This window comes from Mucilaginibacter mallensis, assembly GCF_900105165.1.
GTDB lineage: Bacteria > Bacteroidota > Bacteroidia > Sphingobacteriales > Sphingobacteriaceae > Mucilaginibacter > Mucilaginibacter mallensis.
Genome location: NZ_LT629740.1, coordinates 1,614,802 through 1,730,144, shown reverse-complemented (window position 1 = coordinate 1,730,144; position 115,343 = coordinate 1,614,802). Strand labels below are relative to the sequence as shown.

The following is a 115,343-nucleotide window of genomic DNA, read 5'->3' as shown; positions in this document are numbered from 1 at the left end:
GTAGAACAATAAGGGCAATTTTTATATATTTCATGGTTGAAAAATAGGTAAATACTGGTTCATCAACATAAAAAGCTGATGAAATGTTTTTACAAATCGAATACCAGATACCCAACCGACGACAATTTCAGACATAACAAACTGATATACAATTAGAAGCAAATAACAGAGTGTGCCGCTTGTGCCACCTGTTTCACCTGTCCCGCGGCACAGCTACTTATTTGAACAGCGTGTTATAAAGGAAGTCGGCAGCGAACTGCCCAGCCTGCAGCCAGCGTTTTTCAGTATCCTCACCTACCGGGAACACCGGGTTAAAGTGCTTTTGCAGCTCATGCGAATATCCCTCGAATACCTTTAGCTCGTTAGGGATGCCAAGAGAATCTGCTTTGGCATGGATATCTTCGCCACCATATAAGGGCGCGCTTTTGTGGGTTGGCGGCACTACGCCATCATTACTACCTAATACTGAAACAATGGGTACCTGTACGTTTTTAAGCCAATCAAGATTATAAATAGCTCCCCAAAAGTTAATGACTGCTGCTACTTTAACACGTTCCTGTGGTTTGTTGATGGCGGCAGTATCGTTTGATAAACCAGCCAGTTTGGCCAACTCCTCATTGCTGCTATAGGCGGCTTGCAATGCGATCATCCCTCCTGCCGAGTTACCAGCCAGGACGATCTTATCCGGGTCGATACCATAGCGGGCAGCATTGTGCTTAAAGTATTCAACGGCAATCTTCACATCCTGCACGGCATAATAACTGCTTTTTACCAACTCATCAAAATGGAATAAAGGGTTCTTCTTGCTCAGGCGATAATTGATATTGGCACAAACATAACCGCGCTGCGCAAATGTCTTACTCCACAGGGCAACACCTTTGGCATCCTTTGAACCAAACTTGAAACCACCACCATGCATCCAGATAATGAGTGGACGATGACGGGCATCGTCGCCTTTGGGTTGATAGAGGTCAAACAAATAGGCTTTCTTTTCGTCTTTAGTTGCGGCGGGGTTATAGCTTTGATCGATATCAACGGTGGTTTCCGTAAAGATCATGTCCTTATACCGGTGTTGGCTTTGTGCTTTTGTTGCTATCGCAAAGCAAAATAGGAGAATGAAAACAGATAGTCTTTCGAGCATTATTAATTTGTTGATATTGAATATACGTTACAAACAGGCATAGCAGATGTTTGAAGCAAGTTCGATTTGATGGGGCCGATAGCTAAATTTTACTAAATTTGAAGCTGGCATATGCCCTTCAAAAAACATGATAGCAGGTTTAGGTATTGATATGATTGAGGTGGATAGGATAGCGGAGAAGATCAACAAGGAAAGCGGTTTCAGGGAGCTGATATTCTCGGCAGATGAAATAGCTTACTGTGAATCAATGACCAACAAATTTGAATACTATGCCGCCCGCTTTGCCGCTAAGGAAGCCTTTTATAAAGCATTAGGCACAGGCTGGCTGGAGGGAACGGCATTTAACGAAATAGAGATAGTACATACCGCGACCGGTAAACCCGAATTTAAGTTTACCGGAGCCACAGCAACCGTTATTGACCTGATGGAATTCAGCGCTGTTTCGGTATCACTAACACACCTAAAGGCAACGGCTTCGGCAGTAGTAATTATAGAGAAGAAATGAGAGCATTTTTACAGGAAAAAGTTCAGCAAAAAATTGAGCAGACAGCGGCCATGCAGGAACAGAAATTACAGGAACTTTTGCTATATGTCGCTCAAAATTCGCCGTTTTATAAGGAGTTATTCGCGAAGCATAACATCAATATCGCCGATATAAAAACTGTTGCTGATCTGTCCAAAATACCCACTACTACAAAAGACGATTTGCAACAGCGCAATAATGATTTCCTGTGCGTTCCTGCAGAAAAGGTGATAGAATATACTTCAACATCAGGCACACTGGGCAGTCCGGTTACCATAGCCCTTACTGAAAACGACCTGCAACGATTAGCTTATAATGAGTACAGCTCATTTCAATGTGCTGATGGCTCATCAGCTGACACTTATCAGCTGATGCTTACACTCGACAGGCAGTTTATGGCGGGGATCGCTTATTACCTGGGTATCCGCAAGTTGGGGGCCGGTATCATCAGGTTGGGTCCGGGTGTACCCTCGCTACAATGGGAAACCATTAAGCGCTTGAAACCAACGGCTATTGTGGCCGTGCCATCGTTTATACTGAAGCTGATACAATACGCCAAGGATACCGGCATTAACATACACGAAACCTCGGTTAAAAAGGCCATTTGTATAGGCGAAAATATCCGCAATACCGATTTCTCCCTTAATATTTTAGGGCGGAAGATAACCGAAGCCTGGGATATCCAGCTCTACTCCACCTATGCCTCCACCGAAATGCAAACCGCGTTTACGGAGTGCAAAGAAGGCAAAGGCGGGCATTATCAGCCTGAACTGGTAATTGTTGAACTATTGGATGAGAATAATGAGCAAGTTGCTCCCGGTACCCCCGGCGAAGTAACCATCACCACCCTCGGCGTTGAAGGCATGCCTCTCCTGCGCTATAAAACAGGCGATATCTGTATGTATTATGATGAGCCCTGCGCCTGCGGAAGGACAAGTTTGCGCCTGTCGCCCATCATGGGGCGTAAAAAGCAGATGATCAAGTTCAAGGGAACTACCTTGTACCCTCCCGCCCTGTTCGACCTGCTGAACGAGCGTGAAGAGATCCTGGATTTTGTGATCGAGGTTTACTCCAATGAGATCGGGCTCGACCAGGTGCTGATCTATATCGTACCATCAGAGATCAGCGAAGAATGTGACCACCGCATCCGGGCCTATTTGCAGGCAAGGCTAAGGGTGAGTCCGCATATTAAATACCTGACTACCGAAGCCATACAGAAAATGCAATTCAGTGAAGCCAGCCGGAAAGCAATTAAGTTTATTGATAAAAGAGCGTAAACACTTAGCGTCTTTTTGTGTTAAACCGTTTTGTATTTAATTTATACATTTACCCCTTAATATTTATTCATCTTTTTATACAATAATTTGCCCGTGATACTTGTTGGACAAAGCCCGCTTACGCTCGAAGATTTTTCTGAAATATTATTCAATAACCAGCCGGTTGCTTTAAATGAAGCCGCTGTAGCCAAGGTTAAAACCAATTTTGAATTTCTTAAAAAGTTCTCATCCAATAAGCTCATTTATGGCATCAACACTGGTTTTGGGCCGATGGCGCAATACAAGGTGACCGAAGATAACATTCTGCAACTGCAATATAACCTCATCCGCAGCCACTCATCCGGCAGCGGCAAGTTAATGAGCGCTGATCTGTCGAAAGCCTTAATGGTGGCCCGGTTAAATAGCTTTATGCAGGCTTATTCGGGTGTACATACCGAGGTGATTGAGCTGTTAAAGGAACTCATCAATAACAATATCAGTCCCTGCATTTATGAGCATGGCGGTGTGGGTGCCAGCGGTGATTTAGTGCAATTAGCTCATTTAGGCCTGGTTTTAATTGGCGAGGGCGAGGTGATTTTCGAAAATGTTGTTCACCCAACTACCGACATCTTTAACCGCTTTAATATCAAACCGCTTTCCATTCATATCCGTGAAGGTTTGGCTATCCTGAATGGCACTTCGGCTATGACAGGTATCGGCATGCTGAATATTATACAGGCCCAGAAACTGTTGAACTGGTCGCTGATGTTTTCAGCCATGATCAATGAGATAGTTGAAGCATTTGACGATCATTACTCACAGGAACTGAACGCGGTAAAGCTGCACAAGGGCCAGAACAAAATAGCATCGTTGATGCGCGATATTTTGAAGGACAGCCACATGATCCGCGACCGCTCCGAGCATTTATATAATCCGGACAACCTGGACCAGGAAGTTTTTGAGGACAAAGTACAGGAATACTATTCCCTGCGCTGCGTCACACAGGTTTTGGGGCCGATATATGATACCATAATTCAGGCTGAAGAAGTGGTAGTGAACGAGATCAACTCAGTTAATGATAACCCGGTTATCGATCACGAGAATCACAACATTTTCCACGGTGGTAATTTCCATGGTGATTATGTATCCTTGGAAATGGACAAGCTGAAGATCGCTATCACCAAACTTTCCATGCTATCAGAAAGGCAGTTAAACTACCTGCTGAATAACAAGCTGAACCAAAAACTGCCTCCATTTGTAAATCTGGGTGTATTAGGCTTTAACTTCGGGATGCAGGGTATGCAGTTTACGGCAACATCAACGGTGGCTGAAAATCAAACCTTATCGTTCCCGATGTATGTACACAGCATACCGAATAATAATGATAACCAGGACATTGTAAGCATGGGCTGCAATGCCGCGCTGATGACCAAGCGTGTGGTTGATAACTCATTTGAGGTGTTGGCTATTCAATTAATGACCATTTTACAGGCTATCGATTATTTGGAATGTCAGGACAGGCTATCTTCTACTTCACGCTCATTATACGACAAGGCAAGAGCAATTTTCCCTAAATTTGTGCAGGATCAGCCTAAATATAAAGATTTGAAAAACGTGAAGGAGTTTTTAGAAAGTTCGGAACATATCAAAGCTTTCGCAAAATGAAATGCGCACTGATCACCGGCGGCTCACGTGGGATTGGCAGGGCTATCTGCATCAAAATGGCAGCTCTCGGCTACTATATTTTGGTGAACTACAAAAGCAATACTACAGAAGCTGATAAAACCATCGCGCTGATAAAAGAAGCCGGCGGCAATGGCGAACTGCTGCAATTTGATGTGGCCGATAAGGACCAGATAAAACAAACACTCGGCGGCTGGATTGACGCCAACGAAGGAAAATACATTGAAGTGCTGGTAAACAATGCCGGTATCCGTGATGACAGCCTGATGGCCTGGATGGCCGAAGAGCAATGGGATAACGTAATAAAAACCAATCTCGACAGCTTTTTTTATGTTACCCGGCTGGTTTTAAACAGTATGCTGCAACGCAAATACGGACGCATTGTAAACGTGGTATCGCTCTCCGGTATAAAAGGATTAGCAGGGCAAACAAACTACTCAGCCGCTAAAGCCGGTGTAATTGGCGCTACAAAGGCGTTGGCACAGGAAGTTGGCCGACAAGGAATCACTGTAAATGCCCTTGCTCCCGGTTTTATAAAGACTGATATGACCGACGGGCTTGACGAAAAAGAACTAAAATCGATCATCCCCGTAAAACGCTTTGGGTTACCCGAAGAAGTGGCACATGCGGCGGCGTTTCTGGCATCGCCGGAGGCGGCATATATTACGGCACAAGTATTGTCCATTAACGGCGGACTGTATTCATAGCTTATGATTTTCCCTGTTGAAGATATTATCCCTTTAATACCACAAAAACCTCCTTTTGTGATGGTTGATCAGCTGCTTTTTGTGGATGATGATACTACACAAAGCAGTTTTGCGATTAAGGCCGATACTATTTTTGTAAAGGATGGCCATTTTCAGGAAGCAGGATTATTAGAGAACATTGCCCAAACCGCCGCCCTAAGAGCAGGATATTTGGCACATACCGAAAACAAACCCGTAAAACTGGGTTATATAGGTGCGGTAAAGGATCTGGAGATCTTCGGTTTGCCAAAGGCGGGCGATGAATTGATAACCGAGATCACCATAATTGATACCATTTTTGATGTGACCGTTATAGCGGGTAAAGTTTGGCACAATGATCAATTACTGGCCCAGTGCGAAATGAAAGTATTTACTGTTAACGAATAATTTATATAATGAGCGGGATAACTCAACAGGATGTTTTTATAGTTACTGATAATGTATTAACCCCGCTCGGGAAAACCACAGCTGAAAACTTCGCGAAGCTAAAGGAAGGTATTTCAGGCGTAAAGGAGCATTACCGCACTGCCATTTCACCCCTGTCGTTTTTTGCTTCGCTGTTCGATCAGGATGAGCAGATCTTGAAAGCTGATGAACACGATTACACCAAATTTGAGCAATTATTGGTAGCCTCCATAGCTGATGCGCTGAATGGCAGTGGAATTGATATACGCGATAAAAAAACAATACTCATCATCTCCTCTACCAAAGGCAATATCAGCCTACTGGAAGATGGCGCCAACAACATCGAACTAAAAAACAGGATCTCGTTATCGACATCGGCAAAACTCGTGGCTGAACATTTTGGCTTTCAGAACAAACCAATAGTTGTTTCCAATGCCTGCATTTCGGGTGTATTGGGTATTATAACCGCCATGCGCTTGCTGCGCACCGGCGAATGCGAACACGCGGTTGTTGCTGGCGCGGATGTGATCTCGAAGTTTATCATGTCAGGATTTCAGTCGTTCCAGGCCTTGAGTCCGACACAATGCAAACCCTTTGATCAATCGCATGATGGATTGAATTTAGGCGAAGGCGCGGCAACGATCATACTATCCACCAACGAAAAATATGCGCAAAACATCAAGGTAAAAGGCGGCTCGGTAAGTAACGATGCCAACCATATCTCGGGCCCATCACGCACCGGAGAGGAACTTGCCGGAGCTATAAAATTGGCTTTGCAGGATGCTGATTTGTCACCATCAAACATTGATTTCATTTCTGCCCATGGCACGGCGACTGTTTATAATGACGAGATGGAAGCAAATGCCGTATCCATAGCAGGCTTACAGAAAGTGCCTGCAAATAGCCTGAAAGGTTATTACGGGCACACTTTAGGTGCAGCAGGATTGATCGAATCGATCATCTCCATTCAATCCTTAAAGCAAAACCTGGTTTTACCAACCATAGGGTTCAAGGAAGCTGCAAGCGCCGATAAAGTGAATGTTTTAGCTGACGCAAAGCGGATTAAAGCTAATAATTTCCTGAAAACAGCATCGGGTTTTGGCGGTTGTAATGCAGCCATAGTTTTTGGCAAATAATGAATATTTTTGAGGAATAGCTTAACAAATACAATCTTGCTTACAGAAAAATATATAACCGCCAGTTGCACCATAAATAAAGGTGCAGTAAGTACGAATGGTGTAAAGCTATTTGAAAATGATGCGGACATCGTCGCGCTATTATTATCCATCTACCAGCATTTGCAATTGAATTATCCCAAGTTCTATAAAATGGATAACCTGAGCAAGCTGGGCTGGCTGGCTGCTGAGGTATTACTAAAGGATGACTTTCAAAAAGACGATTATCAGCCTGAAGATACCTGCGTGATACTGGCCAATGCCAATAGCAGTTTGGATGATGATATAAAATATTTGGAGAGCATAAAGGATGTGGCTAGTCCATCGTTATTTGTTTATACTTTGCCCAATATCGTGATCGGCGAGATCTGTATACGCAATCATTTTAAGGGTGAGCAGGCTTTTTATATTCAGGATGATTTTGATGCGGATTTTATAGCGCAGCAGGTAAATTATCAACTGGATAACAACATTTCGCAAGCCTGTATTTGTGGTTGGGTTGATGTTTTGGAGCAGGATTATAAGGCGGTATTGTTTTTGGTTGAAAAGAAGCGGAATGGAAATTCGGTGGAGTTTTCGGCGGAGAATATGAGGGAGATATTTAATTAGAAATTTAAAAAAAATAAATTCCCCATACCCTCTTTGCCGCTTGCGGCAGAGAGGGTGAGAAAGGTGAGGAATATATAAATAGAGCAGTTAAAAGAGCATATGAGTTCATCAGTTTACATAGCGGGCGTAGGTGCAATTTCAGCCATTGGTAACAATGTTGCGGAGCACCTGGCATCTTTTAAAAACGAGGAGGCGGGCATGGGCGATATTACCCTGCTGGATACCATCCACCGTAAAAAACTGCCCGTTGCCGAAGTAAAACTGAGCAATGATGAACTGGCTGCCATTACGGGACTGCCTGCGAATATCAGTCGTACTACCTTACTGAGCATGGTTGCCGCCAATGAAGCTTTGACTGATGCTGCTATACCTGATTTCGGTTCATTACGTACAGGTTTTGTATCCGCAAATTCAGTTGGGGGGATGGACAAGAGCGAAGATTTCTTTATTGATTTTTTGGCTGATAACAACAAAGGCAAATTAAGGAACGTTTTCGACCATGAATGCGGCAGCATGACCGAAACTATTGCTGACAAACTAGGCATAAGTGATTTCATGACCACCATCAGCACCGCCTGCTCATCATCGGCCAACGCCATATTTTATGCCGCGCGACTAATTAAAAACGACGTACTGGACGTGGTTATTGCCGGTGGAACCGATGCCTTGACCAAATTTACGCTTAACGGCTTTAATACATTGATGATATTGGATAAGGAATTTTGTAAACCCTTTGATGAACACCGTGAAGGCTTAAACTTAGGCGAGGGCGCTGGGTATGTGGTACTGGTATCAGAAAAAGTAATGCAGACTCTAAAAAAGGCCCCATATTGTGTACTAAGCGGTTATAATAACAGTAATGACGCCTATCACCAAACGGCATCATCTCCCGATGGTACAGGTTCGTACCTGGCTATGCAAGGCGCTTTAAGAAAAAGCGGACTAACACCTGCTGATATTGATTACATCAATTTGCACGGCACCGGAACGCCTAATAACGACAGCGCTGAGGGTACAGCCATTAAAAGGCTATTTGATCCGTACTATCCACCCATGAGCTCTACCAAATCATATACCGGGCATACTTTAGGTGCAAGCGGTGGCATTGAAGCGGTGTTTTCTGTACTGGCTATAAAGCATGGCATCATCTACCCTAACCTGCGTTTTGAAACCCGGATGGATGAACTGCCATTTGAACCCCAAACAAAATATTTAAGCGGACAGGATATTAAAAACGTTATGTCGAACTCATTCGGTTTTGGCGGTAATTGTACATCATTAATTTTTTCGAGGATCTGATATGAAGTTATATATCCGCTCGTCCGCCTGCGTATCGCCGCAAAACACTTTTAATAATGAAGGTTTTCTAGGTGATATTATTGAATATACCGGCACCCGCTTAAAAGCCATCGAACCCGATTACAAGCAGTTCATCGACCCCAAACAGATCAGGCGCATGAGCCACGTGATAAAGATGGGCGTAGCCGCTGCTAAACAGTGTTTAATTGATGCTGATGTAGCTATGCCCGGCGCCATCATCACCGGTACGGCTTTGGGCTGCATAGAGGATACCGTAACCTTTTTAACCCGTATAGTTGAGCAGCAGGAAGAATTGCTGCCACCTACCGCATTCATACAATCCACCCATAATACTGTTGCTGCTCAAATTGCTTTAATGCTGAAATGCCATAACTATAACAGCACATTTGTACATAAGGGTATTTCGTTTGAAAGCGCTTTGTTTGATGCCATCATGATGCTTAAGGAGCAGGATACGGATAACGTACTGGTTGGCGGCACAGAGGAAATGGTAGATACCAGCTTTAAAGTCTTAACCCGTTTAGGCTTGTACAAACGTCAACCAATATCTAACCTCTCACTCTTTGCAACCTCATCCAAAGGCACCATAGGCGGCGAGGGCGCTGCTTTCTTTTTGCTGACAGGTAAAGACTCGGCAGATAACTTAGCGGAGCTTACAGGGCTTAAAATACTGTATAAACCAAAGTCTATTGAGGAAAGCATTATAGCTTTTCTTAAGTCATATTCATTAACAATTGATGATATAGACCTGCTGATAACCGGCAGGAATGGCGACATTAACAATGATGCGGTTTATGACCAGCTAAACGGATCGCTGTTTAAAAATACCTCGCTGGCCAATTACAAACACCTGTGTGGTGAATTTCCCGTTTCATCATCATTTGCATTGTGGATGGCGGCGAATATTTTAAAGAGGGTCATTGTTCCGGAGATTGTTGGTGAACGGATTGTTGGTGACAACACCAACAATGGGGGAGCTAATTCTTCGCACGTTGTTGGTGTTGTCACCAACAACAACCCCAAAACAATATTGATCTACAATCATTATCAAAATAAATATCACTCCTTAATGCTGGTTTCAGCAATCTGATATGACCGCAATAGCTAACGACATATTTAATATCGACAGCATAACCCATGCAAACGGAGCTATTGAAGCTATCCTTAGTATAAACAGCGGCAGCACTATATTTGATGGCCATTTTCCCGGTCAGCCGGTGGTACCGGGAGCTTGTATGCTGCAGGTGGTTAAGGATGTTTTACAAAGTTCTTTAGGTAGTTCCCTTCAACTAAAAAAAGCCGATAATATTAAGTTTATCAGCATGATCGTACCATCATTGAATGATATGATACAGCTGGAAATTTCCTATAAAACTGTTGACGACAGCATTAACGTAAACGCCAAACTGGTTAGCAATGATGTGATCTGCTTTAAATTCCAGGGGAATTTTGTGCGGGTTGGGTGATTAGTTGTTGGTGAGGACACCAACAACGGGGGCTGATTCTTTAAAATAAGAGAGGGTGTCATACTGAGCGCTAGTTGAAGTATGCGGGCAAGGCCTCTGCGCTCACCCTTCGATTGGCGCTCAGGGTGGCATCCTACCTCCCTTGTTGGTGTCCTCACCAACAAGCCTTAAATTACTTCTTCCCATTCGCTTGGATATAATCAGCCATAGTGGCTACATCAACCAGCACTTTTCTGCCTTCACGCGGGTCGCGGATATCGATGCCGTATTCTTTCTTTAACAGTACAATAAGTTCCAGCGAATCAATGGAATCCAGTCCCAAGCCATCGCCAAACAGCGGCTCATTATCGCTGATATCTGCGGGGGTAAGATCGGTAAGATTTAAAAATTGTATAATCTGTTTTTTAAGTTGTTCTTTCAGTTCGGAGTTTTCCATTGAGTAATTTGTTTTTTATAGGTAATGGAGCTATCATGAGTTTTATTGTTTTTTATGATGCTCATGATGGTCCATTGGGGCAATTATATTAATTTTTTTCTTTTAAGACCCCAAAAAATTACTAATTGAAGTACTACTGTGATAATAAGTAAAAGGATAATATTGTTTACCACGTCCCTCAAATTCCCGCCTTCAAGGAACAGGGAGTAGTAAGATTGTAAACACCAGTGCATTGGCGAAAAGTTTGCCGCCGACTTGGCAAAGCCCTGCATGGCGAAGCTCGGCACCATCAAACCGCCAATAGAAGACAATATCACTATTGATACTGCTCCAAAGCCATTGGCCTGCTCCTGCGTATCAGCAAAAACGCCTACACAAATGGAATAGCTCACCGCGCACCAGCCGCAAACCAGCGTTACAATAAATAAAGCCAAAACATCCGACGGTAAATTAAGCGCCGGTAAACCTATATAAGGGAACAACCAGATCCCCATGGAGAAGATTACCGCTGCCTGCAGCAAAGTAACACACAAATAGGTGATCTGCTTGGAGATTATACCCACCCAATAATTGGTAGGTAATGTTTTTAGCCTGATAAAACTACCGCTTACCTTCTCCCTCACAATACTGCCACCTAAGGACATGATGACGAAGAACATGGCAAATATCGTCCACGCGGGTACATTATGCTGGGTGGCATTTGGCGTAGCGCGCGTGCCGTCCTTTGAAACCGGGATTTCGTTTATTGCTGTGTTATTGTTCAGCATCTCGTTTTCCAGTTGCTCGGGCAGTTGTTTTTCGTTGATGGAAAAGTATAGGCTTCTTAATGTTTCCCGGCTCTCCACCAGTTGTAACGCGCTGCGGATGCCACCTTGTACCGATAACCTTAATGATTCCTGCAAAATGGGATTATAATAAAGCGTCAGCGGGTCAACATCGCCTGCTTTTTTAACAGTATCACCATCTAAACCAAAACTTTTCAGGGCCTTTCCGGCTATGCTTTTTGATTTGGCATCAACCTTAACCGTAAAATTTGATGGGATGATCACCCCCAGCATAGCATCCTGGTTATGCATGGCATCGCCCATTTGCTTTTCGGTTTTATCATTTGGCACCAGTGTTACCTTAAACATGCCAATTTTATTGATCGATTTGATCAGCTGGACGCTGGCTTGCCCGGTATCCGTATTACAGATCAACACTGACAACTTATTTTTATTAACCAGGTTAAAAGTGCTGTTCTGGATGCTGGTAACTACTACTACCAGAATTATGGGCATCACAAACATCAGCGAGATGCCCACCCTATCACGCAGCAGGATACGCACATCCTTTACAATTGTTGTCCAAAGCTTAAACATCAGTTTCGGTAATCCTTTCCTGTTAAGTTTAAAAACAAATGCTCAAGGCTCTCTTTTTTATACTCATGCAATAGCTTATGCAAGCTATCCTGCGCTATTATCTTGCCCCCATCAATCAATGCTACCTGCTGACAAAGTTCTTCAGCTTCGCTTAACTGGTGTGATGTATAAATAAGTGTAGTTCCACCTTTATTCAACTCATGCAGGTAATTGATAATGGCGTGCCCGGTTTGCACATCAACCCCTACTGTTGGCTCATCTAAAAATATGATCTCCGGATTATGGATTACACCGATTGCTAAATTCACCCTGCGCTTCATCCCTCCCGAGAACTTCTGAACCTGCTTATTCCTCACTTCTTCCAATCCCAGTATGGTGAGCAATTCATCGGTACGCCTTTTTATGGTTTGTTTACTGAGGCCCGACCATGCGCCAAAGAACTCCAGGTTCTCAACCGGACTCAATTCCTGATAAAAAGAAAAATCCTGCGGCACAAAGCCAAAGAGTTTGTTGGTTGAACTATTGTTTTGCTTACCCATCTCATGCCCCAGCAATTTAATATGGCCCGAATCTGCGGTAAGCAAACCGGTCATCAAACTAATGAGTGTAGTTTTACCCGCGCCATTAGGCCCGAATAACCCAAAACGTTCCCCTTTCTTCACCTGTAAATTAAGACCCGAAAAAGAAACATCCGCGTTCCCCGGATAATGGAAACCCATGTTCTCAATATCTATTGCCAACGGGCTTGTTACTGCCATTTTATCTTTTTTAAAGTTTCAAAAGCCTGTTTCTCTACTTCTGCAATTTCAAGCAGGTAATCACCCATTATATTAAAATCTTCCTGACTGCCTATGCGGCCTTTATATATCCCGGCAGCATGTACAGCAGCATTACGCCACATATCACCAGCCCTTGTAAACATTACTGAATATTCGGCCAATTGGTTGCCTGGCAAATACGCGTCGGCCTCCTGCAAAAATGCGCCGTAAATATACCTAAATCCACCACCACCTGTGCCTATCTCCTCCTGCATCCGCACCATTTGGGCCAAATACAGTTTTGATGTTTCTATCCCCAACTTATCGCGCCACTTTTTTATCTTGTTGCCTGTATTTCTAATGCCCGAGATCCCCGCAAAACTGCCCGGTATACTCAGCATGTTATAAACGTTTTTCTTTATCCCGTTCTTAATGGCCTGTTTCATCACCTCATCGGTAATAACAGCGCCTTTTTTAGGGTAATAAATAAGTCCGTTAGGGGCAAGCGCGCCTTTAGCAAAGCGTACCCGTTCCAGTTCATAGCTGCTCATTACGTTGGTGCCTTCCATAATCGGGTCACTCACCAGATAATTGTCGCCATCCATGCCGTAAACTATCAGGTTATGGGCATTGAAATGAAAGCGATATTCCCTCGGGAAATAAGGCAGGTAATAAACCCCTACCTGGCAACCCACTGGGTTGCCATCATTCAAACAGTCCTTTAAATAAGCCTCGGCCTTTTCTTTTGAGCTGAACTTTTTACTCACAATAGGTATCCCCAGTGATTTCGCCGTGCGCTTAAATATATAGCCCGGAAACGTGCGGAAAGCTATCGCTGGTCCATTATTAACTTTTATAAAAGGGATATAGGCAAAAAATAAACCGGCGCCAATGCCAAAAGCCAATGGCTCAGTTATTTTTCCCCCTGAACTGATACTTAATAAATTGCTGGTAACGCCCGATTCACAGTGTGCGGCCTGACGGTGCTCAAACTCAATTTTCATGAACGGTCATAGTTTTCAGGTCCTCGACCTCTATATTAAACGCCTCAGCGTATTTTTCTAATTGTTTGTCGGATAATTTATTGAATACCCCAGGCTTTAAATGCCTCTTGATCTGCCATTGCCAAAAGCCGGTATAGCCAGCTAAAATAGCAGCATCCATTAGCCTGTACTCCATAAAAAATAACAGCGGACTAGCTTTATGATCCAACACCTGCCGCTTAGCTGCTACAATACGTCTCTGAATTTCTTCCCAGGCTACATCAAGCGCGGTTATCTTCACTTCCCAACCGCTGCTTAGCTCGGCATTATATTTGCCCTTGCTGTCAGTAGCATAGCAAACTTCCTTGGTAATTTTACCAAGCGCGCTTACATCCTGCGGTATTTCTTCCTTCTTCATCGTATTATTAGCACTTTGCCTTTATTAGCAAACGGTAAGCATAGCATACATGTATGAAAAACGCGCGCTCTCAGGAACCAATAGCAATACCTTTTCGCCTTTCTTCAGCTTGCCACTTTTAAACAATTCATCTATCATCAAATAAACTGATGCTGCGCCTACATTACCAACGGTATACAAGTTAATAAACCATTTTTCATACGGGATCCCGCCGCCGTATTCCTCAATCATATCATAGATCTTGCTTTTGAAAAAGTTGCTCGATATATGCGGCAAAAACCAGTCAATATCAGTTACATCCAAACCTTTCTTTTCAAATATCTCCCTTATTTTTCGGCCACCTAAGGGCACAATATTATCGCTCAGTAAAGTAATATCCTGTTTTACGCTGAATATAGATTTGGTCATGATCTCTTCCGGCGTATAATCCATAAAGCCGGTCAACGAGCCATCAGCTTGTTTATCGCCGCCCATATACATACAGGTATCCATTTCGTTGGCGTATGATACACCTTCTATCCACTCGATTCGCAGGCTCAGGCCTTCCGGATTGGGCTTATCGGTCATTAAAAATGCCGATGCCCCATCCGATAGCATCCACCTTAAAAAATCCTTTTGAAAAGCGATATATGGGTTTTCCTCCATCGCTTTCAGGCTCTGCGCTTCTTCCTCAAAAACTTCGGAAACCAATAGTCCTGAAAACCTTTCTGATCCGGTAGCAACTGCTGTTTTAACCTCGCCTGCCTTTATAGCCAGGTAGGCAAATTTAAGGGCGTGCATACCTGCACAGCAAACACCTGATGGCGATACCACTTCAATACCACCAGCCTCGGGCAACCAACCATGCGTCATTACACCATGGCTCGGCATCATCTGGTCGGGTGATGAGGTACCGCAGGAGAGCAGCTCAATTTGCTTCAACTTTTCAGGATCGTTATCAAACAATTCCCTAACAGCAAGGGCCGTCATCTGGGCATTGGTATGGGTTGATTTATGTTCTTTATTCAAGGCGTAATAGCGGTTGATAATGCCATTATTACGAAGTACAATCTTTTTTGATTTTGATGGTTTGTTATCAATATAACCTAAATATGATTCCATCTCGTCGTTCGAAACGGGCTCATTCGGAAAATACGCCGAGGTATGATTGATATAAACTTTTGTATCAGACATATTATATATCAGTTATTTACTTGTAAGTATTTTAATTTTTGTGCTTTTATCCTGCGGGATGAAAACGGCCTTAAAAAAACAGCATCTAATGTAAGCAAAACCGGCGCACCTAAAAATAATGCAATAAAAAGATAATATTTAAAGGCCGAAAGCCATGGCACCCTGTTCTTTCTTTTTGATATAAACTTAGCCCAAACCGCGAATATGGGCTTGGCCCTGGCTTCAATAAACATCAGCTTATATTTTATTACTACGGCTTTCTGTTCCAGCAGTGCATCCTGTAACCCACCCCACGATGTTTTGTTCAGATATTCCTCAATAATTCCACCAAATACTTTAGTGTTGGCTATATCTTCTTCAGCAACACCGGGCTTGGGGAAAATGTTAAGGTATTTGTCTTTTTTGCCCGATAACATCCAATAAAAGATGGTCACAAAGCTCACTACGTTCGGGTGTCTGTCGGCCAAAGCAATATTGCCCACCAGGTTTGCCCCTGCCTCTTTCAGCATGTTGCGCACACGTACATAAGCGTTGATCCACATATTACGGGCAGCGCTTATGGTTACCACAGGAGTATCTTTAAGCAAGCCTTTAAACGTGTCATCATGCAGCAATGAATTACTGGGTATACTTGGCGATAAGAACCATGGCTGGTACCCCATAATGATCAGATCGTACTTAGCTTCCTTAAAACCCAATGGCTCCAAAGGTGCTGGAATACCCAGCACGCAGGATGGCATCACCGAAAAAAAGCGGCTGCCTGTCCACGGAAAATTATAATCCTCAACAGGCTTAATGATCACTTTTTCAACAGATTCGCCTGCCGCAATCAGCGGAGCTATCAATGAATCAATGATCTCCGTCATCTGACCCGATTGGGTGTAATATATAGCTAAGACCTTTTTATTCATTTGGGGCGAAGTTAAAAACTATCTTTTTAGTACGATTAAAAATCTTCAGCATGCAATACTTTTGAGTTTTTGCAATAATCAAGTATGGCGTGCTGTACAGATGGCGATAAGTTTTTATAATTCTTTTGCACTATGGCCTTATCCTTATCAATATCACTATGGTATTTAACAATTTTAGGGGCATGTTCTTCAATAGCGAGCCTTAAAAAATGAAACTCGGTATTATCATTATCAGCTGCGATGGCTGTTTCTAATTTTATACGACCTGCTTTAAAAAGGTCGAGCCTTGTTTTTGCACCTTTAACCAGGCCTGCTTTTCGCATCAGCATAGCGCCTTCATAACCTTCCTTATTGGCTATAGAGCTGCCCTGTATAACCGCAAGCTGATTTTCAACGGCAGCCAGATCGCCGGATGCCATGGTATCATAAAATGTAGATTTTTTAAATTCTTGCTGGGCCATGCCTTTTTGCATAAACCCGGCAATAAGCAGAAAAATAGCTATAAACCCTATTTTCCATTTTATATTAATTCTCATGCTATCAAACATAAATAAATACTATAACAACGGCTTTAAATGTGTAATAAAAATATGGCCAAAATAAATAGCTGATATTATACGCCTCATTAACATATTATTATCATAATTGTTATAATATATAATCGCCAAATATTAAATTTAGCTCAGTTTTTAGTTACTTTGAAGCTGCAATTTTTTATTGATTACTTTTGAGCCCAAACATTAATATACTGACAGGCTACAGCACTAATGGTTTAAAAGCGGATTGAATGGATAAACAATTACAATTCTCAGGTTTATGGGCAGTTATCTTAGGTGGATCGAGCGGATTTGGCTTTGCAGCCATTGAAAAACTTGCTAAGCATGGTATGAACATCGCCGTACTATACCGCGAAACCTCTGCTGCCGAGAAAATATTGAAAGAAAAGTTCGCGGCACTTACTGAACAATATTCCATTAAAATATTATCGCACAATATAAATGCCCTTGATCAGGTAAGCAGGGCACAATTTATTGAGGAATTCAGCACTCAGGCCGATAAGCACAGTGTAAAACTGCTGCTGCACAGCATTGCAAGAGGTAATTTAAAACCACTAACCATACCCGGCGCTACAGTTGAGGACGAGGCTTATAATGAGCTTTCCATCGAAGATATACAGTTGACCACCTACGCCATGTCCAACAGTTTGCTCGACTGGACAAAAGCTATCCTGAAGGCAGAATTATTTCATGAGGATGGCCGTATTATTGGCCTTACCAGCGAGGGCGCGCATAAGTATTGGGAAGGCTACGCGGCAGTATCCATAGCCAAAGCATCATTGGAGAGTTTGGCAAAATACATGGCAGTGGAATTCAGCGTTTATGGCTTAAAAACCAATGTAATACAGGCCGGTGTAACAGAAACAGCATCATTGAAAAAAATACCCGGGAGTGAAAAACTAATAAAAGCTGGCATCAAGAGAAACCCCCTTGGCAGAATAACAAAACCAGAAGACGTTGCCGGTGTTATATACCTGCTATGTACAGATGAGTCGTTCTGGATCAACGGTTCAATTATTCATGTAGATGGCGGAGAACATTGCCGGTAAAACACAATATTACATTACATGAACAATCATATTTTAAACCATCTTCCATATAAATCGTCTTTTCGTTTTGTTGATAATATATCATTACTAAGCGAGAACGAGGTGGTAGGAGAATATAAATTAAGAAAGGATGCCTTTTTTTACGAGGATCATTTTGCAGGTAATCCGGTTACACCCGGCGTTATCATAACCGAAATTATGGCGCAGATAGGCCTTGTAGTTTTAGGTATTTTTTTAGTGATGAAGGAAACTGAATTTAATTTCAGTGACGATGATTCGCTTTACCCTTTGCTTACATCAACTGATGTTTCCTTTTATAAAATGGTTTTGCCAGATGAAAAAGTCACGGTAGTCTCTAAAAAACAATACTTCCGCTATGGAAAGTTGAAATGTTATGTGGAGATGCTCGACAGTAAAAAGGAACTGGTGGCAAAAGGTATGTTTTCGGGCATTATAAAGCATATTGATATTAAAAAATGAGCAGGCGCGTAGTGGTAACGGGTATGGGTGTGGTTGCTCCTAATGGCGTAGGGGTTCCGGCTTTTCTGCAGGCTATACAAAATGGTGTGTCGGGCATAAAGTTTATGCCCCGTTATCAGGAGCTTAATTTTAGCTGTCAGGTAGCAGGTATGCCCAATTTCGACTGGGCCAGCCTGAGCAACTATATATCGGATGTTACACTGCACGGGTTGAAAGGCACCAATATAGGCTATGGCTTAGTTGCCGCATTGGATGCCTGGGCAGATTCGGGCATGACTTATGATACCGATGAGCCCCGATGGGAAACCGGCTGTGTATTTGGTAATAGTATTGCCGATACCGAGGCCATGAAGAATGTAATTATCCGCGTTGATAACAAGGAAGCCAAAAAATTAGGCTCGCGCGTGGTGGAGCAGGCCATGAATAGCGGTGTAACCTCTTACATATCCGGCCGCTTAGGTTTGGGCAATAAGGTGATCACCAACTCGGCAGCATGTGCCACGGGCACGCAGGCTATTTTAATGGGCTACGAGTATATAAAACACGGCTATGCCAAACGCATGGTTGTAGGCAGTGCCGAACATGTGGATACTTATGTTTACGGCGCGTTCGACTCTATGCGGGTATTATCCCGTAAGTATAATGATGAGCCGGAGAAGGCATCGAGACCAATGAGTGCCTCGGCGGGTGGTTTTATACCCGGTTCGGGCTCGGGCGCATTGGTTTTAGAGGACCTGGATTTTGCACTGGAACGCGGCGCGAAAATTTATGCCGAAGTTTTAGGCGGATCGAGCAACTCGGGCGGGCAGCGTTTGGGCGGCACCATGACTGCAGCTAACTCCACCGGTGTTATCAGGTGTATTAATGAGGCAATTACCACATCAGGTATTGATCCTCAGCAAATTGACCTAATTAGCGGACACTTAACCGCCACAAATGCCGACAGGCAGGAGATACAGAATTGGGCAAAAGCGCTTAACAGAACTGGGGAGGATTTTCCGCTAACCAATTCGTTAAAATCAATGATAGGCCATAGCCTTAGCGCAGCAGGTTCAATTGAAACCGTGGCATCGATATTGCAAATAGTACACGGTTTTGTTCATCCAAACATAAATCTGGATGATCCGAACCCCGAAATAATAAATTTGGTGAGCATTGATAAGCTGCCCATTAAAATGATAAAAAAAGAAGTTAATATTGTAGCTAAAGCAAATTTTGGCTTTGGGGATGTTAATTCCTGTTTAATACTTTCAAAATTTAATTAAATAATGACCAGACAAGAGATTCTAGAAGAACTAAAAAAGGTGATCTCACCTTACACAACCAATAAAGAAATGCTGGCTGAGATTAACGATCAGACAGACTTAATAAAGGACTTAAAAATAAATTCTGCCAATTTAGTTGATATCATTATTGATGCCGAAGCTAAATATGATATCGAAATTGATTATGATGTTGCCGATAAAATGATGGTAGTTGGTACTTGTATCGACGTTATAAGCGAAAGAATCAGCCAGAAACTATGATAAGTACGGGTAATGATGTTGTATCATTAAGTGCTATTGATATTACCCGCACAAAACTGCCAAATTTTTATTCAAAAATACTTTCAACCCCGGAAAGTGTACTTTATAACGAAGCAGTAGCTGCCACACTCCCTTTTGAAAATTTCGTTTGGTTATTATGGTCGATAAAAGAATCGGCTTATAAATACCTGCAAAGGATCAACCCTGAGCTGATTTTTACACCCGTAATGGTTGTTGGAGATCAGTTACAGGTACCCTATGACTATAAGCCAACAGCATTTGGCAAAAATGAGCTATCAGGTGCGGGCTTTAAAGATCAGTTAACGTTTGATACAACTGTAACATTTGGGCAGAATACCATCTACTCCAAATCATTGGTTTATACCGATGCGATAGTAACCGTTGTGCATTCGAGCAAAAATTTCGAGGATACTTTTTGGGGTATAAAATGGATCGATAATACGGATAATGAAAATCAATCAGCCGTTGTAAGGGAGTTTTTACTAGATAACCTGCATAAGCTATGCGGATTGGATAACATCACCATCAGCAAAAACAGGAACGCTATCCCCGTTCTGTTAAAAGGATCTGAAGAAACTGATATTCCTATCTCCCTATCCCACCATGGGCATTTTGTAGCTTATTCCTTTCAGCACTTTTAATCTTCTAAAAAGGATACCGGTTCCAGTTCGCCTAGCTCATCATCAGTAAACATGCGAGAGTGGATCATAAAGCGATAACCGGTAGGTATCTCAATAGAAAAACTTGAACCACGCCCTTTGGTAATACCAATGGTTAACTGGGTGTGCTGCCAGTATTCAAACTGGTCTTTGCTCATCCAAAATTCGCAGCCGTCAATCTCGCCCAGTTTTACATCGCTGCCGCCCAGCTTAAACTCCCCCTTCTCAAAACACATGGGCGATGAGCCATCGCAGCAACCACCGCTTTGGTGGAACATCAAGTCGCCAAAACGTTCCTTTAGCTGTGCAATCATGTTTGATGCTTCAGTGTCGACTAATACTCTCTTTATCATTGTATATTTTGGTAAATATATTAAAGGCGCATACACTTTTGATGTACGCGCCTCAATACAACCTGAGTGTCCAGATTAGAATATCTCCGTACTATTTAAAATCCTCAAACTTCTCTTCTATATTGGCAAGCACTTCACAATCGCAATAACCTCCATTTTCATTTAACCAAGGAATAACCCGTTGCGAAGTCAATTCATGTTTATTCAGATATTGTTCTGTAAATTTTAAAGTATGATCACATCCTTCGTCTTCTATTTTTTCATCTAACATATCAAATAGCTGAAAAAAATCAGCTATTTTCATTGGAAGACTACTAACAAATGCTTCTTCTTCATTCTTTTTAAACACCTTTTTTAATTGCTGTTGTCTTATCTTCTCTTCTTCTGATTTCATGAAAGCTATGATCGTTGATTACAATAACTAAGGAAAATATCCGCAATATATTGAATCAGAACTTAACTATTTTCAGTTCAGGAAAAATCATTAAAAGAAACCCAGTTTATTCTTATCGTAGGAGATGAGCATGTTTTTGGTTTGGCGATAATGCCCCAGCATCATCTTGTGATTTTCACGTCCGAAGCCCGATTTTTTATAACCGCCGAATGGCGCGTGTGCCGGGTAAGCATGGTAATTATTAACCCAAACACGGCCTGCTAAAATAGCGCGTGGCACCTGGTAAACTTCGTGCGCGTCGCGTGTCCAAACACCTGCGCCTAAGCCATACAAGGTATCATTTGCTATAGCGATGGCTTCCTCGGTAGTTTTAAAGGTGGTTACACAGGCAACCGGGCCAAAGATCTCTTCCTGAAAAATGCGCATTTTGTTATGACCCTTAAACAGGGTTGGCTGTATATAATAGCCGCCTGCCAAATCACCACCCAGCTTCTTTACCTCGCCACCGCAAAGTACCTCTGCTCCTTCTTCCTTACCAATTTTCAGGTACGATTGTATCTTTTCATACTGATCATTTGAGGCCTGTGCCCCCATCATGGTGGTACCATCCAGCGGATCGCCCATCTTAATGGCATTGGTACGCTCAATTACCCTCTTCATAAACTTATCATAAATATTCTCGTGCACCAAAATGCGTGACGGACAGGTACACACCTCGCCCTGGTTCAAGGCAAACATTACGGCGCCTTCAATTGCCTTATCAAAAAACGCGTCATCAGCATCGCCTACCGATTCAAAGAAAATATTAGGCGATTTACCCCCCAGCTCCATAGTAACCGGAATTAAATTTTCTGAAGCATATTGCATAATTAAGCGCCCGGTGGTGGTTTCACCTGTAAATGACACCTTGGCTATACGTGGTGATGATGCCAGTGGCTTACCAGCCTCCGGACCAAAACCGGTTATAATATTCAGTACGCCCGGAGGTAAAATATCACCTATCAGCTCCATCAACACCATAATAGATGTTGGGGTTTGCTCGGCCGGTTTTACCACGCAGCAGTTACCTGCTGCTAACGCGGGGGCAATTTTCCAGGTAGCCATCAGCAATGGAAAATTCCATGGGATGATCTGCCCTACTACACCCAGTGGTTCGTTTAGAACAATACTTACCGTATTTTCATCATGCTCTGATATTCCGCCTTCTTCAGCCCTGATCACACCGGCAAAATACCGGAAATGGTCAACAACCAACGGCAAATCTGCGGCGCGGGTTTCACGAATAGCCTTGCCGTTATCAATAACCTCAACAACTGCGAGGTATTCAAGATTAGTCTCAATGGTATCAGCGATTTTGTTGAGCAGCCCTGCCCTATGCGCTGCAGATGTTTTGCCCCAGGTTTTAAAAGCAGCATGTGCTGCATCCAGCGCCAGCTCCACATCTTCCTTGCCTGATCGGGCAGCTTTGGTAAATACCTTGCCATCAATTGGCGAAATATTATCAAAATACTCACCCTTGACCGGCGGCACAAACTTGCCGCCAATAAAATTTTCGTATTGCTTCTTAAAAGCAGGTTTTGAAACAGTGCTCATAAACTTATTTGTTTTAAATTGGTTGTACTAAGGTAGATGTACTGCTGATTAAGCAGTTGCATTATTAGGGCAAATGGTAGCACAATAATGTCAATGTTCGTGAAGTTTTGTTTATGTAGATCTATATGTCTAATTTGCTTTGAATTATGAGGCCATGAATAACAAGAACCTGTTATCACCGGTAAACCTGTCCAAAGGAAGAGAGTTAAACACACTGGTAGAGAACCGTAAGGCCTATACCATGAACCATTGCGAGCTAAATATTTTTGAAACCTATCAGCGCAGCGAACTGGTGCCCTTAACTTTTAGCGACCTGGTAATTACCAGCATGCTGCGCGGCAAAAAAGTGATGCATTTGTTTGACAAGCCCGGCTTTGATTACCTGCCCGGCGAAACCGTAATTGTACCACCCAACATCACCATGACCATCGATTTTCCTGAAGCCAGTGCGCAGCAGCCATCACAATGTACCGCGCTGGCTATCAATCAGCAGGAAATAAAAAATACACTTGATTTTTTAAACGAGAACTACCCTCGCGAAGACAAACAAATCTGGCAAATCAACTATAACCAATTCCACTTTTTTAATAATTACGAACTGGCACAGCTTATCAATAAACTCATCCGCATCAGTACCGGCGATGCATTAACCAAGGATGTGCTGGCTAATTTAACGCTAAAGGAACTGCTCATCCGCATTATGCAGATGCAGAATTTGCATGAGATAAATGACAACCAGCATGAGCTATCCGCAGGCAATCGTTTTGCTTACGTACTGGAATATATCCGCCTGCATTTGAGCGACAAGCTGAGCATTGATGCTTTGAGCCAGATGGCATTTATGAGTAAATCCAGCTTTTTCCGTGCCTTTAAGCATGAACTGGGTATCTCCCCTGTTGATTATGTGATCAGGGAGCGTATCCAGCTATCCAAGCAGTTTATGAATAACCCACATATCAGCATTTCTGATGCTTGTTTTAAAGCCGGCTTCAATAACCTCAACTATTTTTGCCGGGTATTTAAAAAGGTTGAAGGAATCACCCCGAGTATGTTCAAGGCACAATTCCGGGCCACCAGTCTTAATTAAAAAAAGCGAATAACAAAAGTTATCCGCTCTCAGTTAAACACAATATATAGGTAGATTATTGTCTTTTCAAATCATACGAAGCAGTATAATCATTCGTGGTTTGTGTAAGTGTTAAAGTATTATCATTTACCTTAAAATTGTACGTACCATTCACAGCTGCCTTGGTATCCACGTTAACGTTAAACAAAATAGTGTTGGTAAAAGTGATCTGGCTGCCGCTCACTTTATATGATCCCTGTGCGGTTACCGTATTGCTTTGCAATGATGTATAGCTGCTATAGGAAGGATAGGCTAATTTGATCACAAAGGTATCAGTGGTAGTACCACTTGTTAATGCCGTATATGCCGTAAACTGACCGCTATAGGTTCCATCAGCTAAAACATTATTGTTACTATTGTTTTTATGGCAACTGTACATTACAGCTATAAGGGCAATTAGTGTAATAAGGTTTAGGTTTTTCATAATGCCGGTTATTGTCGTTTAAGTTTATAAGTGTAAGTGTTGGTACCCGAAGTTTTGGTAATGATCAAACTATCGGCATTTACGTTATAACTGTATGAGCCCACTAATATTAAATTCCAGTCGAAATTAGCGGTATGAACAAGGCTATCTGTTAAAGCTATTTTATTGCCGGATAAGGTATATACCCCCTTTGATGCGGCTGTAAAACCTGCGGGCGCTGCAACAGTAGTATAATTTGAGTTATTGAATGAATAGGAAACACTACGGGTAATGGGGCCCGTATTAAACCCGCCGTCCTTTTCATCAGCAAGCAGCAGGCCGCTGTAAGTACCATCGGCAATTGTACCGCCGTTCAGCGGGCCGTTATAAGTTGCAATTGTTGCAGGTGTTTTTGCTTTGTGGGGGGCATCCTTACTGCAGCCGGACACCATTACCCCAAGCAAAGCGATCAGTATACTATATTTTAAAAGGTTCATTTAGCGGTTTTAAATACATTACGATCTATCTCTGCACTTTGCTACACCATCCATCATAAAAATAAAGCATGCCGTTAATAAGCCACACAAATAACACTTTTGAGTATACCAATAACATACAAACTGCGCAGGCTGCTATATGCGATCGACAGCTAACCTATGGTAGTTATTAGTTGAATACCAGTATTATACTATATAATTTGTGCTTACCTGTTATTTTCTGGAGCATGAAACGTGTGTATAATCCTGGTGTCCGTATTTTATTATGCATTTGCCTAACTGCTTTGGTATTGTATGGTCAGTTGCTAAGGGCACAGAGCTTCGATCTGGATAAAGGGCATAACCACGTAACCATACCATTCCGCATGGTGCGCAACATGATCATTATTAAACTAACCATAAATGGCAAGGGGCCATTTAATTTCATACTGGATACAGGTGTCGGCCTGATGATCATAACCGACCCGGATATTATCGACTCGCTTAATATAAACCACAAACACCCCATAAAGCTGCATGGCCTTGGCCAGGGTGATGACCTGGAAGCCCAGCTAACTTCAGCATTAGATATAAAAGTGCATGGGTTAACAAGCCATAACGTTGGCGCAGCTATTTTAATGAAGGATTTTCTGGGTTTATCCAACTGCGCGGGCATGCCTATCCATGGTTTGCTGGGCTATGAGTTTTTCAGCAATGTTGTAGTAAAAATAAATTTTCAGGATAGCACGCTCTTTGTTTTCCGCCCAGCGCAAATCAAAAAATATGCGAAGGGAGAAAAGCTCCCGCTTAGTATAGAAAACAACAAACCTTATTTACAGGCAAATGTAACCCTGCCTAATGGCGCTGAAAAAAAATGCAAGCTCATTATGGATATAGGCGCCGGACACCCCTTGTCATTAGAGAATTTTTTAAATACAAATGAGCTTCCGCACAATTTCATCCGGGCTAACCTTGGACAGGGCTTTAACGGGCCTATTGATGGTTATATAAGCCGGATACCGAAAATTGTTTTGGGCAGATTTTCAATTGAAAACTTGCTTACCTCATTTCCAACCAAACATCCTGAAAGTATTTCATATGATGCTGTTTTGCGCGATGGCAACCTTGGCCTGGGTCTGCTAAAAAGGTTTGCAATGATTATTGATTACCCCGACAGTGCCATATACCTTAAACCCTTCAAACAGCTAAAGGCACCGTTTGAGCATGACATGAGCGGACTCGAATATTACGCCACCGGCGATGGCTATAAACATGTAATCATCGATCGTGTTGAGCCCGGTTCAGCAGGCGACCTTATCGGCCTGGAAAAGGATGATGAGATCGTATCCATCAACTTTAAGTCGGTAGCCAGCATGACAATTGAGGATATTGACGAGCTTTTTAAATCAGGCGATAACAGGAGCCTGCTGCTTGAAGTTTTCCACGATAATAAATACGATCGCGTTATCCTCACCCTAAAACGACGCATATGACATATATATCCACCCATCACAACAAAACAATATCACAATGAAAATCAACACACTACTCTTAAAAATCACACCCATTATTTTTGGTATTTCCATCTTCATTTTAGGCTTTCAACATGTTTATTACAGGGCGCTTAACCCGGCGCTTTTCCCTGTCCCCGGCAAATTTCCGGGGCTCATATTCCTGGTTGATATTTCAGGCATTTTATTGATGCTGTGCGGCATTGCTGCCGTAATAAAAAAATGGCGTGCACCTGCCTTTTTACTGATAGGATTGGTATTTATGTTATCCTTTTTGCTTGTGCACCTGCCCATTTTACTGGGTAACATAAAAAATGCGATGGAATGGACGGGAGCATTTGAAACCTTCGCCATATTGAGCGGGGCATTTCTTTTTGCCGTTAATTCAGAAAACAGCACCTCTGGCACAACATACAAAATGTACAATATTATGGAGCGCATAAGCAAACTGATGTTTGCCATCTCACTGGTGGTTTTTGGTATCCAGCATTTTCAATATGGGGATTTTGTGGCGACTTTAATCCCGGGCTGGATACCATTCCACTTGTTTTGGGCCTATTTTGTGGGTGGGGGCTTTATAGCTTCGGCCATAAGCCTGATCATTAACGTAAAGCAAAAACTGGCAATGGCTTTACTGGGCATTATGTTTATTTTATGGGTGATACTTTTGCATATCCCGCGCGTATATAATCATGCTACGGACAGGGATGAACTATCGAGCCTGCTTATTTGCCTGCTGATGGCCTGCATATCATTTTTAATAATGGCAACGCATAAAGATCATTTTCATGTAAGCAGTTATACCCATTAACCGGTTGTTTATATACCCATGTTGATATTTAGCAGCTATTATAGTTTAAACATCAGAAAATTACGACCTTTAAAATAGTGAACAAGCGCATATTAAGGCATATAGTATTTTGGGTAACGTATTTTATTATAAATACTTTGTTCGAGTTTTCGTGGATCCAGTCCTTTATCCCAAAATCCAATCACGAGGACATCCTGATACAGGCCGTATTAACCAACCTTATTATTTTACCTTCAAAACTGTTGTTTACCTATTTTGTGTTCTATTTTTCTATCCCGAAGGCCTTTAACAAAACCCTGAACAGTAATGTCAATATCATTGTCACCATATTGGTTTTTGTAGCATCTATATTTTTGCACCGTGTACTGGCTACCTTTTTGTTGGTCGAAAATCCGGCTTTTACCAACCAGGTAAAGCTTACTTACGATAATATGTTCACGGTTTCACAGCTGTTTGCTTCCATGCTCGATCTTGGGTTTATATGCGGCGTGGCTATAGTAATTAAACTTTTCCGCATGCAGATAGACAACCTGAGCCGGGAAAAGGACCTATCGAAGGAAAAACTGGAAACTGAACTAAAATTCCTTAAAAATCAGATCAACCCCCATTTCCTGTTCAATACGCTCAATAATATTTACGCGCTGGCCCGCAAAAAATCCGATCTGGCACCGGTCATCATCATGAAGCTGTCAAAGCTGCTACGCTTTATGCTGTATGAAGCCGAAAAAAGCCACGTGCCAATATCCGAAGAAATACGGGTTTTAGAAGATTATGTCGAGGTTGAAAAAGTGCGGTTCTCCAAGCGCCTGCATATTACCTTTACGCAAGATATTGATAATCAAAACCAAGCCATCACACCGCTTATCCTGCTTCCATTTATTGAGAACGCCTTTAAGCACGGCCCCGGTGAGATGCTGGCCGATACCTTCATCGACATAAATATAATGCTCGATAATGGCTATTTATTATTTGTGGTGATCAACTCAAAAGAGGCTAAGGAGTGCGAAAGCTCCGACCGGAAAATAGGCTTGAGCAATGTGCGGCGCCAACTGGAACTCATGTATACCGAATTTAAGCTTGATATTGAGAATTTAAGTGATACATTTAAGATTAATTTATCCATCAACCTGAATAAAAGTGCAGCAGTATAATTGTATTATAATTGAGGATGAACCCCTGGCCACAGAGGTATTGGAGGATTATATTGCCGATGTGCCCTTCCTGAAACTGATAAACCACTACAGCAACGCCATGAGCGCGCTGAGTGACCTGAACAAGCAACAGATAGACCTGATATTTCTCGATATAAACCTGCCCAAACTTAAAGGGATCGATTTTATTAAGACGTTAAAAAACCCACCCCATATTATCATTACAACCGCATACCATGAATATGCCTTGCAGGGATACGATTTGAATATTGTTGACTACCTGCTAAAACCCATCGAGTTCAGCAGGTTTTTAAAGGCGGTGAATAAATTGAAGTTCATCACCTCGGAACATACTTATAATGCCTCGCTGTTTGTGCCTGAAGGGCGCGACTTTATGTTTGTTTTTGTAGATAAAAAACGGGTGAAAGTACATTTTAAGGAGATCATATATATTGAAAGCCTTAAAGAGTATGTGCGGATAGTAACCAAAGAAAAGACCATCACCACCAAATCACAACTGGGGCAGATTGAGGAACTGCTCAACAAAAATGATTTCCTGCGGATCCACCGCTCCTTTATCATCGCCAAAGATAAAATAGATGCCTATACTAGCACCATAATTGAGCTTTGCGGCAAAACCCTGCCCATTGGCCGCAGCTACAAGGAACTGGTAATGGGCATACTCGACGAAAAATAAGGCCTAAAGATTATACGATTCCAGCTGATCTGCTATCTGGTTCAATAATTCTTCTTGCTCTATCCCAGCATTTTTGCAGATGTGCAGATGCTTATGCGGGCCGGGCTCAAAGCTGGCAATAAACACACCATTTTTATACACCTCATATTTGCATTGCTCACCATCGTGGTGCATATAATCGCGTATCTCGAAATGATGATGCTCGTTATTGCTGCTTACAGATATTTCAAATAATTCCATAACGTGTTCAATATTATACTATGCAAACCATAAGCCATCCCTATTGTTGTAATAAAACCAATATAATTAATTATGGACGATGATGAATATGCCCACAGCTCTGAAAAGGAGCTGATTAACATGAAGGAAAATTACGAAGTAGAATACTGGACCAAAAAACTTGGCGTAAGTCGCGAAAGATTACAGGAAGCAGTTGACGCCGTTGGTACATCTGCCGAAGAGGTTAAAAAATATTTAATATAATACTTTTATGAGCCTGGAAAAATATGCCGAGAAGCGGGATTTTACCAAAACCGCTGAACCCAAAGCTGGACTAAGCAAGGATAAGGATCATTTAATGTTCGTGATACAGAAGCATGATGCTTCACGCCTGCATTATGATTTCAGGCTCGAGATGGATGGTGTATTAAAGAGCTGGGCAATACCAAAAGGCCCATCAACCGACCCAAAAACTAAGCGACTGGCTATGATGGTAGAGGATCACCCTTTTGATTACCGCAACTTTGAAGGCATCATCCCGAAAGGCGAATATGGCGGCGGCACCGTAATAGTTTGGGACGAAGGTACCTACGAGCCTATTGAAGAAATAAAAGGCAAGAAAGCACAGGAAAAGGCTTTATTGCAACAATTAAAGTCAGGCTCACTAAAAATCAAACTGCACGGCGAAAAACTGGAAGGCGAATACGCCTTAGTGAAAACCCAGGGCATGGGCGAAAACGGCTGGCTGCTGATAAAGCATAACGACAAGTTTGCCAGTACTGATGATATAACGAAGGAAGATCAGTCTGTACTCTCTGGTAAAACCATTGAATCGATGGAGAAAACCAGCGAAAAGGTATGGCAGCATGGCCATGAAGAAGATGTAGAAGAGCCGGAGAAAGGCAGTAAAAAAAAAGTCCAGGCGGGGCGCATTAGCGAAGTAATGGATCCGGCAGGATCAGCTGAGGCATTGGTATCTTCGGATGAGATCGATGTTAAAGCACTAATAAAAAACGCACCTAAAGCTACTATTCCAGAAAACATTCAGCCCATGAAAGCTACGTTAGTTTATGAACCCTTTGATGATCCCGACTGGCTGTACGAAGTAAAATGGGATGGTTACCGTTCTATTGCTACGATAAACAACGGTGAGGTCAACCTCATATCGCGCAATAACAAAACCTTTAATGAGAAATTCTACTCCATTTATAAGCTATTGCAAAAGTGGAAGATAAACGCCGTGCTCGATGGAGAAATATTGGTATTGAATGATAAAGGAGTATCCGATTTCGGCGCATTACAGAACTGGCGCAGCGAGGCCGATGGAGAGCTGGTATTTTATGTATTCGATATCCTTTGGTATGAAGGCAAAAACCTGATGGGCCTGCCATTAAACCAGCGCCAGGCCATTTTAAAAGAAATACTGCCGACGGATAATGACCACATCCGCCAAAGTAAAGTATTTAATGACAGTGGTATCGACTTTTTTAATGCTGCCGGGCGTATGGGCCTTGAAGGCATCATTGCCAAAAAAGCAAGCAGCACTTATACTTCTGATCTACGCTCGCGCGAATGGCTGAAGATCAAAGTTCATCAGCGGCAGGAAGTGATCATTGCCGGGTTCACCAAAAACGTGGGCACCAGCAAATCATTCAGCGCATTGGTATTGGGTGTTTATGACGGTGGTATTTTAAGATATGTGGGCAAGGTAGGCACCGGATTTTCCGATAAACTGCAAAAAGAAATGATGGCGCTGTTTAAACCGCTCATTACGGATAAAAGTCCGTTTGATGTGGAACCTGATGTAGATAAACCATCACGTTTTCGGCCTAAACGCATGGGTGCCAAACCCACATGGCTAAAACCCGAGCTGGTTTGCGAAGTTGCCTTTGCCGAAGTTACCAGCGATGGCGTATTTCGACAGGCATCATTTAAAGGTATGCGGATAGATAAAAAAGCCAAGGATGTGGTACTTGAAATACCAAAGGACACTAACGAAACCGTTGAAGAAGTTGATAATAAATCATCATCAAAAGAAACCCATAAAGATGTTGTTATGCCGCCAAAAGATAAGGACCGTAAAACATTACTTAACCCTACCGATGAAACCCAAGTACGCAAAATTTGCGGACATGAATTAAAATTCACTCATCTGAGCAAGGTTTACTGGCCCGAGGATAATGTAACCAAGCGCGATATGTTTAATTACTATTACCAGGTAGCTGAGTATATCCTGCCATATTTAAAGGATAGGCCCATGTCGCTCAACCGTTTCCCTAACGGGATACATGGCTCAAGCTTTTACCAAAAGGATATAACTGGCAAAGCCCCTGATTGGGTAACAAAAACTTTCCCTTACACTACCAGCGAGGGTGAGCATAAGGAATATTTGGTAGGCTCTGATGAATCTTATTTATTATGGATGGCATCATTAGGCTGTATTGAAATGAACCCATGGTTCAGCCGTATACAATCACCCGATAACCCGGATTATTGTGTGATAGATCTCGACCCGGATAAAAACACCTTCGACCAGGTGGTTGCAGCCGCATTGGAAGTTAAAAAGGTTTTGGATGCAATAGATGTGCCCTCCTACCCAAAAACATCAGGTTCAACAGGCATGCATATTTACATTCCGCTGAATGCAAAGTATACTTACGACCAAAGCCAGATGTTCGCAAAGATCATAGAGCAGTTGGTACACAAGCAGATCCCTGATTATACGAGCCTGGAGCGCATGGTAAGCAAGCGCGATGGCAAAATGTACCTCGATTTTTTACAGAACCGCCCGGGCGCGACTATCGCCGGTCCCTACTCGCTCCGCCCTAAAGTTGGCGCAACAGTTTCCATGCCTTTAGCGTGGGACGAAGTAAAACCCGGCCTTACCATGAAAGATTTTACTATCTTCAACTCCATCGACCGCCTCAAAGAAACCGGCGACCTGTTCAAGGGCGTACTAGGCAAAGGCATCGACCTCGAAAAAACAATCAAAAAAGCGCAAACCATATTTAGCAGCTAAAAACATCCTGAAAATCAATAAAATCACTTAATCCTGGTTCATGTTCGCCAATAAAATCATCAATTTCAATAAAAACCTCCATTTCACAGGCACTTTACCCGAGGGCGTGCACATCATGAACCCTTTCCGCGAAAGCGAAACAGCTTTGGCCTGTTCACAAATATTTTATAAAAAGTATTATGGTGATAACGACCCGCGGCATTTAATCTTAGGCATAAACCCCGGCAGATTTGGTTCAGCCATGACGGGCGTTTCATTTACCGATCCTAAACGGATGAGTATACAATGCGAAATCCCTTTCAGCGGGCAAATGACGCATGAGCCATCATCAGAATATGTGTATGATATGATAAAAGCCTATGGCGGCATTAAAGAGTTTTACCACCATTTTTATATCCACTCTATTTGTCCGCTGGGTTTCACAGTTACCGGGCCAAAGGGCAAGGAGATAAATTATAATTATTACGACCGCCCCGATCTGCAAAAAGCCGTATACCCATTCATTATCGATAACCTGAAAAAGCAAATTGCCATGGGCTTTGAAACCAATGTATGCTTTTGTTTCGGCACAGGTAAAAACGAAGCATTTCTCAGGAAACTGAACAATGAAATGGGCTTTTTTAAACAGATCATTGCACTGGAGCATCCCCGGTATATTATGCAGTACAAATCGAAAACAAAACAAGTTTATATTGATAAATACCTGCAGGCCTTTCAACAGGTTAACGCCATACAATGAGCACCAAAGGCGTATTTTATGGTGGGATAAGCGGGTTACATATACCTATTCCCAAACGGGATTTTCCGCCTGAATTTGCCGATAAAAGCAGGCTTAATTTTTATGCAAGCTTGTTCAACAGTATTGAGATAAACAGTTCCTTTTACAAGTTACCACTGGCTAAAACCGTAGCCAAATGGGCATTGGATGTTCCTGACAATTTCAAATTCACCTATAAGCTTTGGCGCGATATCACCCACAATAAAGATTTGCTTTTCAAGCCCGAAGATGTAGACCGGTTTATACAGGTAATTAACCATGCAGACGATAAAAAAGGCTGTTTACTGGTACAATTCCCACCAAGTATTACAGTTGCCTGTCGTGGTCAGCTGGAATATTTGTTATCAGTTATCCGGAATATCGACCTAAATGAGGAATGGAAACTGGCAGTTGAGTTTCGGCACCGATCATGGTATGATGATGGCGTTTATGAACTACTGCAAAAGTATAAGGCCAGCTTTGTGATACAGGATATGCCTGCCTCTGTTTCGCCTTTGGTAACTTTAGCGGATGATGTTGTTTACCTGCGTTTTCATGGACCGAATGGTGGGTACCGGGGCAGCTATGCCGATGATTTTTTATATGAATATGCACAGTATGCAAAAGAATGGCTGACAGAAGGTAAAGATCTGTACGCCTATTTCAACAATACCATGGGTGATGCTATAAATAACCTTATGATGCTGAAAAACTTTCTTGAGCCTGAAGAACTATAAATAACAAAGCAGGATATGCGTATCCTGCTTTGTTATTGGCAATTAATTTAGTGCCTGCTGTTGTTTGAATTTCCGCCTGAATGTGAAGCCTTCCCGCCTTTGCTCGCCATTTCGCGTTGTTTGTTTTCATCCATGTTTGCAGAATTCCCTGAATTGTTGCTGCCTGGCCTGTTCTGGCTGTTCTGGTTTGACTTATTGTCGCTACCTGAATGGTTTTTTTGATTAGTTGCCATTTTGATAATTTTATAATTTACAATTTGTTAACTGCTCAATAAATATTAATAAACGTGCCCTAAAATTACCAACACAATAAAACGACTGATTTATAATCACTTACAAACAATAATAATTTAATTAATCTAAAGGCAAAGTTTTAGCTAAAAAGGAAAGTGTCCCCACAGCGAAACAAAAGTGTACACTATAGCCAATAAACGTTTAAACGGGTATAAGCCGGCTAAGTCTTTAATTGGCAGATCGCATCATCCTCGAAATAATACCCCACCATCAGAAATATTTTCCGGACTGATAATAAATACAGATCCATATATAAACACAAAAAAATACGTGCTTTTATATATTATTACGACCTAAATACGCTACAGAAATCATGTTTTACATAGCCGTATTTTTACCTGTAAACTATATAATACCTATAAATATTGATTTATAGGCGCGGTACAACAACGTGGAATAATTTTGGATAGATTAAGCACACACACTATTAAAACCATTAAAAGCCATGACAAACATTTTATACCTCATTGCCGTAATCCTTGTAATATGCTGGGCTATCGGATACTTCGCTTATTCCGCAGGTGGTATTATCCACGTATTGTTAGTTATAGCTATTATAGCTTTAATTCTTGGAGTTATCCGTAGAGCCTGATAAAAACACAATTAAATATTTATGCCGGTCAGAAATAATACCTGACCGGCTTTTTTTGCTGTTTTTTTTCTCCATTTCTTTTGCATTAAACTATATTTATCCTTAATCCAAATGGCCGGTTTAAAAGGCCTATGGAACAGAATTATTTGATATTCTGAAAGCCTGAGCAATAATCTATGGAAAATTATACCGTCGTCCTTATTATTCTTGGTATCATGATCGGCCTCTCAGCAATGGCTGATAAAATAAAGCTTCCCTATCCTATTTTACTAATTGTAGCAGGTATAGCTATAGGATTTATCCCTCAACTGCCAAACATAGTACTAAATCCTGAAATCATCTTCCTGATATTTTTGCCACCCTTATTGTATGATGCCGCTTTTAACATTTCCTTTAACGAGTTTAAAACCAACATCAACACCATTAGTACACTGGCAATTACACTGGTGTTTATAACAGCTACCGGCATAGCTGTTTTTTCCCATTATTTTATACCGGGGATGAGCTGGCCGCTTTCATTTGTGCTCGGTGCCATATTATCAGCAACTGATAGTGTAGCTGCCATGAGCATTACCAAAGGTTTAGGACTGCAACATAAAACCATTACCATATTGGAGGGCGAAAGCCTGGTAAATGATGCCTCGGCATTAATAGCCTATCGTTTTGCTGTTGCCGCGGTAACGGGTGCTGCCTTTATCTGGTGGAAAGCCTCGCTGCAATTTTTTATACTGATGGGAGGTGGTGCATTAGTTGGTTGGGTGATGGGTAATTTACTAACCTATATCATTAATAAAGTTAAAGATAATCACATGGTAACCATCAGTTTTTTATTGCTGATGCCCTTTGTAACTTATTTAATAGCTGAAGATCTTGATGTATCAGGCGTTATCTCGGTAGTCATATTAGGACTCATTATTGCCCGTTTTAAAAATAAGGATACTTCCAGCGATCTCAAGAAAGAAGCCCGGTCGATCTGGGATATTATCGTATTCTTATTAAACGGTTTGATCTTTATCCTGATCGGACTTCAATTGCCCTTTGTAATAAAAAACGTCAGCTACAACCAGTTAATACCCTATATAGGATACGGCTTTATAATTACTCTTATAGCCTTACTGCTGCGCATGATCCGTGTATTTTTACAGCGGATAAACCTGCAAAGGGCTTTTCAAAAAGGCAAAGGCAGAATAACTGAAGATGCCTTGCTCGATTTTAAGAACAGCCTCATCATTAGCTGGTCGGGTATGCGGGGAATAGTATCACTGGCAATAGCCATTGGTTTACCTTTAACCCTGGCTGATGGCAGCCCCTTCCCAAAACGAAATGCCATTATCCTTATTTCTGTTATTGTGGTACTCTTCACGCTTATAGGTCAGGGGCTTAGTTTACCATGGTTGGTAAAACGCCTCAAAATTGATAAAAACAATAAGTAACAGCGTAGTTGCCAGGCTATATAATTGCGATATACATTAATTTGATACTGACAGTAAAAAGAATAAGCCATAATTTACATCCGGTTTCTTTTTTTATATAGATCAGCAGCATATAAAAGATTACTTTTATTGTAAACTTAGATCATAATGCAGGCGCAAACCATTGATGAGGTTATCAGTCAGATGGAGGCTATCATCAGCCATTCTATCAAATCAAATAGCAGGGCAGGTTACTTTGCCGCCTTGTATTATAAAGTAACCTGCCGGGTTAAACAAGGGATACAGGCCGGCGAGTTTGAGAATGGCCAGCGCATGGAGCAGTTTGATGTAACCTTTGCTAACCGCTACCTTGCCGCTTATGATCAGTGGATAAACAAAACCCCAGTAACATCACTATCCTGGAGAATTGCTTTTGACGAGCTGGAGAAACCTACCATTCTGGTTTTGCAGCATTTGCTATTAGGCATGAATGCACATATTAACCTTGATCTGGGCGTTGCCGTGGTTGAACTGGCAATAGCCCAAAATCAGCCTTTGGAAACCATGCATAATGATTTCAACACCATTAATACCATACTGGCGGCTTTAACTTACCAGGTGATCAATGAGCTTGATCAGGTATCGCCGTTGTTATCGCTTGCTGGTCTGCATTCAAAAAACGATTCACTGTTTATACAATTTGCCATGAATAACGCCCGTGACGGCGCCTGGTGCTTTGCAGAGGAATTGGCATTAAAAACAGCTGCTGATTATTCAGCCCTGATTATTCAGCGCGATAAGGATATCTATGACCTTGGTGGCGGCATTGTGAATGTTGGCGGCTTTTTAAAATTCACCATCTTTATTATTTATCTGTTTGGCGATAAAAATCCGGCGAGGATAATTGAAGTGATGAACACCTATAAAAAGGCCTATTTGAAAGTCTCCAAATTATAGTGCCATATCAATAACAAATGACCGAAGGCGATATACTCCAATGCCGTTTAAGCAGCCACCTTATTACCAATAGTAAGCCGGATAGCGCCGAAAAAGTGGCAAATTGGATGGGTGCTATACAGGCCCAGGATTATGGGCAGGCAAAATATGCTATCGGCTGCCGTACAAACAACCTTAAAAACATAGACATTGAAAAGGCAATCACCGATAAAAAAATAGTGCGTACCTGGGCACTGCGCGGCACATTGCATATTCTGGCCGCTTCGGATATATATTGGATATTGTCAACAGTTACGCCCGTATTGCTCTCCCGCTATCAACCACAATTTAAAAAACTGGGCTTGGCTGATGAGGATTTTACAAGGATACATAAGTGCATTGTCCAACTTTTGCAGGGTGGTAAGCAACTTACCCGTAAAGAACTTTTTGCGGGCCTTGAACAAAACAATATAACTACAGCGGGATTACGGGGCGCTTTGATGCTATATAAAGCAGGCTGGCTGGGCATGATTTGCCTGGGGCCACAACAAGGGAAGCAGGACACCTATACTTTACTTGAAGAATGGCTGCCAAAACCATCGCCCATAACAAGGCAAGAAGCGTTGGTAAAACTTATGCAAAAATATTTCCAGAGCCACGGCCCGGCTACATTGCAGGATTTTATTGCATGGAGCGGGTTAAGTATTACGGAAAGTCGCGCGGAATTTGAGCAGATACGCGAAACGCTTACAAAAATTGAATGGAATGACCAATCCTATTGGATGACAGGTAACTACCCTGCCAATAATAAATCATCAAGCAGTATTGATTTTCTGGCCGGTTTTGATGAATACCTGTTAGGCTATAAAGACAGGTCGCTTATACTGGATGCAGCAAATACCGGAAAGGTAATTTTACAGAATGGCATATTTAAACCTATCATAATTAAAAACGGTAAGGTAATAGGCACCTGGAACCGGGTGATCAATAAAAACAAGCTGAATATTACAATAGAGTTGTTTGATAAAACTGATCAGCAAACAGATCTTTCCGTCAAAATTGAAAAATACAGCTCTTTTATGAATCTTTCATAACCATAAAAAGGGCAGGTAATTAAATATGTACCTACCCTTTTATAGCGTTAAATGTGTCTGTCTTATTTATAATTTACTCCATTCTTCCACGGTAAGCACATCTGCCTGGCGTGGGAAAACTTTGGTAGTAAGCACCCTGTGTACTTCTTCATCACCATCAGCACAGCAATCTGCTAATACGGTAATGCGGTAATCTTTATCAGCCGCTTCGCGCACGGTTGATAATATAGCTCCGCTGGTAGCAACACCGGTAAGCACCATGTGCTGAATACCCTGCGCCCTTAAAACCACTTCCAGATCGTTACCTGTAAAAGCGCTCACACGGCGTTTTATCATAGTAACCTCACCTTCCATTGGCTCCAGTTCGGGAAGAACTTTAGTAAATTCGGCCATATCCATGCTTGCAAATCTTTCCTTACCTGCTCCAAAGCTTTTGTTGTTTAAACTAACTTCGGGTGCTCCCGGCCTGAAACCAACTGTTACATAAATAACAGGGATCTTCTTTTCGCGGGCACTGGCTATTGCCTTAGCGGTATTGGGAATAAGCGCTCCGCTATCAGGCAACATGGCAAGTATACCAACCTGCAGATCAATTACTAAAAGAGCAGTGTTTTGTGTCTGTTCCATTTTTTTATGACGATTATTTTTGATTTTTATATTTTATCCTTATTCACAAAGTTTCTTGCACACACAATGCTCAAGAACACCACGCCTGCAAAAAACACGATTAATGACAGGTTATTATCCGCAGAAACCTTGCTTGTTCTGAAAAGCAAGAAGCCTACCACCAAATTAAACAGGCCCCATACCACATTTACTATTGGGGTTGACAAGCCTTTACCCGGCGGTTTGGCAAAAGGCGTTGGAAACGCATCACCCGAAACACCCTTTACAAAATGCGGCACAAAATTGGCCAGGAACGCTCCTGCCCAAAAACCAGCGAAATAATTATACCATTCCATAATAAAAAATTTAAAAAGTTATATGATTTTATGTTAATTAAACTTGTTCTATTTCCATCTCTTCAGCCTCCTTTAGCTGTTCCGCGTTAGCTCTACCACGACGCCCGCTGGTCAGAAATTTATAAAACGCGGCAACTATTATCAGTGATATTATGCCCTGACAAAGTATGGCGTTTGGTGCCCCTATCTGCTGCGATATAGCGCCAATAAGCAAACTACCGATAGGCAACATCCCAAAATAGGCCATCGCCACATAGCTCATTACCCTGCCCCGCATTGCTTTGTCTGATTCCACCTGTATGATGGTAATGAAGATTGTAGTTTGCGACATCATGCCAAAACCAGATAAAGCGGCAAATAACATAGCCAGTGGGAAATAGCTGATATGCGAGAAAAATATAAGGCAAATACCAAAGATGATAGAATTGATGAGCAGCACTATTTTAAGATCGGCATTAGGTTTTAACGATGCCAGGAATACCGAGCCAGCCACTGCGCCCAAACCTATAAAACTATTGATGTACCCAAAGGTAGCGGCATCACCCTTAAAAATAACCTTGGCAAATACAGGTAACAGCGTATTATAAGGCAATATCAGCAGACTTATTAAGCCCAACATTAGCATCATCACACTTATTGAAGGAGTATTTTTGAGATAAACAAAACCTTCAACCAGTTCAGATCCTACTTTCTTTGTTATTGAAGGCGGGATATATGCCGGCAGTTTCATTAACAGCAAAGAAATGATCACCGCTATAAAACTTATTGCATTGATAAGAAAACAAGCTCCCGCGCCATATTTTACCAGTATAATGCCTGATAATGCGGGGCCCACCAACCTGGCTATATTTACCATGGATGAATTGAGCGCTAAGGCATTGGGCAGGTCGGCTTTATCGGTCACCATTTCGTGTATGAGCGGCTGCCTTGCAGGTACATCAAATGCATTAACAATACCAAGTACCACGCTAAGCGCAAGTATTTCCCAAACAGTATAGTGATTTATCAGGACTAATACGGCCAGTAATACAGCCTGTATCATTGAAGCTGTTTGGGTGATGAGCAATACCTTATAACGGTTATACCTGTCTGACGCGATACCACCTAACAATGAGAAAAGAAACGATGGGAACTGCGAGGCAAATACGGTAAGGCCCAGCATAAATGCCGAATGCGTCATGGTATAAACCATCCAGCTTACACCTGTACGCTGCATCCAGGTACCTATCTGCGAGATAGACTGCCCGGCGAAAAACAAGCTATAGTTACGACTTCGGAATGCACGGAACGTACTTATTATCTTATCTGTATTCATTATCTCTATCTATAATTTCCAATTAAACAATTCGACACTATTCGTCATTTTGTCGAAATTAAGGTAAAATTTTTTATTTTTTTAGTCCGTGCATAACCATTTGTGTAAACGCGTTTACGGCGGATTCTATCCCGCTATAATCACTTTCAATAGCCATTTCACGTTTTAAACCATGTACGGTACTCAGTAGAACATAAATAAATGATTCCTGCTCCTTTTCATTCATTGCACGCACCTCGCCTTTTTCAATACCATTATTTAAGATCTGATGAAGCAAAGCGCCTTCCTGTTTCATGATCCGCCTGTGAATACCTTGTGCTGCTTTGTTATAATTCGACATTTCATCAGCATCCATACCGGTATTTATGGTGCTAAAAAAACTTCTTCTATCGCGTATTACATTTAGCTTGGTTGCACAAAAGGCATGGATCTTCTCTTCGGTTGTGGTTGCGCTCTCTACCCCTTTGGCAATAGCATTTAGTAAATCTCTTATCTCCACATCCATCACTGCCTCAAGCACTTCCTCCTTACTTTTATAGTAATAATAAAGCGAGCTGCGCCCCTTGCCGATGGCTTTAGCCACGTCATCCATAGTTACCTTACGAAAGCCATGAGCCTGGAACAGCTGTTTAGCTGCCTGCAGAATCTGCTCCTCCATAAGTTCTTCTTTGGTTTGCTCTATGACTGACATTTGTGTATTTGACTATTAATTGCGATGCAAAGATAATATCTTTTAAACAATTAAACAAATTTTGTCGAAAAGTTTATTTTCTCAATAATTCTGCAAAATTGAAAGAAAAATAAAAAATAAATTTGCACAACCGAATAGTTGCATTTATATTTGCAACCAAATAGTTGTATTTAAAATGAGAAGAGATATTTTTCAGGCCATTGCCGACCCTACCCGACGCGCCATACTTAGCTTACTGGCCTTACAAGCCATGACGCCAAATGCCCTGGCCCAGCACTTTGACAGTACACGACAGGCTGTATCAAAGCATATTAAAATACTTACCGAATGTGAAGTTGTAAAACAAAAACAAAGCGGGCGCGAAATTTATTATCATGCAAACCTTCAAAAGATAAAAGAAATAGACATATGGCTCGATCAGTTCCGCAAGCAATGGAAAGATCGTTTCGACCAGTTAGATGATATATTAAAGGATCTATAAAAAACAAAAATCATGAACAACACAGTAATTTCAAAAGATCTGGCTAACAAAAAGCTAAACGTTACCCGCACCTTCAAGGCGCCACTTGAAAAAGTTTGGAAAGCATGGACCGAAAGGGATCTATTAGATAAGTGGTGGGCACCCAAACCCTGGAAAGCAGTAACTAAAACAATGGATTTTAGAGAAGGTGGTTTATGGCATTATTATATGCTCGGGCAAAACGGTGAACAGTTTTGGTCGCGGGTAGATATTAAAACAGTTGACGCTCAAAATAGCTTTAGCGCAACCTGCGTTTTCTGCGATGAGCATGGAAATCCCACCGATGGTACGCCACCGATGCATTGGTTTAACCGGTTTAAAGCAGATGGAGAAAACACCATAGTTGATGTTACGCTCTCCTTTAATACCGAAGAAGGCATGCAAAAGATTATTGAAATGGGCTTTGAAGGCGGCTTTAGCATGGGCCTTGACAACCTGGAAGAATTATTAGCAGCTAAATAATTACCGGAGTTTATTTCTCTTATAAAGGCTTGCCCGTAGCATATACGGGCAAGCCTTTTATTTTTTGAAATAGCGTAAGAAGTTTGCGTTAGGGATGGTAAGGGTTTAGCCCGACGAAGAAGGGCCGGAGCGAAGCGCAGCCCTGAACAGCCCGGGCCGGAGGCAACGCCCTACTATCATTCAACATAGTGGTTACCGCTCCTATTCTCTCATTTATTTTTTTTTGAAAATATATTTGCGTAACTCAGAAGTTACCCATATATTTGAGTAACTTAAAAGTTACCTATTATGAGTAAAAGCATTAATCACCAACTTTTCTTCTCACATCCCCCAAAGGCGGTATGGGAATATTTGACCAGCCCTGAGCTAATGGAACTCTGGCTGATGAAAAACGATTTCAAACCAGTTATAGGCCACGATTTTCAATTTCGCGTAAAACCAATACCTGATCTTAATTTCGATGGAGTTGTCCATTGCCGTGTATTGGAGATCGATCCCCATAAAAAGCTTTCCTATTCATGGAAATCCGGGCCGGGGGATGGCACCTACAATATTGATTCAGTAGTCATATGGCGGTTACATCCCAAAGATAACGGCACTGAACTTGTGCTGGAGCATGGCAATTTTGCAATTATGGAAAACATTGGATTGTTTAACGGTATGAATGAGGGCTGGCTCAAGAATATGCACAAGATCGCTAATCATTTAAACACTGTGGAACATGGCTCAACCAACGCTTGATACCTTCCAGGTAATTGCCGACCCCAGCCGGAGGAAGATGCTGATGCTGCTCACTGAGGACAGCCTAACCATCAACAGCCTGGCTGAGAACTTCGACATGAGCCGACCCGCTGTATCAAAGCACATTAAAATATTGTACTCGGCGGGCTTTATTTCTATCCAGGATATTGGACGGGAACGCTATTGCACCCTTAAACAGGACGGCTTTAATGAACTGCGAAAATGGATCTCGTATTTTGATGGATTCTGGATATCGAAACTGAAAAACCTGGAAACACTGTTAAACAACAAATTGACAAACTAAAAACCGAGGAAAATGACAACATCAAATTTCACTACCACCCTTGTGGTAGATCAAAGCCCGAAAGAAGCATATGGCGCTATCAATAATGTTCGCGGATGGTGGTCAGAAAATATTGAGGGTGGTACAGATAAACATAATGATGAATATCTCTATCATTATAAAGATATTCATTACTGTAAAATAAAACTGATAGAGATGATCCCCGGCCAGAAAGTGGTTTGGCTGGTGCTGGACAATTATTTCAAATTTACGGAAGATAAAAGTGAATGGAAAGGCACTAAGGTCATCTTTGATATTTCGCAAAAAGATGGTAAAACAGCCATAAAATTCACGCATGAAGGTTTGGTACCTCAATATGAATGCTATGAGATCTGCCGTGAAGCATGGACCAATTATATACAGGAAAGCTTACGCGATTTGATCACTACCGGCAAAGGGCAACCAAGTTCTAAAGAGAATGATAGCTTCGATGCTCAAATGGTTGAAAAATGGAATTTGGCTTAATGCAATAGAACAACATGAAAGATTATCAAAAAAAAGCATTACCGTAAACAAACCAGCAGATGAAGTTTACGCTGCTCTTACCCAACATATCCCGGATTGGTGGAGCAATGATTACTCGGGAGCAGCAGCCAAAAAAGGCGATCAGTATAAGATCGCTTTTGACGAGACGAAAAAAACCTTTGAAGCAATCGAAGCGATTCCCGATCAGCAAGTAACATGGCTATGCCTAAAAGCTTATATCGACGTGCCGAACCTGACAAAAAGAGATGAATGGATAGGCACTAAATTAATATGGACGATAACAGATAACGGCAAAAGCACAACATTAACGCTGCACCACGAAGGACTGAATAAAAGTTTTGAATGCTACGATGTATGCAAACCCGCCTGGGATTATTTTATATTGAGCTTACAGGCTTACCTCACAACAGGAAAATGAACACCATATTTAAAGGCGACAGTCAGCTCTTTATGATTTCAGACCATAGGTATTTGGAAAATTACATTTCTGTTTTTAATTCCCTCCCCACGGGAGGGGTGTGGTTGGATGTGAAGTGGCAGGGAGGGGTTTATACACCAAATAAGCTGTTAAACCCCACCCTTCCCCGCCCCAGGGCGGGAATCGCACAAGGCTGATGCTCCTTTTTTAACCTTCCGAACACTTATGGATTTCACACAAACAAAAACGGCCTTAACATAATAGTTAAAGCCGTTTTTTGTGTCGATTACTCCAGGAATCAATATTGAATTTTAAACGTAGCCGTATGCAATAATTTATTGCTGGCTTGCAAAGCTGTTGGTATGGATACTTTTACACTATCGCCAGCAAACGTATATTTTAAGCTCTTATCAAGTCCAAGCAAGCTGATCTTTTTGACCTTCTTAATACCTGCTAAATGAAAAGAGATACTTGCAGGCAAAGGAACACTATCCGTAGCCGACAACAAGAAAGCATAAATCGTATTCGAGCTTTTTAATTTGGTATAAAATATATTTTGCTCGGAGTATGGTGCTACCGGTTCCGTTCCGTATATGCCTTCGCCATTTATTTTTATCCAGTCACCTATTTCGTTTAGTCTGCTGTAAGCTACGGGATCCCAATCTCCGTCAGGGCCCGGACCAATATTCATCAGCAAATTACCACCCCGCGATACGATCTTAACCAATAAAGTAATAATTTCCTGTGCCGATTTGTAATGATCGCCAGGCACATAACTCCATGAGTTACCCATAGTAATACAGCTTTCCCACGGATGATCTAAAGGTTTATCAGGCACCTGCTGTTCCGGTGTGGTGTAGTTTTCATATTGCCCGGCAACTGTGCGGTCAACTACGATCAAGCCAGGTTGTTTGGTACGTGCCATAGCAGCAATTTTAGGCATGTCAATATCCTGATCATAAGGAATGGTTTTCTGCCAGTCAACACCTGAATCAATCGTGCTTTTAGGTCTTACCCATCCCCCATCTAACCATAAAATATCAACCTTGCCATAACCGGTCATTAATTCCTGGATCTGGTTATAGGTGTAATCCTTAAATTTCTGCCAGCGTTCAGGGTATTTAGCTGGGTCATAATTTACGTTCCTGTCCTTAGGCGGAAAATACGACCACCAATAATCATTAGAGTGCCAGTCGGGTTTTGAGAAATAGGCCCCGATCATAAAATTCTCCTTGCTGAACGCGTTAAAGATTTCCTTGGTTACATTGCTCCTTGGATTTGTTGAGAACGGAGTTTTTGGGCTGGTTATTTTATAATCAGTCTGCTTGGTATCAAACATACTAAAGCCATCGTGGTGTTTGGTAGTGAAGATCACATACTTCATACCAGCATTTTTGGCGGCCTTCACCCACTTTTCCGGTTCGAAATGCGTTGGATTGAATGTTGTCTGCAAATTCTCGTAGGCCTTTTTATAGGTATAGTAATCCGCACCATAGGGGCCTTTGCGCTGTGTCCAGCCTTCATCTTCGGGGCATATGCTCCAGCTTTCAACTACACCCCACTGACTGTAAGTACCCCAATGCATAAACAGGCCGAATTTCAGGTCCTCCCATTTATTTAATTTTTGCTGTACCAGTGAGTCTGTAGGCGGCACGTAGCTTTTCGACATATTATGCTGCTGGGCAAACAAGCTGCCCGTAACAAGCAGCAAAAGAGGTAAAATACTTTTTTTCATTTGTAATAATGTATGTTCAATCCCGGTTATCCGGCTATTATTATTTAACTTTTAAGCCCAACTCGGCCACTGCAACACCATTGCCGCCAACCACATGCAATACTGCAAATTTAAAGTAACGGCAACTAACCGGCTGCGCCAATGGGATAAGCTGCTCAACAGGATTCGATCTGATATTTGAAAACTCTCCTGTGGCTGCCTGCTGCCAGTTGATGCCATCGTTACTTGTATAAAACGCATACTTATCGGCAATACCATTAGCTGTTTTATCCTGGCGCGGCAGATAAGTGAATGCTTTGATAGTTTGAGTAGTCCCCATATCAATACTTATTTCCTGCGGATAATTGATGGTTTGGGTTGAGTCTTTTGACAAGGTGTTCCAAACAGTATTCACATTTTCATCTATGGCATTTGATGGTTCATTACCATTTTTAGGATTTGTACCGACAACTTTCCATCCTGATTTTGAAAGATCAAATTCTTTAGTATCTATTTCGCTTGCTTGCTTAGCTTCAAAGCCACGGGCTTTAATAATACCGCCATTAATCAGCGAAAAAGGCTTTGAATATAGAGGTGTTTGCAAAGTTGGCTCCGTTCCATCAATTGTATAATGAACAGAGGCAACCGGCGCGCTGGTGCTGATAACCACAGTCCCATCTTTATCCCTGCTGATTAGCGGTGCAGTAAGATGCACAGGCTCCTTAAACAAGCCGAAATCGCTTAAAGCTATACATACCGGCGATGCCGTGATCCGCAGCCTTACCTTACTTGCTGTAATATTATTTGGTAAACGGATAAGGCGGTTTGCGCCTATGCTGCTTACCGTGGCTATTTCCTTCCATTCACCATTCATCCAGGCATCAACGGCCGCGCCTTCAATACGCTGCCCCAGCTTTATGTTTTCGCGCAAGCGGATAACATTGAATGTTTTTGGTTGATGCAGGTCAATCACTAGCCTTGGTTTGGTAACGTTGTCATCGGTTGCCCAATAGGTGTAGCGGCTCTGATCCAGCAAAAACGCCGGACCAAATTTAGCGGCATTGCCACCCCTGATATTGCTGGCTTTAAAACTTGCACCAGCGGCTAAATTAACCGCGAAAGTTTGCTTTACCAGTTGCCCAAATTGCTTTAATATATTAACATCCTCATCACTGAGTTCCCCATCCTTATCCGGAGATAAGCCAAGATCCAGACAAGCGCCACGGCCTACGCTTTTATAATATAGGTCAAATAACGTATAAGGCGATTTGCTTTGCCCATCCTGCGATTGATGATAGAACCATCCATTCCGCATAGGTACATCACATTCAGCAGGCATCCAATATTTACCGTTACGTATACCCTCGGTAGCTGTTTCATACCGCGAATAGCCATTAGCGGGTTCTTTACCGGCATCGGGAGCTTCGGGCGTATAGGTTGCCCAATAGGTTTCGCCCGCATGGCCCTCCTCATTACCTACCCAGCGTACATCGGGCCCAACATCGCCGAAAATACAAGCGCCGGGCTGCATTTTGCGGGTAATACCCCAGGTATTTTTCCAATCGTAATAAGTTGAGCGGTCAATAGTACGTGCTTTGCGTTCGCCGCCATAATAACCATCTCCCCCGTTAGCGCCATCATGCCACGACATAAACAGCGGGCCATAATTGGCATATAATTCCTTTAATTGCTTTTGGTATATATCAGTTAAATATTCAGGCTTACCATAAAGCGGGTTGTTCCTGTCCCATGGCGAGCAATAAACGCCCATTTTCATCCTCAGCTTTTGGCAGGCCATCTGATATTCCCTAACAATATCGCCTTTGCCGTCTTTCCAGGGGCTTTTGCTAATATTGTGTTCCGTAGTTTTTGTGGGCCACAGGCAAAAGCCATCATGGTGCTTGGCTACTACCACTATTCCTTTAAACCCACCTGCTTTCGCCGCCCCTACTATTTGTAAGGCATTAAAATGTTTAGGATTGAATATCTGCGGATCCTCATCGCCATACCCCCATTCCTTATCGGTATAAGTGGCTACGCTGAAATGGATAATGCAATACATATCCGTTTCCTGCCAGTTGAGTTGCCTTGGGGCAGGCAAAGCGCCGTAGGGTTTGGGTGGGGCCTGCGCAAAAGCAGTTGAAAATGTAATTACCAATAATAAAACCAGTGCTAACTTCTTCATTATACTATTAATTTTTAAGCCATTGCGCCGGGATATCCTGCGGTGCTGATCCGTTTAAGCTGTATTTCAATTTCAGAGTATAGCCGCCGCCACCTTCAATAAAATCAAGCGCAATGTTATGCAAGCCCTTCTTCAAAGCTATCTGCCCGTTCTTTTCAATGGCAGAGTGCAGGCCATCATTATCAACCACTTCCCTGCTTGCAATTTTTAAAGTACCACCATCATCACAGGTTAAATAAAAACTATAAATACCATCCTGCGGAACATCCAGATACCCCCGGTATTTCAAGCCGAAAGCCGGTGCTTCGGCAAATTGGGGTACGCTTATGGTTTTTGCTATAAAAGTGGTATCGGCCTTGGTATCGGGTATTAAAGCCGCCAGTTTATAAAACTGCTTATAATCCCGGCAGATTAGTCCATCACTTACATGGGCAACGGTTTCAGGTTCAGCAAGGCTTTGTTTGTCATATTGTAAATTATATACATCGCCATGCGTGCCATCGGGTTTAAATGCCGCTAAACGTATCCGTTGTGATTGGGTGATAATAAGCGGCTTACTTAATAAAGTTGAGTTGGCAACCGGCAAAGTGCCATCGGTAGTATACCTGATGCTTAAATACGGCAACGGACTGCTTACCGATAAGGTATCCTGATCAGTAAATACGTTTGATTGCAGGAAACCCGACAAATCAGGCAAACGGTAATGAACATTCAATATATCCAGCCGGGCATATTGATCATCCAAACGCTGTAAGTAGGAATCATAATCTGGATGATTAGTCCATAGCACCTCTGCCAGTGCAGTCATACGGGGCATATACATGTAATCGGCACGTTTTTCAGAGGGGATATTTTCTGTCCAGATATTCGCCTGCGCACCAATAATATTCTTGCCTTCAGCATCTGTGAGCCCTTTAGGGATAATATTAAAATTATAAACCGCCGGGATAGAATTTTTATCAGGTATTGCATCAAAATATAAAGGGCTACCCGGTGTCATAATTACTTTATTACCAAGCTTAGCTGCCTTTACGGGAGCATCAGGCACCCAGCCGCGCCAGTACATAATAATGGCTGTTTTGCTTACCCCACCTTCCAGTATTTCGTCCCAGCCTATCATTTTCCTGCCGTGCTGATTGAAGAAAACCTCCATCCGGTTTATAAAATAACTTTGCAGTGCAGGCAAATCTTTTATTCCCTCACGCTTCATTAACGCTTTACAAGCATCAGATTTTGCCCAGTCACTGCGGTCAACTTCATCGCCCCCTATGTGGATATATTTAGATGGGAAAATATCCATGATCTCGCTGAATACATTCTCAGCAAACTCAAAAGTACTTTCATTACATGGGCAGATGGGTCTGCTGAATAAATCACCCCATTTATTTTCGCCATTACAGGTTAAAAAAGGATAAGCATTTATAGCCGCCATCATATGGCCGGGCATATCAATTTCGGGGATAATATCTATATGCCTTGCCGCCGCATATGCCACCAGTCCCTTCATTTCCTGCTGGGTATAAAAACCGCCATACAGGGTTTTCCCATTTTTATGGATGATATGTTCCGTATCGAGAGCAAAATCAGGGTTATCAGGAGCACGTTTCATACATGCCGAATCATTTTTATCAAATGTGCGCCATGCGCCTTCTTCGGTTAGCTTGGGATACTTTTTTATTTCGATGCGCCAGCCCTGGTCATCCGTTAAATGTAAATGCAGCTTATTCATTTTGTAAAGCGCCATTACATTAATGAATTTTTTAAGATAGGCGATAGAAAAGAAATGTCGAGACACATCAAGGTGCATACCGCGCCAGGCATATGCAGGCTCATCCTTTATTTCAACAGCCGGCAGCGACAGGCTTTTAAGCGGTATCGCGTTTGCAAGTTCAACATTGGCTGGCAGTAATTGCCTTATAGTTTGTACCGCCATAAACATACCCGAGGGTGTCCTGGCAGCAATTGTTATCTGTTTTGGGGATATAGAAAGCGTATAGCCTTCATCAGCTATAATAGCTGCATCATATTTTAATAATATGGAATGATTTACAGGTTGTGTACTTTTTTGAAGCGCTTTACCAAAGCTATTGGCAAAAAGCCTGTTGAGCATAACCGCTTCGTTAGTAAACAGGTGATTGCCCGGTACAACTATGCGCGTAGCCGGAGTTATAATAAAATTCCCGCTTGCGGGTGTCAAAGATGTTGGATAAGGTATTATTGGATATTTTACAACTGCTTGCTGGGCTTTGGCACAAATACTTACAAAAATTATCGCCAAAAACAATGAAAGGGTAATCGTATGTTTTATCTTCATTATTATTAATTATTCTCAAAATCTTTAAACAAAATCATGAGGCAAGTTAGAGGTAAACACCCGCTTTTTCATCAATATAATTAGCTATGCAATAACATATTTTAGCATCAAGCCTGTGCCTGGTCTTTCTAAAAAACATAGCCCGGGCCCGCCCGGGCTATGTACAACTTAATACAAACTAAACTAAACTAACCAATTCTAATCATAGTTAGTATTTTCAATGAATCGATAAAAACAACCAGGTTCATATCATCTTCATTATTGCTTAGTGAAAGCATACCGGCATTCACCGGTTATGCTTCCAGCCAAACAATTTTTATTATTTATCCCACCAAACAATGGCTGAGGAGTTAAATGTATTTTGGTTTCCGTATGCTGCAAGCGCTGCATTTACGTTGGCATTATTCAAATTAAATTCGCTTTGCGGATATACCATTTTACGTGGAATAGTTTTTGAAACACTACCCGGATTAGCTGTTAGCACCGGGTAACCTGTACGGCGCCAGTTGGCGTATTCATCTTCCCCATCAAAAGCAAAAGCCGCCAGCCAGTATTCTGTATTGATCCTTTCTATCTGGGCTTCAGCCGTAGCAGGAAGTGGGTTTTGAGTGAGGTAAGCGGTGATCTGCGCAGTGGTTATGGTTGGGGTGGTTGGCAACAAAGCCAGTGATTGCATTTGGCCTGTTACACCTGCAGTATAAAAAGTATTCGCATCGCCGGTGATGTAACCTCGCACAACAGCTTCTGCTTCTAAAAATGCAACTTCGGCATACTGATAGTCAAAGAACGGCGTAGCCTGCTGGCCAAAAACTGAAGCATTTATCCGCACCGTTGGCTGCGGATCGCTGCTCGAGAAGCTGTAACCAATAAAATCAGCCGGCATATCATCAGTAATTACCCCGCCTTGTGAAACTGGTGCACTGTAAACAGCTCCGTAAATAGGTAAGCGCGGGTCATCTGCATTCTGCATTTCCGATACCAGTGTTTTATGTAAAAAGAAATGCTCAACACCATCCTCAACCACGGTATAAATACCGTTAGCGAAGGTGGTGCTGTGGTTTAACACAGGCATATCAGCATTGCTGGTCATTACCCCGTCGGCCACTGCTTCTTTAGCCAATGATGATGCTTGCGTGGGGTCAATCTTAATTAAGCGCATACCTACCTTTAACAGTAACGATGCCCCCAATTTTTTCCATTGTGATGCACTTCCGCTATAAAATTGGTCGCCCTGTACAGTTTGTGAACTGTTTGCAGCCAACAAAGCTATTGATGCCCTTAGTTCGGTTATTAAGCTGGCATATATTTGCTGCTGTTTGTCATAAACAGGGGTATATACTTTATCTGTTAAAGCTAAACCCGATTGGCTGTAAGGAATATCGCCATAAAAATCGGTTAGCTTTTGAAAAATAAATACACGCCATATACGGGCAGCAGCGTAAGTGCTTGCCTGTGTAGCATCATTTTTAGTTTGATTTATCAAATAGTCGAGACTGGTTAATACAGGGGTGTAAAAATTATTCCATAGTGATGAAGCGGGACCATCTGATATTACATAAGTAGTACCCGACCAAAACGAGCTATACCCGTATTGCATAAACGCATGGCAATAATTAAAACGGCTCTCCATATCAACTGTACTTGTTCTTACAAGCGCATCAGACAAAAGCGCTGCTGAAGATACTGTTGTGGTAGCATCAGGGTTTGAGTTGATCTTTTCAAAATTCTTTGTACAACTTGTTGCTAAGGCAGTTACAAGAAGAAAAGATAAAAATTTATAAGTTATATTTTTCATGATTATTTTCCTCCTTTATGTTAAAAACTTATATTTAAGTTAAACCCATAGGTACGGCTGGTTGGCGAACCTCCGCTATCATAACCAAAACCGGTACCTATACTGTCAGATGCTTCCGGATCAAACGTAGGCAGGTCTTTTCTGATGTAGAAAAGGTTACGCCCGATAAGTGAGAAAGTAGCTGACCTGATAAAGGTGTTACGCAGTATACTCTTAGGAATTTTATAGGCTAATGATACCTGGCGGAATTTAATAAAGGTCCTGCTGAATACGTTTGATTGATTGATGATCTTATCCGCATTTCCGTTATCATTAAACTGGATGTATGAGCTGTAAGGTAATGTATTTTTTACATATACCGGTGCAGACGCGGTCCCCGTGTTAATTACACCATTTGGTATGTAGGTACCATCGCGACCCAAAAGTGAAGCTTTTGAATTACCGAAATAATTTGTCCATATCGCGTCAGCCTCGTAAACCTGGCCGCCAAATTGGCCATCAATCAGGAAGCTGAAAGAGAAATCTTTATAGGTAAATGTATTGGTTATACCGCCCGACCAATCAGGGTTAGCTGTACCCAGGTAATTATCGCCGCTGTTTTTAGCAATAATAACGGAGTTAGGTGTACCTGAGTCGCCGGTTTGTGAGTTTTCAAGCTGGTAAACTATTTGCCCGTTTGGCGCCCTTTGGTAAGTCGAACCAAATATAGAACCTAATGGGTAACCTACCCTTGCCTCGATGTTATAATACAGATCGATACCTGTACCAAGGCCCGGTGCAAGCGCGGTAACCATATTTTTATTTTTAGCGGCGTTAAAGCTTACATCCCAGTTAAAATCACGGGTTTTTATAGGCGTACCTGCTAGTAATACTTCAAAACCTTTATCGTACATATTACCAGCATTTACATATACCGAGCTAAAAGTGGTACTGTTACTGATAGTTATCGGCAACAGGAAATTATCTGATTTTTTGTAGTAGTAATCCGCATCAAGTGATAAGCGATTGCCAAAAAACTTTAACTCTGTACCAATCTCTGATTCTGTAGTTACTTCAGGCTTTAAGCTTGCCGGCGGAGCAGCACTGTTGGTTACTTCGCTTAATGGAATACCATTTAGCGCGCCCTGTGAAGTAAATGTAAGATCGGTACGTTGTGGTGTAGGGTTACTGCCTGTTTGGCCAAAGGCGGCCCTTAACTTACCGAATGATAATATTTTAGGATCGATATGCAGCGCATCACTAAACACATAGCTTAAGTTTGCCGATGGGTAAGCCAGGTAATTTTTAGAATTGGATAAGTTTGATGTAAGGGCTGAATACCAGTCGTTACGGCCGGTAACCTCTAAGAATAAATAATTCTTATACCCCAGATCAGCCTGAGCAAAAACAGAATTTGTTTCAGAACGCGGGCTATGAAGCTCCGTAGGCAGATTCACAGTTTTTAAATTACTGAAATTTAACTGGCTTGGATCAATAAAATTTGAACCGCCCATGGTCAATGAGTATTGACTCGCGTTTTGAGACTCAACACCGGCTAAAACAGTTAGTGAGAAATCCCTGAACTTGGTATCATAATTCAATGTACCGCGCACGTCAGTTCTTTGTTGCTGATATGTTGAGGTTTGATAAATACCGCTGTTATTGGTTACATTATTGGGGAATACCGCAAATACACCATCGGTATTGATATAATCCAAACCTGTTATTACGTTGGCATGCAAATGATCGGTAATATCATAAGTAAGGTTAGCCGAAGTTAATACACGATTTTGTGTTTGGTCGTTCTTTACTTTTTCTATCTGCACATAAGGGTTGGCAGTATAGGTTGACAGGAAGTTACCGCTAGCATCCTTTGCATCCAACAGCGTAATATCGGTAGTGTTAGCTATACGCGGATAGCTTTGACCCATTGATCCACGCCCGTCGCCACGCTCAAGTGGTGCATTTAAACGCAATACTCTTGAAAGGTCAACTTTAAAGCTGGTGTGAAAACGCTTGCCGAAATCCTGGTTTAAATTAAACACAGCATTATAGCGCTCATATCCTTCGCCCGGTGTAGGTGAATCGTCCCTTGTATCAGAAAGTGATATACGGTACGAGCCATCATCATAGCCTTTGGTTAAAGCAACGCTATTGGTTGATGTGATACCAATCTTATAAAACCTGTCGAAGTTTTCAGCCGCACTTTGCAGTACATATGGCTTTGTTTTGCCATCAATATCTAAAAATGGCTGGCCTTCAATTTTCGCCCCCCATGACCATCCCGGAGGGTCGCCAGAGTTATTGCCCAACCCGCCGTAAAAGAAGCTTACGGTATCATCGGCAGCGGTATAGATCCTGCCATAATAACCACGACCATACTCTGTTTGCAGGTTATCATAGGGTATCATTTTTTCAAAAACAGTATTGCTGTTAAAGGTGACACCAACTCCTGCGCCTTTTTTACCTTTTTTTGTGGTGATGAGGATAACGCCTGCTTGCGCGCCGCCGCCATAAAGTGCAGCCGCCGAAGCTCCTTTTAATATACTGATGGTTTCAATATCATCCGGATTGATAGAGTTTAAGCCATCGCCGGGATCGGAACCACCGTATACCTTGCCCTGGTCATCTGTATTTTCACGGGTATTGCTGTTAATGGGCACACCATCAATAACATATAAAGGCTGATTTGATCCCGAGAAAGAGGAATAACCACGCAGGATAACCCTTGATGAGCCACCATCGCCATTGGGCGGGCTTTGAACTACCAAACCTGCTACCTTACCTGCTAAAGCGTTAACAAATGTAGGTTCGCGGGTAGTGGATACTTCTTCGCCGCTAACCTGTGTGATAGAGTAACCTATGCGTTTTTCTTCTTTTTTTATGCCCAATGCTGTTACAACAACAGCATCAAGGCTATTAGAGGCGGGTAATAATTTTACCACCATTGCACTACTCGCGCTTGCCGGTAATTCCTGCGGGGTAAAGCCAATGTAGGTAAAAACCAGTATGGCCTTATCATCGGGTACACTAATGCTAAAGTTACCGTTAATGTCGGTTACGGTTGATGCCGTACCATTTTTCAGCTTTATAGTTACACCGGGTAAGGTCTCATTTTTATCATCAGTAACCTTACCTTTAATAACGATAGGTGCCGGTGCCATGCCTGAGCTTTTAGTAACCTGATCTTCTTGCTGTAATACAATTGTTTTAGCTATAATTTTGTAAGACAAGTCCTGGTTTTGCAAGCATTTGCTCAATGCTTCCTCAACCGATGCATCTTTTAATTGCACGCTAACACTTTTGTTTGCTACATCTTTTGAATCGTAGAAAAAAGCATATCCGGTTTGTTTATTAATTTGTTGCAGTACTTTTTTAAGAGGGGTATTTGTTTCATTCAAATTGATTTTCTGACTAAATCCCCTGGCACTGCACTGCAATAGAGCAACTAATATAATTAGGGTGGTCAGTTTCATGATCAATGAGATTTTTTTCAGCCACGGTTTATGCATGACTGTAGAAAAAGCATTTAATTTCATACTTTTGTTGAGTTTGGGTTAACAGATAGTTAGAGAGACACTAAACTTATTTCCGTTTTACGGTAAGGGTTAACTCAGATATTACACGCATTCCGATTGCCGTCGGGGTGCGTTTTTTTTTTGAATTAACCGCATGAAAGGAGGCCGGAGCCTACCGGGAGTGAGTTAATTTTTCTTCATATTTTTCTTTTTTAATAGTTTTTAATTTAGTTAGTTTTTGATTGTTAAGGCATTACAATAATTGTTTTACCCTGTAGCTTGTAGTGTATTTTCTTAAAGCTGAGTATATCCAGCATTTGTGACGCATTTATATTGCGCGGTATTTCGCCGGCAAAGTGCCTTGAGGACAATTCCCCTTCGTACTTAACATCAACATCGTACCAGCGCGCAAACTGGCGCATTACTTCCTGTATGTTGCTATCTTCAAAATAAAACAGGCCATTTTTCCAGGCTACGGCCGCATCAAGGTCAACCCCGCTTACTACATTTATTTTACCGTTGTTAAACTGCGCCTGTTCACCCGGTTTTATAACACTGCTGCCGCCAGCTGATGATACTTTTACACTACCCTGCAGCAACGTTGTTTTCACTGCGCTTTCATCAGCATAAGCATTTATATTAAAATGCGTGCCCAAAACCTCAACCGTTTGCCCGCTTGATACTACCCTGAATGGTTTCGCAGCATTATGCGCCACTTCAAAGTAAGCTTCGCCGGTAAGTTCAACTTTGCGTTCGTTACCAATAAAATTAACAGGGTATTTTATGGATGATGCTGAGTTTAACCACACTTTAGTACCATCAGACAAAATAAACTGGTACTGCCCTCCTTTTGGCGTAGTGGCCATGTTATATACTAAAGTGTTTGATGAAGTGCCCGCACCTGCATATTTAACCTGCCCATCGGCTGTTTTGCTGACCACTATCCCCCCCTGACTGGCAAGTTTGCCGTTTTTAGCATCTGTTAATACAACGGTACTGCCATTTGCAAGGGTTAGTATAGCCTTATTGCCACCGGGAGCCAGGTCATTTTTGACCGGCTTTGCAAGCACAACAAATTGTTGTTTTTTGGCCTGATGATGCATAAACATCAAAACACCCGCAGTAACAAACACAAGTAGCGATGCTGCAATTGCAAAAGCCCTGGTATATGATGTTTTTGTTGTGGAATTTATCTGGAATAATAATTTGTTCAGGCTGTCTTCCTGGTCTTCCTCCAATTGCTGGTGCGATGCGCCGGGGCCATCGTTCCTATAGGTAAGGTACCACGATTCAATCAACGCGTTCTCCGCAGGGGTGGCTTCGCCCTTATTATATTTTTCCAGTAATTGTTCTATTTCTTTCAGCTGCATAATAGTCTTGAGGATAAGGATCCTAATTATAACCTATACAACTGTAAATGGCGGTGGGAGTAGATGAAAAAGAAATACTTTAAAAGAATGTGATTTTTCTGTCATTATTCACAGCTGATCATACATTTTTTGCCGCGACCATTGATCTTCTATACACGGACTGGATTAAAAACGAACTACACTGTTCATTACCGTACACTTGGTACGGATCTTTTCGCCTATAAAGCATTAATTATGAGATTGTTATTAGCATGGCATGTTATTTATTATTTTACCATAATTCATCAACTTTTGTATCATGATAAAAAATCATCTAAAGGTCGCCTGGCGTAACCCGATCAAAAACAAAGCGTCTTCCTTCATTAATATTGGTGGACTTGCAGTGGGTATGACGGTCGCGCTGTTGATCGGCATTTGGATAGCAGGCGAGTTATCATTTGACCAGTACCATGAAAATTATAACCGGTTGGCGCAGGTCATGCAAAACAAGACCTTCAACGGAACGGTCACCACGCAAGTGGCCACCTCTTTGCCTGTAGAGGAAATGCTACGGAGAGATTTCGCCAGCAATTTTAAACACACGGGCGTAACTTTTTGGACCGGGAGCCATATACTCGCTACCGGTGAAAAGAAAGTAGCATTGCCCGGCACGTATGTCACGCCTGAAATCCCGGAGATGTTTACGCTGAAAATGATCAAGGGATCGCGAAATTCCCTGAACGGGGCATCCTCCATTCTCCTTTCAAGATCTGCCGCAGTAGCTTTATTTGGCCATACCGATCCGCTTGGAAAGGTAATCCGGTTCGATGAACAAGGGAGCCTCGCGGTATCCGGTGTCTATGAGGACCTGCCGGTGAATACCACTTTTCATAAATTGATGTACATGGTGTCCTGGGGCTATTTTACGGCGACACAGGACTGGCTGAAAAGAGCCGGCACAGATTGGGGGGAAGACTCGTTTCATGTATTTGTACAGGTGGCGAATAACGTGAATATACAGGAACTCTCAGCAAAGATCAGGGATATTAAAGCGAAGAATGGCGGCCCGTCTGAAGCAAAGACGAACCCGGACCTGTTTTTGCAGCCCATGCGTAATTGGCATTTGTATGAAGAATTTAAGAATGGCGTCAATACCGGCGGCGCCATACAATATGTCTGGCTCTTTGCAATCGTCGGCGTATTTGTGCTATTATTAGCCTGTATCAACTTCATGAATTTAAGTACCGCGCGCAGTGAGAAAAGGGCGAAGGAAGTAGGTATCCGCAAAGCTGTAGGATCCGTCCGCGGGCAGCTCATCGCTCAATTTTACACCGAATCTTTACTAACTGCGTTGCTGGCCTTCGGCCTTTCCTTGTTCCTGATCAAGTTAGGCCTTCCCGCTTTCAACGAGCTGGCGGGCAAGGAAATGCCTGCGTTTTGGACCACCCCTTATTTTTGGCTGGCGGGCCTGGGATTTACCTTGTTAACCGGGATCATTGCCGGCAGTTACCCGGCCTTATATCTTTCCTCCTTTAACCCGGTAAAGGTGTTAAAAGGAACGTTCAAAGCAGGCCCCATGGCGGCTATCCCCCGAAAGGTATTAGTGGTCACTCAATTCACCGTTTCCATTATTTTGATTGTGGGCACCATCGTTGTTTTCAGGCAGGTAAAGTTCGCACAGGACCGTCCCGTTGGCTATACCAGGGCCGGACTGGTTAACATTGAGACGAACGACCACATATTAGGAAATCAGTTTGGTGCGTTGCGTCAGGATATGATCGGTTCCGGAGCAGTGAAAGAAATGACCCGCTCGTCGAGCCCAGCCACCGCAGTTTATAATAACCGCTACGATGTGAGTTGGACAGGGAAGGATCCGGCACTGGCAGTGGACTTTGCGAATATCCGCGTTACGACAGCGTATGGAAAGACTGTAGGCTGGCAGTTTATAGCTGGCAGGGATTTCTCAACGAGGTTCCTGACGGATTCTTCGGCCGTTGTGCTGAATGAGACGGCAGTAAAATACATGGGATTGAAAGACCCTGTAGGTCAAAATCTTAACTTCGGAAAGAATAACAAGGTTTATAAAGTCATCGGCGTGGTAAGGGATATGGTGATGGGTTCGCCTTATGAGCCCGCCAAGCAAACTATTTTTTATATTGGCGACACTAACTTTGATTCCATGATCCTGCGGATCAATCCTGCCATGAGCAGCCATGAAGCGATCAGCAAGATAGCCGGCATTTGCCAGCGATATATGCCCTCAGTACCCTTTTCTTACCAGTTCGTTGATGATGCGTACGCCCAAAAATTTACTGATGAAGAACGGGTAGGTAAGCTAGCCTCTGCATTTGCGGCATTAGCCATTTTCATCAGTTGCCTGGGCCTGTTCGGGATGGCCTCCTTTATGGCGGAACAGCGGGTCAAAGAGATCGGCGTACGTAAGGTACTTGGCGCTACCGTTATTGGATTATGGAGCTTATTATCCAAGGATTTTGTCGTATTGATCGTTATCGCCATCCTGATCGCTACACCTGTATCTTATTACGTAATGCATAGCTGGCTCAGCCACTACACCTATCACGCCCAATTGTCCTGGTGGATTTTCGCGCTGACTGGCGTTGGTGCGGTATTAATCACGTTGGCAACCGTCAGCTATCAAAGCATCCGCGCTGCATTGGCTAATCCGGTTAAAAGCTTGCGAAGCGAGTAGCTATGTGTATGATCAGCTGTGAATAATGACATTTTCTCTTTTCGTAAGACTGTTTTTATCACTTTAGATGAGATATAGCCTTTGGCTTAAACACCCCTTTTTTTGTCGCGGATCGCCCTCACCGCGATGGACGCAGTATTTTATTTTTGATCTTTACGCTGCAAAACAGATCAGAAAAATCAAAACTAAAACTAATCAAATGAGAAATGTAATTTATGCAATCAACACCACCTTAGATGGTTGCTGCGACCATATCAAATTCTATCCCGATGAAGAAACAATGGAGTATTTCATGCACCTCACACGAGATGCTGACACATTCCTCTACGGGCGTAAAACTTACCAATTGATGGTTCCTTATTGGCCCGATGTGGTGAAAAATCCTTCCGGGGATAGAAAAGAAGATATCGAATTTGCCCAGGCATTTGACGCCGTCGACAAAATCATTGTTTTCTCACAATCATTAGACAGCCCTGAAGGAAATAAAACGAAAATTGTTCGTACGGGCCTTCAAGACGAAGTACTTAAATTGAAACAAGAACAAGGCAAAAATATTTTAACCGGTGGTGTAAACATTCCTTCACAACTTGCAGAACTTGGTTTGATTGATGAATATCATATTGTGGTTCACCCGATAGTTATAGGAGAAGGGAGGCGCTTGTTTGATGGTATAAACCTGCAAGAGAAATTACAATTAAAACTTGTGGAGTCAACGGTTTTTAAGTCGGGGAGTGTTGCGCTTCGGTACTTGAAACAATGAGCGAAAAATTACAAAAACAGCATAAAAAAATGAGTGCCTAATTTAAGGCGCAGTACCTTAAGCGAGTTATTCACCTGCTTTTTTACGGTAAGGGGGCTGATGTTTAATTGTTCGGCTATTTCACTGTGCGAAAGGTGGGAATTTCTGCTCATTTCGAATATAAGCCGCATTTTTGCAGGCAATGATTGAACTTCAGCATCAACAAGGGCAATCAATTCTTTTATCCGCAGGGTTTCGTCGGGAGTAGGCTCATTGTTTACCAAAAAGCTTTCGAATGATGCTACGTAGTCTGATTTTATTTTCTGATGCTTATAAACATTCAATATCCTGTTCCGTACAGCGGTATATAAATAGGCCTGCAGGTTAACATTAAAAATAAGGGATTCTCTATTATTCCAGATACAGGTAAAAAGTTCTTGTAAAATATCTTTAACTTCTTCCCTATCTGCCAGCCGTTTATAAGCGTGACTATATAAAACACCATAATACCGGTTATGAATAGCTGTAAAAGCATTCAAATCACCCTCTTTAAGGAGGATAATTAATTCATCATCGCTATAGGAATTATACCCGGACATTTAACTGTTAACTAATCGAACATAAAATATTAAACCAATATTAAGGATTTTATTTTATTGTCTTATCAACACTTGTATCATTTTTTTTACGAGAAATAATATTTTCAAAGTGTACGTCGTACACTTCCATAGCTAATAATATAGTTAGATAAGTATAAAAAAGGTCTTTTTTATTTAATTTCTGTAAAAAAATATAACATTTCTTATATTAATCATATTCCCGTTAAAGCCCCTTTAATTGATCGAGTTTAAAGCGGATCACTTCAATAGCTTCCTTTTGGCGGGAGATGATCACATACATATAACCGTTCCAAATGACGGTATGCGGGTAACCGTACTGGCCGCCTTTGTATAAACCTTTAGTTTTTAACTGGTATAATTCATCTGCAATAATATATTGCTTATTAAAGGACCTGCCATCTGCTGAAATTGCCAGCACCAGCGGGTTACGGTCATAATGGTGCAGTGTATCAGGTATCCCTACATAATAATAACGCTTATCAGGCAGGCGGCCAAAATGAAATTTACTGTCATTATCAGTAAACGCGGTTTCAACCGGCCTCGACCATGATGTACCATTATCCTTACTTTCGGTAAGCCACAGTTTACCCTTCCAACCTTTACCTGTTACACGTAACAGCATATGTATAATGTTATCATCGGTCTGAAAAAATGAACCTTCGCAAAGCGGCGGCAAACCCAATTTTTCTGCCGGTTTATAAAAGGCTGCAGAATTATCCTGCTTATACAATGAATCCAGGTAAAAACTGGTCATTTTCCAGCCGGAAATGCCGGTAGGATCATCAGTATAAGGAAAACTGAAATTACCGCTGATGATAAGTCTGCCATTTTTTATCGCCTCGGGCCCATGATTAGGGATTAAGGGGATGTGCATATCAATAGGGCTGCTCCAATGCTCACCATCAGTGCTTGTTTTTGCCCATAAATGCGTATGCGTTCTGTCTTTTTCATATTCGCCATAATAGGCTACCAGCTTGCCATTATACTTGTACAGGCCTGCTGCGGTAAGCACTTTCTGCATACCGTTCGCAGCTTTTTCGGGCTCGGCTATTATACCGGGTGCCGACCAGTGTTCAAAATCACTTGACACAGAAAAAACAACCCGCTGTCCCGGCGAATCTTCATCCACCAATCCGTTTGACCATGTGGCGATCAGTTTCCCTTTAAATTCAATAATTGCCGCGTGGTGATTATACAGCCAGCTATTTCCTGGCGTATAAATCATTTCACGTTCAATTTTTAAATGGGGTAAACCTTTTTCATCCTTATAATTATTGCGGATTGCAGCTTGCTGGGCATTTGCCAAATTGCATAAAGTGATGGCAAAGCCAAATACCAGGTATCTTATAGTCATATAAATTTAATAGGGATACTGCTAAATTAATAGTTCCAACTAATAAAGTAAAGGCCAATAGGTATAAATAATAAAGCCGCCGGATAATGCGGCGGCTTTACTAAAAAATATGGCTTGTTATTTAAGGTATAGGTTGTCATTATTGCGATAGCCATCAGCCGTATTACTATACCAATCAGTATAGGACGCACCGGCCGAACCCGCCCAATCTGCAAAGTGCAGGTAGGCATTGGTGATATTTATACCTTCAATCGGGTAAACAAACGGCGTGGTATAATTGATCGCCCATGGCCAATTGGCATTTGAGAGATAATATTTACCCTGTGATGGTACTGAAGCATCGTCATTGGTACCAAATAGCTTGGTATCTGCCTTATCAGTTGGCGCATAACCCGGTAAGTGTACTTCATAGGTACGCCTTCCATTACTGATCAGGAACGGATTAAATGTAGATACATCAAGAGTCGACTGCGCAATTGGCGTTGTAAACGTAACCAGTACCGAAGATGTTATACCAGTGACCTTGCTTTTTGAGTTTTCGGTATTCACAAAGAAAGAGAAATCGGGATTATTGATCATGGCATCAGTATTATCAAAAGGTATAATAACAGCTTTGCTTTGTCCCGCTTCTACCCCGTTCGATGCTAAAGTTATGTAAGTGTTTTTAAATAGCTGGCCGGTAACAGATTGTACAGCCGAAGCTGCGACAGGTAGTTGCAGACCAAACCCATTTTTAAAGGATGCCCCGGCCGCCGCTACATTATAATCAGCCTGAAGGGTTACTACCTGGTTTTGTGCGTTGCTAACAAACGTATAACGATAGTTCAGCACCAGGTCATTCATATCATAATCGCCTTTTGATGGCCAGTTATCTTCAAATGCAATACTGGCGAAACCGGTTTGCGAAGGATAATAAGTGATATAAGCACGGGTCGGATCATTAGGAAACGCGTCAGAAGCATCAGGAACACCATCGCCATCTGTATCCAGAGGTTTGGCTATAGGCGGTATATTCGTATTGGATATAGCTGTAACAGGGTTTGACGTAGCATAAAAAACTACATCGTTAAAGTCATTATCCGAACCACCGGTTTGCCTGTTCGTGTCTTCAAATCCTATCAGGGTCAGGTTGTCTGCGCTATCATATAACACTACGGTATGCTTTTGCAAGCTGACAGTGGTTTCCGGGTTTAAAGCATCTGTTGAATAATATTTGGGAGTTGTTACATCTACCCCCAATCCTGTCCACGCGTAAGCAAGCAATATAAACCCAATGGAGGTGCCGGCAGGAAATGTACCTAATTTAACTTTATCGCCAGCCAGCAGCCCTCCTCCTGAACCAAGCCCCGAAGCATTGGGAAATATAAGTGTTGCTGTTTTAATGTCGGCAGTGCTTGCTGGCGGTGTGCCGGTAGGATAAGTATAATAAGCCAAACTATTTAAATTCCCTGCCCCTTCGGCAACAAAGGTTACCCATACATCAGCTGTTGCAGTAACATTAAGTGTGGAAACTGCAGTGCTTGAAAGATAGTTAGGGTGCGTGGTTGTTACCGGCTTGCCCTCAGGAAGAGAGGCATTTACATAGGATAATAAGGTCGAACTGACCACATCAGATGTTACCAGGTATTTGGGAACGCCTTCAGTAGCCGGAAATTGCAGGGTATTTAAAACCGCATTTGAAGTTGCTGTATATGGTGAAGGATAGCTATAGGTAGTTGATCCGTTGACAACACTGGCCGTATGCATTAAATTTAAAGCAGTACCCGAGCCTGAACCTGAAGTAGGCAGAGCATCCGGAACAATATCACCGCTATAACCTGCCGATCCGCCTAATGATGCGGTAATTGCATTAGCATTAATATTGGCGTGGGCATTATGCATTAAACCAAGATACGCCGGATCTATAATTAATGAATTAATAGATGTAGGCACACTAATGGTAGCCGTAAGGTTTCCATTTTTATCTGTTGTGCCTTTAAAGATGGCATTGGTTGCTGCCGTACTATCCGGCCTGTATACGCTTACTACTATGCCGCTCAACGCCTGGCCTGTAGGTGATTGTAGTGTTAAATTCAATTTAACGTTCCTGGCGGTGGCATAATTAAAACCGTCAGGCGCTATCTTCACTACGGGTTGACTGCCCTTTTTAGAATTATCACTGCTTTTTTTGCAGGATATCAGCCCTGCCAAGCATAGTAAGAACAGCCCCGTGTAAAGTTTTATCATGTTTTATTAGTTTATGTTAATTAATTAATAGGAAAGTTATTATACGCATTTATTTAAAAAAAGTTTCAAAAAGTTAATATTATAATTAAAAATTAAATCCAATATTTAGCACGTAATAACCTGGCAACAGTAGATCAGAAAGTGACATACACAGCATAATCCGTATCTTCGGCGACTATTATATGCACTTGATCACTATCCTAAAGCCCTTTAACCAACTAAGCCCTGATGAGCTGTATGCCATTATGCGGCTTAGGAATGAGGTATTTGTGGTTGAACAGAACTGTGTTTACCAGGACGCCGACCTTAAAGACAGCAAATGCCATCACCTGATGATCTTTGGCGATGACGAACTACTGGCTTATGCAAGGCTGGTACCACCGGGGCTTTCTTTTACAGAAATGTCAATTGGCCGCGTAGTAACCAGTTCAAAAGGCAGGGGCTCAGGAAACGGCCGGCTGCTTGTAGCACTTGCCATTGAGAAATGCCGCGAGATATTTGGCCCTGGTCCTATCAAAATTGGCGCACAGGCCTATTTAAGGAAGTTTTACGGCAGCTTTGGTTTCCAGGAAACCGGTGAGATCTATGATGAAGATGGTATCCCCCATATCGATATGATACTAAACTAACATGGATAGTTTCGAAACACAATTGGATAAGGCTCAATTAAGCAGCGACAACTTCTCCGCAGAAACCTTTATTCCTGGCTTGTTTAAGCCCGGCAGCGACCCTTATGATAAGCTTAAACACGCTATAGAACGTGAGTTTAGGCCAAACGGTGCCCCAGAGGTGATACAGATGGACATTGACCGTGTTAAATATGAGCCTACATCGGGCAAAGGCAATTTTCGCGTGGTGCTCGATATCAATTATACCTTCGGCTGTGAGGACCTGCTGATCAAAAAAAATGAACAAACATCGGAATGGACCTTTTTCATCGACCAACAATTGCTTTGTATCTTCTTTGATGGTTCCCCATATATCGACAGCCGCAGCACCGCTGATGAATTTTAACTTTATTGCAGCTGATACAACTCAGTTAAGTTCCGGGTTACCCATTTTATGATAGGTTAACCTGAACTGCAAGGGTGAAACTTGTTTAAATCTTTTAAACTGCCGGTAAAAGAACGGCAAGGTTTCATATCCACAGGAATAACTGATCTGTTTAACCTGCATGTCTGTTTCTATGAGTAGTTTGCAGGCAATGTTAAGCCTGAATTCGTTTAAAAAAGTAAAGAAGTTCTTTTTCATCACCTTGCTGAAAAACCTGGAAAAATTCTCTTCGCTCATATGTAAAGAGCTTGATATATCCTTCAGCTTTATCTTTTCGCCATAATGTTGCTTAACATATTGATAAACGGAATTTATCCTGTCACTTTGCAATGATTCCGGCTTTATGGCAAAATTATGTTCACAAAGCATTTGAAAGCTATCTTTTTCAGACAGTGTCTTCAACACATTTAAAAAACACATTAACTTTTCGAAGGGCGCTGTTTCAGGCATCGCGATAATATGATCCTTGATCTCGCGGGCAACAGTTTTAGAAAACTGGATCCCTTTTTCTGAAAGTGCCAGCATGTTTTTTATCCCCCTGAACTCCGGTTGATCTAACCAGTTTTTACCCAGCAGATCGAGATCCCATTGAATAACAATAGCCTGGGCCTTATGGATGTTTTGCTCCATATTTTTCCAGCAGTGCGGCAGGTTTGGGCCCAGCAATATCAGATCATCATCCTCAAAATGCTCCATACTATTGCCAACATAGCGTAAGCCGGAACTTTGAAGTATATAGGTGAGTTCAAACTGAGGGTGAAAGTGCCAGGGCGCATCAAATTCATCCTTTTCCTGAAAGAAAGCCTTTAATGAACTGGCAGGCAATGGCAATATGGATTCAAAAACCGGTTTCATAAAATTACCTATTCTGGGCTTATTTAAACCAAATAGTTTAATTAATACACAAGATAAGGTATTATTTCGTCAAAATACAGTAACTGCATCCTGTTTTTATTCAGGTACTTTGCTTTTAACCAATACAATAACCAATGCTGGATCTGTCAGAATTTCATTATCAACTGAGCAACACCTTTAAAAAACCAATTACTAAAGATCAATGGGAGGAGTACAGACTCACTGATGAACAGATCCGTTTTTTTAATAAGTACGGCTATCTAAGTAACATAAAGCTTTTAGATGATGAACAGATCGCTGTTTTAAATAATGACCTGCATGAAATTACCAATGCTGATCATCCCGGCAACCCGCTATTTCATGAATTTCATTCCAACGAATCCAGCAACCCTGATACCGTTTTATTCCATGCCTTAGGGGCCTGGCGAATCACCCGGGGCTTTCATGACCTGCTCTGGAACCCGGCATTTTTGATGGCAGCGAGCCAGTTATTGGGCAATAAAGCCGTCCGTTTCTGGCACGATCAGTTATTCTGTAAGCCCGCTCATCATGGTGGCGTTGTTGCCTGGCACCAGGATTATTCTTACTGGACCAGGACAGTCCCTATGCAGCATTTAACCTGCTGGATAGCATTAGATGACGCAACTACCGATAATGGCTGTTTACAGTATATCCCCAAAAGCCACAACTGGGGTTTACTTGATAAGCCGGAGCTTGCAGGCGAAATGGACAGCATAACCGATTACCTGACGGGGAAGCAGAAAAAAGAGTTCAATCCTGTAGCAGTAGAGATAAAAAAGGGTTATGGCACATTCCATCATCCCTTATTATTACATGGTTCCGGCGAGAACAGATCGAATAACTCCAGGCGGGCATGTGTGATAAATGTATTTGCCGATGGTACCAGATCAGCATCAAACGAACCATTATTGAAAGGCGCTGATCCAATCCCTGAAAGGCAAAAAATGCAGGGACGCTTTTTCCCCAACTTATTTACCCCAATTGAAAATAACTTTAAACAGGATATCACTCAGGCATATGAACTATAAGATCTTTTTGGCAGGCATATGCCTCTGCCTTATAGCGCAACTACCCCTGCACGCGCAAACCAGTGAAGAAAACTTTAATGTAAAAAGCTTTGGCGCGCAGGGCGATGGGCATACCACAGATACTAAAAGTTTTATTGCTGCTATTGCTGCTTGTGTAAAAGCGGGTGGTGGCACTGTGTATATTCCTGCAGGGAAATTTGTTGTAGGTACAGTTCAGCTTTTTAGTAATATTAATTTAATGTTGAGTCCTGGCGCAGTATTGATGGCCTCACCTAACAAAGATGATTTTCTTTTACAAAAGGATTATGGCTTTAGCGGTTCGGGAGCCAGTGATAAATTGGGTATACTCTTTGCCACTAATGCGGAAAATGTGAGCATTACCGGCACCGGTGTTATTGACGGTAATTCAACCGCTTTTATGTATGCTGATAGCGTACAGGTAAATGGTGATGACCTGAGTTATACCCGTCAGGGCAATGCTTATTTAAAAAATCCGGATGGTAATAAGGAAGCACCGGTAATGTGGAAAGGCATAGGTTCGGAACGGCCCGGTACACAGATCATTCTTCACACTTGTAAAAAAGCGATCATTCGCGATATTACAATTCGTAATGCCAATGACTGGTCTGTTGATATTAAAGAAAGTGATGATGTTAAGGTCTTAGGTATCTCCATTGATAACGACCAGCGCGTTCCCAATAGCGATGGCATTGATATGTACGACTCAAAAAATGTGCTGATAGCTGATTGTGATATCCGTGCAGGCGACGATTGCATAGCCTGTATAGGCTCCAGCAATATAACCGTTACTAATTGTAACTGCACTTCAAGGTCGTGCGGTATACGTGTAGGTTATAATGTTTTTAATGACCATGACTCAGGCAACCTGCTGTTTAATAACATACACATTTATGGCGCTAACCGTGGGATAGGTATTTTTCAAAGGCGTAAGGGAAACATGTCGAACATACTGTTCTCAAATATGATCATTGATACCAGGCTGTACCCCGGGCAGTGGTGGGGCCATGGCGAACCTATTCATATATCGGCAATACCGGGGGCTGGCCACCAGGAAGTTGGAACCATTAGCCATGTCAGGTTTAGCAACATAATAGCAGCAGGGGAACAAGGCATAGTGCTGATCGGATCGAAAGAAAGCACACTCCAGGACATTAGCTTTGACCATGTGCAGCTTACCATCAATAACGGGAAATTTACTGCCATTAATGGCGGAAATTTTGATATGAGGCCTGCAAATGATGTTAAAACAACTTTGTATAAGCATGATATCCCCGCTGTTTATGCCAGCAGGATCAATAATTTAACCATAAGCAACATGGATGTACATTGGGATCCTTCATTACCCGCATGGTTTACAAATGCCATTTATTGTGATAATTTTGATCAGCTGACTATTGATGGCCTCACCGCATCTGCTGCACCCAAAGCCCCGGCAAATGAAGCCGTTGTTTCCCTGCATAATGGCCATGGTGTTAGCCTCGATCATATTAAGTTGCAAACAGATATCCCAACTACAATTCAGCACAAACTCATTTTACAGGATAATGCCGGTAAATGACTGAAAGATTTATAGAACAAATAAAATACGATCGTCTATATCTTAAACGACAGCTTTATGAGGTGAACAATCCCCCCCACAGCGATCTGTAAGCCCACGCAAAATATCAAAAAGGCCATCAAACTATTAATGATCTTTTCGTTATGCGAACCAATGTAACTGAGCAGTCGGTTTGTATTCACATAAAAAATAAAGATCAGGATACATATCCCGATAATTGAAACCAATAGCGCGCCCACATTAATCAGGTATTGTGAAGTGTCACTGTTAGCCCCGTCAGCACTCAGTGTAAAAAGCACCGCGATGGTACCCGCACCCGTAGTCATTGGGAATGTGATCGGGTAAAACAGCTTATTTACTATTGAAGGGATATGATCCAGCTCAACCTCGGTAGTAGTAGGTTTGGTTTCCGCGGTTGTATCGTTACTGTCTGTCGATAAAAGCCCCCAGCCTATCTTACAGATCATGATCCCTCCCGCCAGTTGGATGATAGGGATAGATAAACCAAACACCTCAAGTATCCAATGCCCGATAAATAAGGTAACCGCGCAAATGATAAAGGAATAAAAGGTAATCTTTTTAACTACTGTTATCCGCTCCTTGCGGGTAAGACCGGAAAAATACGGACTGATGATAAATGCCGTACCTAATGGGTTTACCACCGGGAATAATGCCACAAAGCCGACAAAAACAAGGTGAATAAATGTATTAAGTTGGGAGGTCATGTTATACTTGGTTGATGATGCTAATTTATATATTCTATGCCGAAAATCAACCCCAGTGTGATCAAGCTTTCCGTACATATACAACTACGCCAAGGACAGGCTAAAGTTCGCCATCCGGGCTATCGACAATTTCGTTTAAATGCACCAGGGTGGCCTGCAGACTGGCTGCGCTGGTACCCAGCATGGTTATCAACTTTTCTTTTTCCGCAGGGTCGGTTTCCTGTCCTATCAATTCGCTGAGCATTTGAATATTAACAGTATGCGACCGGATATTATGTGATACTACATTGGCAAAATTCAGTAGGCGCCTATTCTGGGCGCTGATCAGCTGCATATGCTCTTTGAGTTCCGTGATATCTTTGATATGCGAAACAAAATACAAAGGTTTTTCCTGCTGGTCGCGCACCAGGGTTACATTTAGCGATACCCAAATCACATGGCCGTTTTTGTGAAAATAACGTTTATCCATCTGATAGGAGCTGATCTTGCTGTCAAGCAACTCGTACATTTGCTTCAAATCCACATTAAGGTCATCCGGATGCGTAATATCCTGAAAGGTGAGCCTAAGCAACTCATCGGCTTCAAAACCTAAAATCCGGCAAAGCTCCTGGTTCACCCGCATCCATTGTCCTGCTGTGGAAACCAATGCCATCCCAATTGGCGCATATTCAAAAGCATAATGGAACTGCTCTCCTTGTTCTGCTACTTTACTATCTAAGGCAATTTGTGCGGTAATATCCGTAATGGTACCGTAAATTATGGTGGCACTTACCGCCACCCTTACCTCTACCCATTTGGTGTTATTTTTCGCCGTGTTTAACTGCAAACGCCCGCTTACTTGCTCGCCGTTTCTGGCTGCCAGTAATTTCCGAATCATCGTCCCATCTGTATAAAAAGCCAGCGAATTATCCAACGTTGGGGCAAAATCCGGACTTACTTCATATATTTCCCGTACCACCTCGTCCCAATAGATCTCACCGGTCACCAGGTTTTGTTCCCAAATACCCAGGTTGACAAGGCTTGCTGCTTTTTGGTAAATTTCGTATTTGGCCTGCATAATCAATGAAGCATTAGGTATTCATAAGCCAGTATCAGCACATCTTTCAGCCTTTCTATCTTCATTGGTTTAGAGAGGTATTCATTCATGCCCGAACTTAAATAAATTTCCCGTTCCTCGGGCATGGCATTGGCCGTTAAAGCAATAATATAGGGATGAAAGGCCTGAGACGATCTGATGATCCGTGTAGCTTCAAGCCCGTCCATCACCGGCATCTGGATATCCATCAGTATCACCTGGTAGGGATAAATAGCTAACTGATCTATAACTTCCTGTCCATTACTTACTATACCAGCCTGATAGCCCAGTTTACTCAAAATACGCTCTATCAATTTTTTGTTGATATCATTATCCTCGGCCACTAATATTTTCATCGGGTATTGTACCGCGAAGCTTTCAGCCAGTAAGCGTACAGGCTCTTCAACTGCCGGAACAACAGCAACAGCCGTATTAAAACACGCTGCTATGGCCCTGAAAAGTTGTTTTTGCTTCACAGGCTTTACCAGGATGGCGCTGAATAGCCCTGCATATTTTTTCATGCTCTCATCACCGATAGAGCTAAGCATAATAATGGGCAGCGCGCTATATTTGTCTTTTACAATTTTCGCAAAGCTGATACCATCCATCGCCGGCATTTCCATATCCGTAATTACAAGCTCAATATGCTGGTGTGCTTCAAGCAGCAACAGTGCTTCTTTTGCCGACGATGCAGTGAGAGGCACACATCCCCATAACTCCAGTTGAGTTTTCAGGATCAGCCGGTTGGTATCGTTATCATCAACGATCAGTATCTGCCTGCTTTCCAGTTCCGCTTTCTTTAACGGAGCCTGTACCGGTGCTGCCATATTACTTTTTACAGCAGTTATTGTAAAGCTGAAAGTAGAACCTTCGCCCAAAACACTGGCGGCCCGAATCTCACCTCCCATTAAATTGATTAACCGCTCACTGATCACCAGGCCCAATCCAGTCCCCCCATATTTACGGGTAGTTGAGGAATCTACCTGCGAAAAAGGCTTAAACAGGTCTGAAAGTTTATGTTGCGGAATACCTATCCCGGTATCCTTTACGCTAAAACCGATCTCCAGGTGATCGTTATCGAGCAATTTATTCAGTTTAACCTGTAGGAATACTTCACCTCTTTCTGTAAATTTAATGGCATTATTAATCAGGTTTATCAGCACCTGTTTAAGTCGTAAACTGTCCCCGATAATTTGTACAGGTAACTGATGATCGATCTCATACAACAGGTCTATCCCCTGCTTTGATGATTTTTGAGCGAACAGGTCCATCACCTCTTCTACCGCGTTGCGGAGGTTAAAGTCCTCCTGCTCCATATCCAGTTTGCCCGATTCTATCTTTGAAAAATCCAGTATATCATTGATCACATTCATCAGGGTTTCGCCGCTCCTGATAATGGTATCCGTATATTCCTGCTGCTCGCTGTTAAGCGGCGTTTCATTCAGCAGTGAGGCCATACCTATCACCCCGTTCATCGGGGTCCGTATCTCGTGGCTCATACTGGCTAAGAAAACACTTTTAGCCAGGTTCGCCTTCTCTGCATCCTGCCGTGCCGCCCGCTCCTGTTCACGTTGTAGCTCAAGTTCGTCTGATTGTGCCATTAATTCTTCATTAATGGCCTGTAATTCTTCCGACTGCTGCAAAACCTCCGCGGTACGCTCCTCCACCAACTCTTCCAGCTTTGCTTTCTGGGCCACAATCGTTTTTACCCGCAGGTAATAGATCAGGTAAACCCCGGCAATCACCACAATAAAAACTAAAGTCTCAAACCACCATGTTAACCAAAACGGCGGAACAATAGTTAAAGACAAACGGATCTCAGAAGATGACCATTGTTTTTCTTCATTCTGTACCCTTACTTTTAGCACATAGTTGCCCGGCGGCAAATTAGTATAGGTTGCTGAATTTTTATTCCCCACCAGGTTCCAACTTTTATCAAATCCTTCCAGCCGGTAAGCATAAAATTTCTTGGTGGCGGCCCCATAGTCCAGCGCAGCAAATTCGAAACTTATAACAGCTTGGTCATAAGGCAAAGTAATAGATTTTGTAACGCTGATATCCTGTTTTAAGGGAGATTTGGCGCCTGCCTGCACTGTTTCATTAAACAGTAGAAACCCGGTAAGTACCAGCGGCGCATCATAGGGCCTTTCCTTAACCTTATCCGGGTAAAATTGATTAAAGCCATCTATCCCACCAAAAAAAAGCTCACCCGTATGGCTTTTTAAAGCAGAATGTGGTTTAAATTCACCTTCCTGCAAACCATCTTCCCCTGTAAAGTTTTTAAAGGTTTGGTGTACCGGATCAAAACGGGAGATCCCTTTATTGGTGCTGATCCACAGATGCTGATCCCCATCTTCCAGTATTGCATAAGTAAAATTATCTGCCAGGCCGTTCGCCGTTGTATAATGGGTGAAATGGCCGGTGGCGGGATCCAGGTCATTGAGCCCGGCGAAAGTACAGCTCCAGATATGGCCCCTATGGTCTTCATACAATGCTAGTACGGTATTATTGCTGATGCTGTTTTGCTGATCCTTATATTTAAAATGGATAAAAGTACCGGTCGCGGGATTAAAGCGGTCGAGCCCGGCATCATTTGTACCTACCCATAAATTCCCTTTACTATCCTGCAAAAGTGAATTGATCCGGTCGCTGCCCACACTTTGAGGGTCATTATCATGATGACGGTAATGGACAAATGTGTTGCTCGCCGGCTCATATCGATCCAACCCGCTGCCAAACGTGCCGATCCATACCTTGTCACCGGCCACGGGCAGCAAAGTATATACATTATCACCCGCTAAACTATTCGGATCATTTGCATTATGCTTAAATGTTTTAAACGTTTTTGTATTGAGCTGATAAACACTTAAACCATCGGCCCAGGTACCTATCCACAACTGCTTGCGGCCATCTTCTTTAATATCCAGATCATAATTACCCGACAAGCTATTTTTACCCTCCTGATGCGTGAAGTTTGTAAAACTACCCGTAGCCTTATCAAAAAGATTTATCCCCCCGCCATCCGTACCAACCCAGTAATGATGATCTGAATCCTCAAAAAGGCAAAGCACAAAATTATTGGAAAGGCTATGCTTATCGCTATTATGCTGATAATGCATAAAGTTTTCTTTCCGCTTTTTATATAAATTAATGCCTCCTCCAAACGTGGCAACCCACATATTGCCTGAATGATCTTTCAGGATTACATCGGCTGAGTTGCCGCTTAAACTACTGGCGTCAATATCATCATGTGCGTAGTCGCCGAATTTGTTTTGTTGATAGCTAAAGATACAAACCCCGCCATTTTCCGTCCCGATCCATAAATTTCCAACATTATCTTCGGCTATGCTCTGCACATTGTTATTGACCAGCGAATAACTATCAGCCGGATTATTTACAAAATGTTTAAACAAACCATTACCCTCATAACGGTTTAAACCTGCACCCGAGGTACCTATCCACAGATGGTGGCCGCCATCCTCAAAAATACTGGTAATATTATCGCCCGAGATGGAGCCCTGTACATTATCCTGATGACTGAATCGTGTAAAGTTCCCGCGCTGCCGGTTAAATAAGTTCAGCCCGGCTGTCTGTTCCCCGGCCCACAGGTTATTTTCCCGGTCCTTATATACGATATAAATATTGTTACCGCTGATGCTGCGCGGATCTGAACTATTAGTGCGGTAATGAACAGCCTTGCCTGTTACCGGGTTAAAGTTATCCAGGCCGTCTTTTTGCGTAGCCAGCCAGATATGCCCGTCATCATCCAGCGCTATTTTGTTGATGAAATCGCTGGCGATACTGCCAGCCAGACTATCCTGGTGCCGGTAATGATAGAATTTATCAGTTTTAGTGTCGAATTTATTCAGCCCGCCGCCAACTGTAGCCACCCAGATATTACCGTTTTTATCTTCGGCCAGGTGAGATATATAGTTATTGCTGATGCTATACGGATCGGAATGATCATTGCGATAGGTTTTAAATTGGTAACCATCGTAGCGGTTTAAACCATCCCGGGTACCAATCCACATAAATCCCTTGCTGTCCTGGAGAATACAATTGATGTTACGCTCAGACAAGCCGTTATTGGTACTTAGATGCTCAAAATGCAGTTGCTGGTTTTGAGCCCGCAACGCAGACGGCACAACCAGCAGCAGTGCAATTAAAAAAAATCTCAGACAAGGGATCAACCGGATAGTTATAAAAGGCAGCATTAACCATTACTTTAACGAAAGCCGGCTTACAGAGGTTACAATTAATTATTCATCACACTCATGTGTGTTTTATCATTGTTTCAATATAAGTCCTTCTCTTTCTGTATTAACTGTTAATCAAATATAACATATATTATTTATTGATAATTAATGCAATCGATACCATATATAAATATATGTGTATAGGCATAAAATTAAGAAATCACAATAGATTTACTGCATAAAGCCTATCTATTTTGCCTTAAATTCCAATTAAAGATCATTTTATTAATATTTTTTATTGCAATCGATTGCATTTTAATAAACACTTTATTACATTTGATTTAACTAATTATAACACCTTAAAAACCAATTTCATGAAGAAAAACAACTTCCTGCCGGAAGCAGCCAAACACGCTGCTTTTGGCGCAGCCATCATTGTATTTGCTGCAAGCTCATTCATCTTAACAAGCTGCAAAAAAGACAGCAGTTCCGCAGCGGCACCCGCCAGTACTTCAGCATCGGCAGTTACCAGGCAGCGCTCGGCTTCGTTTGGCCAGACCGCCCTAAGCTCTACGGGGACCAACAACGGCTTCTATTGGCAATGTTATTACACAACCGGCTCAGCAAGCCTAACTAATGGTTCAGCAGGCAACTTCTCTGTTACCTACAGTGGTGTAGGCGATGTGGTAGCCGGTAAAGGCTATAACCCCGGATCGGCCCAAACTATCGGGTACAACGTTGGTGCACTTAGCGGTAGCTACAATTTTGTAGGCGTTTATGGCTGGACCACAAGCCCGCTTATAGAATATTACGTGTGTGAGTTAGGCTCTGTTGTGGCCGGAACGCAGGTAAATACTGTAAGCAGCGATGGGCACACCTACACCTTTTACAAGCACCAGCAGGTTAGCCAACCCTCCATTCAAGGTACTGCAACATTTTGGCAGTACCTGGATAACTGGGGTGGATCATCAACCGGGGCAAACCACTCCATCAATATGGCTAACCACGTTAATAACTGGCAGAGCAATGGCGGGCAGGGTTTTGGCAGCTACAATTACCAGATATTGGCATTAGAGGCTTACAGTGGTAAAAGCGGCTATATAAACGCAACCGTATGGTAAACCGTTGATTATTGACATATAAAGGCCGGCTGGTAATCACTGCCGGCCTTTATATTATACAGTTATAAATCTTTATCACCTATAACCTTCAAGGCGGTTTAAAAGACATATTTTATATGAGGAAACTATTAATTTTATTTTTAATGCCAACAACGGCTGTAATCAGCTCTTGTTCGCATAAAGTACCGGATAACCAAAAGGCGCCTGCCGACTTTGTGTTAGTTAAGGGCGGAACTTTTGTGAACACAAAATCAAAATACTTCGGAAAAAATGTAAGCATTGCCGATTTTTATATCGGCAAATATGAGGTAACTCAAAAAGAGTGGACCGCGGTAATGGGGAATGATCCCTCAAAGTTCATAGGCGACAATCTGCCTGTAGAAAGCGTAAGCTGGTATGACTGTGTGGAGTATTGTAATAAAAGAAGTGTAAAAGAAGGCTTAAAGCCATATTATAATATCGACAAGAATAAAAAGGATCAGAATAACACAAACGATATAGATAGTATAAAATGGACGGTAACCGTAAATGCGGATGCCTATGGCTACCGTTTGCCGACAGAAACCGAATGGGAATATGCTGCAGGCGGAGGCCAGATGAGCAAAAGCTATACCTACAGCGGAAGTAATAATATAGATGATGTGGCCTGGTATTGGAAAAACTCAGGAGATAAATATTTAACGGGGGCCTGGAACTGGCCTGTATTGCAGAAAAACAACAATAAAACAAAGTCTGTGGGCAGCAAGAAACCCAACGAACTAGGCCTTTACGATATGGCAGGCAATGTAAGGGAATGGTGCTGGGATTGGCACGAAAGTAACGGGCCGGAGGATCTGCCGGGACGAGTTTGGACAGGTGGCGGTTGGATCGGCGGCGACTTTTGCTGCGCATCCACATTCCAGTCCAACTACGAAGCAAGCGGCAAAGGATCTGATCAGGGGTTTCGGTTGTTGCGCAATATGTGAAGCCAAAGAGGACACACCCTCACCAAGCGTCTTATGCTCCCGTAAGCGTCCCGCTTGTGATTATCTTGTCCTTATGATCCCAATACGTCCCGCTTGTGGCTATTTCGGCGGACAGTTCTGTTAAACCACAAGCGGGACGCTTGCGGGAGCAAAGGAGCAAAGGGGAATTTGATTTGAACTATAAATCTATCGCTCCATAATGCCTCTTCATCTATAAACTCAGGCTATTGGAGGATCATTCAGAAAAAAAACAATATTCATTTTTAATATTGTTTATAAATCAATTAACCTGTTCCTCAAAATGAAAAAGATCATTACCGTAGCGGTACTATTTTCGGCCTTTTTGGCTGTAACCGCGTCTGCACAAAATAAGTCGGGCTATCATGTGCTAAAAACATTTCATATTAAAAGCGGCGGGGGATATGACTATACCACAGTCGATTCAGCTTCCAACCGGCTGTATGTTTCGCATGGCACACAGGTAAATGTGCTGGATAAAACCACCGGTGATTCTATAGGCGTGATAGCTACTGATAAAGATGTACACGGCATTGCATTGGTACACGAGTTGGGTAAGGGTTATATCACCAACGGATCGGCGAACAGCGTGGTTGTTTTTGACCTTAAAACCTTTAAGATACTTGCTCATGTGCCGGCAGGTACTTTTGCTGATGGGATAATGTATGATGATTATTCCAAAAAGGTGATCAGCTGTAATGGCAGAAGCAAGAATATGACAGTTATTGATCCGGCGACAGATCAGGCAATTGCAACCATTCAACTAAGCGGATGGCCAGAAACGGCTACAAGTGACGGCAAGGGGAAAATTTATGTTAACAATGCCGAAAAAAGCGAAATAGATGTAATTGATGCCAATACTTTTAAGGTAGTAAATACCTGGCCAATAGCGCCTGGAGTAAGAGCGTCGGGTTTATCAATGGATCGAAATACCATGAGGTTATTTGCAGGCTGCGACAATAAAGTATTGATAGTGATGGATGCAACCAACGGGAAAGTGGTTACCAGCATACCCATCGGCGATGAGTGCGATGCAGTAGGTTTCGATAAAAAGCTTAAAACAGTTTATTCGTCAAATGGTGATGGTACTTTAACAATTATTAAAGAATGGTCGGCTGATAAGTTTACGGTTGTTGAAAATTTACAAACAAAAAAAGGTGCCCGCACCAATGCGGTTGATCAGATCACCCATTTGGTTTACTTACCAACAGGAGATTTTGCACCTAAAAAAGCGGGGGCTTTCAGGCCTTCTATTATCCCGGGTACTTTCCAGGTGCTAGTGGTAGGGAAATAAAGATAAACAACTCTCTCCGCACATCATTCCTTCTTGGCAATGACGTGGTCCCCCGCTCCCGCAAGCGTCCCGCTTGTGGCTATTTCGACGGACAGTTGCTGTTAAACCACAAGCGGGACGCTTGCGGGAGCGGAGGCGAAGCAATCGCAGACTGTACAAGGCGAGGGATTGCTTCGTTCCTCAATGATGACGTTTGGTTTTTTGAGTTTTTTACACTGCTGAGTTTACTATTCGCTCTTCAAACTTTTCACCGGGTTCATTAACGCGGCTTTTATTGCCTGGAAACTGATTGTAGCCAGCGTAATAATGATAGCCAATAATGCCGACACCAGAAATACGCCCGGGCCAATGCTGATGCGATAATCGTATTTCATTAACCAATGCTGTAAAAAGTAATAGGCCAGTGGCGAGGCAATAATGCAGCTGATCATCACCAGTAAAATAAAATCTTTTGAAAGCAATAGCCACACCTGCACTATGGTAGCGCCAAGTACTTTACGAATGCCTATTTCCTTGGCACGCTGTTCTGCCACAAACGCTGCAAGGCCAAATAAACCCAGGCAAGAAATAAAAATAGCCAGCCCCGCGAATATGCCTGATAGCTTCCCGATCAGCATTTCAAGCTGGAATTTTTTGTTATAAACATCATCAACAAACCGGTAATCAAATGGGAAGCCTGGGTTATATTTATTAAAAATGGCGGTTATTTTTTCAACGGCTTCATGGGTTGGTACATTGGGCGACAATTTATAGATCATGTTTCCGCCTTTACCAGGGAAAAACAAAGTAGGATCGGCCGGGGCAAAGGGTGAGATCATCAGCGCATCCTTTACGACACCAACAATCCGGAGCTGCTGTTTTCCATCCACCAATATTTGATTCACCGGATCTTTTAAACGCAGGCGCTTAACAGCAGCCTCGTTCAATACCACATTACTGGAGTCGGTTTTTGCACCGGGCAGAAAATCCCTGCCGGCAATAATTTTCATGCCCAGGGTTTTAAAGTAATCATCAGATACGCCTATATTACCCATCTCAACGGTTTCGCCGGGTAGTTTACCGGGCCAGTGATCAATATCGCTATGCGAAGTAACATCGGTAGCCGGGCTTGTAGCCGTGGTAGCCGATTGCACCAGGCCGCTTTGCAAAAGCTCGTTCTTTAGCGCTATATAGTTATGGTCAAGGTCATCGTTCAAATCCGTTGCTACCAAGCGGTCTATACTATAACCTGTGGGCCTGTCCTTAGCAAACCTGATCTGCTGGTAAATAATCACGGTACTGATGATAAGCGCTATGGAACAGGTAAATTGCACCACCACCAATACCTGCCGCGAAAATGATTTGGACTTTCCGCTGCCTATCGTCCCTTTTAAAACCTGTACCGGGTTAAATGAAGAAAGATAAAATGCAGGCTTAGCACCGGCTATCAGCGCCGTTAACGACACACAAGCGGTTAAGATCAGCCAAAAATAAAAACTACTATATGGTATAACGATGGATGTACCAGCAAGGCTGTTAAACGATGGCAGCACCATGGTTACCATTGCCAAACAGCATAAAAATGAAATGAAAGTAACCAGCGTCGATTCGATAAGGAACTGGAAGATCAAATCGCTGCGTAACGATCCGATAGCTTTGCGTACACCTACTTCCCTGGCACGTTTTTCAGATCGCGCGGTTGATAGGTTGATAAAATTGATGCAGGCTATGATGAGTACCAGCAAACCTATTACGCTAAAAATATGCACGTAATCAATAAAACCGCTGTTAGCAATGCCGTTTTTGTACTCGCTGTACAAATGCCAGTCCTGCAAGGGTTGCATTATTACTTTTGAGTTACGCGCGTTTATATTGTCGGGTTCAGTTTTTTCAATATCCCTTATTTTAGGTTCCACCTGTGCATAGCTGATGCCGGGTTTTAATTTCACAAAAATCTGGAAACCGTTATAAGCGAAATTACCGGTACGCGCTGCCTTTACCCAGCTTTGGGTTTGCTCAAAATAACTAAATGGGAGAACGTATTTAAACCAAAAAGATGAGTTTGCAGGCAGGTCCTTAATTACCCCGGTTACTTTAACATCGTGCTGATTATCAATCCTAACAGTTTTACCCAGTGAATTTTCATTACCAAATAAAGCTTTGGCCGTTGATTCGGTGAGTACAATTGAATAGGGTTCCTTAAGTGCCGTTTGTGCATTACCCTCTATAAAGGGATACTTGAACATTTTCAGAAAATCACTCCCGAGCTGCGCTCCCGGCAGGTAAAATTTGCGGTTATCCACCTTAAGTCCATGCGCCCACATCCAATCTGATTCGGCTACACCTTCAATCTCCGGGATATTATTCCGCAAGGCATCAGCCAGTTTCAGCGATGTGCTGCTGAAAGTGAGCGTTGTGCCATTACTATTAAAGTTGCGCCTAACCTGATATAGTTGACCGTAGTCGGGCAGGCTTTTATCGTAAGAGTACTGGTACTGCACCCACAGACCAATGACCAGCGCCACGACCATACCTGTTGCCAGGCCCAAAATATTGAGGGCACTATAAACCTTATTGCTTAAAATATTTCGCCACGCGATCTTTAAGTAGTTCTTTATCATGATAACCGAATTGGAATAAATCAACTATAAAGGTTTAACATGCCAAAATACAAGCCAAAATAATAAGCATTTGATTATAAATGAATTAGTATCTTTTGTAATTATTAGCTGTATCAGAAGCGAACATCCATTGTTCGCTTTTAAAATATGATCGAATAGTTTTCATTGATTTATCTGGCCATTAATTTCAGTAATAAACAAAAATGCAAATGATAAAAGGCCATAAAGGCTTTTTACCATTTGCATTTTCTTGTTAAATCAATTAGCTATAAGGATACGTGGTTTAAATACCCTTTAACCAATTTATTGAATAGCTACATTAAATTCATTACTCATCCTGTTGCCGGGAGTAACAATCACATATTTTAAAGTTAACGGGCGACCGTTGGTAAAAGGCATATTAATTGAACCGGAATATAAATCAGCTGTGTTATCTGCCTTATGGCCATCAATAGTATAATATACTGTACTACCTGCTACAAAAGGAGTGATAGTTACCTTTTTCCTGCCGGTTTGGGGATCGTTATTAACCACCACATCTGCTTCAGGTATCCTGTAGTTTACACCAAGGGCTTCCATATTTTTTAAATATCCCGGCAACTCATTTTGGGTAAAGTTTTTATAATCCTTGTTTTCGGCTTTTGTCCAGCCAACTTCTGCAAGCGCTGCTACACGAGGGAATAGCATATACTCCAGTTTATTATTAGTTGCAACATATTCGGTCCACATGTTTGCCTGTACACCAAGTATATGCTTTTGCTGATCGCTGGTTAAGCTGGCAGGCAGTGGATTGTAATTGTAAACTACATCCAGTGGTAAAAACCCGCCGATTGCTAATGGCTCAGTTGTTTTATCCTTAGCCTGCGCATGATCAACATACATATTACTATTTGGGGTCATGATTACATTATGCCCTTGTTTTGCAGCGTCAATGCCACCCTGTTCACCACGCCAGCTCATTACTGTTGCGTTAGGGCTTAATCCGCCTTCTAATATTTCATCCCAGCCTATCAGGTTCCTTCCGTTTTTATTCAGGAATTTCTCAATGCGGTTAATAAACCAGCTTTGCAGCTCATCTTCATTTTTCAAATGATTTTCCTGGATTAGTTTTTGAGCGATCGCTGATTTTTTCCATTCATCTTTTGGAACCTCATCTCCGCCAATATGTATATCCTTACCCGGGAAAATAGCCATAACCTCGGTTAATACATCTTCCAAAAATTTAAAGGTTGGTTCATCAGGGTTATATATGGTATAATGTACACCCCAATAGCCCTTTACTGTATAAGGGCCGGTTCCATTACCTAATTCAGGGTAGGCAGCTAATACGGCAGTACTATGGCCGGGCATCTCAATCTCCGGAATTACAACAATGTTCCTGTCTGCAGCATATTTTACGATTTCGCGTGCCTGATCCTGGGTATAAAAACCGCCACTCCTTTTACCGTCGTAGATAAATGGATTGAAATCGCCATAGCCACCGATAATGGTTGAATCGCGCCATGCGCTGATTGAGGTTAATTTAGGATATTTTTTAATTTCTAAACGCCATCCCTGATCATCTGTTAAATGCCAGTGGAACCTGTTTAATTTTAGGGACGCCATCACGTCCAGTATTTTTTTAATTTCAGGTATATCGAAAAAATGACGGCCTACATCTAACATAAGTCCACGGTAAGCAAAATTTGGCTGATCCTTAACTGTTATAGCAGCTACTGATAATTGCTTATCGTTTTCATGAATTAATTGCATTAACGACTGTACGCCATAAAAAACACCGCCCCGCTCACCAGATATGGTTATCCCCCGAGCGTTTACTTTGAGCTCGTAAGCTTCATCAGCTAATTTAATGCCTGACGCCGTATTTAAAACAATGGTGTTGGTAGTTGCACTATTAGTTATTGGTAACACAAAACCGTACCGCTTATTAAAAAAATAGTTAAACATAGCGGCCACCTTTTGAGCGTCAGCTCCTTTTGCAACAATGGATGTACGTTTACTAATAATAAATTCGCCTGCACCTTTTTCAACAGAAACGGGTTTAGGGACGATTGTTATCGCGTCTTCTGCTTGCTGAGCAAATGCCATGCTTCCTGATAACAGCAGGAGAATAATTGAAAGTGCTTTCTTCATGTATTTATATGATATTATAATTGGTTTATGCTTACTAAATTTATCGGCTATTAAAAATTTAACAAAGACCGGCCCTTGGCCGGTCTTAACTCATTAACACTAAACTAACCAATCTAATTGGCTGTTATCTTCAAAACAAGGTTCCTTGTATATATCTTAAATATGCTTTTTATCTCAAAATTCATATTCCAGCCTGTTTATATAAGCCTACTGTTGAAATAGCGGGATTTAATCTTGATGATTCAATTCGTAATCTTACTTTATCAGCTGTTATAGCTGGGAAACGTAATAAACGTTTATAGCCAATGGTAGTACCTTCAGTAACTTTCGCCCAATCCTTACCGTTCCAGTATTCAAGCGTAAATTTTTCTACACGTTGCCCTATGCTGATGTTTTCCTGTAAGAGTAAAAGGTCAAAGGTTTTAGGAGCTTTTAAATCAAGCGCGATCACTGAGGAAGAATCTTTACCACGGGTGGTAAACCAGGTATTGTAATTATCATCTAAAATTGCTTTTAAATTTATACCGTTGGCGCATTTAACCGTTGCTCCTTTAAGCAGGTTTTCTTTAAAGATATCATCACGCAGTTTCTTCCAACCCTGTAAGGCCTTTATATCACTTTCATTAATAAGGCCCTCTTTATCGGGCGGTATATTCAGCAGTAACACACAATTTTTACCTGCTGAGTTGTAATATATATCCATTAGCTTTTCAGGCGATTTAACCTTATCATTTTGTTCATCATGATAAAACCATCCCGGCCTGATAGAAACATCGGCCTCAGCGGGATACCATACCAAACCTTTTGCGTTTTTAATTTTATCCCGGCTGCCTAAGTCATTACCCGTCATATCGCCTTGTGGCTTAAAGGTAATATCATGCTGAGAATTAGCAGTTACTGTTAACTGGTCTAAGTTATTTGCAGGCACAACGCTCCACTCCGATTCACGGCCATAACCGGTTTCAGTACCAACCCAGCGAACATCCGGGCCCATTATAGCAATAACGGCACCTGGTTGCAGCTTGCGGATAAGGGCATACCATTCATTAAAATGATACACCGGCTTTTTTCCGTTGGGGCCTTCGCCATTTGCCCCATCAAACCATACTTCATCAACCTTACCGTAATTGCTCAATAACTCGGTAAGCTGATTCAGGAAATAGGCATTATATTTTTCAGTATCGCCATAATCAGGGTTATTCCTGTCCCATGGCGAAAGGTATATTCCAAAACCAATTCCCTGCTGGTGACAAGCATCGGCAACTTCTTTTACTACATCACCTTTTCCATCTTTCCATGGACTGTTCTTTACCGAGTGTTCGGTATACTTACTTGGCCAAAGGCAAAAACCATCGTGATGTTTAGCGGTTAATATAACTTGTTTAATACCTGCCTCTTTACAGGTACGCACCCATTGCGCAGCATCAAGATGAGTAGGATTAAATAATTTAGGATCTTCTTTCCCGTCTCCCCATTCGCGATTGGTAAAAGTGTTCATTCCAAAATGCAAAAATGCGGTAAACTCCAGCTCTTGCCAGCGCAATTGCCGCGGCGCGGGCGTAACATTGGCTGCTTTTGTGATAATATCCTGCTCTGAATCTGTTTTATTAATTATTACATAATTATTTGCTTGCTGGGCATATACGGCAGGTGAAAGCAGCATAGTTAAAAACAATAAAATGCTTTTTGTTTTAGAGGGCATTGTTCTATTCATTTTTGAATTTCATGGTAGTATTGGTAGTATGTTTTGAATATTAGTTTTGAAATTAAGTTTAAACCTATAACCAGCCTAATAATAGGTTACACAAACGTTTGACTTTTTTATAATTCACCAAAAGACAATAAACTAAATCCATTATAGTTATGAATCATGTGATGATCTTATGTATTTCATCTAACCAAAAGCCAAATACTATTGATACACCCTTACATAATCTATATAATATTTGGCAGGTAAAATTTTATCATCAACCGGCCCCGCCCATGACCCTTCATGACCGAGCGCCATATTCAGCAACACGTAAAAATCTTTTTGAAACACAGCACCCGGATTATGTTCTGCTTTTTTAAAATCAAAAACAAAATACTTCAGGCTGTCATAATAAAAGCTTATGCTTTGGTCATCCCAATCAATGGCATAAATATGAAACCCATCCGAAGGGTTACCCACCACAGGGGCCTCACCTTTATCACGAGATTTACCCGCTGTATCTAAATAGTGAACTGTACCATAAATTCTTGTGGAATCACGGCCTAAGAACTCCATAATATCAATTTCGCCGCATTGGGGCCATTTAACTGCGCCTCTATCATACCCCAGCATCCAAAATGCCGGCCATATACCCAAACCACCCGGTACTTTAGCACGCACTTCTATACGCCCATATTTCCATGATTCCTTTCCTTTTGTATTGATAGAAGCTGAAGTATAATGTGCGATCGGTTCCTTTTGATCAGCTTTATCCGATCCTTTCTTGTAAGCCGCATTGGGATAATCCTCTTTCCGGGTTTCAATAACCAGGCAACCGTTTTCAACCCTGCAATTTTCTAAACGCTTCTTTGTATAATATTGAGGTTCCTTGTTACGCACAAACCCATCCTCATACGCCCATTTAGTAGAATCCGGCAAGCCCTTATAATTAAACTCATCCGCAAAAACCAGCTTTCTATGATTTTGAGCAAACGTTTGTTGAGTATTAATAAGAAGCGGCAACAAAAATAATCCATAAGTAAAAAATACATTTTTCATCATACTATCGAAAATCATTTTATCTATGTCAGGATGCTTTGCAGCTTTAAAACTTTCAATATGCCACCCAATTCATTTTACGCAATTAAAGGTAACAGGTCGATGAGGTCATTGATCACAAAGTCGGGATTGGCTGAAAGCAACTGATCAACCGTATGTGCGCCGGTAGTTATCCCTATACTTAAGCCGCATCCGGCGTTTTGGCCTTCCTGAATATCTATAATTGAATCACCCACCTTTACCACTTCGCTGCTATTTAAAATTCCAAATTTATTCATCGCAAAATATATCATATCAGGATCAGTCCTGTTTTTGCTAACATCCGAAGCTGTCACGAGGCCATCAAAATCAATGGTTTCTTTCCACCCCAGTTTTTGTATGATTGCTTGCGCTGTTAACCGGTCGTATCCTGTGTTTAATACCACATACGCATTACGCTTTTTCAATGCAGTAAAAAGTTCCAGGGCATTATTCTGGGGTACAATCTCTGCTTTGGTGTAGGCTTCCGTAAGCTGTGCTATGAAGTTTTGATAGATTTGTCCGATCTGCTCTTCATCGTTAATATTGGCATAAACCGTCAAAATAGATTTGATAGCCTGCCTCTTTTCTTTACCCGCTCCTTCGGTAAGTACCTGATCAAGGCTGAAATTAAACCCAGCCTCATTGATGGCCTTTCGAAGGGTTTTATAAACAAGGTTATTTTCGTTAATTGTTGTACCGGCCATGTCAAAAACGACCATTTTTATATTATGCTGCATTTTACTATTTTCCTGAGTGATAATTAACTAATCAGCAGCCAGCAGTACTGGCTTTCTTCGCTGATATCAAAACAATAATGTTTAGCAAAATTAAACAATGTTTACTAATTATATACATTTTGAATATTAATTTTCTGTTAACAACCTTTTATTTTTGATAATTTTCAGAAAAACAGGGTTCCATTTTCCACAGCACGAATGTACCGTATAGTATAGGTCGTTTGACATTTTGCTTACCCTTTGGCCTGATGGGGCATAGGTGTAGACTCGTTTACCAGGTCGCCGCTGTAATTACTGGCGGAGAGTATTTACTGTTGTGCAAGCTTTTCTATATTTTGGGCGTTGCCTCCGGCCCGGGCTATACGCTCCTGCACGGGTATTAAGCGCAAGGCCGGTATACGCTGCTATCCAACGCGAGTATTAAACATCAAACCGTCATGCTGAACTTGTTTCAGCACCTCACATGCTAAGTAGTCAGCATGATGTATACCAAGCATGTGGGATCCCGAAACAAGTTCGGGATGACGAGTGGTGAGTAATTCTTTTGTTCGTCCGTCCGGAAGATAAGGAGTTGCGGACAGTGGCGGACGCTTTTAGGGTTTGGGCACACGCGACATGCGTGCGCCAGCAAGAGCGCGGATAGTGATGTACAAAGTGCCGCAAGAGCCGGATTACGGCAGCAAGAAATTGTTTCTTCTTATTTTAGTGATGATGCGAAATTCTTTTGGAGAGAAAAGTGCGATTAAAGCACGTATGGGCACAAATGTATCGCCTAAAAAGGGAGTGCAGATATAAGAATAATATTTGGTTTTTTAAAAACTGAAATATCAACATTGGAAGATTTTTTTAAAAACTTATAACAAGCAAAAACGCCGCCGAAAACAACAAATGTGTTCGCAATGCAAGTGCTATAATTGTTATATGTTTCTACAGAAATCATCTTATTCAAATATAGTTATATTTATTAATGTCTAAGAATTGGTACGCATTAATTTAAATTTCTCCCCCACTGTTGGCGCACAAGTGTCGCGCGTGCATCTGCACCATCCTTGTCCGTCCGCTCACTATGCTAACACCTCCCGGACAACCCATCACCAAGCGTCATTGCGAGGAACGAAGCAATCCCTAACTGTACAGGGCGAATTGATAAGCGCCGTTGATCTGCATAGCTGGGGATTGCCACGTCGTTCCCCATCTGCTGGCGCACGCGTGTCGCGTGTGCATCTACAACATTCTTGTCCGTCCGCTAATTATGTTAATACCTTCCGGACACCCTATCCCACCATTGCACCAATGAACTAATGAACCAGTGAACCAATGAACAATTTCACCACTCATTATCAATCATTTATAATTTATATATAAAGATTATTCTTTAATAATAAATATTATTCTTTACATTTGTAATGAACATAACCCTCAACTGTTCAGTTGTTATCTTAAATATTCTGTCCGGTAGTTGTCTACACCTTTAGCGGACGGACAAAACAAAAGCATCATAATCTATACAGGTCTTCCTTCAACAGAAGACGAAAGTCTACTTAATAGTATAAGTGGCTATAGGAGGAGTATTTTATGCCTTCGGCAGTGATTGGTTGATTAGTTAATTAGTGATTAGTTTATTAATCGCTAATGCAAGCTACTGATCACCAGCTACTACCCTAATCACTAATCAACAAATCCCTAATCACTAACATTCACCAATCGCAGGTTAATGCCTGGTTAAAGCAATGCAGCAGAGGTGCTAAACCAATAAGGCTATTTGGCAAGTATTGGTATAATGGCAAACTATATATGGCTTATTTGCTAATGGCAAGCCTTGCAAATCTATTTTGGCAGTGTAAAATAACCGTTGCCTTAATACCGGTATAGCTGCTGATTAGTTTAAACTACAGGCGAAAGCAGGATAAGACTGCGGGTAATAGCTGCGTTTAAGCAAACGCATCAGAGGCAGATGGTGCTAAAGGTTGCGAAACTGCAAGTTCCCTGTTGCGAAGTTGTCCGTCCGCTCAGGGACAAACAACTGGGCGGACAAACGGACAAAATGACGCTACTTGATACTTAATAGTTCATTGGTTCACTGGTTCACTGGTTCATTGGTGCAGTGGCGGGATAGTTTTCTCCGCGCGTCATTGCGAGGAGGAACGACGTGGCAACCGACCGGAGGGAGCTCATTAATACCATTGAAAAGCAAATCACAACATTAATAATCCCCGACTGTACAGAGAGAAGCGATAAGCATAGTGACTTGCATAGTCGGGGATTGTTGCTTCGTACCTCGCAATGACGCTTGGTTAGATGCGTCCGGAACTTGTCCGCAGGTGTTCGTACCCTGAGCGGACGGACAAACACGCGTTAAGGATTGGAGCGGATACCGGCCAATCAGGGGTCTCAGTGCAGGCCGAGCCTAATGCCTGCGGGCGTATGAGCGCAAAGCCTGACCCGGAGGGGAACGTCCAAATACCCTTAAACAAAAAATGCCCGGAGAACACGTTCTCCAGGCACTACTATTAATACAAACTAATTCAAATCATCCCGATCTGAACTAACAACTTACTACTATAACCCGTGTAGCGCTTAAATTGCCTACAGCTTTTATAATTATATTTTTTAATATTTCACCCGGTTGCTTATTCGGCTGTAAACCAGGTTTTATTAATTTTTGGCCCCATTGTAAATGCTAATGTGCCACCATTTATAAGCTGCTGGTGCGTTATGTACAGTTTATGGTAAGGCTTGCCGTTAAGCGTAGCACTTTGTATATAAACATTGGCCTTATTGTTATTTACAGCCCGAATAATAAACCGGCCGCCTTTGGTTTTAATAACCGTTTCATTTACCGTTGGGCTGCCAAACATATACCTGCCACTGGCCGGGTTAGCCGGGTACAGGCCTGCAATGCTCCATACGGCCCAGGCACTCATCTGCCCGCAATCTTCGTTACCTGCGTAGCCGTCGGGCTGGTCGTGGTACAGTGAATCTACCACCATGCGCACGCGCGATTGGGTTTTCCATGGCTCCCCGGCATAGTCATACAAGTAGGCTACGTGGTGACTAGGTTCGTTCCCGTGGGCATACTGGCCTATCATACCACTAATATCGGGCGACTGGTCTTCGCCATGCATAACTGAGCTCACGGTAAACAGCGAATCGAGCTTTTTTACAAACTTTTGCTTACCACCATAAGCGCTGATTAACCCATCAACATCCTGCGGCACAAAGAAGGTATATTGCCAGGCATCGCCTTCCATAAACATGGCTTTATCGGGGTTATGCTCCGAGTAAAAAGGATCGAAAGGTGCTACCCAACTGCCATCTGAGTTTTTTGCACGCATAAAGCCGGTAATGGGGTCGTACAGGTTTTCCCAGCTGGCAGATCGCTTCATGAAATATTTATAATCAGTAGCATAACCTAGCTTTTGCGCTACCTGGGCAATGCACCAGTCGTCATAGCTATACTCGAGCGTGTTGGTAACACTCGCGCCGTATTTGTCTTGCGGTATATAGCCGTATTGTCTATAATAATTGCAACCCCGGATGTTTTCCATGGCGCTTGCTTTCATGGCAGTGTACGCCAATTGATAGTCGATGCCTTTTATCCCCTTTAAAATGGCATCTGCCAAAACAGGCACGGCGTGGTAACCGGTCATGCAGTTGGTTTCGTTTGTACTTAGGTCCCACACTGGCAGCAGGCCGTTTTCTTTGTAGAAGGCCAGCATAGAGTTTAAGATACCGGAATAGCGTTCACCCTGGGTAATGGTATATAATGGGTTTAAAGCGCGGAAGGTATCCCAAAGCGAATAGGTGGTATAACGCTGTTGCCCGGCAGGCATTTGGTGGATCTCCCCTTTTGCATTCTGATAAGTTCCATCAGCATCAGAATATTGCGATGGTGCTATACAGGTATGATAGATGCCGGTGTAAAAGATGCGTTTTATGCGGAGATCGTTGGTATTGATCTGAATTTTCGATAGTTCATGCTCCCATTTTTCGGCAGCTTGGTTTCTGATACTGTTGAAGTCCCAGTTTTTAATTTCTTTTAATGCTTGAACCGCGTTATCGGTGCTCACTGTAGAGAGTGCCACTTTGAGCATAACGTGGTTAGGCTTTTGTGTGTTGAACAGCAACTGCGCAACCACAGCAGTACCATTTGCTTCGGATACTGTTATTTGTTTACCATCCGCAGTTATCAATAACTTACTAAAAGGAACGGACGAACGCAATGCGAAATATACCCGCTGCGTCTGCGCCCATCCGGTGGAATAACGGTAACCTACAAGGGTTGAATCATTGAGTTGTTTTACATAGGTTGATGTAGGCTTATCCCAGTTTTGGTGATACCCCAGATCGAGCTTAATTACCGGGCTCACATTTGCCGGGAAGGTATAATTATGGAAGCCGCAATGCTCGGTAACGGTAAAGGCAGCAGTTATGCCATTATCCATGGCTACCTTATAAAAGCCCGGAGTTGCAATCTCATTACCATGGCTGAATTTCGCCAGACCATGGTCGGCGGTATCTGTAATGAGTTTATTTTCGGGCATTACGGATATATCGCACCAATCACCTATCCCGGTACCGCTCAGGTGCATGTGGCTAAACCCTACGATAACAGAGTCGCCATAATGGTATCCTCCGCACCAATCCCAGCCCGTGCGGCCGTTATCGGGACTGAGCTGTATCATCCCAAACGGAACTATTGCTCCGGGAAAGGTATGCCCATGACCGCCTGTGCCTATAAAGGGATCTACATATTTTGTTAATTTTTCCTGCGCGAAACCATTTAAGGAAATTGCCAGGGTCAGTAATGAAAGCGAATACTTTAGAATTTTTAACATGATTACTTTAGCATAAAGGCCAGCCTTTTAAAGACCGGCCTTTATTTATTTTTATTATTGAATTTTTACTGATGTTACTGCATCATTTGCATTAGGGCTCAGGTTAACAAAGTTGGCATTGCTGGAAGTGAGTGTCCATGATGTACCTCCGAAGCTATCATTCTTGTACATGATCACCGTCCATCCGGACGGAATCTGAACAGATGAGGCCCAGTTATCAACAAAGCCATAAGCCTGTAACTGGCTCAGGGTGTAAGTACCTTTCGGGATAGCGCTGGTAACGGTTCCACCATAATTTATATCCTGATAAAAGGTAACACCTGTAGCTGGCGTGCCGGTACTATATACCGTTGCCTGCCCGTATAAAGCGTTTGATACACTTGAAAGATAAGTATGTACATCGCTATTCGGCAGGTTGTAGGTAAGGTAGATGCCATAGCTGCCACTTACGGTTTGTGTAGCCAGTGAAGCAGCTGTACTTGCACTTGTATTTTGAATATCAATTGCAGCAGGGCCAAGGCTGCTCGCGCTTAAACCGGGCACATTAGGTACAGAGAAAGTGCCGTAAATTGCGTTCCAGCTATAATTTACTTTTGAACCAACAGTTACGCCATTATAAGATAGTTCTGATGCAGCAGGACCATAATCATAAAAAGAGATGATCTTGGTGGGCATAAGCTGCCTTAGGGCTGTAACCAAATAAACAAAGGAGAATGCATTTGGCTGGCCTGTTCCATTAGTTCCATAATCGGCATATTCGTCATCAAAATCAATCCCGTCGAGCCCATATTTGGTAACGGCAGCACTTAACTGTTTTGCAAAAGCGGTGGCAGCAGCCTGTGTAGGGAAATTACAGATACCTGCGCCCTCGTGATTCCCCAGTATGGATAGGAGCACTTTTATCCCTTTATTCTGTAATGGCTTAATATAGGTAGCAGCACCGCTTAAAACAGTAGTTACCTGCGAATTAAAATACAGTTGTGCAGTATCGGCAACGGTATCGTAATTGATATTAGCGGCAAAAATAATACCTATATCAAACAATTGCTGACCGCTGGCCAGGTAATAATTACCCACATTACGTAAATCTTCAGTGTTTACCTCTACATAACACACCGCCTTTGGGCCACTAACACCTACGGCTAAAGCACTTTTACCCGTTACGGATTTGTTTATTTGGGGATCAGGCGATGTATTACTAACATCTTTTTTACATGCAGAAAAAAATAAAAGTGTAAGCACCATAACAAAGGAAACTGCCTTTGCTAAGAATAATTTGTTAAATGTTCTCATGATTTTGATTTAGAATTGGTTTATAAATTTAAAATTGGATTATAAATTTAGAATTGGTTATAAATTTAACGGCACAATTAATTGATTTTATCCATAGGCAAACGTTGTTAAGAGAGATTTAGAATTTAATAAGATTAGGTTAAGTATCGATACGGTTATTATAGGCAGATGGTTACTAACAATATGAATCATTTAAAAAGGCCCCCTTTTTAAGGGGGCCTTTCGGATGAAATTAACCAATTTTCATCCTATATAGTTAACCAGTTAAAAGTTCGCTTTATCAACGTCCCACCATAAGCGGGTACCGCCGTTATCAGCACCACCTAATAATTTTACGGCGTTATTTACCGCAGTGGCATTGGTAGTATACTCGGTTGATGGATATGGTAACCTGCGGACCTGTACGGTAGTACTGATGGTACCCCCGCTAAAGTTATTGGCAACCGTAAATAGTTTAGGATAGCCTGTACGTCTGTAATCGGCCCATGCCTCTTGTCCGTCAGGAAATATAGCCAACCATTTTTGTGTGATAATACGCTCCAGTTTTTGTTCCTGTGTAGCGTTATTATCCCATTTAATGGTGATGGTTGATAATGCTGTAGCGTTATTAGCCGAGTTAAGCGGATCGGTAAAATTTGCTTCAGTGCTTGTCGCATCACTTAAATACGAACCTATAGTCGCACCCCATTGGTTCATGGAAGCGGAAATACCTGCCTCGTAATTACTTTGTACGCTTGATGTCGTCCATCCGCGCAAAGCAGCTTCGGCTTTCAGAAACCAAACTTCAGCAGCCGTCATAATCAGCTGAGGCGTTGAGAACTGAAAGGTCTGGGCAGTGTTCAGGTTTGCAAAATTAGAATAGGTACTTTGGCTGGCACCAATTAAAGTACCTGCACGTATCCCCAAATACTTACCAACATAAGCAGAACCGGCAGCTGTTTGTGCAGGCTGGAAATAAATGGCAAGGCGCGGATCATTATAACCTATCATGTATGACGCAATTGCAGCGCTCATATTGGTATTATTCCAATCGCCCGAAATCTGGTGCAGGTCATTTTCCCGGCCACCAGTTTGGGCAATTGCTGCATCATCAGCAGATGTGAGTAAAGTGCCGCCCGAATCGGTTAAGGCTTTTACTGCCTGTGCTTGTGCAGTTGTTGCATCTACTTTTACCAGGCGCATAGCCAGGCGCAGGCGCAGTGAGTTAGCAAATTTCAACCATTGGGTATAATTACCTGCATATATATAATCGCTTGCACCTAAGCTGGTTTTACCCGGATTAGCTGCTATATAAGCTTTCAGGTTGGTTACCGCTGTATCAATCTGTTTAAAGAATGTTTGGTAAACTGTTTGCTGATCATCATAAGGTGCTGTAGTTATTGATGTAGCCACTTTTGTATAAGGAATAGGGCCAAATCTGTCAGTCACCCTATCCATAGCTTCTACCTGTATCAGTAAGGCAACAGCCCACATTTCGGGGTTTGTTGCTTTAATGCTGGTTGTTGTAGCAATTGAATGAACCGGAGACATTACCAGAAGATATTGATCATTAAAACCAGTTGAGTTCCAACCATCAACCATCGCATAAGTTAAATTATTATGATCCCCGCTAAACGCGATACCAGGCTGCATATAGCCGCTATAACCATCGGCACTCAAATTCTGCGCACGCTGATAGTTGGAGTATATCGCCTGCTCCATAGGGCCGAATGCGGTAGATGCAATGGCTGTACTTTGTGAGCTGCTTAAGGCGTTAGGATTGGTATTGTATTTCTCAAAATTCTTGGTGCAGGCTGTTAATGCCAGGGCCATAACAGAAACCAGTACAACGCCAAGTTTGTTACCGGTAATATGCTGCGTATATTTATAATTTCTTTTCATTACTGTGCTTTTTTAATAATTAACTTAGAAGGTAACATTCAGGTCTAAACCCACATTACGAGTTGCCGGTTGGTTAAATACATCAACACCCGACAAACCGTTACCGGTTGAAGTGGTAACTTCAGGATCAAAAGGTGCTTTCTTATAAAAGTAAATCAGGTTTCTGCCAATTAATGAAAGCTTAACATTTTTTACCACACTGTTAGCAACCGGCCAGGTATAACCCAACGCAGCCTGACGCAATCTAACAACAGTTGCGCTGTATATATATTGGTCTGTTAATGCGTTACGGCCGCCAATGGTTTGATACCAGGTTTGCGCGTTTACAGTAGTTACTGGTGTACCTGCCGAGTTAACAGCATTTACGGTAACACCGCCGTTAGCACGTGCAGTTCCTGAAACCTGTGAAACACCATAACTATCCAGCATAGCCTGGGTTAATGAAAGCACTTGACCGCCAAATTTCCCATCAACAAGGAAATCCAAATTAAAGTGCCCGTAGTTAAAGCTGTTGCTCCAACCTAACTGGAACTTAGGGTTAGGGTTACCTACATAGCTCATTACGGTACTTTTTTGTGGTGCATAAGTACTTGCACTTGTACCGGTTAATATCATCTGGCCTTTTGCATTACGTACAGTTGTGTAACCGTAGATATCGCCAAAAGAACCGCCTTTTGCTATAACCGATTCATAACCGAAGCCGCCGCCGTCATTACCTGTTAAAATGGCCTGGTTCAGGTTATCGGTATTATCAACTGAGATGATCTTGTTCTTATTGGCCGAAGCTGTAACTGAACTGTTCCAGGTGAACCCTTTGCTACGCACAATATCAGCGCCAACTAATATTTCAAACCCTGTATTTTGAATATCGCCGGCATTTATATAACCTATAGATGTTAATGTAGCCGCAGGAGGTGTTAAAGCAAAATACTGGTTATAGGTATGTGTATTATAGTAAGTAAAGCTGAAATTAATACGGTTATCCAGGAATTTCCAGTCGGTACCGAACTCGTAAGAATGGGTAGTTTCAGGCTTTAAAGTATGCAATGGAGCGGTAGTGTTAAAGGTAAGCGCACCTGAAGAAGTTTGAGTGTTTTGTATATTGGTAATGTAGGCCGGTAACCCGTTGGCTACATTAGCATAGCTTCCGCGAATTTTTGCATAAGATATAACCTTAGGCAAGGAAAGTATTTGTGATAAAATTGCAGTTAAACCCACGGATGGATAATTGTAATCGAGCTTATCTGTGAAAGCCAGGGTTGAATTCCAATCAGTACGGTTGGTCAATGCCAGGTATAACCAATCGTTGTAGGACAGGTTTGCAGCCTCAAAAATAGACTGGATCTGGGTATGATAACCAAAAGCTATAGGAGCGCTATGGCCGGCAATGATATTATAAGGTGTGAAAAAATCAGGGGTGGAAAGATCGCCGCTGGCACCCAGCCCACTTAGCTTTGAATCATTGATAGCTGCACCGACTAATCCGTCGAATTTAAAATCACCAAATTTACCCGGGGTAAAATTCGCAATCGCATCGGCATATTTTTGTTCAGTTACCTGGTTGCTGTAAGAATAATGGCCGTTACCATTACTATTAAACGTTTTAAGTGTACCAGAATACAGATCCTGGTTATAATTATCATTTGTACGGTCCAAGCTTCCTCTTACCTGCACATTAAACCAATTGGTAAAATCATATTTAGCACTGCCATTAAATATGATGCGGTTGCGTTGCAGATTATTAGGGTTCATGTTGGTTACCCACCAAGGGTTTTGCTCCTGGCTGTCATCATTGTTGGTTATCCAGTTCTGACGGGCTGCCCCAGTATTGTTCGGAAGTAAATATTGATTTTTGTAAGGCAAGATATTTAAACCACGCGGGAAAAGATACAAGCCTACCAAAGGGTTAATATATAAACCTAATCCCGGACTGTTTTTTATATCCTGATCTATATAATTAACGTTCCCGTCAACAGTCAGTTTATTATTCAGAAAATGACCGGTTTCGCGCAGGTCAAAATTATTTCTTCTTAAGGTATTTCCGGGTTCAATGCCATTGGCAGAGGTATTGGCATAAGATGCATAAGTCTGAGCAATTTCAGAACCTGTTGACAGGTCAACAGAATTTGTCCAGTTGGTACCTGTTTGGTAAAAATCTTTCAGGTTATTTTCAGAATTTGATATAGGCGCCCCCCAGCTGGTTGCGGCGCCAGCACTTGTCTGACCATACTGATTCTGGAATTTTGGTTCTGACACCGCATTTGATGCCTGGAAGCTGGATGAATAATGTATTTCAGCTTTTCCAACTTTCCCTTTCTTTGTCGTAATAACGATAACACCATTCGCGGCCTGGCTGCCGTATAGCGCGGCTGCAGATGCACCTTCCAACACGGTTATGCTTTCAATATCATCCGGATTTAAATTGGAAATACCGTCGCCACCATCAGGACTGCCACCGAAGTTGTCGCCCGGCTGGCCACCGTTAGTAGTTGTAGTTCCGCTATAATTAACCGGGTTCGCCATTGGCACACCATCAATTACATACAAAGGTTGGTTGTTGCCTGCAAAGGAACGTGAACCACGTAAAAGCACTTTGGCAGAACCACCGACCCCCGAAGCACTGGGCTGAATAGCTAAACCGGCCACCTTACCATTCAGCGAATTCATTAAATTGTCTGTTTTTACATCATTCAATTGGCTTCCGCTAATTTGTTGCTGTGCATAGGTAAGCGACTTCTGGGATCTTTTAATACCCAATGCAGTTACTACTACCACATCAAGCTGGCTTGAGCTGGATGTAAGCGTTACAGTGATAACAGGATCACCACTTAAAGTAACTTCCTTAGAGGCATATCCTACATAGCTAAAAACCAATACATCGCCTTTGTTTGCGGCTAAAGTAAAGTTTCCATTGGCATCTGTCTGCGTGCCCTTTGTGGAGCCCTTGATAACAACAGAAACGCCCGGCAGTGTTGCCCCTGTTTCATCCTTCACAACGCCTTTAATGCTCTGATCGGCCTTTACCTCGAGAAATTGTTCATGTTTTGCTAAAAAATGCCTGCTGCTTGCTGATGCCATAGCACTGCCGGTAGCGAATGCTCCTGCCGAACTGCAAACAATAAAGCATGTAAGTAATTTTTTTTTCATACTCATGTTTAGAATTAGTAAACTGTAAATTAATTGGTTATGAGATTTTAAGCCGGTATAAAACATAAACCTCGTTTGCTTTAGGCTGATAGAGCCCCCGGCTATAAGGTTATATTCCCTTTTTTGGAAAAACTGCCTACAAGAATTTTATTTTTTTTATAAAAGGTTTGTCCAGACTGATTATACCGCTCGCTACCAGTACCTTTTAAGGAGGAGAAAAGAAAATGTACGCATGATTGTTAATTCAAAACCATGTTAAAAATTATTTGCAAAAAACCATTTAGCATTTGCTACATTGCGACACATTGATTGAAAATCAATTACCAAATTTAATACGATTGAGAGCCGATTTAAACGAACTTTGGGGGAAAATTTGCCTGAATGATGATGCCCAAGCATTTGAAAGGCTCTATTATGCCTTGTTCAACAAGCTCATCAAATTCAGTGTCTACTATGTTCATCAGCGGGAAGTTGCCGAGGAAATAGTTTCTGAAGTATTTGTAAAGTGCTGGACCAACCGCAGCTCATTAAGCCAGATTGATTACCCTGAAAGCTATTTATTTATAGCGGTAAAAAACCAATCCTTAAAATACCGTAAAAAATATTCGAACATACATTTGGTTGAGTTGGAAGATAACAGCTTTCATTTGGTAGATCTGGCGGACCCGTCAAAAAAACTGGAAAGAAAAGAGTTACATCACCGCCTTGACCAGGCCATAGAAATGCTGCCTATGCAGGCCCGGATGGTTTTCAGGCTGATAAAGGAAAATGGCCTGAAATACAAAGAAGTTGCCGAAATACTCAGTATTTCCCCCAGAACCGTTCAAACCCAGTTGTTCAGAGCGATTGATAAACTAAGACAAACTCTGAAATCATTGCCTGAAAATTCAAAAAATATTAAAAAGGATGGCAAAATTTTGAGTATTTTAATCATATTATTTTATTTTTTTAATTACTTGTAGGCATTTTTATAAAAAGCAGGATTACAACGTTGTACACTATACACTAATGGAAGAAGAGCTATTCACCGAATTACTTGCAAAGAAACTATCAGGAGATATTACTGCTGATGAAATTGCTGAGTTTAACCGGCTTGTGGCGGGCAATACATCCTTCCAAAAAGAGTATGAGGCAATAAGATCATATTGGACGCAGGACGATGAACCCTATGAAAACATTGTCAGTATATTCGACGATATAAAACAACGGGCCGGTATTATAGATACAGTGGCCGAAAAAGATAATATCAGGGAAATAAACAAAACTGGTCGTACCTTCACGTGGCTTCGGATTGTTGCCGCTGCTGTGGCGGTCATCGCTATATCGGCTTCTATCTACCTGTTTAAAATAAAATCTGCTCCGGAAAACGACATCGCCCAGTTGCAGACCAAATGGGGTTCAACAGCCCAGGTTAAGCTCTCGGACGGTACTATGGTAACACTTAATTCCTTGTCAGTTTTAAAATATCCCAAGCATTTTAATGGCAAAACAAGGGAGGTTTATTTAGATGGCGAAGGTTATTTTGATGTAGCCAGGGATCATCAGCACCCATTTATAGTCCACACCGAAAAAACAGCTATCAAAGTACTGGGTACTGCATTTAACCTGAAAAGTTATGCCAACGATGCACAATTTGAGGCCACGCTCTTCAGGGGAAGCATACAGGCTACCTTAAATAATGCCCCGACAGCAAGCATCTTGTTAAAACCCAGTGATAAATTGATTGTGAATGCATCGGGCTATCAATTAACGAAAGAAACCTATGCCGATCATTCAAATAGCATTAATGCAGAAACAGCATGGATGGATCACAAACTCATTTTTAAAAATGAGCCGTTTAATTTGCTGGCTAATAACTTAGTCAGGAAATATGGTTTGAACATTGTGTTTAAAAATAATGGACTAAAATCTATCAAGTTATCGGGTGAATTTGAAAATGAAAATATTGAGCAGGTTTTATTATCATTGCAGATAGTTACAAAGTTCAACTACAAAGTGTCGGGTAACACCATTTATATTTTTTAACCAATTATAATTTTAGCTCTTTTTAAGGCAATGCTTTTGAAATTTTTTTTCGGAGCTTACGTTGATGTGCTGGATCGTTTTATAGATTAATTAATGAAGTTAATCAGGCTACTCATTTTAATTCTGATTTTCCAGGTTTCAAAAAATGCCTGTTGCCAAACGAAGGTTACCCTCAACTACCAGCATGTACATTTTGAAGAAATCATAACAGCAATACAGCATCAGACCGCCTATCGTTTTATTTACCGTGCAGATCAATTACCAAACCAGCAGGTTACTGTATCGGCAAAAGATGAAGAAGTACTATCTGTTCTGGATAATCTGCTTAAAGGCACTCATTACTATTATCGGTTAATCTCCAATAACCTGATCGCTATCGGAACAGAAAAAGATTCCATTAAAAGTGTAGCTGTTAGCGGCGTTGTAACTGATGAAAAAGGTGAACCCCTTAGTGGAGCTTCTGTTAGAATAAAAAATAGCAGTTATGGCACCCAAACAGACGGACAAGGGCGGTTTATGATTAACTGTATAAAAGGCACAACTATTGAGATTTCGAGTATTGGTTATGTCCTGCAACAGGTGATTATAACAGCAACCGATCAGCCACTAAAAATAACACTTCAAAACAGTTACCGCAGTCTGAATGAAGTTGTGGTGACGGCATTAAACATAAAAAAGGAAAACTGGAAAGTGGGTTACTCCGTTGCCACTATATCAGGGGCAGATTTAACCACAGCACGTGAAGCTAATGTTGCCATGTCACTCGAAGGTCAGGTAGCCGGTCTGAATGTGAGTGGCACTTCTGGTGGGCCTGCATCATCTTCCAGGTTATTGCTTAGGGGCGCTGCCAGTATGAGTGCCGGTTCTCCCCTGCTTATTTTAGATGGTATCCCGATTGATAATACCCAACGCGGCAGCGCAAACGAATATGGCGGTGCTGATTATGGTGATGGTTTCAGTAATATCAACCCCGATGATATTGAAAGTATAACCGTATTGAAAGGTTCGGCTGCTTCGGCACTCTATGGTGCAAGAGCAGCAAATGGTGTGATCCTGATTAATACAAAAACGGGAGAGAAAAATTCCAGTACACAAGTGGAATACAATTTAAATCTTTCATTTGATCATGCTATAAACAATACCGACTTTCAATATGTATACGGGCAAGGATCGCAAAACCAACGCCCTACAGATGTACAGAGCGCAATAGCATCAGGCTTGTTAAGTTGGGGCGAAAAGCTTGACGGAAAACCTACCATACAGTTTGACGGTAATTATTATCCCTATTCGGCAGTAAAAAATAATATAGATGAATTTTACCGCACAGCGCCCGCATTAACTAATACCATTGAGGTTAATGGCGGTAATTCAAAAACTGCATTCAGGGCATCGGCCTCAAATCTCAATTACGAATCCATCATTCCCAATAGCGGCCTTAACAGGAAAACATTTAATCTTAATACTTCCTACGATATCACCGATAAATTAAAACTAAGTTTTAACGGAGATTATATTTATGAAATGGCTAAAACCAGGTCGTATTTAAGTGACGGACCAATGAACGCCAATTATGGCATTGAGTTTTTAGCTACGAGCGCCAATCAACTAAGCTTAAAGCCCGGCTATAATCCGGTAACCGGCAATGAAACCCTATGGAACAGTAATGTTTATATTACAAACCCCTATTTTGTTATCAATAAACAAGTTGATAATTCAACACGCAACCGCTTTATAACCGCAACCGTTTTAAAGTACAAATTCTCTGATAATATTTATTTGCAAGGAAGGCTTGGTTATGATATCAGTAACGATGGAATACTCAATGTTTTGCCCACGGGCACTGCATTTACTGTTAATGAACAGGGCGGCTTAAATGGCCTGAGCAAATCGCAAACGGGTGAACTGAATACCGACTTGCTGTTTGTGGCTGATAAAAACCTGTCGCATGATCTTACGCTTAATTTTTCGGCGGGAGGAAATTATCGCAAACGACAATATAATCTTACAGAAATTACCGGTTCGCAATTTATTACACCCTATTTATATACCCCTTCAAACCTGGTAAGCACCAGCTCTAATTATGATATATCTGAAATCGTAACTGAATCTGCCTATTATTCGGCCGATTTTGATTATAAAAATCTGCTCGATATCAACGCTACCGGCAGATATGATGTTTTTTCAACGCTGCCCCCAAATAGTCGTGGTATTTTTGTACCGGGTGTTTCAGCCAGTTTTTTATTTTCGAATCTGCTGGCTCTCCCCTATTTAACTTCGGGAAAGTTCAGGATCAGCTATGCAAAAACAAGCGGCGAGCCTTCGCAGCCTTATACCACACAACTATATTTTACCTCGAACAATACGGTAAATGGCATCCCTTTGGGTAGTTTTTCATCCAAATTACCCAATTATAACTTAAAACCATTTACGCTTACCGAATTTGAAACCGGGTTTAATTTATCATTCTTTCAGAACAGGCTCACCCTGGATGCCACCTATTTTAACCGGATAACGCACAACGAAATTGCCAATGCCCAGCAATCAGTGGCAACTGGCTTTACTTCGGCATATGTTAATGTAGGAAAGACCAAAAACACCGGTCTGGAGCTCACGCTCTCGGGAGGACTTATCCGCACAGCAAATTTTTCCTGGAATACCGGTATTAATTTTAGTCACGTACATAATGTGCTCTTATCTATTGATGGCTCAAGTCAATATTTATTAACCGGCACCTATCGTCCGTTGAATGCAAACACAGCCCTGGTAGTTGGCAAATCTATTACCCAGGTTATGGCCTATGATTATAAAAGAGATGCCATGGGGAACATCATTATCGGCAGCGATGGGATACCCGAGCGCGGCGCACTAAAGGCCATGGGTGGTACACTACCCACCTTTTACGGCGGTTTTACCAACTCTTTCCGCTATAAAAAATTCAATCTTTCTTTTTTGATCGATTACAAGTTTGGCAATAAAGTACTTTCGGCTACCGAAGATTATTCATACGTGTATGGCCTTAACAAGGCAACGCTGCCCGGGCGCGAAACCGGCATAGTAGCCAAAGGGGTAAATGATAACGGCCAGATCAATACCATAAACGTACCCGCCTACAATTACTATCCCGACCTGGCGACCAACATATCAGCCTTATCCGTTTTAAATGGCAGCTTTATTAAATTCAGGCAGCTTATCCTGGGCTATGAATTTACGCCGCCATTGCTGAGGAATGTATTCCGGACCGTTACAGTAAGCCTGGTTGGCCGTAATATTTTTACCATATTAAAGTATACTAAAAACATCGATCCTGAATCGGAGTTTTCTCCTCAGCTTACTTATGCTGGCATTGAAGGAGAATCGCTACCTGCTACAAGAACCTTAGGATTTAACCTTAATTTCAAATTTAAATGATGTGAGATGAAGAAAATATTTTTGTTCCTGCTTATAAGTACTGTTTTTTTAACCGGCTGTACCAAATCACAGCTAAATAATATCAACACCGATCCTTCAAAGTCAACGGCTGCAAATTTTGACCCTAATGAGTTGCTTTCAACTGCACAATTGAATTATGCAAATACCGGTTATTATCAATTGGTGTATGAAAGCACCATGATGCAGGTGCTGGCATCAACTTATTTTTATTATAACAATGGCGATAAATATATTAACGAAGGCAATTTTACCGATTACCAGGGGGCCATATTCACGCAGGGTTATACAGAAGCCGGTGATATAAGGCAAATGCAGCAATTATGCATACAAAGGGATTCGGCAGCATACTCCAATCTGATTAATATCGGTAACATCATGTTTGTATTCATTTTACAGCGAACCACCGATATGTATGGCGATTGCCCTTATTCGCAGGCTGATATGGCACAACAAGGCATTAAATATCCGGTTTATGATACGCAACAAAGCATATATAATAGCATGTTGACCAGCCTGGATAATGCTATAGCAAAGCTGAATATTAACCGTGACAAACCAACTGCCGACCTCTTCTACAATGGTGATATTACGCGCTGGAAAAAGTTCGGTTATTCATTAATGCTGCGAATAGCTATGCGGTTGACCAAAGTTGATCCGGTTACTGCCGAAAAATGGGCGGAAAAAGCGGCTGCCGGCGGCACTTTTAATGATATCAGCGACAATGCCATTGTACAAACCGATGCTACGAACTCGGCGAGTCAAAACGGCACCTCGATAGCTTTAAGAACACTTACCGATTACGAACAGGTAAGATGGAGTAAAACGCTGATTGACTTTTTAAGGAAAACGAACGACCCCAGGCTTAGTGTTATTGGGGAGATACCGGCAGCCGGCCTGGCTAATAACGGAAATGAATCACTTTCAGGTAATCCCGATTCTTCTTTACAACTAGGATTGCCAAATGGTTATGACCTTTTAGGCGGCGCTACCGATATCAACAAATCTCCCGGTTATCCGGGAGGAACGGGTACCGGGGCCGACTATGCCCCTTTGGGAAACTACTCCAGGCCCCGCACCAGTGTATACCTTAAATTAGGCGGCTCTATCATGGTGTTTACTTATGCTGAAACGGAGTTTTTACTGGCAGAAGCAAAGGTAAGAGGCTGGAATATTGATGGCACAGCTCAGCAACATTATGCAAACGGGGTAACCGGTGCATTCCAGTCGCTTACCCAATTAGATGCGCAAACCAATGTAAATCCGGCTTCCATCAGTAGTTATCTAAGTTCGTATCCGCTGGATATGTCGTCGCTAAACAATTCATTACAGATGATCAACACCCAATACTGGTTAGCTACAGGAACAACTTTTAATTTTATTGAAAACTGGTTCAACTGGAAAAGGTCAGGCTATCCCGCGCTAACTCCTGTAAATTATGCTGGAAACGTAACAATGGGTACCATACCCCGAAGAATGATTTACCTATCGACGGAAATATTAACAAACCCTACGAACTACAAAGCCGCTGTTGCCCGTTTGCCAGGCGGCGATGTTTTAACAGGTCGGGTTTGGTGGGACAAACAATAACAATCAGTACAATAAGATTCTATAAAGTTAAATCTAAATAAAATCAGTATAAGACTTGTTAAATGTATCAGTTATAATGTTTCTAAAGCATCTATTTGCCCGCCTGAAAAATATGGAAAAAGGCTTCTTTTAAGTTTGATGTGTTGGATGAAGTCTCAAAATTCCCTGAGTTGCTTTTAATAAAAGATTAACATAAACTTTGTTTATTATTAATGAACAAAGTTTAATTTTGCTAAACTTTTTAATTATTAAAGGATTGCATAATTACAACTACAAAGATTTTTTAAATTCGACGACGTTCATCGAGCATTATTATCTAAAATATCCTTTTGATCTCTTGGTGGAGCGAACCTTTAATTTAGCTGAGGTTGAAGATGCTTTCAGCTTTGCAAAAAATCATAAGCCGGTACGTGTCGGTGTAAAAATTAGTTAATCTTAAAATCTATAATAATAAATATATGAGTAATATAAGGATGGTTGTATTTGATATGGCCGGGACTACTGTTGATGAAGACAACATTGTTTATAAAACACTTCAAAAGGCCATTAATGAAGCTGGATTTGATATAAGCCTTAACCAGGTATTGGCAGAGGGTGCCGGTAAGGAAAAACTGCAAGCCATAAAAAGCATTCTGTCTGTTTATGCTGATAATCATGATATGGAACTGGCGAACGGTATTTTTAAAGCCTTTCTTATCAAATTGGCGAAAGCTTATGAGATAAACCCGGTTTATCCGCAACCCCATGCAGCCGAGTTATTTGAGGAACTCAAAAAGAGGAATATCCTGGTAGTTTTAAACACAGGCTATGATCGTGCAACAGCTCAATCTCTTATTGAGAAACTGGGATGGCAGGAAGGCACTCACTTTGATGGCCTGATAACAGCGACGGATGTTTCAAAAAACCGTCCGGATCCCGACATGATAGAACTTGCGATGAAACGGTTTAACATCACAGCCCCTTCTTCTGTTGTAAAGGTAGGCGATTCTATTATTGATATTGAAGAAGGTCGTAATGCACATTGCGGTTTGAGTATAGGTATCACCACCGGTGCACATACGCCCGAACAGTTAGCTTCGGCCCATCCGGATAATGTGATCAATGATCTGATGGAACTATTGCCATTGGTTAATTGATTAGCTACAAGGTATAGTGGGCCCAAAGGCCAGGAAGACCGACTTAACAAATATGCTATATAACAGCAATAAGAACACATCAATTGTTATTGCGCATATTTTTAAACTCAAATACTTGCCGCCAAGCTGGACCGGTCAATTGCCGAACTGAATATTTAAATAACCTTTTTACCTCCATAAAACAGTAAAGCCCTGTCATGATAATCATGACAGGGCTTTACTGTTTTAATCTTTAACCAAATCGGCGTTATTCATTCTCCTGTTAAAAATTGAGCTTAATAACTGATTGAAAAGACATTCCATTACCGGGAAGAACCGTATAATATTTTAAAGGTAACTCACATGGTGCCAGTGCAGTTGCAACGTTTAACTCTGCTCCGCCTATATGAAAGGGCAAGGTGCTATTTTTAAGCCAGTCGCTTTCCTTATCCGGGCAAATTCTCAATAGAAGTTCCCCAAAAGATAGTATTTTACCTTTTCCGTTAGTATAAATCATAAACGCGTTATTCTTTTGATTTAATGGTCAGGATATTTATGTATAATTAATTCAGCTATCCTGCATTAATGCGTTTCTACCACCGTCAAGTAAATATGTTGTCCCCGAGGCGAAAGCCGCATAGTCGCTCGCTAAAAAAACACACCAGGCGCCTGTTTCTTCCGGCGTGCCTATTTTTTTAACTGGGTGAAGATCAATCGTCCGTTGCCGCTCCTTTTCAGGGTCGGCAAACGAATTAAACCACTGCTGATTACCCGGGGTATCAATAAAACCGGGCGCTAAACCAACAGTACGTATCCGGGGTCCCCACTCTATTGCCAGGCTTCTGACCAGTCCGGTTAATGCGGTTTTAGATACGTTATAAGGAAAGCACCCGGGGATGGTACTAAAAGCATGATTGGATGTCATGATAATGATCACCCCGGCATTTTGCTCAAGATGCGGTTTACACAACTTTGCCAATTGCCAGTGCGATGCCAGATTCAGCTCTATATTGCGCTGCCAGTTCTCATCATCACATTTTTCGGCACCTTCAAAAACATTTTGCCCGGCATTGGATACAAGAATATCAATGCGGCCGAAGGTATTAATGGTGTTTTGAATGAGGTTTTGCAGATCTGTTTTTTTTGTAACATCGCATACCGTGTATAATGCTTTCACCCCCTGCCCCTCCGCCTCTTTTATAAAACCGCCATCTTCTTTTTCCAGGCCACAACCCGAAATATCTGCCCCGGCTTTTGCAAACATTTTGGCTATACCTGATCCGATGCCCGACGAGGCACCTGTTATCAAAACCATTTTCCCGGTAAGATCAATCTGAAACATAATATTATAGCTGTTTATTACACATAAAATCCCGGCCTTGGAATTAACACACCTGGGTGCTTTTCCATTTCTCCTTCTACCAAATCAACACCCAAACCCGGGCGGTCACTTAAATGCAAATGCCCATCTTTAACCATGTCTTTTATTGGGTGCGTAATTACCGTATCGCGCCATGCCACATCATTGAACATAAATTCCTGCCTAAAAAAGTTTGGCACCGAAGCGCATACATGGGCAGATGCCAGGGTTGATAATGGGCCGTTAGGATTATGTGGTGCCAGCAAAACATTATATGTTTCCATCATCGTAGCCATGCGTTTCATCTCAGATGGGCCACCGCAACGGGTGATATCAGGCATCATAATGTCACAAATGTTTTTTTCCAATACCGGGCGGATGCCGTGCCGGGTATAATGGCGTTCGCCCACGCAAATAGACACGTTGGAAGGAATGCGCTCGCGCATAGCCCGTAACGAATCGGCACTTTCAGGGCCAGCAGGCTCTTCATACCAGGTGATATCCAATTCTGATAAACGCTGCGCCATTTTTACTGCCACACGATAGTTTAGCATGGCATGGGTTTCTATCATAATATCAAAGTTGGGGCCTACCGCATCCCTAACAGCTTTACTTACGTTAAAGGCCAGGTCCTGCTGCTCAGCTGTTAAAGTGAGGTTAGAAGACAAGTCTTCGCCATACAAATAATTAGTGTGTGCAAAAGGATCAAATTTCAACCCGGTAAATCCGGCAGCCTTTACTCTTTTGGCTTGTTCCGCATAATCATCTGCGTTATGCCCTCCTCCTGTAAACCAATAATTGGCATACAACAAAATATCCTTGCGAAATGCCCCGCCCAGCAATTCATAGCAGGGTGTGCCTAAAACTTTCCCTTTTAAATCTAAAAGCGCCATATCAATACCACTGATAGCACACATGCTGGCACCAAACGGGCCCATCCAGTTCAGATCACGATAAAGTTTCGTCCATATAAAATCCGTCTTCATTGGGTCGAGCCCAATTATGCGCTCGCCAACATGCTTTGCCGCATTATAAACTATAGGGCTGCCCGGCCAGTTGGTAGCTTCACCAACTCCTGTATGCCCCGTATCGGTATATATTTTTAATAATGTCCAGTTGTACTTAACTCCTTCAACCAACCAAACTTTTACATCTGTAATTTTCATATTTCTGATTAACAATTATTTATTTATTCGCATTTTTTAGAATCAGTATAGCCCCTGGTTTACAGCTTAAGCTGATAAAACCATCGGCTGTATCTTTTATTTTAACGTCTTTTTTAAGTGTTGCAACCCAGGTTTTAAAAGGCAGTTTAAATTTGGTATTTCCCCCTTTTTCTGAAACAATTTTAACTTCATTAACCTGGCCACCTGTTTGCTTTACACTTACCAGGAAAGCGCCCTGTGCCCGTAAATTTTCAAATGAAATATCGGACCATTCAGCGGGCACAGCGGGTAGTATTTCTATAAAGCCTGCATAGCTTTGTAACAACATTTCCTGCAAACCTGCCGCGAAAGCAAAATTCCCTTCCAGCGTAAACGGGCGATACTGAAATTTTGAGTAACCGGATTTCGTTTGATCACCGTTTAAATGGAAGCTATTAATTGAGCAGAACGCTTTTGCGAAAATGGTGAGTTCTTTTGCTGCACCCTCACCATCTTTTGCCCTCGCCTTCATATTTGCCAGCCATGAATAGGAGTAACCACACCAATACGCCGGACCAATACTATCCAATAAATGAATAGAGTTTTTGATGATAGACTGCGCTTTGGGCCCGTCCTCCCATTTTATAAGACCAAGTGGATAAATACTCATCATGTGGGAGAAATGGCGGTGCGACTGATTATAAGACATCGTCGGCGAAAACATCAGCTCGTTAGCAGGGCTTAATGCAAAATCGCTATACTCCGCAGCGATTTTTCTCCAATGTAAAGCTTCACTTTTAAGCCCCAGTTCATCCGCCATCTCCGCTGCTGCCTTAAATGTAAATTTCATCAACGACAGATCATAATTGGTATTTTGCGGGAACCACGCGGTAATATCGTTGTCATTGATCTCCGGGCTGGAACTGTATCGTAATTTGCGGTGACCGGCGCTATCCAAAACGGTTATATTTTCAATAAATGTTGCGGCACCTTTTACCCATGGATAGGCCTTGTCACGTAAAAAAGTTTTATCCATGCTGTATTTCCATTGCAAATAATAATGCTGCCCCAACCATGATGATACGGTGGGAGAAAGTGAGTACTGTATCCAGCCGCCCATTTCGGTGCCATCCAATGTAGTTACACCGGGCACGGCCAAACCATTTTTACCGAAATACAATTTAGTATACCGCTCATAGTTGGCTTTGTTCTTTTCCTGGAAATCAAGGAAGTTCATCGCTTCGTCAAGGTGGTTGCCTGTGTAAGCCGGCCAGTAGCTCAGTTGCGTATTCAGATCATTGTGATAATCTCCTTTCCATGGTGGTAAACGGCCATTATCCGCTGTCCAAACAGCCTGCAGCGAGATAGGTGGCGCCCCTTTCCGTGATGCGGAACCAAATTTATATTGCTCCATGTACCATTGCTTTTCCAATAATGGATCGGGTACATGAATAGCCGATTTGCTCCAGAAGTTTTTCCACCAGGCTACGTGCGAAACATAATCAGCTGCATAGCCGCGTTCCAGTGCCTGTTTTGCTATCACAGATGCACCGGTATTGATCGCCTTACCCGGGTATTGCGAAGAGATACTCCATACACCCTCAATAGTGGTTGCATCAACTTTCTTCCATTGTACATTAATTTGATAGGTAAACCCTCCCCACCCTTGCTGCGTGTAAGTAATATTATTCCCCTGCTGTTTGATGATTCCCTGTGAATAACCCAGTCTCGACAAATCATCTCCGCCAACAGGATCACCCGATACATTTACTTTACCCTGGTATCTTGGAGCTATTAGTTGCGGGATCAGGTCTGTCCTGATATTTTCAAACCTAAACCAGCCAACCGGCGCAGTGGCATGAACAAGTGTTTTTAATATCGTTCCATTTGCCCACTTCACCTCACATAAAGCATTTTTTAAATACAAATGAACTGATTGTACATTACCCCAGTTTTTTGTGTCGAACTCCAATGCACCGCCCGGAATTTTGGAGGGCGCAGGCTCACTGTCATAAGGCTCGTCAAAGTATTGCTGTACTGGTGCATAATCCTTTTTCTTAATCTGATCCATCACCCATTGGTAACTGAATTCCTTACGGTGTAGGCCTTTCATCGGGCGCATATCCCAAAGGTCGGCCCTATCAAGAGAGAAGCGTAAATGATCGTTTTTTTGCCATACCAAGGCTCCCAGCATACCATTACCTAATGGTATAGCTTCATCCCACTGTTTTGCCAACACATCAAAATTCAGGTCATGCTCAGCTGACTGCCCGAACACGGCGCCACATAGTAAAACAGACACGATAACTGCAATTATTTTTTTCATAGAAAGCGTTTAATCTTATTGTTGATTATTAGTAATAGTAATGAAATCTTATTTCACTACTATCACTAATTTACCTTTTAGCGTATTATCTTTTATTTTGATCCGTCCGTTTGAATGCGGAGAACCATAAAACGGCTCCGATCCATTGTTGCAATAATCAGCAATCAGCCAGTTCATATGCTCATCCTGCAACCAGCTGCGGGATGCCTGGGTTGCATCTGAAAGTATGGTAACACTATCGCCATTATGATCCTGTAATGATGCATTTTGAATATAACGCTTAGTGGCTCGAAAATCATTACTTCCTAAATCATTTGCATCGTCCTTCCAGTCGCCTGTTGGCACAACGCCCCACTCTTCCACACTAGGTACATGCTTTGCATTGAGCGTTGCCGTTCCTTCCGGGCGGGCAATATCATTTGCCGGATAAGCAGTAAACTCACCCTTTCGCTTCCAGCTAAGCTGATCAAAACTTTTAGGTAATTGCAGCATCAGGCCATATTGATATGGTGATATATCAGCATTGGAATACTGAACCTCATATTCAATTATCAATTTCCCATCGTTTGTAAATAAATAGATCTGCTTGCCTTTACAATCAGCGTAGGCAATATTCATCGAAAATTTTAAACCTGAATCAATCTTTTGTGCAACAAGGTCACGGGCGAACAAGGTGTACAAAGGATAATTTTTAAGCGGATAAATATTGTTCTGATACGTCTCTCCAGCCACATTTGGTTTGCCGCCATCATCATCATTCATGGGTACCATACTAAAAACAGGGCCCTGGCTCAAAATCTCAGTATCACCTTTTCGTACCGAGGTAATAATTCCGGAATTTTTACTTATGCTATACTGTATGTTACCTTTTTTTACAAAATAAGCAGCCTCATTTTCTGTAAATGAAACTGCTACATTTTGATCAGCTATCTCCGTTGAATGAGCTTCTGCTTCATATTTTTCTTCATCAGCAATAAATCCCCTTGGGTCTTTAAATGTTAACTGAAGTGTTTTAAAATCAGTAGCCGGAATTTTTATAATCCCACTGCTACGTGGTAAAACATCAGCTTTTACAGTTTGAGGCTGCCCATTTAAAACCACAGTAATAGCTGCCCCTTTTAATGGAGTAAAATCATACCTGTTTTCCACCAAAAGCTCAACATATTGTTTTCCGGCAGTTGGAAATTTTATGCTTTTTATTTTAATGGGAGAATAAGCTTTTTTCACTCCCCAATACTCGGGTTTTGGCCTGCGCCAGGCATCAATTACACCCCAGGGGCCATAACCAACAATCCGCCCGTCGGGCATGTGGAAGATATCATCAATACCTGCCCATATGGCGCCCCCAAGGCAACCTTTATGGTAATACATCGAGTCATACATCGTTTCCAATGGCTTGCCATAACTACTGCGCACGCCGGGATCGGTTAGTAATTCTCTTCTGCTATAACACGAAATATGTGCATACTCACCAAAAAGAACAGGGCGTTTCATTGTATCACAGGCTGTAGGCCCGTTTGTACCAGGATAGTGATATACTGCTATATCCGCCTTACTGTGCGCATTATTGTAACCACCCCAGCACTGATCATGAAAGGTTGTGGGACGCGATGGATCTAATTGTTTTACAACCTTGTTCACCTTTGCCCACAATGGGCTCCATACCGATTCATTCCCCAGCGACCAGATGATGACAGATGGGTGATTGCGTCCGACTAATACATTTTCTACATCTGCATTAACCATATAAGGTAAAAACCGTTCGTCCTTATAATCCCACTTTTTCCAAATGGGTGACGCACCATGATTTATCCAGCATAATGATGCTTCGCTTTCAACAAACAGGCCCAACTCATCAGCAGCATTTAAAAACTCCTCTGATGGCGGGTAATGTGATGTGCGGATATAGTTACAATTGGCACTACGGAAAAGTTCAGCATCTTTCCGGTCTAATTCGGGACTAACACTTCTACCTGTAAGCGGGTAAATAGAATGACGGTTTACACCATGTAACTTCACTGATTTACCATTGACGAACAACTGGTTATCTTTAACTTCAACTTGTTTGAACCCTACATTTTGTGTTATCGACTGAACGATTTTCCCATCCAACAGCAATGAGCTTTTTAAATGATATAAGTAGGGATGTTCCGGGTTCCATTGCTCCGGCTGTTTTACACGGATTGTAGTATTTATATCACGTAAGCCGTTGGGGGAGATATTTTTTTCCAATGCTGACAGTTTTTCAAAAACCACCTTTCCCGCAGCATCTGTTAAAATGTATTGAAGCTGTGACGGTACTTCGGATAACGACTCGTTTGCTAGCTGCGATTGTAATTTTAAGTCCGCATTTTTAAATTGCGGATCAAAAACTGTTGTTGCCACATTAGACGCGATATTTGTTTCTGGCACTGCAAACAGAACTACCTTTCGCAATAAACCACCAACTGTATGTACGGCATATTGAGACGTACATGCCAGATGGTCGCTAATGGTTAATGCCTGCACCTCTACCTGTAATATATTATCACTGGATTTAAGCGCATTGGTAATATCAGCTTCAAAGCACACGAAGCTGCCCTCATGCTCCCCTACTCTAATGTTGTTAACTTTCACCAGCGCGTGTGAGCTTACACCATCAAAACGTATTTTTATACGCTGGCCTTTCCAATCGGCAGGGATATCAAGCTTTAAGCTGTATACCGCCGTTTCTCCTTCATTTACAGTAAAGCCCTGCATTTCCCATTCACCTGGCACATTAATGCTGTGTTTGGCCGCATGGCCCAGCACCTGAAAGTCCCATTTACCATTTAACGATAGTTGTGCCTGCTGTACGCCTTTTACTGCAAACGGCAACGGCGAAACGCGTGGCACTTTAAAGCCATCTACTCTATTTTGCCCGCCCCCGCAAATGGAATAAAACAGAAGTAGTAACAACAATTGATATTTATAATAAGACCTGACCTTCATTATCCTGATAGATTTGTTTGTAAATAGTATATCTGCCTGATAGACTCGGCGATTACATGATTCCGTATTTTTCAAATGCCTCTTTGACGCTCATGCCTTCTTCAATTTTTTTCTGCACCATTTTTTCGCCCCGGGCCTTTTCAATTGCAAGTTTGAATACTTGTTCTTCAATTGCCTGAGGTACGATACAAACGCCATCAATATCACCCAAAACAATATCTCCGGGGTTTATTTTTACTCCTCTTATTTCCAAAGGCACGCGAAAATCAATCACCTTACCACGTGGCGCCTGGTCTTGTGCGTAGCATCCGTAAGAAAAAGTTGGAAAGTTCAGCGCCAATATTCCATTTGTATCTCTTGAATAGCCATCAACTACAGCGCCTGCAGCGCCAAGTTTAATAGCCCTCGTACTCATTAATTCACCCCATAAAGCATAGGTAGGTGAAGCGCCGGCACAGATATATACTTCATTTTTTTTCAGATCATCCAGGGCTTCCAGCATCAATCCGAATGGTTTTTTTAAGATGGGGTTTTGATTTGCATGATCGCCAAATACATCTGCTTCAAGCACTGTCATCGCACGGCCTACCAAAAACATATCCTGACTAAGTGATTTTATTTGTGGTGGCAAAAACTGATTAAGCCAACCCAACTTGTCCATAATATCACCTACCACAGCGGTATATAGTTCTCTTCTTACGATGCTGAATAATTCATCATCGTTTTCCCATAGTTCTTTACTCATTTATTATTAAGATTATTTTTACTATTCCTGGTTTTAACAGAAAAAACGCCCAGCTTTCAGAATTAATTGACTGATAAACAAGCACATTTAACAATTTATTAAATTAAATAAATGGAGTCATGACAGCCCATTCTCGCCTCAACTTATTAGCAAATTAATTAAACTGGTTGCACAAAAGAATGAAATCTAAACCTATACGTTTCTTTTCTTAATAACCATCGCAAGGTAAAAGACAGTTTATCAGATTTCTAACACTATATTATTCAATTATTAAACTATTTTACCATCTTAATAAGTTATATATCATATTAATGATAATTTAATTATAATTACAAAACCAACACTAGGTAGTATTATCTAATTAACCCATTTACGTGAATGAAAGCATATTGAGAAATGAGTATTGGGCAAGCCTTCAGAAGAAAAAACTTAAACTATTTTAACATTTGATATAAGATATGAAAGCACAGCTAATAGATGTAGGATTATCCAGTTCAAAAAGCATTCACATCAAAAAAGTAGATGAGTTTTTTCTGAACTCCCCTTTCCACTTTCATCATTTATGTGAACTGGTATGGGTTGAAAAAAGCTTTGGCAAACGGATTGTGGGAGACAATATTGATAATTTTGATGGTGGTGA

At 42.0% G+C, this 115,343-nt stretch carries 97 protein-coding genes (1 of these 97 running past the window's edge); 49 read left to right on the top strand and 48 right to left on the bottom strand.

Annotated elements, in window-relative coordinates; all coding sequences use genetic code 11:
• Window positions 1–217: 217 nt before the first annotated feature.
• On the bottom strand, window positions 218–1,141 hold the full coding sequence (locus tag BLU33_RS07045; protein WP_091370700.1) for an alpha/beta hydrolase: 924 nt from the start codon (window positions 1,139–1,141) through the stop codon (window positions 218–220).
• A 127-nt stretch (window positions 1,142–1,268) separates the two neighbouring features.
• Between BLU33_RS07045 and acpS the strand changes: the two genes are divergently transcribed.
• The 10 genes from acpS to BLU33_RS06995 all read left to right on the top strand — a co-directional run bounded on the left by acpS (window position 1,269) and on the right by BLU33_RS06995 (window position 10,324).
• Complete coding sequence (gene acpS / locus BLU33_RS07040) at window positions 1,269–1,646, top strand: holo-ACP synthase (RefSeq protein WP_091370698.1); 378 nt, start codon at window positions 1,269–1,271, stop codon at window positions 1,644–1,646.
• Window positions 1,643–2,941 carry a phenylacetate--CoA ligase family protein gene (locus tag BLU33_RS07035; protein ID WP_091370696.1) on the top strand — a complete coding sequence of 433 codons (1,299 nt, stop codon included), beginning with the start codon at window positions 1,643–1,645 and terminating at the stop codon, window positions 2,939–2,941. The genes acpS and BLU33_RS07035 overlap by 4 nt, the downstream gene beginning before the upstream one ends.
• 93 nt (window positions 2,942–3,034) lie before the next feature.
• Window positions 3,035–4,585, top strand: a complete 1,551-nt coding sequence (locus tag BLU33_RS07030) for an HAL/PAL/TAL family ammonia-lyase (protein ID WP_091370694.1) — start codon at window positions 3,035–3,037, stop codon at window positions 4,583–4,585.
• Window positions 4,582–5,310, top strand: coding sequence for a 3-oxoacyl-ACP reductase FabG (gene fabG, locus BLU33_RS07025; protein ID WP_091370693.1), 729 nt, complete (start codon window positions 4,582–4,584; stop codon window positions 5,308–5,310). The genes BLU33_RS07030 and fabG overlap by 4 nt, the downstream gene beginning before the upstream one ends.
• A 3-nt stretch (window positions 5,311–5,313) precedes the next feature.
• On the top strand, window positions 5,314–5,736 hold the full coding sequence (locus BLU33_RS07020) for a 3-hydroxyacyl-ACP dehydratase (protein ID WP_091370691.1): 423 nt from the start codon (window positions 5,314–5,316) through the stop codon (window positions 5,734–5,736).
• 8 nt (window positions 5,737–5,744) lie between these two features.
• Window positions 5,745–6,890 (top strand): beta-ketoacyl-[acyl-carrier-protein] synthase family protein, encoded by a 1,146-nt coding sequence (locus BLU33_RS07015; protein WP_091370689.1) that lies wholly within the window; start codon window positions 5,745–5,747, stop codon window positions 6,888–6,890.
• 36 nt (window positions 6,891–6,926) lie between these two features.
• Complete coding sequence (locus tag BLU33_RS07010) at window positions 6,927–7,538, top strand: hypothetical protein (protein WP_091370687.1); 612 nt, start codon at window positions 6,927–6,929, stop codon at window positions 7,536–7,538.
• A gap of 99 nt (window positions 7,539–7,637) precedes the next feature.
• The gene (locus tag BLU33_RS07005; RefSeq protein ID WP_091370685.1) at window positions 7,638–8,837 is read left to right on the top strand and encodes a beta-ketoacyl-[acyl-carrier-protein] synthase family protein; all 1,200 of its coding nucleotides are present in this window, start codon (window positions 7,638–7,640) and stop codon (window positions 8,835–8,837) included.
• A 1-nt stretch (window position 8,838) separates the two neighbouring features.
• Window positions 8,839–9,948: a beta-ketoacyl synthase chain length factor gene (locus BLU33_RS07000; RefSeq protein WP_091370683.1), complete on the top strand. Its 1,110-nt coding sequence runs from the start codon at window positions 8,839–8,841 to the stop codon at window positions 9,946–9,948.
• 1 nt (window position 9,949) lies between these two features.
• Complete coding sequence (locus BLU33_RS06995) at window positions 9,950–10,324, top strand: hypothetical protein (protein ID WP_091370681.1); 375 nt, start codon at window positions 9,950–9,952, stop codon at window positions 10,322–10,324.
• 172 nt (window positions 10,325–10,496) lie between these two features.
• Here BLU33_RS06995 and BLU33_RS06990 read toward each other — a convergent pair whose 3' ends face one another.
• From BLU33_RS06990 to BLU33_RS06955, 8 genes are all read right to left on the bottom strand, one after another.
• The gene (locus tag BLU33_RS06990) at window positions 10,497–10,760 is read right to left on the bottom strand and encodes a phosphopantetheine-binding protein (protein ID WP_091370679.1); all 264 of its coding nucleotides are present in this window, start codon (window positions 10,758–10,760) and stop codon (window positions 10,497–10,499) included.
• A gap of 83 nt (window positions 10,761–10,843) precedes the next feature.
• Window positions 10,844–12,121 carry an ABC transporter permease gene (locus BLU33_RS06985; protein ID WP_091370678.1) on the bottom strand — a complete coding sequence of 426 codons (1,278 nt, stop codon included), beginning with the start codon at window positions 12,119–12,121 and terminating at the stop codon, window positions 10,844–10,846.
• Entirely contained in the window at window positions 12,121–12,879 is a 759-nt protein-coding gene (locus BLU33_RS06980) for an ABC transporter ATP-binding protein (protein ID WP_091370675.1), read from the bottom strand. Before BLU33_RS06980 ends, BLU33_RS06985 begins: the two co-directional genes overlap by 1 nt.
• On the bottom strand, window positions 12,870–13,883 hold the full coding sequence (locus tag BLU33_RS06975; RefSeq protein ID WP_091370674.1) for a BtrH N-terminal domain-containing protein: 1,014 nt from the start codon (window positions 13,881–13,883) through the stop codon (window positions 12,870–12,872). The genes BLU33_RS06980 and BLU33_RS06975 overlap by 10 nt, the downstream gene beginning before the upstream one ends.
• Entirely contained in the window at window positions 13,873–14,280 is a 408-nt protein-coding gene (locus tag BLU33_RS06970; RefSeq protein WP_091370672.1) for a hypothetical protein, read from the bottom strand. The genes BLU33_RS06975 and BLU33_RS06970 overlap by 11 nt, the downstream gene beginning before the upstream one ends.
• 24 nt (window positions 14,281–14,304) lie before the next feature.
• Window positions 14,305–15,453: a beta-ketoacyl-ACP synthase III gene (locus tag BLU33_RS06965; protein WP_091370670.1), complete on the bottom strand. Its 1,149-nt coding sequence runs from the start codon at window positions 15,451–15,453 to the stop codon at window positions 14,305–14,307.
• A gap of 8 nt (window positions 15,454–15,461) precedes the next feature.
• Window positions 15,462–16,364 (bottom strand): hypothetical protein, encoded by a 903-nt coding sequence (locus tag BLU33_RS06960; protein WP_091370668.1) that lies wholly within the window; start codon window positions 16,362–16,364, stop codon window positions 15,462–15,464.
• A gap of 35 nt (window positions 16,365–16,399) precedes the next feature.
• The gene (locus BLU33_RS06955) at window positions 16,400–16,900 is read right to left on the bottom strand and encodes a hypothetical protein (RefSeq protein WP_157682070.1); all 501 of its coding nucleotides are present in this window, start codon (window positions 16,898–16,900) and stop codon (window positions 16,400–16,402) included.
• A gap of 251 nt (window positions 16,901–17,151) precedes the next feature.
• Here BLU33_RS06955 and BLU33_RS06950 point away from each other — a divergent pair, with 251 nt between their 5' ends.
• Genes BLU33_RS06950 through BLU33_RS06930 form a run of 5 tightly spaced genes read left to right on the top strand, consistent with a single transcriptional unit; the run spans window position 17,152 to window position 20,638 of the window.
• Complete coding sequence (locus BLU33_RS06950; RefSeq protein WP_091370664.1) at window positions 17,152–17,970, top strand: SDR family oxidoreductase; 819 nt, start codon at window positions 17,152–17,154, stop codon at window positions 17,968–17,970.
• Between the two features lie 18 nt (window positions 17,971–17,988).
• Window positions 17,989–18,450 carry a 3-hydroxyacyl-ACP dehydratase FabZ family protein gene (locus BLU33_RS06945; RefSeq protein WP_091370661.1) on the top strand — a complete coding sequence of 154 codons (462 nt, stop codon included), beginning with the start codon at window positions 17,989–17,991 and terminating at the stop codon, window positions 18,448–18,450.
• Entirely contained in the window at window positions 18,447–19,715 is a 1,269-nt protein-coding gene (locus BLU33_RS06940; RefSeq protein WP_091370659.1) for a beta-ketoacyl-[acyl-carrier-protein] synthase family protein, read from the top strand. The genes BLU33_RS06945 and BLU33_RS06940 overlap by 4 nt, the downstream gene beginning before the upstream one ends.
• 3 nt (window positions 19,716–19,718) lie before the next feature.
• The gene (locus BLU33_RS06935) at window positions 19,719–19,976 is read left to right on the top strand and encodes an acyl carrier protein (RefSeq protein WP_091370657.1); all 258 of its coding nucleotides are present in this window, start codon (window positions 19,719–19,721) and stop codon (window positions 19,974–19,976) included.
• Complete coding sequence (locus BLU33_RS06930; RefSeq protein WP_091370655.1) at window positions 19,973–20,638, top strand: 4'-phosphopantetheinyl transferase family protein; 666 nt, start codon at window positions 19,973–19,975, stop codon at window positions 20,636–20,638. The genes BLU33_RS06935 and BLU33_RS06930 overlap by 4 nt, the downstream gene beginning before the upstream one ends.
• Here the strand turns inward: BLU33_RS06930 and BLU33_RS06925 are convergent.
• From BLU33_RS06925 to BLU33_RS06915, 3 genes are all read right to left on the bottom strand, one after another.
• On the bottom strand, window positions 20,635–21,009 hold the full coding sequence (locus BLU33_RS06925) for a DUF779 domain-containing protein (protein WP_091370653.1): 375 nt from the start codon (window positions 21,007–21,009) through the stop codon (window positions 20,635–20,637). The two genes, BLU33_RS06930 and BLU33_RS06925, sit on opposite strands and share 4 nt — an antisense overlap.
• A 91-nt stretch (window positions 21,010–21,100) precedes the next feature.
• On the bottom strand, window positions 21,101–21,403 hold the full coding sequence (locus BLU33_RS06920) for a DUF2695 domain-containing protein (RefSeq protein WP_091370651.1): 303 nt from the start codon (window positions 21,401–21,403) through the stop codon (window positions 21,101–21,103).
• 90 nt (window positions 21,404–21,493) lie between these two features.
• Window positions 21,494–22,996 carry an aldehyde dehydrogenase family protein gene (locus tag BLU33_RS06915; RefSeq protein ID WP_091370649.1) on the bottom strand — a complete coding sequence of 501 codons (1,503 nt, stop codon included), beginning with the start codon at window positions 22,994–22,996 and terminating at the stop codon, window positions 21,494–21,496.
• A gap of 154 nt (window positions 22,997–23,150) precedes the next feature.
• On the opposite strand from BLU33_RS06915, the gene BLU33_RS06910 reads away from it, so the two are divergent.
• Window positions 23,151–24,083, top strand: coding sequence for an AraC family transcriptional regulator (locus tag BLU33_RS06910; RefSeq protein WP_091370646.1), 933 nt, complete (start codon window positions 23,151–23,153; stop codon window positions 24,081–24,083).
• Window positions 24,084–24,138: 55 nt separating this feature from the next.
• Here BLU33_RS06910 and BLU33_RS06905 read toward each other — a convergent pair whose 3' ends face one another.
• Both BLU33_RS06905 and BLU33_RS06900 read right to left on the bottom strand, forming a co-directional pair.
• A complete protein-coding gene (locus tag BLU33_RS06905; RefSeq protein WP_091370644.1) occupies window positions 24,139–24,546 on the bottom strand; it encodes a hypothetical protein in 408 nt (135 codons plus the stop codon).
• 8 nt (window positions 24,547–24,554) lie between these two features.
• Window positions 24,555–25,022, bottom strand: a complete 468-nt coding sequence (locus tag BLU33_RS06900; RefSeq protein ID WP_091370642.1) for a hypothetical protein — start codon at window positions 25,020–25,022, stop codon at window positions 24,555–24,557.
• Window positions 25,023–25,249: 227 nt separating this feature from the next.
• Here BLU33_RS06900 and BLU33_RS06895 point away from each other — a divergent pair, with 227 nt between their 5' ends.
• From BLU33_RS06895 to BLU33_RS06880, 4 genes are all read left to right on the top strand, one after another.
• On the top strand, window positions 25,250–26,494 hold the full coding sequence (locus BLU33_RS06895) for an aspartyl protease family protein (RefSeq protein WP_091370640.1): 1,245 nt from the start codon (window positions 25,250–25,252) through the stop codon (window positions 26,492–26,494).
• A 37-nt stretch (window positions 26,495–26,531) separates the two neighbouring features.
• Window positions 26,532–27,323 (top strand): DoxX family protein, encoded by a 792-nt coding sequence (locus BLU33_RS06890; RefSeq protein ID WP_091370638.1) that lies wholly within the window; start codon window positions 26,532–26,534, stop codon window positions 27,321–27,323.
• Window positions 27,324–27,400: 77 nt separating this feature from the next.
• Window positions 27,401–28,474, top strand: coding sequence for a sensor histidine kinase (locus BLU33_RS06885; RefSeq protein ID WP_091370636.1), 1,074 nt, complete (start codon window positions 27,401–27,403; stop codon window positions 28,472–28,474).
• The gene (locus BLU33_RS06880; protein WP_091370634.1) at window positions 28,461–29,171 is read left to right on the top strand and encodes a LytR/AlgR family response regulator transcription factor; all 711 of its coding nucleotides are present in this window, start codon (window positions 28,461–28,463) and stop codon (window positions 29,169–29,171) included. The genes BLU33_RS06885 and BLU33_RS06880 overlap by 14 nt, the downstream gene beginning before the upstream one ends.
• A 3-nt stretch (window positions 29,172–29,174) precedes the next feature.
• On the opposite strand, the gene BLU33_RS06875 is transcribed toward BLU33_RS06880, so the two are convergent.
• Window positions 29,175–29,411 (bottom strand): hypothetical protein, encoded by a 237-nt coding sequence (locus tag BLU33_RS06875; protein WP_091370632.1) that lies wholly within the window; start codon window positions 29,409–29,411, stop codon window positions 29,175–29,177.
• A gap of 72 nt (window positions 29,412–29,483) precedes the next feature.
• On the opposite strand from BLU33_RS06875, the gene BLU33_RS06870 reads away from it, so the two are divergent.
• Genes BLU33_RS06870 through BLU33_RS06855 form a run of 4 tightly spaced genes read left to right on the top strand, consistent with a single transcriptional unit; the run spans window position 29,484 to window position 33,903 of the window.
• Window positions 29,484–29,654: a DUF3606 domain-containing protein gene (locus BLU33_RS06870; protein ID WP_091370630.1), complete on the top strand. Its 171-nt coding sequence runs from the start codon at window positions 29,484–29,486 to the stop codon at window positions 29,652–29,654.
• Window positions 29,655–29,661: 7 nt separating this feature from the next.
• Window positions 29,662–32,409 (top strand): DNA ligase D, encoded by a 2,748-nt coding sequence (gene ligD, locus BLU33_RS06865; RefSeq protein ID WP_091370627.1) that lies wholly within the window; start codon window positions 29,662–29,664, stop codon window positions 32,407–32,409.
• Window positions 32,410–32,449: 40 nt separating this feature from the next.
• Window positions 32,450–33,148, top strand: coding sequence for a uracil-DNA glycosylase family protein (locus BLU33_RS06860; protein WP_091370625.1), 699 nt, complete (start codon window positions 32,450–32,452; stop codon window positions 33,146–33,148).
• Complete coding sequence (locus BLU33_RS06855) at window positions 33,145–33,903, top strand: DUF72 domain-containing protein (protein ID WP_091370623.1); 759 nt, start codon at window positions 33,145–33,147, stop codon at window positions 33,901–33,903. Before BLU33_RS06860 ends, BLU33_RS06855 begins: the two co-directional genes overlap by 4 nt.
• Before the next feature lie 47 nt (window positions 33,904–33,950).
• Here BLU33_RS06855 and BLU33_RS06850 read toward each other — a convergent pair whose 3' ends face one another.
• On the bottom strand, window positions 33,951–34,136 hold the full coding sequence (locus BLU33_RS06850) for a KGG domain-containing protein (protein ID WP_091370621.1): 186 nt from the start codon (window positions 34,134–34,136) through the stop codon (window positions 33,951–33,953).
• Between the two features lie 506 nt (window positions 34,137–34,642).
• Between BLU33_RS06850 and BLU33_RS25040 the strand changes: the two genes are divergently transcribed.
• The 4 genes from BLU33_RS25040 (at window position 34,643) to BLU33_RS06835 (ending at window position 38,231) form a co-directional block, all read left to right on the top strand.
• Window positions 34,643–34,789 carry a lmo0937 family membrane protein gene (locus BLU33_RS25040; protein ID WP_157682069.1) on the top strand — a complete coding sequence of 49 codons (147 nt, stop codon included), beginning with the start codon at window positions 34,643–34,645 and terminating at the stop codon, window positions 34,787–34,789.
• A gap of 176 nt (window positions 34,790–34,965) precedes the next feature.
• On the top strand, window positions 34,966–36,222 hold the full coding sequence (locus BLU33_RS06845; RefSeq protein ID WP_091370620.1) for a Na+/H+ antiporter: 1,257 nt from the start codon (window positions 34,966–34,968) through the stop codon (window positions 36,220–36,222).
• Window positions 36,223–36,369: 147 nt separating this feature from the next.
• Window positions 36,370–37,158, top strand: a complete 789-nt coding sequence (locus BLU33_RS06840; RefSeq protein ID WP_091370618.1) for a DUF5995 family protein — start codon at window positions 36,370–36,372, stop codon at window positions 37,156–37,158.
• Window positions 37,159–37,175: 17 nt separating this feature from the next.
• On the top strand, window positions 37,176–38,231 hold the full coding sequence (locus BLU33_RS06835; RefSeq protein WP_091370616.1) for a winged helix DNA-binding domain-containing protein: 1,056 nt from the start codon (window positions 37,176–37,178) through the stop codon (window positions 38,229–38,231).
• Window positions 38,232–38,297: 66 nt separating this feature from the next.
• Here the strand turns inward: BLU33_RS06835 and BLU33_RS06830 are convergent, their stop codons facing one another.
• The 4 genes from BLU33_RS06830 to BLU33_RS06815 form a co-directional block, all read right to left on the bottom strand.
• Complete coding sequence (locus tag BLU33_RS06830; protein ID WP_091370614.1) at window positions 38,298–38,858, bottom strand: cysteine hydrolase family protein; 561 nt, start codon at window positions 38,856–38,858, stop codon at window positions 38,298–38,300.
• 26 nt (window positions 38,859–38,884) lie between these two features.
• Window positions 38,885–39,193 (bottom strand): hypothetical protein, encoded by a 309-nt coding sequence (locus BLU33_RS06825; protein WP_091370613.1) that lies wholly within the window; start codon window positions 39,191–39,193, stop codon window positions 38,885–38,887.
• A gap of 37 nt (window positions 39,194–39,230) precedes the next feature.
• Window positions 39,231–40,508 carry an MFS transporter gene (locus BLU33_RS06820; protein WP_091370611.1) on the bottom strand — a complete coding sequence of 426 codons (1,278 nt, stop codon included), beginning with the start codon at window positions 40,506–40,508 and terminating at the stop codon, window positions 39,231–39,233.
• A gap of 73 nt (window positions 40,509–40,581) precedes the next feature.
• The gene (locus BLU33_RS06815; protein ID WP_091370609.1) at window positions 40,582–41,199 is read right to left on the bottom strand and encodes a TetR/AcrR family transcriptional regulator; all 618 of its coding nucleotides are present in this window, start codon (window positions 41,197–41,199) and stop codon (window positions 40,582–40,584) included.
• Between the two features lie 175 nt (window positions 41,200–41,374).
• Here BLU33_RS06815 and BLU33_RS06810 point away from each other — a divergent pair, with 175 nt between their 5' ends.
• The 6 genes from BLU33_RS06810 to BLU33_RS06785 all read left to right on the top strand — a co-directional run bounded on the left by BLU33_RS06810 (window position 41,375) and on the right by BLU33_RS06785 (window position 44,169).
• A complete protein-coding gene (locus BLU33_RS06810) occupies window positions 41,375–41,680 on the top strand; it encodes an ArsR/SmtB family transcription factor (protein ID WP_091370607.1) in 306 nt (101 codons plus the stop codon).
• 12 nt (window positions 41,681–41,692) lie between these two features.
• A complete protein-coding gene (locus tag BLU33_RS06805) occupies window positions 41,693–42,181 on the top strand; it encodes an SRPBCC family protein (RefSeq protein ID WP_091370606.1) in 489 nt (162 codons plus the stop codon).
• A gap of 288 nt (window positions 42,182–42,469) precedes the next feature.
• Window positions 42,470–42,922 (top strand): SRPBCC family protein, encoded by a 453-nt coding sequence (locus tag BLU33_RS06800; RefSeq protein ID WP_091370604.1) that lies wholly within the window; start codon window positions 42,470–42,472, stop codon window positions 42,920–42,922.
• Window positions 42,903–43,226, top strand: coding sequence for an ArsR/SmtB family transcription factor (locus BLU33_RS06795; protein WP_091370602.1), 324 nt, complete (start codon window positions 42,903–42,905; stop codon window positions 43,224–43,226). Before BLU33_RS06800 ends, BLU33_RS06795 begins: the two co-directional genes overlap by 20 nt.
• A gap of 12 nt (window positions 43,227–43,238) precedes the next feature.
• Window positions 43,239–43,730, top strand: coding sequence for an SRPBCC family protein (locus BLU33_RS06790; RefSeq protein ID WP_091370600.1), 492 nt, complete (start codon window positions 43,239–43,241; stop codon window positions 43,728–43,730).
• Window positions 43,708–44,169, top strand: a complete 462-nt coding sequence (locus tag BLU33_RS06785) for an SRPBCC family protein (protein WP_157682068.1) — start codon at window positions 43,708–43,710, stop codon at window positions 44,167–44,169. The genes BLU33_RS06790 and BLU33_RS06785 overlap by 23 nt, the downstream gene beginning before the upstream one ends.
• A gap of 298 nt (window positions 44,170–44,467) precedes the next feature.
• Here the strand turns inward: BLU33_RS06785 and BLU33_RS06775 are convergent, their stop codons facing one another.
• The 6 genes from BLU33_RS06775 to BLU33_RS06750 all read right to left on the bottom strand — a co-directional run bounded on the left by BLU33_RS06775 (window position 44,468) and on the right by BLU33_RS06750 (window position 57,044).
• The gene (locus BLU33_RS06775) at window positions 44,468–45,904 is read right to left on the bottom strand and encodes an alpha-L-fucosidase (protein ID WP_091370595.1); all 1,437 of its coding nucleotides are present in this window, start codon (window positions 45,902–45,904) and stop codon (window positions 44,468–44,470) included.
• 40 nt (window positions 45,905–45,944) lie between these two features.
• Complete coding sequence (locus BLU33_RS06770) at window positions 45,945–48,068, bottom strand: alpha-L-fucosidase (protein WP_091370594.1); 2,124 nt, start codon at window positions 48,066–48,068, stop codon at window positions 45,945–45,947.
• Between the two features lie 7 nt (window positions 48,069–48,075).
• Window positions 48,076–50,382, bottom strand: coding sequence for a family 20 glycosylhydrolase (locus tag BLU33_RS06765; RefSeq protein WP_091370592.1), 2,307 nt, complete (start codon window positions 50,380–50,382; stop codon window positions 48,076–48,078).
• A 319-nt stretch (window positions 50,383–50,701) separates the two neighbouring features.
• The gene (locus tag BLU33_RS06760) at window positions 50,702–52,177 is read right to left on the bottom strand and encodes a SusD/RagB family nutrient-binding outer membrane lipoprotein (RefSeq protein WP_091370590.1); all 1,476 of its coding nucleotides are present in this window, start codon (window positions 52,175–52,177) and stop codon (window positions 50,702–50,704) included.
• 20 nt (window positions 52,178–52,197) lie between these two features.
• Window positions 52,198–55,632 (bottom strand): SusC/RagA family TonB-linked outer membrane protein, encoded by a 3,435-nt coding sequence (locus tag BLU33_RS06755; RefSeq protein ID WP_172829223.1) that lies wholly within the window; start codon window positions 55,630–55,632, stop codon window positions 52,198–52,200.
• 287 nt (window positions 55,633–55,919) lie between these two features.
• Window positions 55,920–57,044, bottom strand: coding sequence for a FecR family protein (locus tag BLU33_RS06750; RefSeq protein ID WP_091370586.1), 1,125 nt, complete (start codon window positions 57,042–57,044; stop codon window positions 55,920–55,922).
• Between the two features lie 298 nt (window positions 57,045–57,342).
• Between BLU33_RS06750 and BLU33_RS06745 the strand changes: the two genes are divergently transcribed.
• Both BLU33_RS06745 and BLU33_RS06740 read left to right on the top strand, forming a co-directional pair.
• Window positions 57,343–59,733: an ABC transporter permease gene (locus BLU33_RS06745; RefSeq protein WP_091370584.1), complete on the top strand. Its 2,391-nt coding sequence runs from the start codon at window positions 57,343–57,345 to the stop codon at window positions 59,731–59,733.
• A 199-nt stretch (window positions 59,734–59,932) separates the two neighbouring features.
• Window positions 59,933–60,493: a dihydrofolate reductase family protein gene (locus tag BLU33_RS06740; protein WP_091380279.1), complete on the top strand. Its 561-nt coding sequence runs from the start codon at window positions 59,933–59,935 to the stop codon at window positions 60,491–60,493.
• 8 nt (window positions 60,494–60,501) lie between these two features.
• Here the strand turns inward: BLU33_RS06740 and BLU33_RS06735 are convergent, their stop codons facing one another.
• The 3 genes from BLU33_RS06735 to BLU33_RS06725 form a co-directional block, all read right to left on the bottom strand.
• On the bottom strand, window positions 60,502–61,071 hold the full coding sequence (locus BLU33_RS06735; RefSeq protein ID WP_091370583.1) for an RNA polymerase sigma-70 factor: 570 nt from the start codon (window positions 61,069–61,071) through the stop codon (window positions 60,502–60,504).
• A 223-nt stretch (window positions 61,072–61,294) separates the two neighbouring features.
• Window positions 61,295–62,446 carry an exo-alpha-sialidase gene (locus BLU33_RS06730; protein WP_091370581.1) on the bottom strand — a complete coding sequence of 384 codons (1,152 nt, stop codon included), beginning with the start codon at window positions 62,444–62,446 and terminating at the stop codon, window positions 61,295–61,297.
• A gap of 117 nt (window positions 62,447–62,563) precedes the next feature.
• A complete protein-coding gene (locus BLU33_RS06725) occupies window positions 62,564–64,672 on the bottom strand; it encodes an LruC domain-containing protein (RefSeq protein WP_091370579.1) in 2,109 nt (702 codons plus the stop codon).
• Between the two features lie 182 nt (window positions 64,673–64,854).
• On the opposite strand from BLU33_RS06725, the gene BLU33_RS06720 reads away from it, so the two are divergent.
• Window positions 64,855–65,301, top strand: a complete 447-nt coding sequence (locus BLU33_RS06720) for a GNAT family N-acetyltransferase (protein WP_091370577.1) — start codon at window positions 64,855–64,857, stop codon at window positions 65,299–65,301.
• Between the two features lies 1 nt (window position 65,302).
• On the top strand, window positions 65,303–65,686 hold the full coding sequence (locus tag BLU33_RS06715) for a hypothetical protein (protein ID WP_091370575.1): 384 nt from the start codon (window positions 65,303–65,305) through the stop codon (window positions 65,684–65,686).
• Between the two features lie 21 nt (window positions 65,687–65,707).
• Here BLU33_RS06715 and BLU33_RS06710 read toward each other — a convergent pair whose 3' ends face one another.
• Window positions 65,708–66,580, bottom strand: coding sequence for an AraC family transcriptional regulator (locus BLU33_RS06710; protein WP_091370574.1), 873 nt, complete (start codon window positions 66,578–66,580; stop codon window positions 65,708–65,710).
• 134 nt (window positions 66,581–66,714) lie between these two features.
• Here BLU33_RS06710 and BLU33_RS06705 point away from each other — a divergent pair, with 134 nt between their 5' ends.
• Complete coding sequence (locus BLU33_RS06705) at window positions 66,715–67,629, top strand: phytanoyl-CoA dioxygenase family protein (RefSeq protein WP_091370572.1); 915 nt, start codon at window positions 66,715–66,717, stop codon at window positions 67,627–67,629.
• Window positions 67,619–69,208, top strand: a complete 1,590-nt coding sequence (locus BLU33_RS06700; RefSeq protein WP_091370569.1) for a glycoside hydrolase family 28 protein — start codon at window positions 67,619–67,621, stop codon at window positions 69,206–69,208. Before BLU33_RS06705 ends, BLU33_RS06700 begins: the two co-directional genes overlap by 11 nt.
• A 35-nt stretch (window positions 69,209–69,243) precedes the next feature.
• On the opposite strand, the gene BLU33_RS06695 is transcribed toward BLU33_RS06700, so the two are convergent.
• The 3 genes from BLU33_RS06695 to BLU33_RS06685 form a co-directional block, all read right to left on the bottom strand.
• Window positions 69,244–69,933, bottom strand: coding sequence for a MarC family protein (locus BLU33_RS06695; RefSeq protein ID WP_091380276.1), 690 nt, complete (start codon window positions 69,931–69,933; stop codon window positions 69,244–69,246).
• Window positions 69,934–70,033: 100 nt separating this feature from the next.
• Window positions 70,034–70,990 carry a PAS domain S-box protein gene (locus BLU33_RS06690; RefSeq protein WP_091370566.1) on the bottom strand — a complete coding sequence of 319 codons (957 nt, stop codon included), beginning with the start codon at window positions 70,988–70,990 and terminating at the stop codon, window positions 70,034–70,036.
• A gap of 2 nt (window positions 70,991–70,992) precedes the next feature.
• On the bottom strand, window positions 70,993–75,222 hold the full coding sequence (locus BLU33_RS06685; RefSeq protein WP_091370564.1) for a hybrid sensor histidine kinase/response regulator: 4,230 nt from the start codon (window positions 75,220–75,222) through the stop codon (window positions 70,993–70,995).
• A 356-nt stretch (window positions 75,223–75,578) separates the two neighbouring features.
• On the opposite strand from BLU33_RS06685, the gene BLU33_RS06680 reads away from it, so the two are divergent.
• From BLU33_RS06680 to BLU33_RS06670, 3 genes are all read left to right on the top strand, one after another.
• On the top strand, window positions 75,579–76,325 hold the full coding sequence (locus BLU33_RS06680; RefSeq protein ID WP_091380273.1) for a glycoside hydrolase family 11 protein: 747 nt from the start codon (window positions 75,579–75,581) through the stop codon (window positions 76,323–76,325).
• A 116-nt stretch (window positions 76,326–76,441) separates the two neighbouring features.
• On the top strand, window positions 76,442–77,290 hold the full coding sequence (locus BLU33_RS06675; RefSeq protein WP_091370563.1) for a formylglycine-generating enzyme family protein: 849 nt from the start codon (window positions 76,442–76,444) through the stop codon (window positions 77,288–77,290).
• 301 nt (window positions 77,291–77,591) lie between these two features.
• Window positions 77,592–78,602, top strand: a complete 1,011-nt coding sequence (locus tag BLU33_RS06670) for a YncE family protein (protein WP_091370560.1) — start codon at window positions 77,592–77,594, stop codon at window positions 78,600–78,602.
• A gap of 227 nt (window positions 78,603–78,829) precedes the next feature.
• Here the strand turns inward: BLU33_RS06670 and BLU33_RS06665 are convergent, their stop codons facing one another.
• From BLU33_RS06665 to BLU33_RS06620, 9 genes are all read right to left on the bottom strand, one after another.
• Window positions 78,830–81,202, bottom strand: coding sequence for an ABC transporter permease (locus BLU33_RS06665; RefSeq protein ID WP_091370558.1), 2,373 nt, complete (start codon window positions 81,200–81,202; stop codon window positions 78,830–78,832).
• A 303-nt stretch (window positions 81,203–81,505) separates the two neighbouring features.
• On the bottom strand, window positions 81,506–83,335 hold the full coding sequence (locus tag BLU33_RS06660; RefSeq protein WP_091370555.1) for a family 20 glycosylhydrolase: 1,830 nt from the start codon (window positions 83,333–83,335) through the stop codon (window positions 81,506–81,508).
• A 181-nt stretch (window positions 83,336–83,516) separates the two neighbouring features.
• Window positions 83,517–85,037, bottom strand: a complete 1,521-nt coding sequence (locus BLU33_RS06655) for an alpha-L-fucosidase (RefSeq protein WP_232009409.1) — start codon at window positions 85,035–85,037, stop codon at window positions 83,517–83,519.
• Between the two features lie 210 nt (window positions 85,038–85,247).
• Window positions 85,248–86,102 carry a glycoside hydrolase family 16 protein gene (locus tag BLU33_RS06650; protein WP_091370548.1) on the bottom strand — a complete coding sequence of 285 codons (855 nt, stop codon included), beginning with the start codon at window positions 86,100–86,102 and terminating at the stop codon, window positions 85,248–85,250.
• Between the two features lie 59 nt (window positions 86,103–86,161).
• Window positions 86,162–86,842, bottom strand: coding sequence for an HAD hydrolase-like protein (locus BLU33_RS06645; protein WP_197684575.1), 681 nt, complete (start codon window positions 86,840–86,842; stop codon window positions 86,162–86,164).
• 2,630 nt (window positions 86,843–89,472) lie between these two features.
• A complete protein-coding gene (locus BLU33_RS06635) occupies window positions 89,473–91,680 on the bottom strand; it encodes a GH92 family glycosyl hydrolase (RefSeq protein WP_091370542.1) in 2,208 nt (735 codons plus the stop codon).
• A gap of 54 nt (window positions 91,681–91,734) precedes the next feature.
• Window positions 91,735–92,973 carry an endo-beta-N-acetylglucosaminidase H gene (locus BLU33_RS06630; protein ID WP_091370541.1) on the bottom strand — a complete coding sequence of 413 codons (1,239 nt, stop codon included), beginning with the start codon at window positions 92,971–92,973 and terminating at the stop codon, window positions 91,735–91,737.
• Window positions 92,974–93,237: 264 nt separating this feature from the next.
• Window positions 93,238–94,854, bottom strand: a complete 1,617-nt coding sequence (locus tag BLU33_RS06625; protein WP_091370539.1) for a SusD/RagB family nutrient-binding outer membrane lipoprotein — start codon at window positions 94,852–94,854, stop codon at window positions 93,238–93,240.
• 24 nt (window positions 94,855–94,878) lie between these two features.
• Window positions 94,879–98,001, bottom strand: coding sequence for a SusC/RagA family TonB-linked outer membrane protein (locus tag BLU33_RS06620; protein WP_091370537.1), 3,123 nt, complete (start codon window positions 97,999–98,001; stop codon window positions 94,879–94,881).
• A 338-nt stretch (window positions 98,002–98,339) separates the two neighbouring features.
• On the opposite strand from BLU33_RS06620, the gene BLU33_RS06615 reads away from it, so the two are divergent.
• The 5 genes from BLU33_RS06615 (at window position 98,340) to BLU33_RS06590 (ending at window position 106,178) form a co-directional block, all read left to right on the top strand.
• A complete protein-coding gene (locus BLU33_RS06615) occupies window positions 98,340–98,963 on the top strand; it encodes an RNA polymerase sigma-70 factor (RefSeq protein ID WP_157682067.1) in 624 nt (207 codons plus the stop codon).
• 46 nt (window positions 98,964–99,009) lie between these two features.
• A complete protein-coding gene (locus BLU33_RS06610; protein ID WP_091370533.1) occupies window positions 99,010–100,026 on the top strand; it encodes a FecR family protein in 1,017 nt (338 codons plus the stop codon).
• 93 nt (window positions 100,027–100,119) lie between these two features.
• Window positions 100,120–103,434 carry a SusC/RagA family TonB-linked outer membrane protein gene (locus BLU33_RS06605; protein WP_091370531.1) on the top strand — a complete coding sequence of 1,105 codons (3,315 nt, stop codon included), beginning with the start codon at window positions 100,120–100,122 and terminating at the stop codon, window positions 103,432–103,434.
• Window positions 103,435–103,440: 6 nt separating this feature from the next.
• Window positions 103,441–105,042 (top strand): SusD/RagB family nutrient-binding outer membrane lipoprotein, encoded by a 1,602-nt coding sequence (locus BLU33_RS06600; protein WP_091370529.1) that lies wholly within the window; start codon window positions 103,441–103,443, stop codon window positions 105,040–105,042.
• A 458-nt stretch (window positions 105,043–105,500) separates the two neighbouring features.
• Window positions 105,501–106,178 (top strand): HAD-IA family hydrolase, encoded by a 678-nt coding sequence (locus BLU33_RS06590; protein ID WP_091370525.1) that lies wholly within the window; start codon window positions 105,501–105,503, stop codon window positions 106,176–106,178.
• A 262-nt stretch (window positions 106,179–106,440) separates the two neighbouring features.
• Here the strand turns inward: BLU33_RS06590 and BLU33_RS06585 are convergent, their stop codons facing one another.
• The 6 genes from BLU33_RS06585 to BLU33_RS06560 are packed head-to-tail and all read right to left on the bottom strand — an operon-like array spanning window position 106,441 to window position 114,703.
• Complete coding sequence (locus BLU33_RS06585) at window positions 106,441–106,674, bottom strand: carbohydrate kinase family protein (RefSeq protein ID WP_091370523.1); 234 nt, start codon at window positions 106,672–106,674, stop codon at window positions 106,441–106,443.
• Window positions 106,675–106,725: 51 nt separating this feature from the next.
• Complete coding sequence (locus tag BLU33_RS06580; protein WP_091370521.1) at window positions 106,726–107,499, bottom strand: SDR family oxidoreductase; 774 nt, start codon at window positions 107,497–107,499, stop codon at window positions 106,726–106,728.
• Between the two features lie 17 nt (window positions 107,500–107,516).
• On the bottom strand, window positions 107,517–108,683 hold the full coding sequence (locus BLU33_RS06575; protein ID WP_091370518.1) for a mandelate racemase/muconate lactonizing enzyme family protein: 1,167 nt from the start codon (window positions 108,681–108,683) through the stop codon (window positions 107,517–107,519).
• 19 nt (window positions 108,684–108,702) lie between these two features.
• The gene (locus BLU33_RS06570) at window positions 108,703–110,988 is read right to left on the bottom strand and encodes a glycosyl hydrolase family 95 catalytic domain-containing protein (RefSeq protein WP_091370516.1); all 2,286 of its coding nucleotides are present in this window, start codon (window positions 110,986–110,988) and stop codon (window positions 108,703–108,705) included.
• A gap of 48 nt (window positions 110,989–111,036) precedes the next feature.
• Window positions 111,037–113,958 (bottom strand): glycoside hydrolase family 2 TIM barrel-domain containing protein, encoded by a 2,922-nt coding sequence (locus BLU33_RS06565; RefSeq protein ID WP_091370514.1) that lies wholly within the window; start codon window positions 113,956–113,958, stop codon window positions 111,037–111,039.
• Window positions 113,959–114,010: 52 nt separating this feature from the next.
• Window positions 114,011–114,703, bottom strand: a complete 693-nt coding sequence (locus BLU33_RS06560; protein WP_091370512.1) for an RraA family protein — start codon at window positions 114,701–114,703, stop codon at window positions 114,011–114,013.
• A 458-nt stretch (window positions 114,704–115,161) separates the two neighbouring features.
• On the opposite strand from BLU33_RS06560, the gene BLU33_RS06555 reads away from it, so the two are divergent.
• Window positions 115,162–115,343: the beginning of an AraC family transcriptional regulator gene (locus BLU33_RS06555; RefSeq protein ID WP_091370510.1), read on the top strand. It continues 718 nt past the right edge of the window; 182 of the gene's 900 nt are visible here — the first part of the coding sequence; its start codon is at window positions 115,162–115,164; its stop codon lies off the right edge, out of view.

What these genes read in the sequence shown, in the direction of transcription:
- BLU33_RS06915 (WP_091370649.1), bottom strand. Translation starts at nt 22,996, where the DNA reads ATGAGCACTGTTTCAAAACCTGCTTTTAAGAAGCAATACGAAAATTTT.
- acpS (WP_091370698.1), top strand. Translation starts at nt 1,269, where the DNA reads ATGATAGCAGGTTTAGGTATTGATATGATTGAGGTGGATAGGATAGCG.
- BLU33_RS06650 (WP_091370548.1), bottom strand. Translation starts at nt 86,102, where the DNA reads ATGATTTTCGATAGTATGATGAAAAATGTATTTTTTACTTATGGATTA.
- BLU33_RS06585 (WP_091370523.1), bottom strand. Translation starts at nt 106,674, where the DNA reads ATGATTTATACTAACGGAAAAGGTAAAATACTATCTTTTGGGGAACTT.
- BLU33_RS06560 (WP_091370512.1), bottom strand. Translation starts at nt 114,703, where the DNA reads ATGAGTAAAGAACTATGGGAAAACGATGATGAATTATTCAGCATCGTA.
- BLU33_RS06750 (WP_091370586.1), bottom strand. Translation starts at nt 57,044, where the DNA reads ATGCAGCTGAAAGAAATAGAACAATTACTGGAAAAATATAATAAGGGC.
- BLU33_RS06675 (WP_091370563.1), top strand. Translation starts at nt 76,442, where the DNA reads ATGAGGAAACTATTAATTTTATTTTTAATGCCAACAACGGCTGTAATC.
- BLU33_RS06965 (WP_091370670.1), bottom strand. Translation starts at nt 15,453, where the DNA reads ATGTCTGATACAAAAGTTTATATCAATCATACCTCGGCGTATTTTCCG.
- BLU33_RS06580 (WP_091370521.1), bottom strand. Translation starts at nt 107,499, where the DNA reads ATGTTTCAGATTGATCTTACCGGGAAAATGGTTTTGATAACAGGTGCC.
- BLU33_RS06815 (WP_091370609.1), bottom strand. Translation starts at nt 41,199, where the DNA reads ATGTCAGTCATAGAGCAAACCAAAGAAGAACTTATGGAGGAGCAGATT.
- ligD (WP_091370627.1), top strand. Translation starts at nt 29,662, where the DNA reads ATGAGCCTGGAAAAATATGCCGAGAAGCGGGATTTTACCAAAACCGCT.
- BLU33_RS06740 (WP_091380279.1), top strand. Translation starts at nt 59,933, where the DNA reads ATGAGAAATGTAATTTATGCAATCAACACCACCTTAGATGGTTGCTGC.
- BLU33_RS06590 (WP_091370525.1), top strand. Translation starts at nt 105,501, where the DNA reads ATGAGTAATATAAGGATGGTTGTATTTGATATGGCCGGGACTACTGTT.
- BLU33_RS06700 (WP_091370569.1), top strand. Translation starts at nt 67,619, where the DNA reads ATGAACTATAAGATCTTTTTGGCAGGCATATGCCTCTGCCTTATAGCG.
- BLU33_RS06840 (WP_091370618.1), top strand. Translation starts at nt 36,370, where the DNA reads ATGCAGGCGCAAACCATTGATGAGGTTATCAGTCAGATGGAGGCTATC.
- BLU33_RS07000 (WP_091370683.1), top strand. Translation starts at nt 8,839, where the DNA reads ATGAAGTTATATATCCGCTCGTCCGCCTGCGTATCGCCGCAAAACACT.
- BLU33_RS06825 (WP_091370613.1), bottom strand. Translation starts at nt 39,193, where the DNA reads ATGGAATGGTATAATTATTTCGCTGGTTTTTGGGCAGGAGCGTTCCTG.
- BLU33_RS06695 (WP_091380276.1), bottom strand. Translation starts at nt 69,933, where the DNA reads ATGACCTCCCAACTTAATACATTTATTCACCTTGTTTTTGTCGGCTTT.
- BLU33_RS06805 (WP_091370606.1), top strand. Translation starts at nt 41,693, where the DNA reads ATGAACAACACAGTAATTTCAAAAGATCTGGCTAACAAAAAGCTAAAC.
- BLU33_RS06925 (WP_091370653.1), bottom strand. Translation starts at nt 21,009, where the DNA reads ATGATAAAGAGAGTATTAGTCGACACTGAAGCATCAAACATGATTGCA.
- BLU33_RS06835 (WP_091370616.1), top strand. Translation starts at nt 37,176, where the DNA reads ATGACCGAAGGCGATATACTCCAATGCCGTTTAAGCAGCCACCTTATT.
- BLU33_RS06670 (WP_091370560.1), top strand. Translation starts at nt 77,592, where the DNA reads ATGAAAAAGATCATTACCGTAGCGGTACTATTTTCGGCCTTTTTGGCT.
- BLU33_RS06930 (WP_091370655.1), top strand. Translation starts at nt 19,973, where the DNA reads ATGATAAGTACGGGTAATGATGTTGTATCATTAAGTGCTATTGATATT.
- BLU33_RS06860 (WP_091370625.1), top strand. Translation starts at nt 32,450, where the DNA reads ATGTTCGCCAATAAAATCATCAATTTCAATAAAAACCTCCATTTCACA.
- BLU33_RS07015 (WP_091370689.1), top strand. Translation starts at nt 5,745, where the DNA reads ATGAGCGGGATAACTCAACAGGATGTTTTTATAGTTACTGATAATGTA.
- BLU33_RS06990 (WP_091370679.1), bottom strand. Translation starts at nt 10,760, where the DNA reads ATGGAAAACTCCGAACTGAAAGAACAACTTAAAAAACAGATTATACAA.
- BLU33_RS06725 (WP_091370579.1), bottom strand. Translation starts at nt 64,672, where the DNA reads ATGATAAAACTTTACACGGGGCTGTTCTTACTATGCTTGGCAGGGCTG.
- BLU33_RS06760 (WP_091370590.1), bottom strand. Translation starts at nt 52,177, where the DNA reads ATGAAAAATATAACTTATAAATTTTTATCTTTTCTTCTTGTAACTGCC.
- BLU33_RS06985 (WP_091370678.1), bottom strand. Translation starts at nt 12,121, where the DNA reads ATGTTTAAGCTTTGGACAACAATTGTAAAGGATGTGCGTATCCTGCTG.
- BLU33_RS25040 (WP_157682069.1), top strand. Translation starts at nt 34,643, where the DNA reads ATGACAAACATTTTATACCTCATTGCCGTAATCCTTGTAATATGCTGG.
- BLU33_RS06870 (WP_091370630.1), top strand. Translation starts at nt 29,484, where the DNA reads ATGGACGATGATGAATATGCCCACAGCTCTGAAAAGGAGCTGATTAAC.
- BLU33_RS06620 (WP_091370537.1), bottom strand. Translation starts at nt 98,001, where the DNA reads ATGAAAAAAAAATTACTTACATGCTTTATTGTTTGCAGTTCGGCAGGA.
- BLU33_RS06575 (WP_091370518.1), bottom strand. Translation starts at nt 108,683, where the DNA reads ATGAAAATTACAGATGTAAAAGTTTGGTTGGTTGAAGGAGTTAAGTAC.
- fabG (WP_091370693.1), top strand. Translation starts at nt 4,582, where the DNA reads ATGAAATGCGCACTGATCACCGGCGGCTCACGTGGGATTGGCAGGGCT.
- BLU33_RS06910 (WP_091370646.1), top strand. Translation starts at nt 23,151, where the DNA reads ATGAATAACAAGAACCTGTTATCACCGGTAAACCTGTCCAAAGGAAGA.
- BLU33_RS06960 (WP_091370668.1), bottom strand. Translation starts at nt 16,364, where the DNA reads ATGAATAAAAAGGTCTTAGCTATATATTACACCCAATCGGGTCAGATG.
- BLU33_RS06940 (WP_091370659.1), top strand. Translation starts at nt 18,447, where the DNA reads ATGAGCAGGCGCGTAGTGGTAACGGGTATGGGTGTGGTTGCTCCTAAT.
- BLU33_RS06945 (WP_091370661.1), top strand. Translation starts at nt 17,989, where the DNA reads ATGAACAATCATATTTTAAACCATCTTCCATATAAATCGTCTTTTCGT.
- BLU33_RS06970 (WP_091370672.1), bottom strand. Translation starts at nt 14,280, where the DNA reads ATGAAGAAGGAAGAAATACCGCAGGATGTAAGCGCGCTTGGTAAAATT.
- BLU33_RS06890 (WP_091370638.1), top strand. Translation starts at nt 26,532, where the DNA reads ATGAAAATCAACACACTACTCTTAAAAATCACACCCATTATTTTTGGT.
- BLU33_RS06710 (WP_091370574.1), bottom strand. Translation starts at nt 66,580, where the DNA reads ATGAAACCGGTTTTTGAATCCATATTGCCATTGCCTGCCAGTTCATTA.
- BLU33_RS06810 (WP_091370607.1), top strand. Translation starts at nt 41,375, where the DNA reads ATGAGAAGAGATATTTTTCAGGCCATTGCCGACCCTACCCGACGCGCC.
- BLU33_RS06720 (WP_091370577.1), top strand. Translation starts at nt 64,855, where the DNA reads ATGCACTTGATCACTATCCTAAAGCCCTTTAACCAACTAAGCCCTGAT.
- BLU33_RS06800 (WP_091370604.1), top strand. Translation starts at nt 42,470, where the DNA reads ATGAGTAAAAGCATTAATCACCAACTTTTCTTCTCACATCCCCCAAAG.
- BLU33_RS06565 (WP_091370514.1), bottom strand. Translation starts at nt 113,958, where the DNA reads ATGAAGGTCAGGTCTTATTATAAATATCAATTGTTGTTACTACTTCTG.
- BLU33_RS06625 (WP_091370539.1), bottom strand. Translation starts at nt 94,854, where the DNA reads ATGAAAAGAAATTATAAATATACGCAGCATATTACCGGTAACAAACTT.
- BLU33_RS06950 (WP_091370664.1), top strand. Translation starts at nt 17,152, where the DNA reads ATGGATAAACAATTACAATTCTCAGGTTTATGGGCAGTTATCTTAGGT.
- BLU33_RS06655 (WP_232009409.1), bottom strand. Translation starts at nt 85,037, where the DNA reads ATGCCCTCTAAAACAAAAAGCATTTTATTGTTTTTAACTATGCTGCTT.
- BLU33_RS06645 (WP_197684575.1), bottom strand. Translation starts at nt 86,842, where the DNA reads ATGCAGCATAATATAAAAATGGTCGTTTTTGACATGGCCGGTACAACA.
- BLU33_RS06980 (WP_091370675.1), bottom strand. Translation starts at nt 12,879, where the DNA reads ATGGCAGTAACAAGCCCGTTGGCAATAGATATTGAGAACATGGGTTTC.
- BLU33_RS06685 (WP_091370564.1), bottom strand. Translation starts at nt 75,222, where the DNA reads ATGCTGCCTTTTATAACTATCCGGTTGATCCCTTGTCTGAGATTTTTT.
- BLU33_RS06630 (WP_091370541.1), bottom strand. Translation starts at nt 92,973, where the DNA reads ATGAGAACATTTAACAAATTATTCTTAGCAAAGGCAGTTTCCTTTGTT.
- BLU33_RS06795 (WP_091370602.1), top strand. Translation starts at nt 42,903, where the DNA reads ATGGCTCAACCAACGCTTGATACCTTCCAGGTAATTGCCGACCCCAGC.
- BLU33_RS06830 (WP_091370614.1), bottom strand. Translation starts at nt 38,858, where the DNA reads ATGGAACAGACACAAAACACTGCTCTTTTAGTAATTGATCTGCAGGTT.
- BLU33_RS06975 (WP_091370674.1), bottom strand. Translation starts at nt 13,883, where the DNA reads ATGAAAATTGAGTTTGAGCACCGTCAGGCCGCACACTGTGAATCGGGC.
- BLU33_RS06850 (WP_091370621.1), bottom strand. Translation starts at nt 34,136, where the DNA reads ATGGCAACTAATCAAAAAAACCATTCAGGTAGCGACAATAAGTCAAAC.
- BLU33_RS06735 (WP_091370583.1), bottom strand. Translation starts at nt 61,071, where the DNA reads ATGTCCGGGTATAATTCCTATAGCGATGATGAATTAATTATCCTCCTT.
- BLU33_RS06875 (WP_091370632.1), bottom strand. Translation starts at nt 29,411, where the DNA reads ATGGAATTATTTGAAATATCTGTAAGCAGCAATAACGAGCATCATCAT.
- BLU33_RS06690 (WP_091370566.1), bottom strand. Translation starts at nt 70,990, where the DNA reads ATGCAGGCCAAATACGAAATTTACCAAAAAGCAGCAAGCCTTGTCAAC.
- BLU33_RS06905 (WP_091370644.1), bottom strand. Translation starts at nt 24,546, where the DNA reads ATGAAAAACCTAAACCTTATTACACTAATTGCCCTTATAGCTGTAATG.
- BLU33_RS06730 (WP_091370581.1), bottom strand. Translation starts at nt 62,446, where the DNA reads ATGACTATAAGATACCTGGTATTTGGCTTTGCCATCACTTTATGCAAT.
- BLU33_RS06635 (WP_091370542.1), bottom strand. Translation starts at nt 91,680, where the DNA reads ATGTTAAAAATTCTAAAGTATTCGCTTTCATTACTGACCCTGGCAATT.
- BLU33_RS06610 (WP_091370533.1), top strand. Translation starts at nt 99,010, where the DNA reads ATGGAAGAAGAGCTATTCACCGAATTACTTGCAAAGAAACTATCAGGA.
- BLU33_RS06855 (WP_091370623.1), top strand. Translation starts at nt 33,145, where the DNA reads ATGAGCACCAAAGGCGTATTTTATGGTGGGATAAGCGGGTTACATATA.
- BLU33_RS06660 (WP_091370555.1), bottom strand. Translation starts at nt 83,335, where the DNA reads ATGAAGAAAGCACTTTCAATTATTCTCCTGCTGTTATCAGGAAGCATG.
- BLU33_RS06765 (WP_091370592.1), bottom strand. Translation starts at nt 50,382, where the DNA reads ATGAAGATAAAACATACGATTACCCTTTCATTGTTTTTGGCGATAATT.
- BLU33_RS06680 (WP_091380273.1), top strand. Translation starts at nt 75,579, where the DNA reads ATGAAGAAAAACAACTTCCTGCCGGAAGCAGCCAAACACGCTGCTTTT.
- BLU33_RS06705 (WP_091370572.1), top strand. Translation starts at nt 66,715, where the DNA reads ATGCTGGATCTGTCAGAATTTCATTATCAACTGAGCAACACCTTTAAA.
- BLU33_RS06790 (WP_091370600.1), top strand. Translation starts at nt 43,239, where the DNA reads ATGACAACATCAAATTTCACTACCACCCTTGTGGTAGATCAAAGCCCG.
- BLU33_RS06745 (WP_091370584.1), top strand. Translation starts at nt 57,343, where the DNA reads ATGATAAAAAATCATCTAAAGGTCGCCTGGCGTAACCCGATCAAAAAC.
- BLU33_RS06715 (WP_091370575.1), top strand. Translation starts at nt 65,303, where the DNA reads ATGGATAGTTTCGAAACACAATTGGATAAGGCTCAATTAAGCAGCGAC.
- BLU33_RS06900 (WP_091370642.1), bottom strand. Translation starts at nt 25,022, where the DNA reads ATGAACCTTTTAAAATATAGTATACTGATCGCTTTGCTTGGGGTAATG.
- BLU33_RS06845 (WP_091370620.1), top strand. Translation starts at nt 34,966, where the DNA reads ATGGAAAATTATACCGTCGTCCTTATTATTCTTGGTATCATGATCGGC.
- BLU33_RS06920 (WP_091370651.1), bottom strand. Translation starts at nt 21,403, where the DNA reads ATGAAATCAGAAGAAGAGAAGATAAGACAACAGCAATTAAAAAAGGTG.
- BLU33_RS07005 (WP_091370685.1), top strand. Translation starts at nt 7,638, where the DNA reads ATGAGTTCATCAGTTTACATAGCGGGCGTAGGTGCAATTTCAGCCATT.
- BLU33_RS06770 (WP_091370594.1), bottom strand. Translation starts at nt 48,068, where the DNA reads ATGAAGAAGTTAGCACTGGTTTTATTATTGGTAATTACATTTTCAACT.
- BLU33_RS07035 (WP_091370696.1), top strand. Translation starts at nt 1,643, where the DNA reads ATGAGAGCATTTTTACAGGAAAAAGTTCAGCAAAAAATTGAGCAGACA.
- BLU33_RS06600 (WP_091370529.1), top strand. Translation starts at nt 103,441, where the DNA reads ATGAAGAAAATATTTTTGTTCCTGCTTATAAGTACTGTTTTTTTAACC.
- BLU33_RS06755 (WP_172829223.1), bottom strand. Translation starts at nt 55,632, where the DNA reads ATGAAACTGACCACCCTAATTATATTAGTTGCTCTATTGCAGTGCAGT.
- BLU33_RS07045 (WP_091370700.1), bottom strand. Translation starts at nt 1,141, where the DNA reads ATGCTCGAAAGACTATCTGTTTTCATTCTCCTATTTTGCTTTGCGATA.
- BLU33_RS06665 (WP_091370558.1), bottom strand. Translation starts at nt 81,202, where the DNA reads ATGATAAAGAACTACTTAAAGATCGCGTGGCGAAATATTTTAAGCAAT.
- BLU33_RS06775 (WP_091370595.1), bottom strand. Translation starts at nt 45,904, where the DNA reads ATGAAAAAAAGTATTTTACCTCTTTTGCTGCTTGTTACGGGCAGCTTG.
- BLU33_RS06935 (WP_091370657.1), top strand. Translation starts at nt 19,719, where the DNA reads ATGACCAGACAAGAGATTCTAGAAGAACTAAAAAAGGTGATCTCACCT.
- BLU33_RS06605 (WP_091370531.1), top strand. Translation starts at nt 100,120, where the DNA reads ATGAAGTTAATCAGGCTACTCATTTTAATTCTGATTTTCCAGGTTTCA.
- BLU33_RS07020 (WP_091370691.1), top strand. Translation starts at nt 5,314, where the DNA reads ATGATTTTCCCTGTTGAAGATATTATCCCTTTAATACCACAAAAACCT.
- BLU33_RS06570 (WP_091370516.1), bottom strand. Translation starts at nt 110,988, where the DNA reads ATGAAAAAAATAATTGCAGTTATCGTGTCTGTTTTACTATGTGGCGCC.
- BLU33_RS06895 (WP_091370640.1), top strand. Translation starts at nt 25,250, where the DNA reads ATGAAACGTGTGTATAATCCTGGTGTCCGTATTTTATTATGCATTTGC.
- BLU33_RS06955 (WP_157682070.1), bottom strand. Translation starts at nt 16,900, where the DNA reads ATGAGAATTAATATAAAATGGAAAATAGGGTTTATAGCTATTTTTCTG.
- BLU33_RS06820 (WP_091370611.1), bottom strand. Translation starts at nt 40,508, where the DNA reads ATGAATACAGATAAGATAATAAGTACGTTCCGTGCATTCCGAAGTCGT.
- BLU33_RS06995 (WP_091370681.1), top strand. Translation starts at nt 9,950, where the DNA reads ATGACCGCAATAGCTAACGACATATTTAATATCGACAGCATAACCCAT.